This window comes from Pseudoduganella ginsengisoli (assembly GCF_009720865.1).
Taxonomy (GTDB): Bacteria; Pseudomonadota; Gammaproteobacteria; order Burkholderiales; family Burkholderiaceae_D; genus Rugamonas; species Rugamonas ginsengisoli.
This window is the reverse complement of the sequence record NZ_WNLA01000013.1, coordinates 57,672-173,014: the sequence shown is the minus strand read 5'-3', so window position 1 is coordinate 173,014 and position 115,343 is coordinate 57,672. Positions and strand designations below refer to the sequence as shown.

104 protein-coding genes and 1 other RNA gene (2 of these 105 cut by a window edge) are annotated in these 115,343 nt (G+C 60.5%); 61 read left to right on the top strand and 44 right to left on the bottom strand.

Annotation, left to right across the window (positions count from 1 at the left end; translation table 11 throughout):
- On the top strand, nt 1-696 hold the 3' portion of the coding sequence (gene pncB, locus GM668_RS18895; protein ID WP_155440502.1) for a nicotinate phosphoribosyltransferase. Its footprint begins 504 nt before the window's first position; only the last 696 of its 1,200 coding nucleotides appear in the window; its start codon lies beyond the left edge, outside the window; the stop codon is at nt 694-696.
- Here the strand turns inward: pncB and GM668_RS18890 are convergent.
- The 6 genes from GM668_RS18890 to GM668_RS18865 all read right to left on the bottom strand — a co-directional run bounded on the left by GM668_RS18890 (nt 691) and on the right by GM668_RS18865 (nt 4,270).
- A complete protein-coding gene (locus GM668_RS18890; RefSeq protein ID WP_155440501.1) occupies nt 691-1,650 on the bottom strand; it encodes a GlxA family transcriptional regulator in 960 nt (319 codons plus the stop codon). The two genes, pncB and GM668_RS18890, sit on opposite strands and share 6 nt — an antisense overlap.
- 9 nt (nt 1,651-1,659) lie before the next feature.
- Complete coding sequence (locus tag GM668_RS18885) at nt 1,660-2,631, bottom strand: SLAC1 anion channel family protein (RefSeq protein WP_155440500.1); 972 nt, start codon at nt 2,629-2,631, stop codon at nt 1,660-1,662.
- 115 nt (nt 2,632-2,746) lie between these two features.
- Nucleotides 2,747-3,049 (bottom strand): hypothetical protein, encoded by a 303-nt coding sequence (locus GM668_RS18880; protein ID WP_155440499.1) that lies wholly within the window; start codon nt 3,047-3,049, stop codon nt 2,747-2,749.
- Nucleotides 3,050-3,124: 75 nt separating this feature from the next.
- Complete coding sequence (locus GM668_RS18875; RefSeq protein ID WP_155440498.1) at nt 3,125-3,424, bottom strand: antibiotic biosynthesis monooxygenase family protein; 300 nt, start codon at nt 3,422-3,424, stop codon at nt 3,125-3,127.
- A 92-nt stretch (nt 3,425-3,516) separates the two neighbouring features.
- Nucleotides 3,517-3,957, bottom strand: coding sequence for an acyl-CoA thioesterase (locus GM668_RS18870; protein WP_155440497.1), 441 nt, complete (start codon nt 3,955-3,957; stop codon nt 3,517-3,519).
- A gap of 16 nt (nt 3,958-3,973) precedes the next feature.
- Nucleotides 3,974-4,270 (bottom strand): putative quinol monooxygenase, encoded by a 297-nt coding sequence (locus tag GM668_RS18865; protein ID WP_155440539.1) that lies wholly within the window; start codon nt 4,268-4,270, stop codon nt 3,974-3,976.
- 111 nt (nt 4,271-4,381) lie between these two features.
- On the opposite strand from GM668_RS18865, the gene GM668_RS18860 reads away from it, so the two are divergent.
- The gene (locus tag GM668_RS18860) at nt 4,382-5,338 is read left to right on the top strand and encodes a GlxA family transcriptional regulator (RefSeq protein WP_155440496.1); all 957 of its coding nucleotides are present in this window, start codon (nt 4,382-4,384) and stop codon (nt 5,336-5,338) included.
- Between the two features lie 22 nt (nt 5,339-5,360).
- Here the strand turns inward: GM668_RS18860 and GM668_RS18855 are convergent, their stop codons facing one another.
- From GM668_RS18855 to GM668_RS18845, 3 genes are all read right to left on the bottom strand, one after another.
- Nucleotides 5,361-5,612, bottom strand: coding sequence for a hypothetical protein (locus tag GM668_RS18855; protein WP_155440495.1), 252 nt, complete (start codon nt 5,610-5,612; stop codon nt 5,361-5,363).
- A 129-nt stretch (nt 5,613-5,741) separates the two neighbouring features.
- On the bottom strand, nt 5,742-6,023 hold the full coding sequence (locus tag GM668_RS18850; RefSeq protein WP_155440494.1) for a hypothetical protein: 282 nt from the start codon (nt 6,021-6,023) through the stop codon (nt 5,742-5,744).
- A gap of 128 nt (nt 6,024-6,151) precedes the next feature.
- Entirely contained in the window at nt 6,152-6,316 is a 165-nt protein-coding gene (locus GM668_RS18845; RefSeq protein WP_155440493.1) for a hypothetical protein, read from the bottom strand.
- A gap of 207 nt (nt 6,317-6,523) precedes the next feature.
- Between GM668_RS18845 and GM668_RS18840 the strand changes: the two genes are divergently transcribed.
- Both GM668_RS18840 and GM668_RS18835 read left to right on the top strand, forming a co-directional pair.
- The gene (locus GM668_RS18840; protein WP_155440492.1) at nt 6,524-6,880 is read left to right on the top strand and encodes a hypothetical protein; all 357 of its coding nucleotides are present in this window, start codon (nt 6,524-6,526) and stop codon (nt 6,878-6,880) included.
- Entirely contained in the window at nt 6,873-8,582 is a 1,710-nt protein-coding gene (locus tag GM668_RS18835) for an asparagine synthetase B family protein (RefSeq protein ID WP_155440491.1), read from the top strand. The genes GM668_RS18840 and GM668_RS18835 overlap by 8 nt, the downstream gene beginning before the upstream one ends.
- 459 nt (nt 8,583-9,041) lie before the next feature.
- Here the strand turns inward: GM668_RS18835 and GM668_RS31780 are convergent, their stop codons facing one another.
- The 3 genes from GM668_RS31780 to GM668_RS18820 form a co-directional block, all read right to left on the bottom strand.
- Nucleotides 9,042-9,260 (bottom strand): helix-turn-helix transcriptional regulator, encoded by a 219-nt coding sequence (locus GM668_RS31780; RefSeq protein WP_155440490.1) that lies wholly within the window; start codon nt 9,258-9,260, stop codon nt 9,042-9,044.
- 172 nt (nt 9,261-9,432) lie between these two features.
- Entirely contained in the window at nt 9,433-9,669 is a 237-nt protein-coding gene (locus GM668_RS18825) for a helix-turn-helix domain-containing protein (RefSeq protein WP_371868730.1), read from the bottom strand.
- Nucleotides 9,670-10,889: 1,220 nt separating this feature from the next.
- A complete protein-coding gene (locus GM668_RS18820; protein ID WP_170305705.1) occupies nt 10,890-11,507 on the bottom strand; it encodes a recombinase family protein in 618 nt (205 codons plus the stop codon).
- A 143-nt stretch (nt 11,508-11,650) separates the two neighbouring features.
- Here GM668_RS18820 and GM668_RS18815 point away from each other — a divergent pair, with 143 nt between their 5' ends.
- Both GM668_RS18815 and GM668_RS18810 read left to right on the top strand, forming a co-directional pair.
- Nucleotides 11,651-12,160, top strand: a complete 510-nt coding sequence (locus GM668_RS18815; protein ID WP_155440488.1) for a hypothetical protein — start codon at nt 11,651-11,653, stop codon at nt 12,158-12,160.
- Between the two features lie 10 nt (nt 12,161-12,170).
- Complete coding sequence (locus GM668_RS18810; protein ID WP_155440487.1) at nt 12,171-12,575, top strand: hypothetical protein; 405 nt, start codon at nt 12,171-12,173, stop codon at nt 12,573-12,575.
- 484 nt (nt 12,576-13,059) lie between these two features.
- On the opposite strand, the gene GM668_RS18805 is transcribed toward GM668_RS18810, so the two are convergent.
- The 12 genes from GM668_RS18805 to ompA all read right to left on the bottom strand — a co-directional run bounded on the left by GM668_RS18805 (nt 13,060) and on the right by ompA (nt 24,710).
- A complete protein-coding gene (locus tag GM668_RS18805; protein ID WP_155440486.1) occupies nt 13,060-13,692 on the bottom strand; it encodes a hypothetical protein in 633 nt (210 codons plus the stop codon).
- A gap of 176 nt (nt 13,693-13,868) precedes the next feature.
- Entirely contained in the window at nt 13,869-15,197 is a 1,329-nt protein-coding gene (locus GM668_RS18800) for a primase-helicase family protein (RefSeq protein WP_155440485.1), read from the bottom strand.
- Nucleotides 15,198-15,568: 371 nt separating this feature from the next.
- Nucleotides 15,569-15,859, bottom strand: a complete 291-nt coding sequence (locus GM668_RS18795) for a hypothetical protein (RefSeq protein ID WP_155440484.1) — start codon at nt 15,857-15,859, stop codon at nt 15,569-15,571.
- Nucleotides 15,860-16,534: 675 nt separating this feature from the next.
- Nucleotides 16,535-17,815 (bottom strand): tyrosine-type recombinase/integrase, encoded by a 1,281-nt coding sequence (locus GM668_RS18790; RefSeq protein WP_170305704.1) that lies wholly within the window; start codon nt 17,813-17,815, stop codon nt 16,535-16,537.
- Nucleotides 17,816-17,986: 171 nt separating this feature from the next.
- Nucleotides 17,987-18,344: a transfer-messenger RNA gene (gene ssrA / locus GM668_RS18785) on the bottom strand.
- A 60-nt stretch (nt 18,345-18,404) separates the two neighbouring features.
- Nucleotides 18,405-19,364: a hypothetical protein gene (locus GM668_RS18780; RefSeq protein WP_155440482.1), complete on the bottom strand. Its 960-nt coding sequence runs from the start codon at nt 19,362-19,364 to the stop codon at nt 18,405-18,407.
- A gap of 87 nt (nt 19,365-19,451) precedes the next feature.
- Nucleotides 19,452-20,150 (bottom strand): HAD family hydrolase, encoded by a 699-nt coding sequence (locus GM668_RS18775; RefSeq protein WP_155440481.1) that lies wholly within the window; start codon nt 20,148-20,150, stop codon nt 19,452-19,454.
- 5 nt (nt 20,151-20,155) lie between these two features.
- A complete protein-coding gene (ubiG, locus tag GM668_RS18770) occupies nt 20,156-20,851 on the bottom strand; it encodes a bifunctional 2-polyprenyl-6-hydroxyphenol methylase/3-demethylubiquinol 3-O-methyltransferase UbiG (RefSeq protein ID WP_155440480.1) in 696 nt (231 codons plus the stop codon).
- 80 nt (nt 20,852-20,931) lie between these two features.
- Nucleotides 20,932-21,537, bottom strand: coding sequence for a hypothetical protein (locus GM668_RS18765; protein WP_155440479.1), 606 nt, complete (start codon nt 21,535-21,537; stop codon nt 20,932-20,934).
- Nucleotides 21,538-21,547: 10 nt separating this feature from the next.
- Complete coding sequence (locus tag GM668_RS18760; RefSeq protein WP_155440478.1) at nt 21,548-23,239, bottom strand: caspase family protein; 1,692 nt, start codon at nt 23,237-23,239, stop codon at nt 21,548-21,550.
- Between the two features lie 3 nt (nt 23,240-23,242).
- Complete coding sequence (locus tag GM668_RS18755) at nt 23,243-23,818, bottom strand: OmpA family protein (RefSeq protein ID WP_155440477.1); 576 nt, start codon at nt 23,816-23,818, stop codon at nt 23,243-23,245.
- Between the two features lie 169 nt (nt 23,819-23,987).
- Nucleotides 23,988-24,710 carry an outer membrane protein OmpA gene (gene ompA / locus GM668_RS18750; RefSeq protein WP_155440476.1) on the bottom strand — a complete coding sequence of 241 codons (723 nt, stop codon included), beginning with the start codon at nt 24,708-24,710 and terminating at the stop codon, nt 23,988-23,990.
- 446 nt (nt 24,711-25,156) lie between these two features.
- Here ompA and gyrA point away from each other — a divergent pair, with 446 nt between their 5' ends.
- The 20 genes from gyrA to GM668_RS18650 all read left to right on the top strand — a co-directional run bounded on the left by gyrA (nt 25,157) and on the right by GM668_RS18650 (nt 45,737).
- Nucleotides 25,157-27,796 carry a DNA gyrase subunit A gene (gene gyrA, locus GM668_RS18745; protein WP_155440475.1) on the top strand — a complete coding sequence of 880 codons (2,640 nt, stop codon included), beginning with the start codon at nt 25,157-25,159 and terminating at the stop codon, nt 27,794-27,796.
- Nucleotides 27,797-27,918: 122 nt separating this feature from the next.
- Nucleotides 27,919-28,458 (top strand): DUF2059 domain-containing protein, encoded by a 540-nt coding sequence (locus tag GM668_RS18740; protein ID WP_155440474.1) that lies wholly within the window; start codon nt 27,919-27,921, stop codon nt 28,456-28,458.
- Nucleotides 28,459-28,482: 24 nt separating this feature from the next.
- Nucleotides 28,483-29,565 carry a 3-phosphoserine/phosphohydroxythreonine transaminase gene (gene serC / locus GM668_RS18735; RefSeq protein ID WP_170305703.1) on the top strand — a complete coding sequence of 361 codons (1,083 nt, stop codon included), beginning with the start codon at nt 28,483-28,485 and terminating at the stop codon, nt 29,563-29,565.
- A gap of 12 nt (nt 29,566-29,577) precedes the next feature.
- On the top strand, nt 29,578-30,651 hold the full coding sequence (gene pheA / locus GM668_RS18730; RefSeq protein WP_155440473.1) for a prephenate dehydratase: 1,074 nt from the start codon (nt 29,578-29,580) through the stop codon (nt 30,649-30,651).
- Between the two features lie 22 nt (nt 30,652-30,673).
- Entirely contained in the window at nt 30,674-31,786 is a 1,113-nt protein-coding gene (hisC, locus tag GM668_RS18725; protein ID WP_155440472.1) for a histidinol-phosphate transaminase, read from the top strand.
- Nucleotides 31,783-32,691, top strand: coding sequence for a prephenate dehydrogenase (locus GM668_RS18720; protein ID WP_155440471.1), 909 nt, complete (start codon nt 31,783-31,785; stop codon nt 32,689-32,691). The genes hisC and GM668_RS18720 overlap by 4 nt, the downstream gene beginning before the upstream one ends.
- A gap of 8 nt (nt 32,692-32,699) precedes the next feature.
- Entirely contained in the window at nt 32,700-34,022 is a 1,323-nt protein-coding gene (gene aroA / locus GM668_RS18715) for a 3-phosphoshikimate 1-carboxyvinyltransferase (protein ID WP_155440470.1), read from the top strand.
- A 130-nt stretch (nt 34,023-34,152) separates the two neighbouring features.
- Nucleotides 34,153-34,821: a (d)CMP kinase gene (gene cmk, locus GM668_RS18710; protein ID WP_155440469.1), complete on the top strand. Its 669-nt coding sequence runs from the start codon at nt 34,153-34,155 to the stop codon at nt 34,819-34,821.
- Between the two features lie 107 nt (nt 34,822-34,928).
- On the top strand, nt 34,929-36,605 hold the full coding sequence (gene rpsA, locus GM668_RS18705; protein WP_155440468.1) for a 30S ribosomal protein S1: 1,677 nt from the start codon (nt 34,929-34,931) through the stop codon (nt 36,603-36,605).
- 15 nt (nt 36,606-36,620) lie between these two features.
- Entirely contained in the window at nt 36,621-36,926 is a 306-nt protein-coding gene (locus tag GM668_RS18700; RefSeq protein WP_154377329.1) for an integration host factor subunit beta, read from the top strand.
- 92 nt (nt 36,927-37,018) lie between these two features.
- A complete protein-coding gene (locus GM668_RS18695; RefSeq protein ID WP_155440467.1) occupies nt 37,019-37,324 on the top strand; it encodes a LapA family protein in 306 nt (101 codons plus the stop codon).
- A 6-nt stretch (nt 37,325-37,330) separates the two neighbouring features.
- The gene (gene lapB / locus GM668_RS18690; protein WP_155440466.1) at nt 37,331-38,506 is read left to right on the top strand and encodes a lipopolysaccharide assembly protein LapB; all 1,176 of its coding nucleotides are present in this window, start codon (nt 37,331-37,333) and stop codon (nt 38,504-38,506) included.
- 8 nt (nt 38,507-38,514) lie between these two features.
- On the top strand, nt 38,515-39,459 hold the full coding sequence (gene rfaE1, locus GM668_RS18685; protein ID WP_155440465.1) for a D-glycero-beta-D-manno-heptose-7-phosphate kinase: 945 nt from the start codon (nt 38,515-38,517) through the stop codon (nt 39,457-39,459).
- Between the two features lie 253 nt (nt 39,460-39,712).
- Complete coding sequence (locus GM668_RS18680; protein ID WP_155440464.1) at nt 39,713-40,054, top strand: helix-hairpin-helix domain-containing protein; 342 nt, start codon at nt 39,713-39,715, stop codon at nt 40,052-40,054.
- A 155-nt stretch (nt 40,055-40,209) separates the two neighbouring features.
- Nucleotides 40,210-41,472, top strand: a complete 1,263-nt coding sequence (locus GM668_RS18675; protein ID WP_155440463.1) for a DUF4214 domain-containing protein — start codon at nt 40,210-40,212, stop codon at nt 41,470-41,472.
- Complete coding sequence (locus GM668_RS18670) at nt 41,469-41,972, top strand: TlpA family protein disulfide reductase (RefSeq protein ID WP_229499530.1); 504 nt, start codon at nt 41,469-41,471, stop codon at nt 41,970-41,972. The genes GM668_RS18675 and GM668_RS18670 overlap by 4 nt, the downstream gene beginning before the upstream one ends.
- A gap of 8 nt (nt 41,973-41,980) precedes the next feature.
- Nucleotides 41,981-42,220, top strand: coding sequence for a DUF4266 domain-containing protein (locus GM668_RS18665; RefSeq protein ID WP_155440462.1), 240 nt, complete (start codon nt 41,981-41,983; stop codon nt 42,218-42,220).
- Nucleotides 42,221-42,223: 3 nt separating this feature from the next.
- A complete protein-coding gene (locus GM668_RS18660) occupies nt 42,224-43,354 on the top strand; it encodes a DUF3570 domain-containing protein (RefSeq protein ID WP_229499528.1) in 1,131 nt (376 codons plus the stop codon).
- Nucleotides 43,345-44,262: an FAD:protein FMN transferase gene (locus GM668_RS18655; RefSeq protein ID WP_211923417.1), complete on the top strand. Its 918-nt coding sequence runs from the start codon at nt 43,345-43,347 to the stop codon at nt 44,260-44,262. Before GM668_RS18660 ends, GM668_RS18655 begins: the two co-directional genes overlap by 10 nt.
- A gap of 95 nt (nt 44,263-44,357) precedes the next feature.
- A complete protein-coding gene (locus GM668_RS18650) occupies nt 44,358-45,737 on the top strand; it encodes a M20/M25/M40 family metallo-hydrolase (RefSeq protein WP_155440461.1) in 1,380 nt (459 codons plus the stop codon).
- Between the two features lie 122 nt (nt 45,738-45,859).
- Here GM668_RS18650 and GM668_RS18645 read toward each other — a convergent pair whose 3' ends face one another.
- Nucleotides 45,860-47,623, bottom strand: a complete 1,764-nt coding sequence (locus tag GM668_RS18645; protein WP_155440460.1) for an FAD-dependent oxidoreductase — start codon at nt 47,621-47,623, stop codon at nt 45,860-45,862.
- A gap of 131 nt (nt 47,624-47,754) precedes the next feature.
- Here GM668_RS18645 and GM668_RS18640 point away from each other — a divergent pair, with 131 nt between their 5' ends.
- Entirely contained in the window at nt 47,755-48,315 is a 561-nt protein-coding gene (locus tag GM668_RS18640) for a GNAT family N-acetyltransferase (RefSeq protein ID WP_155440459.1), read from the top strand.
- 79 nt (nt 48,316-48,394) lie between these two features.
- The gene (gene cysM, locus GM668_RS18635; protein ID WP_155440458.1) at nt 48,395-49,297 is read left to right on the top strand and encodes a cysteine synthase CysM; all 903 of its coding nucleotides are present in this window, start codon (nt 48,395-48,397) and stop codon (nt 49,295-49,297) included.
- 49 nt (nt 49,298-49,346) lie between these two features.
- Here cysM and GM668_RS18630 read toward each other — a convergent pair whose 3' ends face one another.
- The 5 genes from GM668_RS18630 to GM668_RS18610 form a co-directional block, all read right to left on the bottom strand.
- On the bottom strand, nt 49,347-49,667 hold the full coding sequence (locus GM668_RS18630) for a hypothetical protein (RefSeq protein ID WP_229499526.1): 321 nt from the start codon (nt 49,665-49,667) through the stop codon (nt 49,347-49,349).
- Nucleotides 49,668-50,120: 453 nt separating this feature from the next.
- On the bottom strand, nt 50,121-51,266 hold the full coding sequence (gene mltB / locus GM668_RS18625; protein WP_155440456.1) for a lytic murein transglycosylase B: 1,146 nt from the start codon (nt 51,264-51,266) through the stop codon (nt 50,121-50,123).
- A complete protein-coding gene (locus GM668_RS18620) occupies nt 51,266-53,278 on the bottom strand; it encodes a transglutaminase TgpA family protein (RefSeq protein WP_170305702.1) in 2,013 nt (670 codons plus the stop codon). The genes mltB and GM668_RS18620 overlap by 1 nt, the downstream gene beginning before the upstream one ends.
- A complete protein-coding gene (locus tag GM668_RS18615) occupies nt 53,275-54,234 on the bottom strand; it encodes a DUF58 domain-containing protein (RefSeq protein ID WP_155440534.1) in 960 nt (319 codons plus the stop codon). The genes GM668_RS18620 and GM668_RS18615 overlap by 4 nt, the downstream gene beginning before the upstream one ends.
- A 90-nt stretch (nt 54,235-54,324) precedes the next feature.
- A complete protein-coding gene (locus GM668_RS18610; protein ID WP_155440455.1) occupies nt 54,325-55,245 on the bottom strand; it encodes an AAA family ATPase in 921 nt (306 codons plus the stop codon).
- A gap of 49 nt (nt 55,246-55,294) precedes the next feature.
- On the opposite strand from GM668_RS18610, the gene GM668_RS18605 reads away from it, so the two are divergent.
- Nucleotides 55,295-56,221 carry a histone deacetylase family protein gene (locus GM668_RS18605; protein WP_155440454.1) on the top strand — a complete coding sequence of 309 codons (927 nt, stop codon included), beginning with the start codon at nt 55,295-55,297 and terminating at the stop codon, nt 56,219-56,221.
- Between the two features lie 236 nt (nt 56,222-56,457).
- Here the strand turns inward: GM668_RS18605 and GM668_RS18600 are convergent, their stop codons facing one another.
- The gene (locus GM668_RS18600; RefSeq protein WP_155440453.1) at nt 56,458-59,493 is read right to left on the bottom strand and encodes a hybrid sensor histidine kinase/response regulator; all 3,036 of its coding nucleotides are present in this window, start codon (nt 59,491-59,493) and stop codon (nt 56,458-56,460) included.
- A gap of 318 nt (nt 59,494-59,811) precedes the next feature.
- On the opposite strand from GM668_RS18600, the gene GM668_RS18585 reads away from it, so the two are divergent.
- The 7 genes from GM668_RS18585 to GM668_RS18555 are packed head-to-tail and all read left to right on the top strand — an operon-like array spanning nt 59,812 to nt 71,136.
- A complete protein-coding gene (locus GM668_RS18585) occupies nt 59,812-64,371 on the top strand; it encodes a non-ribosomal peptide synthetase (RefSeq protein ID WP_170305701.1) in 4,560 nt (1,519 codons plus the stop codon).
- Nucleotides 64,368-65,624: an MFS transporter gene (locus GM668_RS18580; RefSeq protein WP_155440449.1), complete on the top strand. Its 1,257-nt coding sequence runs from the start codon at nt 64,368-64,370 to the stop codon at nt 65,622-65,624. The genes GM668_RS18585 and GM668_RS18580 overlap by 4 nt, the downstream gene beginning before the upstream one ends.
- Before the next feature lie 18 nt (nt 65,625-65,642).
- Nucleotides 65,643-67,454 (top strand): amino acid adenylation domain-containing protein, encoded by a 1,812-nt coding sequence (locus GM668_RS18575; RefSeq protein WP_155440448.1) that lies wholly within the window; start codon nt 65,643-65,645, stop codon nt 67,452-67,454.
- Nucleotides 67,455-67,463: 9 nt separating this feature from the next.
- Nucleotides 67,464-68,396, top strand: a complete 933-nt coding sequence (locus tag GM668_RS18570; protein ID WP_155440447.1) for a chlorinating enzyme — start codon at nt 67,464-67,466, stop codon at nt 68,394-68,396.
- Nucleotides 68,397-68,428: 32 nt separating this feature from the next.
- Nucleotides 68,429-69,616, top strand: coding sequence for an alpha/beta fold hydrolase (locus GM668_RS18565; RefSeq protein ID WP_155440446.1), 1,188 nt, complete (start codon nt 68,429-68,431; stop codon nt 69,614-69,616).
- 12 nt (nt 69,617-69,628) lie between these two features.
- Nucleotides 69,629-69,892: a phosphopantetheine-binding protein gene (locus GM668_RS18560; protein ID WP_155440445.1), complete on the top strand. Its 264-nt coding sequence runs from the start codon at nt 69,629-69,631 to the stop codon at nt 69,890-69,892.
- Nucleotides 69,889-71,136 (top strand): cation:proton antiporter, encoded by a 1,248-nt coding sequence (locus tag GM668_RS18555; RefSeq protein WP_155440444.1) that lies wholly within the window; start codon nt 69,889-69,891, stop codon nt 71,134-71,136. The genes GM668_RS18560 and GM668_RS18555 overlap by 4 nt, the downstream gene beginning before the upstream one ends.
- Before the next feature lie 11 nt (nt 71,137-71,147).
- Here GM668_RS18555 and GM668_RS18550 read toward each other — a convergent pair whose 3' ends face one another.
- Nucleotides 71,148-73,133 (bottom strand): OPT family oligopeptide transporter, encoded by a 1,986-nt coding sequence (locus GM668_RS18550; RefSeq protein ID WP_155440443.1) that lies wholly within the window; start codon nt 73,131-73,133, stop codon nt 71,148-71,150.
- Between the two features lie 262 nt (nt 73,134-73,395).
- Between GM668_RS18550 and ylqF the strand changes: the two genes are divergently transcribed.
- The gene (gene ylqF, locus GM668_RS18545; protein WP_229499524.1) at nt 73,396-74,319 is read left to right on the top strand and encodes a ribosome biogenesis GTPase YlqF; all 924 of its coding nucleotides are present in this window, start codon (nt 73,396-73,398) and stop codon (nt 74,317-74,319) included.
- 112 nt (nt 74,320-74,431) lie between these two features.
- On the opposite strand, the gene GM668_RS18540 is transcribed toward ylqF, so the two are convergent.
- The 3 genes from GM668_RS18540 to GM668_RS18530 all read right to left on the bottom strand — a co-directional run bounded on the left by GM668_RS18540 (nt 74,432) and on the right by GM668_RS18530 (nt 78,322).
- Nucleotides 74,432-75,244 (bottom strand): DODA-type extradiol aromatic ring-opening family dioxygenase, encoded by an 813-nt coding sequence (locus GM668_RS18540; protein WP_155440441.1) that lies wholly within the window; start codon nt 75,242-75,244, stop codon nt 74,432-74,434.
- Nucleotides 75,245-75,352: 108 nt separating this feature from the next.
- On the bottom strand, nt 75,353-76,216 hold the full coding sequence (locus tag GM668_RS18535) for a hypothetical protein (protein WP_155440440.1): 864 nt from the start codon (nt 76,214-76,216) through the stop codon (nt 75,353-75,355).
- The gene (locus GM668_RS18530) at nt 76,217-78,322 is read right to left on the bottom strand and encodes a M1 family metallopeptidase (RefSeq protein WP_155440439.1); all 2,106 of its coding nucleotides are present in this window, start codon (nt 78,320-78,322) and stop codon (nt 76,217-76,219) included. It abuts the gene before it with no gap.
- Nucleotides 78,323-78,500: 178 nt separating this feature from the next.
- On the opposite strand from GM668_RS18530, the gene GM668_RS18525 reads away from it, so the two are divergent.
- Complete coding sequence (locus GM668_RS18525; RefSeq protein WP_155440438.1) at nt 78,501-79,151, top strand: thiol:disulfide interchange protein DsbA/DsbL; 651 nt, start codon at nt 78,501-78,503, stop codon at nt 79,149-79,151.
- A 9-nt stretch (nt 79,152-79,160) separates the two neighbouring features.
- On the top strand, nt 79,161-79,472 hold the full coding sequence (locus GM668_RS18520; RefSeq protein ID WP_155440437.1) for a hypothetical protein: 312 nt from the start codon (nt 79,161-79,163) through the stop codon (nt 79,470-79,472).
- 27 nt (nt 79,473-79,499) lie between these two features.
- Here GM668_RS18520 and GM668_RS18515 read toward each other — a convergent pair whose 3' ends face one another.
- The 6 genes from GM668_RS18515 to GM668_RS18490 form a co-directional block, all read right to left on the bottom strand.
- The gene (locus tag GM668_RS18515; protein ID WP_155440436.1) at nt 79,500-80,360 is read right to left on the bottom strand and encodes an efflux RND transporter periplasmic adaptor subunit; all 861 of its coding nucleotides are present in this window, start codon (nt 80,358-80,360) and stop codon (nt 79,500-79,502) included.
- 15 nt (nt 80,361-80,375) lie between these two features.
- Complete coding sequence (locus GM668_RS18510; protein ID WP_155440435.1) at nt 80,376-80,567, bottom strand: DUF1656 domain-containing protein; 192 nt, start codon at nt 80,565-80,567, stop codon at nt 80,376-80,378.
- Nucleotides 80,557-82,680 (bottom strand): FUSC family protein, encoded by a 2,124-nt coding sequence (locus GM668_RS18505; RefSeq protein ID WP_229499522.1) that lies wholly within the window; start codon nt 82,678-82,680, stop codon nt 80,557-80,559. The genes GM668_RS18510 and GM668_RS18505 overlap by 11 nt, the downstream gene beginning before the upstream one ends.
- A gap of 3 nt (nt 82,681-82,683) precedes the next feature.
- Nucleotides 82,684-83,181, bottom strand: a complete 498-nt coding sequence (locus GM668_RS18500) for a MarR family winged helix-turn-helix transcriptional regulator (protein WP_155440434.1) — start codon at nt 83,179-83,181, stop codon at nt 82,684-82,686.
- Nucleotides 83,182-83,243: 62 nt separating this feature from the next.
- Nucleotides 83,244-84,788, bottom strand: coding sequence for an efflux transporter outer membrane subunit (locus tag GM668_RS18495; RefSeq protein ID WP_229499520.1), 1,545 nt, complete (start codon nt 84,786-84,788; stop codon nt 83,244-83,246).
- Between the two features lie 120 nt (nt 84,789-84,908).
- On the bottom strand, nt 84,909-85,415 hold the full coding sequence (locus GM668_RS18490) for an O-acetyl-ADP-ribose deacetylase (RefSeq protein WP_155440433.1): 507 nt from the start codon (nt 85,413-85,415) through the stop codon (nt 84,909-84,911).
- A 126-nt stretch (nt 85,416-85,541) separates the two neighbouring features.
- Here GM668_RS18490 and GM668_RS18485 point away from each other — a divergent pair, with 126 nt between their 5' ends.
- The gene (locus GM668_RS18485; RefSeq protein WP_155440432.1) at nt 85,542-85,928 is read left to right on the top strand and encodes a hypothetical protein; all 387 of its coding nucleotides are present in this window, start codon (nt 85,542-85,544) and stop codon (nt 85,926-85,928) included.
- A 156-nt stretch (nt 85,929-86,084) separates the two neighbouring features.
- Here the strand turns inward: GM668_RS18485 and GM668_RS18480 are convergent, their stop codons facing one another.
- Nucleotides 86,085-86,978: a LysR family transcriptional regulator gene (locus tag GM668_RS18480; RefSeq protein ID WP_155440431.1), complete on the bottom strand. Its 894-nt coding sequence runs from the start codon at nt 86,976-86,978 to the stop codon at nt 86,085-86,087.
- Between the two features lie 108 nt (nt 86,979-87,086).
- On the opposite strand from GM668_RS18480, the gene GM668_RS18475 reads away from it, so the two are divergent.
- The 7 genes from GM668_RS18475 (at nt 87,087) to GM668_RS18445 (ending at nt 96,669) form a co-directional block, all read left to right on the top strand.
- A complete protein-coding gene (locus GM668_RS18475) occupies nt 87,087-87,821 on the top strand; it encodes an SDR family oxidoreductase (RefSeq protein WP_155440430.1) in 735 nt (244 codons plus the stop codon).
- Nucleotides 87,822-88,050: 229 nt separating this feature from the next.
- On the top strand, nt 88,051-90,615 hold the full coding sequence (locus GM668_RS18470; protein ID WP_155440429.1) for an ATP-binding protein: 2,565 nt from the start codon (nt 88,051-88,053) through the stop codon (nt 90,613-90,615).
- 102 nt (nt 90,616-90,717) lie between these two features.
- Nucleotides 90,718-91,851, top strand: a complete 1,134-nt coding sequence (locus tag GM668_RS18465; protein ID WP_155440428.1) for a sensor histidine kinase — start codon at nt 90,718-90,720, stop codon at nt 91,849-91,851.
- A gap of 8 nt (nt 91,852-91,859) precedes the next feature.
- The gene (locus GM668_RS18460) at nt 91,860-92,630 is read left to right on the top strand and encodes a LytR/AlgR family response regulator transcription factor (RefSeq protein ID WP_155440531.1); all 771 of its coding nucleotides are present in this window, start codon (nt 91,860-91,862) and stop codon (nt 92,628-92,630) included.
- Between the two features lie 113 nt (nt 92,631-92,743).
- The gene (locus GM668_RS18455; RefSeq protein ID WP_229499518.1) at nt 92,744-95,206 is read left to right on the top strand and encodes an ABC transporter permease; all 2,463 of its coding nucleotides are present in this window, start codon (nt 92,744-92,746) and stop codon (nt 95,204-95,206) included.
- 12 nt (nt 95,207-95,218) lie between these two features.
- Complete coding sequence (locus tag GM668_RS18450) at nt 95,219-95,920, top strand: ABC transporter ATP-binding protein (protein ID WP_155440427.1); 702 nt, start codon at nt 95,219-95,221, stop codon at nt 95,918-95,920.
- On the top strand, nt 95,911-96,669 hold the full coding sequence (locus tag GM668_RS18445; RefSeq protein WP_155440426.1) for a hypothetical protein: 759 nt from the start codon (nt 95,911-95,913) through the stop codon (nt 96,667-96,669). Before GM668_RS18450 ends, GM668_RS18445 begins: the two co-directional genes overlap by 10 nt.
- A 61-nt stretch (nt 96,670-96,730) precedes the next feature.
- Here the strand turns inward: GM668_RS18445 and sodB are convergent, their stop codons facing one another.
- Together sodB and xseA are read right to left on the bottom strand one after the other, a co-directional pair.
- Nucleotides 96,731-97,309 carry a superoxide dismutase [Fe] gene (sodB, locus tag GM668_RS18440; RefSeq protein WP_155440425.1) on the bottom strand — a complete coding sequence of 193 codons (579 nt, stop codon included), beginning with the start codon at nt 97,307-97,309 and terminating at the stop codon, nt 96,731-96,733.
- A gap of 114 nt (nt 97,310-97,423) precedes the next feature.
- The gene (xseA, locus tag GM668_RS18435; RefSeq protein ID WP_155440424.1) at nt 97,424-98,776 is read right to left on the bottom strand and encodes an exodeoxyribonuclease VII large subunit; all 1,353 of its coding nucleotides are present in this window, start codon (nt 98,774-98,776) and stop codon (nt 97,424-97,426) included.
- Between the two features lie 693 nt (nt 98,777-99,469).
- Here xseA and GM668_RS18430 point away from each other — a divergent pair.
- The 14 genes from GM668_RS18430 to GM668_RS18365 form a co-directional block, all read left to right on the top strand.
- Nucleotides 99,470-99,769, top strand: a complete 300-nt coding sequence (locus tag GM668_RS18430) for a hypothetical protein (protein ID WP_155440423.1) — start codon at nt 99,470-99,472, stop codon at nt 99,767-99,769.
- 218 nt (nt 99,770-99,987) lie between these two features.
- Nucleotides 99,988-100,596, top strand: a complete 609-nt coding sequence (locus GM668_RS18425) for a MotA/TolQ/ExbB proton channel family protein (protein ID WP_155440422.1) — start codon at nt 99,988-99,990, stop codon at nt 100,594-100,596.
- A 9-nt stretch (nt 100,597-100,605) separates the two neighbouring features.
- Nucleotides 100,606-101,031 carry an ExbD/TolR family protein gene (locus tag GM668_RS18420; RefSeq protein WP_155440529.1) on the top strand — a complete coding sequence of 142 codons (426 nt, stop codon included), beginning with the start codon at nt 100,606-100,608 and terminating at the stop codon, nt 101,029-101,031.
- 52 nt (nt 101,032-101,083) lie between these two features.
- On the top strand, nt 101,084-102,154 hold the full coding sequence (gene lpxK, locus GM668_RS18415) for a tetraacyldisaccharide 4'-kinase (protein WP_155440421.1): 1,071 nt from the start codon (nt 101,084-101,086) through the stop codon (nt 102,152-102,154).
- Nucleotides 102,135-102,311 (top strand): Trm112 family protein, encoded by a 177-nt coding sequence (locus tag GM668_RS18410; protein ID WP_170305700.1) that lies wholly within the window; start codon nt 102,135-102,137, stop codon nt 102,309-102,311. Before lpxK ends, GM668_RS18410 begins: the two co-directional genes overlap by 20 nt.
- Nucleotides 102,311-103,063: a 3-deoxy-manno-octulosonate cytidylyltransferase gene (gene kdsB, locus GM668_RS18405; protein WP_155440420.1), complete on the top strand. Its 753-nt coding sequence runs from the start codon at nt 102,311-102,313 to the stop codon at nt 103,061-103,063. Before GM668_RS18410 ends, kdsB begins: the two co-directional genes overlap by 1 nt.
- Before the next feature lie 252 nt (nt 103,064-103,315).
- On the top strand, nt 103,316-103,972 hold the full coding sequence (gene adk, locus GM668_RS18400; protein ID WP_155440419.1) for an adenylate kinase: 657 nt from the start codon (nt 103,316-103,318) through the stop codon (nt 103,970-103,972).
- Between the two features lie 157 nt (nt 103,973-104,129).
- Nucleotides 104,130-105,869 (top strand): methyl-accepting chemotaxis protein, encoded by a 1,740-nt coding sequence (locus GM668_RS18395; RefSeq protein WP_155440418.1) that lies wholly within the window; start codon nt 104,130-104,132, stop codon nt 105,867-105,869.
- A 166-nt stretch (nt 105,870-106,035) separates the two neighbouring features.
- Nucleotides 106,036-108,261: a sodium-translocating pyrophosphatase gene (locus GM668_RS18390; protein ID WP_155440417.1), complete on the top strand. Its 2,226-nt coding sequence runs from the start codon at nt 106,036-106,038 to the stop codon at nt 108,259-108,261.
- A 64-nt stretch (nt 108,262-108,325) separates the two neighbouring features.
- Nucleotides 108,326-108,838 (top strand): hypothetical protein, encoded by a 513-nt coding sequence (locus GM668_RS18385; protein ID WP_155440416.1) that lies wholly within the window; start codon nt 108,326-108,328, stop codon nt 108,836-108,838.
- A 161-nt stretch (nt 108,839-108,999) separates the two neighbouring features.
- Nucleotides 109,000-109,758, top strand: a complete 759-nt coding sequence (locus GM668_RS18380) for a 3-hydroxyacyl-CoA dehydrogenase (RefSeq protein ID WP_155440415.1) — start codon at nt 109,000-109,002, stop codon at nt 109,756-109,758.
- Between the two features lie 63 nt (nt 109,759-109,821).
- Nucleotides 109,822-111,627, top strand: a complete 1,806-nt coding sequence (gene ggt / locus GM668_RS18375; RefSeq protein ID WP_155440414.1) for a gamma-glutamyltransferase — start codon at nt 109,822-109,824, stop codon at nt 111,625-111,627.
- A gap of 143 nt (nt 111,628-111,770) precedes the next feature.
- Complete coding sequence (locus GM668_RS18370) at nt 111,771-112,940, top strand: patatin-like phospholipase family protein (RefSeq protein ID WP_155440413.1); 1,170 nt, start codon at nt 111,771-111,773, stop codon at nt 112,938-112,940.
- Nucleotides 112,937-115,343: the beginning of a two-component regulator propeller domain-containing protein gene (locus GM668_RS18365; protein WP_155440412.1), read on the top strand. It continues 2,579 nt past the right edge of the window; 2,407 of the gene's 4,986 nt are visible here — the first part of the coding sequence; the start codon lies at nt 112,937-112,939; the stop codon falls past the right edge of the window. The genes GM668_RS18370 and GM668_RS18365 overlap by 4 nt, the downstream gene beginning before the upstream one ends.

The window sequence follows — 115,343 nt, the reverse complement described above, 5'->3', positions numbered from 1 at the left end:
CACCCGTTTGAATTTTCCGACTTTGGCTTGCGCCGCCGCTTTTCATCCGCGTGGCACGACGAAGTGGCTGATACCCTGCTGGCGCACGTGCCGCACTATTTCAAAGGCACGTCCAACGTGCACCTTGCGCGCCGCATCGGCATGGTGCCGATCGGGACCATGGCCCATGAGTATTTGCAATCGTTCCAGTCGTTTGGCGTGCGCCTGCGCGACTTTCAAAAAGCCGCACTGGAAGACTGGGTGCAGGAATACCGGGGCGACCTGGGGATTGCATTGACGGACGTGGTCGGCATGGATGCGTTTCTCGCGGATTTCGACTTGTACTTTGCCAAGCTGTTCGACGGCTTGCGCCACGATTCCGGCGACCCGGTCGAGTGGGGCGAAAAAGCGCTGGCCCATTACGCGGCGCTGCGCATCGATCCGCACACGAAGCGCCTCGTGTTTTCCGATGGCCTGGATTTGCCGAAAGCGCTGGCGCTATACCGCCACTTTGCCGACCGCATCGTGACGGGCTTTGGCATCGGCACCAACCTCACCAATGACATGGGTGTGGCGCCGCTGAACATTGTGATGAAACTGGTGCGCTGCAATGGCCAGTCAGTGGCGAAATTGTCCGATGCGCCCGGCAAGACCATGTGCCAGGACCAGACCTTCCTCGCGTATTTGCGGCAAGTGTTCAGCCACACGGCATCATGACGCCGTGCGGAAGCGCTGGCGGTAATCGCCGGGCGTGATGCCCAGGCGGCGCTGGAACGCGCGCCGCAACCCGTTCGGATTGCCGAACCCGCTGTGCGCGGCAATGCGCTTGAGCGGATTGGCGGTGTCTTCCAGCAAGCGCCGCGCCATGTCGATGCGGGCGCTTTCCACGAATTCCGCCGGTGTCATGCCGGTGTCCTGCTTGAACAGGCGGGAGAAATTGCGCGTGCTCATGCCGGCCCGCGCCGCCATGCTGTCGATCGACACCGGTTCGGCCAGCCGCTCCAGCACCCACGCCTGGACGTCGCGGATGCTGTCGCGCTCGGTGGACTGGGCTGCCAGGTGCGTGCTGAATTGCGATTGCCCTCCCGGCCGCTTCAAGAACAGCACCAGTTCACGCGCAGTCCGCAGCGCGACTTCGCGGCCATGGTCTTCTTCGACCAGCGCCAGCGCCAAGTCCATGCCTGCGCTGACACCGGCCGACGTGTACAGCGCGCCGTCACGCACATAGATCTGGTCCGCCTGCACTTTTAAGCAGGGAAAGCTGCGCGCCAGATGGGCCGACACATTCCAGTGCGTGGTCACCCGCTTGCCATCCATGAGCCCTGTGCGCGCCAGCAGCAGGGCGCCGGAGCAGACCGAGCCCAGCCGCCGCACGCGCGGCGCCTGCCGCTGCAGCCAGGCGACCAGTTCGGCTTCGCCTGGCAACGATTGGATGGCAGGGCTGCCCGCCACCAATAACGTGTCGATGCCGCCATCGAGGTCGTCCAGCCCATATTGCGCATGCAGCACGACGCCGTTCGACGCGGTCAGCGGTCCCGCCTTGGCCGCGACCAGCGCGAAGCGATAGGCCCGCTCTGGCGGCACATGGCGCGACGCTTCGTGGAACACGTCCAGCGGCCCGGCAATATCGAGCATTTGCGCGCCGGGGAAGGCGAGGATGGCAATCAGCATCGGTTCTCCTTATTGGACCAGCAACTGGCCTTTAACCAGCGAGTGTACGGTACGGACCGCCAGCACGCCGATCGCCACTGTCAGGAAGGCCAGCAGCGCGGCGGCCAGCCACGCCAGCAGCGGGCTGCCCGTGGCATCGGCATATTTCAGCGCCGCATTCGCCAGCGCGGCCAATGGAAAGCTGATGCCCCACCATGCAGGACCAAACGGCACCGATGGACGGAACACGCGCACCGACAGCACGGCAAACAAGAACAGGCCAAACCAGAACAGCAGGGCGGCAAACAAGTCGACTTCGTGGCGCAAGTTCAGGTATGCGAGGAAACCCACTTCGAATGGCGCAATCATGACCATCAGCGATGGCGTCATGCCGGCCGGCAGCGGCTCATGCTGGACCAGCCGCGCAAAGATCATGACAAACAACACGACTGCCATCACGGAACCAATGGCGGCGGCCAGCACATTGATGTCATGCGCCCACGCCATTGGCATCGTGGCGCCGGTCACCACAATGTCCAGCGCTGCCACGCCGGGTATCAGCCATGCAGGCACGGCAGCTGCGTGCCCGCCGCCGCCGCCCAGCAGGCGGGCCGCCATAATGAATCCCAGTGACAAGGTCGCGGCCACGCCGATGAGCCAGACGGCTTGCTGCAGTGTGCTGTTCCATGCGCCCAGCACGGCGGACAGCAGCAACAGGCCGATGCCGATGGTGCCAAAGAAATTGCCTGCCACGGGATGGCGGAATTCATGGCGCACGGCGTCCGGGAAGCGGATCAGTTTGGTGCTGTAGGCTGCGGCCAGCGCAATAAAGACCACCACGGCGGCGGCGCCTGTGATTTGGCCAATGGCCGGGCTGGCGCCATACGCCGGCTCAGCCAGCCGCCACGCCAGCGCCAGGCCGGCGATGCCCATGACCGAGGCAAACAAGTTGACGGGTAAGTGCCGGACGGATTGCCCGGCAGTGCGGGGCGTGGTTTCCATAATGAAGCTCCTGGTTGGTGGATAGCTTCATTATGGGTGGCAATGCTTTTGGCTTAAACCTATAAAAAGCATCAAATCCGGCCAAAAACAGCACAGCGACGGACAGCGTGCCCTATCACGCATCGATAGCGTTATGGCCTTCCATGATGGAATCCGCCTGCTCGCGCTGTTCATCGTCCAGCACGTCGACCGCCAGCAGGGCGACAGGCTTCGGGCGTGGCTCGTCGGTATTGTCGGCGCTGTCCGGCGTCAGGGAATTCATGATGTTTTCCACTGTGCTGACGGTGGTATCGCCGGCAGGCGCCTTGTGCGGCGTCAGGTGGACTGAAGCCGGGGGGAAACCGGCCTGGAGGAGTGCACTGCGCGCGGCTTGGGCATCCGCGACGCTCATGAAATTGCGGTAAATCGTGTTGGCCATTGTTTTGCTCCATTGCGGGGATGGCCTCATTGTGCCTGCGCCGCGCGCCAACTGGCGCACGGCGCGCGGCAGCGGTCAGAAGCCGGTCAGTACGGTTTCCGTGTGTTCAACCTTGGGTGGCTGGGCAAAGTAGCCGCCCACCAGGCCGCGCCAGGTCTGGAAATCTTCACTGCCGCGGAAATCCACCGTGTGGTTTTCCAGCGTGGTCCAGTTGATGACCAGGTGGTACGTGTCAGGGCGCTCGATGATGCGTTCCAGGCGCATGGCTTCGCAGCCTTTCGCGCGCTTGAACAGGGGAATGGCTTCCTTGACGGCCGCTTCGAAGGCAGCGTGGGTGTCCGGTTTGATCTGGATTTCAGCGATTTCGTAAATCATGGGGCGGGGCTCCGGGTGAATGTGATAACAACCGGAACATTTTGCCTGAAAGGTTGATTTCTCGCAGGACACCCGCCGCATATACCTGTTAATTACCGCGCACTGCCCGGCAACACCTTGAAATCGTCCGTACGGGCCAGCTCGCGCAGCGGTTGCGCCAGGTTATCCGGCGGCACCGTCAATTTGCGGTTGGCCAGGTCAAACCAGCCTGCCGTCGACGTGACACGGGCGCACAGCACGCCTTTGCGGAAGAATTCATTGCGCAGCATCATGCGGCTGGCATCGTCCGACAAGCCTGCCATGGCAAATGTGACTGTGATCTCATCGAGCAAATGGCATTCACGGAAGTATTCCACTTCGTCGCGCATGACCACCGGGCCCAGTTTCAAGCGCATGAATTCCGCCATGGGAAAACCGCATTGCGCGAAATACATCATGCGCACGTTGGCTGACTTGTCCAGATACGCGGTATTGCGCATGTGGGAATTGAAATCCATATCGCCCCAGCCGGCGACCAGCGTTTTTTCATACATGGCGGTTTTCCTTTAATTACTTCTTCACGCCCAGCACGCGGATAGGCTGGATCGATGGCGTGCTGGTGAACAATTGCGGGCCTTGCGCCATCAGCGCCTGGGCAATCGGGCCGCTCAAGTGCGCCTGGCGCGCTTCTTCCGTTTCAAATGCATCGAACACGCCGAATTCGCGGTCCGACAATTGCAGTGCAAACCAGACCTTGGTGCCGGCTTCTTCATTGGCCATGGCCAGGCCCGCTTCCAGGAATTGCGCGACAGCGGCTTCTTTGCCAGGCTGGGCTTCGAAACGGGCGAACAGGGCGTGCTTGATCATCATAATCTCCTAGTGGTTGGGTGTAATCGCTGATTGCGATGGGTGTCACTTTACAGAGCCGCTACCCGGTGCGACACTGGCAGGATTGCCATCTTTGGTAGGGAATTTGCCATGAGGATTGTCGTGCTGGCGCTGGACAGCGTGTTTGATACGGGCCTGGCCACGATTTTGGATGCGTTCACGACGGCCAACGAACTGGCGGCATTGCAGGAAGCGCCGCCGCCCGCATTTGACGTGACATTGACGGGACTGCGTTCCGCCGTGCGCAGTTCGCAGGGCATGGGCGTGCCGGTGGCGCCACTGGCGGACTGCGGTACGCCGGACCTGGTGATTGTTCCCGCCATTGGCCACAAGATGCCGGAACCGCTGGCGCGCGCGCTGGCCACGGATGAAATTGCGGACGCTGCCGATGCATTACGGTGCTGGGCCGGGCAGGGCGTCCGCATTGCTGCCGCATGCATCGGCACATTCGTGCTGGCGGAAAGCGGATTGCTGGATGAGCAAGATGCGACGACGACGTGGTGGCTGACGCCGATGTTCAGGCAGCGCTACCCGCGCGTGCGGCTCGACGCGCAGCGCATGGTCGTGCATTCCGGGCAATTCGTGACAGCCGGCGCGGCGCTGAGCCACCTGGATATGGCGCTGTGGCTGATCCGCCAATCCAGCCCGGAGCTGGCGGAATTGGTCGCGCGCTATTTGATTGTCGATGCGCGGCCATCGCAGTCGGCGTATGTGATTTCCGACCATTTGGCGCATGCGGATCCGCTGGTGTCCCGTTTCGACCGCTGGGCGCGGGAAAACCTGGGGCAGGGCTTTTCACTGGATGCGGCAGCCGACGCGCTGGCCACCAGCAAGCGGACATTGGCGCGGCGGCTGCAAGATGTCATGGGCAAGACACCGGTTGGCTATGTGCAAGATTTGCGTATTGAGCGGGCCGTGCATTTATTGAAAACCACGGGCAGTAATATTGACCGGATTGCCGAACAGGTTGGCTATAGCGATGGCGTGACGTTGCGTACCTTGCTGCGCAAACGGCTGGGCAAGGGCTTGCGTGATATTCGCGAATAACTATTTTTCTACCGGAAACAGCTTATTGCCGATTGCCCGGTTGCTTGCCAAGGCTTTTTTCCAAATCTTCTGCTTTATTGTCTTTTTGAAAGCTGCCGGAGCGCTGCGTTTCCGTCACGCCTCCGGATAATAAGTCATCCGTGCGGGTATCGGACTGGCGGTTGCCATCGGGTATGGGATTGCCGGTTTTAGCGCCCACTGCGGCTAAACTGGAATGGCCAGAATGCGTGGTTTGTTCGAATTTACGGCCCCTGATGATATTGTCGACGGTCATGATTGGTCTCCTTTATTCGCGCCGGACCACCATGCTAGGGCGAATCTCCATTGTGTGGCGCACTGCATGCGCAAAAAGCCTTGGGCACATCATGCCCAAGGCTGCATTCAATTGACGGGTTAATATCCGTCAGGAACGTTTATTCGATTGATCCTGCTGATTGGAAAGATTGTCGCGCTGCGCATTACTGCTGCGGTCGGAATCGCTCATGCCGCCGGATTGGCTGCCAGTGCCTTTGCCGGATTGCTGGTTGCCTGTTTGGGTGGTGTGGGGATTAATCCGGCTGTCTTGCTGTTGTTTATTCTGCTGCTGGTTTTGCGACTGTTGATTGGGGGACTGCTGAGATTGCTGGTTCTGCGATTTCTGCACCTGAGGATTTTGCGATTGCTCTTTCGACTGATCGGTAGCCATGACATGTCTCCTTTGTGGTGAGTGAAGTTCCATCATATTCCGCTCTCTCAGTTGAGGGCGCACAACAGGTAACTTGGTAATTGGAAACCGTGCATTCATGCGTTGGCGCCTGGATGCACGGTTTTGCATCACCGCTTGCTTTGTTTCTTAGCAGTACTTTTATCGGCGCCGGTTTTTGACTGGCCGACTGTGGATTTACTGCCTTTATCTTTTTGCGTGGATTTCTTTGCGTCGCTGTCCACTTCGTTTGCGGACTGGCGGTTTTGCGTGCCGGTGGATTTGGATTGCGCCATGACGAACTCCTCCATAACGGTTGCGGGTTGGCGAAATGCCTGCCCTGCGAAGGGAATATACGGGAATAGATATTCGCTGGCGCACGGATCGTTTGAGTGGGGAATTAATTTGGATGGGCGCTTTATTTATCGCTGCGGCTTGCTGACGGAATGGCAGGGAATGGGCGCACGGAGGGCATTTTCGTGGATTTCATGCTAGGAAATGGCATGATTAGACAAAAATCTGGCATGAAGCTGGGCGGAAAGTGGGTTTTTTGCCTCGAATCCCGCACTTCGAGATGGGGAAAGACTGCTGGGCTTTTTACTTGGAATGGCCGATTGATGATTGCCGAGTCCGGGGCTGATCAGGGACGCGAAATTACTGATGCATGTTTCACCGTGACCGCACTGGCATTTCGAATCCTCAAGGCAACTTTTGGGCGCGGTGGACCAAACAAAATTGCCTTCGAGCGGTGCAAGCGCCTTGATCAAAGCACGCGATATTTAGCGGCGTATCGTGAGTTTGAAGCTGATATTGCTCTGACTAACCGCGCTGGCGCTATAAATAAGGACTTAGATGAATGAAGAAGCTGTTATCTCGTTCAAAGGAAATTTCGAAGTAATTTTGCTGGATGGCGCCGGCGACTTTACCCTGTGTCCCAGTGTCGATGATGCCTGTCGAAGTTATCTGGCGGGGACGTATTGTGAAGACATTGATCCGGACAGTGTCGGTTCTGAAGAGTTATCCAGCTTATTCGGGCAGTTTGTTTTCTTGAAGTACGAATCGAATTTTCGACGGGTTACCATAGTCACTGACAGATTTGGGCTATTTCCACTTTATATCTGGCGCAATGATGAGCGCATCGTTCTTTCCAGCGATTTTTTTGTCTTGGCGCGACATTATGGTTCGAAGAGTGCAATGAATTGGGGAGCGCTCAGTGACATTCTTGCTTTTAATGTCCCCCTGAACGAAAGAACGACGCTGAGCGATATAAATGTGATTCCTGGTGCTTCTGAAGTAATTATTGACTTGGATACGCTTGAGGTTTGTTCACGTAAACTATGGAATCCTGCCCAGTTCCTTCTGAATCCAACGCTGAATTTTGAGGAGGTCAAGGAACGGTTGGTGGAGAAATTCCTTGAAGGAATAAAGCTGGCCACTGCCAAATTTCCGGTTGCGAATGTGACCCTTTCGGGAGGCGCCGACTCGCGATGCTTAATGGCGGCAAGCCTGCGTATTGGAAAGCCTACCGTTGCATACAGTACCGGAGTTCCGGGAAGCCGGGCACTGGAATATGCAAGTGAAATGGCTGCGTTGTGTGGCGTTCAATCGGTTTGTAAGCCACTCGATGATAATTTTGTTGATGAGTTTGAATTGCTCATGCAGGGGTGTTGCAATTCATCGCAGGGAATGAGTTTTTCGTCGGAATTGGAAGCGATGTGGCTGAGCCAGGTAGTAGAACCCCATGGAGTGTTGCTCCACGGTGCATTTGCTGAGCTATACAAGATCCAAAAAATGCACAGTTATGCTTATAGCATCGAATTTCGCACATTAAAGGGACGGGCCGTTGTTGAACTGTTATGGAGGCGGTTCAAGGAGCGCTATGAGCAGCGCCGGAGCTGCTTTGCTCCTGCCTGCCAGGCTGGCTTAGGTCATGAAGCCTACAAAAATCTTGCCGGTAAAATTTCTTTTTATCAACAACTGGTAGACACCCCTGGGGTTTTGCAGCTTCTCTACATTGAAGAATTCATAGGGAAGGTGGTGAAAGCCAGCTGGAACATGTGGCGCAAGCGAACCACCGTCATGTTCCCATTTGCATATCCTCCGCTTATCGACTTGATTCTTCAGGTCCGAACGACAGATAAAATTGGCAATGACTTCGTTGTCTATCTGCTACGGAAAACCAATCGGATACTTGCTGAGTATCCGGATTCAAATACTGGTGTGAAACTGGGGGCGACTTGGGCTAGGCGGGAAGCAGTGCATGTCATCGACTATGTTACAAAAAGACTGTTTCATCCCAAGCGCGCGTTTGAACACCAGGATTTTTCGCATTGGCTTAGTAGGACACCGGCGGATCTGGAAACGGTGTTTCGGAGGTATCAGGAGAAACGACCGGTCTTCGATATGGAGGCCATTGGCGTATTGATGGGGAAATCCAGAGTTGGGGATGACATGGCTTCGCGGACGCTTTTTGTTTTGTGGGCGTGGATCCTGTTCGATGAAAAAATGGCTTCGTGCAAGGGTGATTTCAAGGCGACAGAATGCGGTAAGGGGGAGTTGTAGGATCGCTAATGGTTGATGAGCTACGGCAGGGCATGCTTGCCCGCTGATCGCGGGCGCGAAATCGCTGCGCGATTTCGGGAATGGGCGAATCGAAGAGGCACCGCGCTTGCAAGCGCGGAGGCCGCTTTTGCGGCGGCGAGCAGTGCTCGCCGACTGCCCCGCAAAAGCCCCGCGTCCGTTCCGTCCACGGAGTTCGATTCCCGCCGCGAACACCCCGAACAAAAACAAAGGGCCCAAGCGAAGCTTGAGCCCTTTGTTTTTGTTCGGTGGTGGAGACGGCGTCTACCAAACTGATAACGGATATAGCCTTTAGGTAAAGGATAAATGGAGGAGCAAAGAACTTCGCCATCCATGAAATACCCCCATTGATACCCCCAATGGAAAATGCTTCCGGGGAAGATTGCTACCTTGGCGGCAGAAGGGAAAATTATTTGCCTTCGTTGTAAACCGACAACGACTTTAACTGTTACAAGTAAGCATTGCGCCTGGAATGCAGGACAGGATGTAGGCATCTATAGCGGATTCCTGCCAGCGAGTAGTGTTAGGCCCAATTGAAAAAGGGTCAGGAAAGCCGATCTTAAGCTTTACCCAGTTCCAGATAGTACTCACCGATACGCCGCACTTCTGTGCAACTTCCTTTACCGTGAGACAGCGGACGCCCGATACTTGTTCATTCATATAATTTTTTCCTTCAAAAAATGGCTGTAAACGCAAAAGCGCCTCTTCTAACAGCGGAGTAGCTGAAAGATAGAGGCGCAATAAGCAGCAGCCGTGGGGTAGATTGTAGTCCCCGGTACTTTTCCCGAGGAAATTTAACTCTATAAGATTTCCGGTGTTCAGTCAAGCAACATTACTTCGGGGTTAACATTATCCATAGATCAATCTTAACCGCTGCTGCTAAACGCTCCATGCTGTCAACGGAGATATTTCGTTCGCCCCGTTCAACTTGCCCTATATAGGTCCTATGTAGTCCGGCACGCTCCGCTAGCTCCTCCTGCGACATCCCAAGCATTTCTCTAGCCGCACGTAGGGCGTGACCGAATCGGACTTTTGCCGGGAGTGTGGAGGTGGGAGACGTCGTATGCACGGGCGCATCGTGCTGCCGTGATGACTTTGGGTCTACAGAGTTTGAGTAGCATGTGCTAGGATTTCATTTTGGCAATCACTCTTCCTATAGATATGGCACGCATAGATACAACCTGCCCAGTATGCGGTACACCCCATGCCCGAAGACTTTCTCAGATATACACCGAAGGGCTGGCAACGATAGATGGCACCTTTCAATCTGTGGGTACGTTTAATACCATTGGCAGGCAAAAAATCCATACACACGGCAGTTCAACGGGTGTTCATCAAACGGAGGCTTCTAAAGCTGTGGCTCCTCCTGCTATCCCCGCGCTGATGTCTGCTGGGAGGAAGCTGCAAATAGCTGTAGGGATTGCATGCATGGTCGGAACGGTGGCCGCAATAATTGCGATACTTCGCTCTGCGAACGGCTTTATCTTCACTGTTTGGGCAACTGCCGCATCAGCAGTATGCGGTCTCCTGTTAAGCCAATTTGTGATACGCAACATCGATGCTGAGCCAACTCAGCAAGAGATTGATACGCACCGTAGGCATTACCCGTCAGCACATGCTGCTTATGCTCGGTGGGAACGTACCTTTAAGTGTGGTGCTTGCGGGGAAAGATTCATCCCGGCTGAATAATTTTAAAAAAAATTTTGCAAGGCCGAGTGTTCCCATTAGCAGTGCCACACGCCATGAAATTCATCTTGCAATACTTGTAAGATGGTTGCCCTGTGCTGCAAGGTCGAGTGTGTGGTTTAAGAAGGCGGGGCTGCTCAAAAGTAGGGCCGCTTTGGCGCTAAAATACGCAGTGCCATTGCTTGGTTTAACGTCCGGCGCTAACCCAACAGAAGTCCCGGATTGACACCAAGATATCTGCAAGAGTGATTGTGTGTTTTAACAGTTCCGGACAGTCGGAAAGCATTCCCAATATGGCCCTAAGATCAGCTAAAGGACGGTGACATTCTTCAACACCCCGTTGCACTCAGGGGGCATGCCGGTATAGGGCCAGAATGAGCGATAAGACGGTGATGTCGTTTAACACCTTGTGCGGCCTTGTAGACAGGCCCGGATTGATCCCAAAATCAGCTAAAGCGCGGTGACGGTGTTTAACACCCTGTGCTCCCCATTTGAAGAGGCCCAGTTTGGCCCTAAAATGGTGATAGCGCGGTGACGGTGTTGAACACCCTGTGCTACACCGTAAACAGGTCTAGGCTGGCGCTAGAATATCACTTGCGTGAGCTAGAGTGTCCGGCCCTTCATCAGGGCTGCTTGCTTGGCAATGGTGGCACGGCTGCAATTCATGGTGTCTATGATGTCGTTCCAGCTAACGCCTGCACCCAGCAGTTTTTGTATCGCTGCGTTGCGGTCCACATTTTCCTTCCTACCTTTATATTTCCCTTCGGCTTTGGCCTTGGCAATGCCCTGTCCTGCGCGTTCACGACGAGTCAGGTAATCCTTACGGGAAATTGCAGCAAGCATATCCAGCATCATCCCATTAATGGCACTGAACATCCGTGCTGTGTTTTCGTCAGTAGAAGTCATCATCCATGATGTAGGCAAATCCAAAGCCACAACCTTGATCTGCTTCTTGCCCAACTCTTGCTTAAGCGTATTCCAGTCGGCCTCATTCAGTCGGGATAGTCGGTCTACCTGTTCGATCAAGAGCATGTCACCAACACTTGCATCGTTAATCAGTTCAAACAGTGCAGGACGTTGTAGAGATGCTCCGCTTTCATTTTCGGTATACCAAGCCGCCACCTTAATGCCATGTTCTGTTGCGAAGGCTTCGAGCTGGGATCGGGCACGGGAGGCGTCTTGTTCGGCAGTACTGGCACGGAGGTAAGCACGAGTGAACACGGTTTAGACCTTAAGAAGTTGGCTTGAAGTCTATTTTACACAGTCTGTTATAAAAAGTCTGCTATAAGCAGTCTGTTATTTTGTATTCAGACCGTTTTAGTTGCTTTGAAGTGGTGCTTGTTAGCCTATAGGCAAATCAGACCATGGCAAAGACGGCGGGATTTATAGACAGGTCTGGGTTAAGGCACGTTGACGCAATGATTCACATGCGCAACAATGCATTGATTGATAGTAGCTGCCGCGTAAAGGCTTTCGGTAGCATTTTGGGAGTAAGTATGGACATCGGTGTTATTAAAGCTCGACTAACCGAAGAGGGCTATCGGGCCACACTTGAGAATTCCACGGTCCGGTTTAAGTTCGAAGGTGGAGATTATTACATTGATGTGGATACCACAGATCCGCTCTATGTACGTCTTGGCTATCCCGGTTTTTGGGTAACGCAGCCTGAGCATTATCAAAAAGCTATACAAAGCGCGAACACTGTAACTGAAACGCTAAAGGCAGCTAAAACATATGTTAGTGGGGACAAAGTTCATTGTTCGATTGAACAATTTATGCCCGATGAGAAATCATTTATGTATATGCTCCCACGATTTTTAAGATTGCTCCAAGCTGCTTCTAACGAATTTGTAAATAGAATGAAGAAACCTTAAAGGTGTGCCAATGTCTGATGAAAATGGCAACTCTAAATCTTCTATTACGCCAACGTCGTCAGTTATTGGAGGGCTTGTTGGGGTTGGTCTCAGCGCATTAGTTAGTAATATGGATCCAAGTGAGCTAAGCAAGGTTCTATCCGCAATGTGCGTACCTCTAGCGCTGAGTGCGGAGAGGGTGGCGGCCTATCTTGAAAGGTGGGGTACTTGGTATTTGAAAGATAGATTTGTTAAAAAGGCTATCGAGCGAACAGATTCCATTCTGGAAAATCCGAGTATTCCAGAGGAATACAGGCAGGAGTTTACAAAGTTAAAAATGGATTTGCATAAAAATCACATAAATTCCTCGTTATTTAGTCCGCCTTTCATAAAGGACTTGCAAGAGGGGAAGGGTGGCGAAAAAGATGCTAAGTGATGTCATACTTTATGGCTGACGTTGCTGAAGTTAATTAATATGGAGGGGTTGCTGGGTTCGATAGCCGTATAATATGTCTGTGAAAGTACCATTCCAGTAAGGTCGGAAAACGGTTTTTTTTGCCTTTTGTGCAAATAATGATGAGTGCAATGCGGAGATATTTTTTTTGATTGCGCAATCCCCGTTTTGCTGAAATGAGAGTGTACATGCCATATTTTGATGCCTCGAAAAGACCTCTCGAATTGATAGATGTGAATATTAAATATTTAGGTATCGCTTGCGGTTAAAACGGTGGTATTCCTGCGGTCAATTCAGCGGCCACAGCATCACGTAACGCTTTCTCAGCCGCTGCATCAGCAGCAACGGCGGCAAGGAACTTTGCCCGGTCGTATGTAGACACTTCCCTGCGATGTCGCTCTCTTGGAAGCTGGGTCTGCTGTAACAGCGAAAAAGTAGGTGTATGTCTTAAACAAAAAGGGCGCGCTTAATGGACAGTCTGCGTAATGTGATATTTGCGCTGCTTCGCATGCCGTATGCCGTACAAGTACTGCATGTGTTCTGTCGCACCCTTTGGGTCGTACTGCGTGAAGGTAACAGGGATGCCACCAAGTGCCAGCTTACGTATGCGCAGGAAGGCTTGTAGGGCGTCTATCATGCACCAGACGATACCAAGCCTTGCCATATCTCGGATCGCCTTATCGGATGGCCATACGGTGAACACGATAACGTAGTCTAGCGGTTGCATACTGGCACTGACGATGCTGTGCTTGGTGCTTGAATGGTTAAAGTCTGATTTCAGCCCGATATAGATATCCTCCTTGTCGTTCGGTAAGCGGCGATGCTTCCATTGGAACTGCATTATTGCTCGCTGTCGTGCGGAGCGGGATGTTGTAACCGATGTGGTGCTGTTAAGGTCGTGACCTTTCAACTCTATTATCGGATCGGATGGATTAAGGGGAATGTAGTCCGCTCTAGCCTTAAACTCCGTCCCGCTTTTATCGGTGAACGTACGCGGGAAGTTTTCGTGACTTCTGACCCTGCGATAACCGAGGGATAGGATTGATGGTTCGTGCTTTTCTTCAAGTTTTGAATCGTTCTTAGTATTAGTGTTTGTCATTTTCGCTGCCTATATAAACTCGTACCTTCGGTACTTCGTATTAGAAAAAGGATTTCCATTTGCCCTGACTGCACTGCCTAGATTGTGCGAACTTCGCGTGGTGCCTTTACCTAAAGGCATTGTTCCTAGGCATGGCTGAACAATTGAGTCCTGCCTTAGCCCTGCCTTAGTCCTGCCTAGAAAGACGGGGCTTCGTAGCAATGTATTACTTGTTCCTTGGTCATACCTAACGGAAACCATAGAGAACCCATATGTGCGTGCTTATTTTTAAATCTGTACGACTGGAAGCCGCAGATTTCAAGCAGAGTCTTTAAAGTTTGTGGTCTAGGGCATGGTGTCTGTGTATGCTCAAACACTTTCTGAGCCTCTTCAAATCTAAAATACTTTTTATCCGCAGGGAGTGTTTCGATCCATTCTTCCAACATAACTTGCTCCGTGCTTTTCGATTGCTCTACAAGTGCCAAGTAAGACGCGGTAATCGGAACTTTCTTATGATCGAAGTCATCAAGTGGATATTCATTGAAGAATTTATGTACCGCTTCAATGGCTCCCGGAACCATTAGCCAATTACTTAAGGGCCGAATGTAGTTATCGATTCGATGCTGTTTACCGTCGATGGCAGAAAGGTTGTTGCAGTATGTAAGCTTCTCAAATACGCACCAGCGCCGTTCCTGATCGTCAATGTGCAGAGGGATGGCTTCATTGGAAGCCAGTATCATTCTGGCATAGCAATTGACCATTCTTTCCGTGCCATATTTCTCCTCAGCTAATTGACGCTCTTCCGATAGGATAGTTTTCAATCCCTTTTGAGTTTTTGGGTTGGCATCGTCTGGATCGTCTAACCATACCAATATACCTGTCTCAAGCTTGGCCGAGAATTTCGTCTTCAACGACTTGAAGTCACCAACGATCCAGTTATTTGGTATAATCTTGTTCAGAATGTCATTCAGTAAGAATCCTTTGCCAGTGCCACTGTCGCTAGGAAGCATGATGTGCCATGATGGGCGCTCCCATGGGCGCTGTACCATATGAGCTATATACTGAAATAGGATTTTTCTTTCTTTTTCGTTCTTTATAAGTGCTTTAAAGAATGCGTGAAAAGTATCATCTAAGGCTATAGGGTCTTTTTCTGCAATAAATGGTCGATAGACGTTTAATTGAAAATCCCTAGTTCCCGGTAGTGGTACTATCTTTCGCTTATCCTTGGGGTCAAAGACCTTGCCAATGATAATATCTAGTCCGCGAACTAAATCTGATAGCTCGTAATTTCCCGGAACTTCTAAATCGTTCTCGTGGCAATAATTTAGGAAATCTTCCCCAGCCCATGCGGCTGGGCGTGGATTGTCATATGTTCTAGGGTTCACAAACTGCGCCCTATCTGAATTCTTGTTGAAAAGCTTGCAATATCCCTTCGACTTTAATTCCGTCCGATATCGGACTATGCTGTCGTGCGTCTTGGTGCGTTGTGTGGCTGGCTTAGGCTGTGCGTGTGCTGCTTCGGTCATTCATCGTCTCCTTGGTATAGCCACCGCTGGCTAGGGAAATCAAGTTTTCAATAATCGCGTGATACGAACGATGGGTCCGTACCGCTAGGGTCTGTAATGCCCCCCATGTATGGGGTGGCAAGTAAATGTATTTACGTTCTAGGACTGTACCGTCGCCAGCATATACCAATTGACGGCGACTCTTTGCCGGTGATGTGTTCATATCTCTCTTTCTATAAAGGCCATTGACGGAGCGTTGCTGTGCCGGAAATGGCAGGCAAAGCAAGGGCGTCACCTGAGAAATCAGGCAGCAACGCTGTCAACAGTGATGGTGTTACAAGGGCCAGGAATCTGGCTAAAGGCGCGCACCTGCATAGGTGGCAGGACGGGGTTTATGCTTGTTGGGCTTGATGCTGTTGCAGGGCTAAAGCTTCTACGTACGCATTTCTCGCTCTCTCAAGCATAGAATCGTCAGGATCGCCTTTTACTAACGTAAAGCAAAGGGCTCCTGTATGGCTAAAGATAGTTATCGAAGTGTCTTCAAAAACATATCCATCACGAACATGGGCAGCAGCCTGCGCTAGTGCTAGCGATGCAGGGGCCATAATTTCCAGACGTTCAGGGTGGGCGATGTCGATGGGTTTCGCCTGAATTGTCTCTTGAGATTTAGATTTATTCGTCATTCTTTTTCCTTTAGTTTAATTTGATAGGCGTATGAAATCACTGAGGCGATTTTTATTCCAGTCAAGGTTGGATGGTGTTTTGAAACCTTTACTATTGAGATGGTTTGCAATTGTCCTAAGTGTTGCGGCTGGACGTAGCGCAACAATAATCGAATTTATGTTTTCGTAGTACGACTTAGTTTTTAACCTGCCACCGAATGATGGTAGTGCTGAATCATTTAATTTAGTCAATGGGGTGTCCTCCAAAGTTTATGGATGTTAATAAGTGAAAGGGAAAACTCTCAGCAAGCGGATAATGCGTGATGCTGTGAGAATTTATACGAGCATATTAACATAGAAATTCTAAAAGTCAATAGCTCATTTTTCCCATAATGTCAAGGGGGGTTATGGGATTTTTGGCTGGCATCCCCGATATTCTTGTCAAGGATTTGTGAGCGGATGCTGCCGGATAGAATAGAACAAGCAAGCTGATTTGTTTAACGATTTCGACTATTCGATGCACTTCTATAGTTGATGGGAGTGTAACTATTTTGAAAAAGTTAACACCCCCAATTGTGCATTCCTCAAAGCAACCCTGACTGAAAAGAGGCTTTAGGTACAGGCGAAAAGCCGTAATTGCCAAATAATTATCATCACATAAGGTGGCTAAGATGAAATGTGCAATAATGTCAACTACTAAAGGCTAGCATTGCCATGTGGTTGTAAGCGTTTGCGCTGTACCGATAGATTGGCTTCGGCATTTGCAAGTAGTTGTCCCCACCACGTGAACAATTCGATTCGCAATTCGAATCGTTCGGCCCGGTCGTATGTCAGGGATACTTTGTCGTCATGCATCCTGTCTTCTGATTGGTGAAGTACTTCTCTATCGAAGCCTGCATCGCGTCCAAGGGTTACAAATGCAGAGCGCCAGCCATGAGGGACGTGCTTACCACGCATTTCTAAGGTTTCCCGGTAGGCCTTTTCAACAGCATTTGCCGTAATATGCTTCTTGGGATCGCGCAGTGCGGGGAACAGGAAGGAAGAGCCGACGCCCATAGCTTTGAGTTGTTGTAGTTCTGTTACGATTTGGCTGGGCAATGGAACCCGATGCGGCGGCAAATGAATCTTCTTTTTCTTCATCCGGTCCCGTGGGATCGTCCATACCGGAACCTCGCCGTCTAGATCGAATTGTTTCCACGTTGCCATGACGACATTGCTGATCCTCATTCCAGTGTACGCGCAGAGGCGGTGTGCAAAGTAAACTGATCGTGACAGGTGCGCTTGACGGGCCTTTCGTAAAAACTCCCCAATATCCTTCACGTCTGTTAGTGCTGCCGCTGGTTTAGTTTCCTTCGGTTTCGGCAGCGACTCGCTTACTGGATAGGCTGGGTTGTCAGATCGAAAACCCTTGCCTTGGGCGTATCGAAATACTCCGTTCACGTGCTGTAAGATGCGATGCGCTGTTTCTAACGCCCCCCTCTTGGCTATGTCGTCCATCGTTGCGGCAATCATCGGGGCTGTTATATCCGCAATAGGCAGCTTGCCAAGCATGGGGTACACGTCGCGGTTAAAGGCGCGTGCCGATTTCCGGTAATGGACTGGACTCCAGTCGGGGCGATTCATTTCTAACCATGCGTCTGCAACGGTCTGGAAAGTGGTTTCCGAACTGATGCTACGAGCAACTTTGCAAAGCCGACGTGCTTGTACTGGGTCGATACCTTTGGAACGATGCTCCCGGTTTTCGATAAGTCCGGCTCTTGCGGCGGCAAGTGACGTACGTGGATAAGCACCTAACGAATCGGTCTTCTCCTTGCCGCTTGCATCCCGATATTTAACGCGCCACAGTGCGGTCCCTGCTGATGACAGGAACAGGTGTAATCCGCCTCCGTCAAAGAGCTTCTTTCCTGTTTCACCCTTAACAATGAATGCCCTGATTTCCTTGTCTGTCAGGCGCTTTTCGCCGATACCCCCAGCCATGTTTTCCTTTCGTGTTGTTCCGGGAGGAATCCCCCCGCGCATACCCCCATTATCGTTGGATGGCGTTGGATAAATCTATACAGGAAACTAGAAGGGATGCTTCGTAAATTACTGAAATACAAAGCAAAACGCCGTCACTTGGACGGCGTTGGATTGCTTTGGAGAAAAGGGTGGTGGAGACGGCGGGAATCGAACCCGCGTCCGCAAGCACTCTACAGACAGTTCTACATACTTAGTACTATCTTTTGATTTAACCCGGACGGCACGGATGTACACGTTCCGTACAGGCGATTCACCTTAAATTTAACACTACTCCAAGTGACCCGTTGTAGTGCGATTCCCTCTAAGTGACCCTACTGCTGTTGCCAGCACACCCGAGGGACGAGGTGCTGTAGGGCTGGTGCATTAAGCAGCCAGTGCGTACGAAGAATCGTTTGCAGTTATTGATTTCTGGGTGTATTTACGAGGTAACCAGGCCTCGGTATGCCCTGTTCTGCTTTGTAACCCACGTCGAAACCAGGTCGTCCCCACAGATAGGAAATGTCATTGTACCGCAATCCGCCCGCAGGCGCAGCATGGAAACAATTGCTTACGCCTTTTCCGGCCGTTTGAAGGTGGTTTCACCCTGGACGATCGCGCAATCGAACACGTGCTTGCGCAATTCCGGTACGCGGTCCGAGAACAGGCGGTCAAATGCGTGCTCTTCATCCAGGCCCAGGTTCATGCGCAAGCCTACCAGCTTGTGCGAATTGGCCAGGTTGCGCAGGCGGGTCTGGCGGGCCAGCTGTTCGCGCGGGCTGCGGATTTTGCGGGTTTCATCCTCGAAATACTTGATCAGCACGCATTCGAGGATGTCCATGCGCTCTTTCAGGATTTGTTCCTGGGCCACTTCCGTGCCGTCATCCATCGGATGGCGGGCGCCGAAGGTGTTGATGTTCATGCGCTGGATCAGCAGGAAATTGTCATTGTCCGGCTGGTTGCGGTCGGCGATGCGGTTGATGCTGGACAGGCGGCCTTTTAACAGGCGGCCGGCCGGGTCGTGCGTCTGGCCGACATAGTGCACTTTGGTCGGGAAGTTCAGCTTCACGTCAAAGTTTTGCAGCAAGTCATGCACGGAATACGTTTCAATCAGCGACCCCCAGTTCAACGTGATGAACTTGTCGAACAGCTGCACCGTGGGCTTCTTTAAGGTCGCGTCCTCCGGCGTTTTCAAGTCGATCGTGATGGATTCCTTGACCTGGTCCGCGCCGACAAGCAGCGGCACCGTCAATTTGAGCGAAAAGAAACCCCAGCTGGTCGAACGCTTTAAATCGAAACGCAGGCGCGGGCGGCTGACAAACAAATAAATCAGCCGCTTGTCCATCGTACCTTCGATGGCAAATTGCATACGCCGCAGGTAGCGGCCCAGCGGGTCACGGAAATCCGGCGCAGGCGGGAAATCCGTGATCAAGTCATACCAGTAAAATTTGGATTCGGCTGCCGTCACATCCCAGCTTTGGGGCATGTGACTCTGCGCAGCCGCATCCGCCATCATGTCATCGCCAGTCATGTGATGCTCCGATATTAGTGAAGGGCAAGGTGCTTCCTACACATATAGTAGTTGTGAAATTGCCGTACAGCAATATCTAACAGGAAACTACGCTGCCATTGTTGCATCGGACAGAGCCGATTGCACTAACTGCAGCAACGCCTGTGGCGAATCCAGCAAATGGTCCGCATTCCACGTGGCCGGTTCAGTTGTGCCGCAATAGCCCCACGCACACGCTACCGTCAGCATGCCGGCCGCGGCGCCCGCCTGGATGTCGCGCAAGTCGTCGCCCACGTACCAGCATTGTTCGGGCGGGATGCCGATGCGGCGGGCAGCTTCCAGCAACGGTTCCGGATGAGGCTTCGGGTACGGCGTGGTATCGCCGGAAACCACGCAGCCAGCGTGGCCCAGGCCGATCAACGGCACCAGCGCATCCGTAAAACGGGCCGGCTTGTTGGTCACGATGCCCCACGATAAGCCTGCTGCTTCCAGGCCCGCCAGCAATTCCGCCACACCGTCAAACAGGCGGCTGTGGACGGCAATGGCCGCTTCATAATTGTCCAGGAAACTGGTTTTCAACTCTTCAAAGCCATCGTCATGCGGCAGCAAGCCAAAGGCGGCGCCGATCATGCCGCGCGCACCGGCAGAAGCCGTCGGGCGCAGCAATTCATACGGCGTCAGGTCGAGGCCGCGCGCGGCGCGCAGCGAATTGACCGCGGCTGCCAGGTCAGGCGCCGTGTCGGCCAGCGTGCCGTCCAGGTCAAACAAAATGGCGCGCGGCGCCGTTAAAGAGCGTGAATTTGTCATTTCAGTCAGACGGGACGTGTGCACGCCACCATGTAATTGACGTCGGTGTCGTCGTTAAGCGAATAAATCTTGCTCAACGGGTTATACCCCAGGCCTTTCAGACTGTCTACCTGCAAGCCAGCGTTGCGTATATATTGCGACAATTCTGCCGGCGTGATGAATTTTGCGTAATCGTGCGTGCCTTTTGGGAGCAGACGCAACACATATTCAGCGCCCAGCACGGCAAACAGGTACGACTTCGGGTTGCGGTTCAAGGTCGAGAAAAAGACCTTGCCGCCAGGTTTGACCAGCGTGGCGGCAGCCTGCACGATGGCGGCAGGATCGGGCACGTGTTCCAGCATTTCCATGCAGGTCACGACGTCATACTGGCCCGCTTCCTGGGCCGCCATGTCTTCCGCGGCAACCAGCTGGTAGCGCACTTGCACGCCCGATTCCAGGCTGTGCAGGTCGGCCACTTTCAGCGCTTTTTCAGACAAGTCGATGCCAGTGACCTTGGCGCCTTTGCGCGCCATGGATTCGGCCAGGATGCCCCCGCCGCAGCCAATATCGATCACGTTCTTGCCCGCCAGCGGGGCGCGCGCGTTGATCCATTCCAGGCGCAGAGGGTTGATTTCGTGCAGGGGACGGAATTCGGAAGTGGGGTCCCACCAGCGGTGGGCCAGCTCACTGAATTTTTGGAGTTCGAGAGGGTCGGCGTTCATAGTCGGCATGATAACGGACATTTGCCTGACGCCAAAGCGCGCGCCGGAGAATTCTTGATTCCCCGGCGCTTGTCGCCAGGTTATTGCTTGGGCGGCTTTTTCACGAACAGGATTTTGTCGATGACGGCTTCGCCGCTGCGGTCCAGGTGATACTGGATCGATGCATTGTATTTCGTGGCGGGATCGACCAGGTTTTCCGTGCGGGCCATTTTGATGAAAGAAAAGATGGTCGGCAGCAGGCCCAGCACGAATTTCGGCTTCAGCGGGGCTTCCGCTTGCTGCGTCAGCGCCACTTCGCCTTTGGAGGCCACGGCGGTAATCCATTTATCCATACGGCCCGGAATCGCATTCAGCGAAATCTTGCCGGTAATTGCCACTTCCACCTGGTCTTTGCCGGAGGCCAGCTGGCTGGACAGGGCATTGTCAAACAGCGACGAATCCAGGAAAACCACCGATGCCGGCGGCGGGGCTGCGGGTTCTTCCGGCGCAGGCGCTGCGGCCGCAGCAGGTGCAGCAGGTGCAGCAGGTGCAGCAGCCGGGGCCGGTGCGGCAGGGACGGCAGGCGTAGCCGCCTGCGCCGCAGGCACAGCGGGCGGTGCATCCGAAGCCTTGACCGGTTGTGCGCAAGCCGTCGTGGACAGGGCGAGGGCGACGGCCAATGCCGACGGGATCAGTTGGAGTTTCATTAGTGCATCCTTACAGTTCATGGAATTCAGTCATCACGGCGCCAAATGCATCGGAGCAGCGCTCGGCTGCGGCGCTGTCGCGCGGTGCACCCGGCTGGCATTCCGGGCTGGACAGGCTGGCAGACGTCCCCAGCAGCCATTGCAAGCGCGCCCGGCCGCCGGCATCCGTCAAGTTATAGGTAAACGGGCCAGCCTTGCTATTGCCCAGCTGGGATATATCGCGCGGCGAGGCGCTGACCACCACCAGCATGCGGTCGACGCCAGCCGGGCCCTGCGCGGTAATGCGCCAGCCAGGACGGGGCAATCGGATGCTTTCGCCCGCCTTGATGCGGTTGTCGCCATCGCGGTCGTTGGGGAACAGCATGTAATAACTCTGGTTGTCCGACCCCAGCAGCACAACATAGACATAGCCCGCGTGCGATGACGTGACGGACAAATCCAGCGCATCTTTGCCGATTTTTAACATGCGGGCCGGCGCCGTGACCGTGACTTTCCGGCGCGGGTCGCTTTGCGCCAGGATGTCCGTCAGGGCGGCGGCGGGCGCTGCTGCCGGTGGCTTGCCGGACGGTGGCGCGGACGTTGGCCTGGCGGGTGTTGCCGACGCAACCGGTACAGGCGGCGAGGACTGCGTCGCAGGCGCGGCTGGCGGCTTTGGCGGCGCGGCAGGCGCGCTGGCCATGGCCGATGCTGCCGGTGTATTGGCTGCCGCCGGGGCCACCACGGACGCGGCCGACGCGGCACTGGTCAGCCAGCCCGGCACAAAGCCGGCATTGCCGCCCATGGTCATGTGCTGCGCGCCAAATTGCTGGTTGCCCTTGAAGCGGGCTTCGATGCGTTCCTGGGCGCAGACGGAAATTTCGTTGACGGAAATCGCGCCGGACTGGTCCAGGTCTTTGGCGTCGTGCAGCATGCAGTCGCGCCATGCCTGGGTGGCGACACCACCCGCATCTTCATCGTCGAACGACACTTCATCGGGCCGCGATGATGAAATCAGCACAATGTTATGCGCCAGCGCGCCGGTTTTCTCCGCTTCATTGCCCAAGCTGCGGGTGCGGATATTGGTGGGTTTCGAGCACATGTCCGATGCGCCGCCCGGCGAGAACTTCGGCGTCAGTTTGCCTTTCGGCGTGGCCAGGCTGCGCGTCACGCCCAGCGGCTTGCCGACAATGCCGCCCGAGTGGCAGGCGTCATAAAACACCATCAGCTTGTCAGTCTTGTCGGAAATCGGCTTGAGCAGCGTGGCGATCCTGGCATTGGTCAGCGGCACGCTGTCCGCCGGCAGCAGCGCTTCCACGCAACCCTTGTCGGCCGGCGCCGCGCTGTAATAGCGGGTGCCATGACCAGAGTAATAAAAGAAGACGCGGTCGCCTGGACGGGTACGCTGGTTCAGCGCTTCGATTTCCTGCTCGATGCGGGCCGATGTGGCTTCATGGTCGCGCAGCACGCGGATATTGGCTTCCGGTACCTGCATGGCGGTGGCCATTTGCGTGGCGGAATCAATGTCGTGGCCGACACCCAGCAGCGGCGGAACATTCGGCGCCATGTAATCGCCAATGGCAATGATCAGTGCATGGCGCGCGGCGCGCGGCTGGCTGGGCGGCTGGTCGGGTTGGGCGCCGGCTGCCGGCGCGGCGGCATGCACGGCGCTGGTCAAAGCGAGGCCCGCAAGGGCCAGGCTGGCCAGCAGGGGAGTGAGGCGCATGGGTTATGGCTCCAGGCTGACGATGCGGACGCGGCGGTTTTCCGCTGCGGAAGGATCGGCCGGGTTGGCCAGTTCGCTGGAACCCTTGCCTTCGGTAACCAGCCGGTCCGGCGCCACCTGGTTGATCACGAGGACGCGCTTGACGGATTCCGCCCGCATGGCGGACAGCTTGCGGTTATACGCAGCCTGCCCGGTGCCATCGGTATGGCCTTCCAGGCGAAAGCGCAGTTTCGACAGTTCGGGCGATTTCATGGCGGTCGCCAGCGCCGTCAGTGTGTGCATGCTGGCAGGCTGCACGCGGTCCGAATTCACATCGAACTGGATGGCCAGGCTGATGGAATTTGATGGTGGCGTCACTGGCGCTGGAGCGGGGGCGCTGGTGGGTTCCGGGGGCGCTTCCACGTTCAAATTGCGGGTGCGGTGGACTTTGGGCGCGGAGGCGGCAGCTTCCGGCGCAGAGGCGGCCGGTTTGCCTTTCAGCGCGTCGATGATTTGCTGGGCGGAAGGATCGGCGGCAGGCGTCTGGGCCAGCGCGGCACTGCATAGCAGCAGCGCGGGCAGCACATGGAATCGTTTCATGATGTGTAAGTAAAGAGCAAAGGCTGTGAAGAATCTTACTCCTTATTGACGCTGGTCAACAGGTACATACTGCCGTTTACACCACATGAAACGCAGATGTTTTGGACAAAAAAAACCGCCCGGCTAAGCCGGGCGGTTGAATGTTGCTTACGTATTACGCTTAGGCGTATTACTTAACGGCGCGGGTACCCACCACTTCGATTTCAACGCGGCGGTTTTTAGCGCGGCCAGCAGCGGTCTTGTTGTCGTCCACAGGCTGCTTCTCGCCTTTGCCTTCGGTGTACACGCGGTTGGCTTCAACGCCTTTCGATACCAGGTAAGCTTTCACAGCTTCCGAGCGGCGTACCGACAGCTTCTGGTTGTACTCATCGGTGCCCACGGAGTCGGTGTGGCCAACAGCGATGATGACTTCCAGGTTGATGCCGCCCAGTTTCGACGACAGGTCGTCCAGCTTGGCTTTGCCTTCTGGCTTCAGCACGGCTTTGTCGAAGTCGAAGAACGCGTCAGCAGCGAAGCTGACTTTTTCCGACGTTGGCGCTGGGGCTGCCGCTTTCGGTGCTGGCGCTGGGGCCGGCGCCGGTGCTGGAGCCGGTGCTGGTGGCGGCGGAGGCGCTACGCACTTGCCGTTTTCCAGCTTCTCTGGCTCGACGCAGATCGGCAGGTCGCAGCCTGGCACCGCGTCAGCCGGGGTCCAGTAGCCAGTGCGCCAGCACAGGCCGAACGGGTCACGGGCGATGATGCCGCGTGCATCTTGCACGTAGGCGCTCTTCGGCGTCGGTGCCTTGATGTCGGTGGTGACTGGCGCGAATGGAGGCTGCGTTGGCTGTTGCGCGGAAGCGCTACCAGCGATCACAGCAGACACTGCGAACAGCGAGGCGATGATTTTTTTCATATTTTTCTTCCTTTCGGGGTGTTATCCGCAGTAAAAACTGCGCAACGTTGTATTAACTGGGCGCATCCTACCATACGCCCCTGCGTCGCGCCGGTTCCCGATTGCGAAACTATCAATTAACTTCTCGTCCATTTTGCCATAGGGGACGAAAAAGAATACGAACGGTCCAAAATGAATCCGGTACGCATCTTACCAAAATGTTGTGTTTATGCAACGGTATTTATACGTATTCCGCGATAATAAATAGGAAATATTTCAAGTTCGTGACTCGCATCCTTGCTTTCATCCACCCGGTGCAGTAATAAGCAGCCCCTCCACGGTGCGGAATCTCGCGGTAGGGCGGGCGCGCATGCTAAAATCGTACGCTTGTCTTTGAGCGCGGCCAGGCATCCTCGCCAGGCCCGCGTCAGATAAGCCAACCTCAGCAAAGAACAGACGACCCGCCAATGGATCAATTCGCAAAAGAAACAATCCCAATTTCCCTCGAAGAAGAGATGCGCAAGAGCTACCTCGATTACGCCATGAGCGTGATCGTGGGCCGTGCCTTGCCGGATGCGCGCGACGGCCTGAAGCCGGTACACCGCCGCGTCCTGTTCGGGATGCACGAACTGAACAACGTGTGGAACCGTCCTTACGTGAAATGCGCCCGTGTCGTGGGTGAAGTCATGGGTAAGTACCACCCGCACGGCGACGCGTCGATTTACGACACGCTGGTGCGTATGGCGCAGGACTTTTCGCTGCGTTACATGCTGGTGGACGGCCAGGGCAACTTTGGTTCCATCGACGGCGACAACGCGGCGGCGATGCGTTACACGGAGTGCCGCCTGGACAAGATCGCCGGCGAAATGCTGGCGGACATCGATAAAGACACGGTCGACTTCGCGCCGAACTATGACGGCAAGGAAAAAGAGCCGACTGTATTGCCGACCCGTATCCCTAACCTGCTGATTAACGGTTCGTCCGGTATCGCGGTGGGTATGGCGACCAATATTCCTCCGCACAACATTACGGAAGTCATCGATGGCGCACTGCACGTGCTGGCCAATCCGGATTGCACGATCGATGAATTGATCGAACTGATCCCGGCGCCTGACTTCCCGACCGGCGGCACGATTTATGGCGTGTCCGGTGTGCGCGACGGTTACCGCACGGGCCGTGGCCGCGTCGTCATGCGCGCCAAGACCCACTTCGAGGAGTTTGGCAAAGAAGGCGGCCGTACCGCCATCATCGTTGATGAGCTGCCATATCAAGTCAACAAGAAGTCGCTGCTGGAGCGCATTGCTGAAAACGTGCGCGACAAGAAGCTCGAAGGGATTTCCGACATCCGCGACGAGTCCGACAAGTCGGGCATGCGCGTGGTCATCGAGCTGAAGCGTGGCGAAGTGCCGGAAGTCGTGCTGAACAACCTGTACAAGCAGACCCAGCTGCAAGACACGTTCGGCATGAACATGGTGGCGCTGGTCGATGGCCAGCCGAAGCTGATGAACTTGAAGGACATGCTGTCGACCTTCCTGTCGCATCGCCGCGAAGTGGTGACGCGCCGTACCGTGTTCGAACTGCGCAAGGCGCGCGAACGCGGCCACGTGCTGGAAGGTTTGGCCGTTGCGCTGGCCAACATCGATGACTTCATTGCCATCATCAAGGCCGCGCCAACGCCGCCGCTGGCAAAAACCGAACTGATGGCGCGTGCCTGGGATTCGTCGCTGGTGCGCGAAATGCTGGCGCGTACGGGTGAAGAAGGCCAGGCGGGCGCCGATGCCTTCCGTCCGGAACACTTGCCGAAGCATTACGGCTTGCAATCCGACGGCCTGTACAAGCTGTCCGACGACCAGGCGCAGGAAATCCTGCAAATGCGCCTGCAGCGCCTGACCGGCCTGGAACAGGACAAGATCGTCAACGAATACAAAGACGTGATGGCGCAAATCGCCGACTTGCTGGACATCCTGGCCAAGCCGGCCCGCGTCACGGCCATCATTCACGACGAAATGGTGCTGTGCAAGAATGAATACGGCGAAAAAGATGCACGCCGTTCCAATATCGAGCACAACGCGTCCGAACTGGAAACCGAAGACCTCATCACGCCGCAAGACATGGTGGTGACGCTGTCGCACATGGGTTATATGAAAGCCCAGCCGATTTCCGAATACCGCGCACAGAAGCGCGGCGGCCGCGGCAAGCAGGCCATGGCGACCAAGGATGAAGACTGGATCGACCAGCTGTTCATCGCCAACACGCACGATTACATCCTGTGCTTCTCGAACCGTGGCCGCATGTACTGGCTGAAGGTGTGGGAAGTGCCGCAAGGCTCGCGCACGTCGCGCGGCAAGCCGATCGTCAACATGTTCCCGCTGCAGGAAAACGAAAAGATCACCGTGGTGCTGCCGCTGTCCGGCGAAAACCGCACGTTCCCGGAAGATCACTACGTGTTCATGTCCACCAGCCTGGGCACCGTGAAAAAGACGCCGCTGAAAGACTTCAGCAATCCACGCAAGGCCGGCATCATTGCCGTTGACCTGGATGAAGGCGACTTCCTGATCGGCGCGGCGCTGACCGACGGCAAGCATGACGTGATGCTGTTCTCGGATGCCGGCAAAGCCGTGCGCTTCGATGAAAACGACGTGCGTCCGATGGGCCGTACGGCGCGCGGCGTGCGCGGCATGAACCTGGACGAAGGCCAGAACGTGATTGCGCTGCTGGTCGCTGAAAACGAACAGCAGTCGGTGCTGACTGCAACGGAAAACGGTTATGGCAAGCGTACGCCGATCACGGAATACACGCGCCACGGCCGCGGCACCAAGGGCATGATCGCGATCCAGACGTCGGAGCGTAACGGTAAAGTGGTTGCCGCTACCCTGGTGACCCCGACCGATGAAATCATGCTGATCACGACCGGTGGCGTGCTGATCCGTACCCGCGTCGCGGAAATCCGCGAAATGGGCCGCGCAACGCAGGGTGTGACCCTGATTGCCGTGGAAGATGGCACCAGCCTGTCGGGCCTGCAGCGTATCGTGGAATCGGATATCGATGAAACGGAAGGCGAAGGCGGCGACGCTGCGGAAGCGCCAGCGGAGCCAGCAGCGGAGTAAGCCGGGCTTACTCGGCTGAGGTATAAGCTTAGAAGTAGCTTATATAACAGGGCCGGTGTCATTGACGCAGATTAATGCGACAATGATGCTGGCCCTGTTTCTTTTTGCATAAGGAAAAGTTGATGAAGAAATTGATTGCAGCTGCCGTACTGGCGCTGGCGGTTCCCGCCGCATCCGTGTATGCGGCCGATACCGGGGCAAATGACAAGACGGTTGCCGCTGCCAAAGAATTGATGGCCGTGATGAATATGCGCGCCGTGACGCAGGCGTCGTTGCAGCAAATGTCGCAGCAGTTGCCAGGCATGATGCGCCAGATGATGCAAGTTGCCATCGACAGCAAGAAACTGAGTCCCGAGCAGGCGCGCAAGGCTCTGGCTGACATGGAAAAGACGCTGCCAAGTACGGTGGCTGCCATGAATAAAACCCTCAGCGATTCAAAAATGCTGGAAGAGCTGGAAGCGGAAACCGTGGCCATCTATGCGCGCAACTTCACTGAAGACGAGATGAAGCAGGTCATCGCGTTTTACCGCAGCCCGGTCGGCGCTAAGATGCTGACCAAGATGCCGCAGCTGATGCAGGAATCCATGCAAGCCAGCCAGAAGGTTGTCCTGCCGCGCATGGCCAAGATGATTGAAGGCATGGCCGCTGAGCTGGGCAAGTAACACTTTTTTAAAGGAATTGAGTCAGTGACGAACATCTATAACTTCTCCGCCGGCCCAGCCGTTTTACCGAAAGAAGTGCTGGCGCAAGCCGCCGCTGAAATGCTGGACTGGCATGGCAGCGGGATGTCCGTCATGGAAATGAGCCACCGCGGCCCGGAATTTATTTCGATTTACCGCCAGGCCGAGCGTGATTTGCGCGAGCTGCTGGCGGTGCCGGATAACTACAAGATCCTGTTCATGCAGGGCGGCGGCTTGTCGCAAAACGCCGTGATCCCGATGAACCTCGTGGGCAAGGAAGGCGCCACCATCGACTTCGTGCAGACCGGTTCGTGGTCGTCGAAGTCCATCAAGGAAGCAGCGCGTTACGCGAACGTCCATGTCGCGGCATCCGCCAAGGACAATGGCTATACCTTCGTGCCGCCGCAATCGGAATGGAAACTGACGCCGGGCGCATCGTACCTGCACCTGTGCACCAACGAAACCATCGATGGCGTGGAAATCGGCTTCGTGCCGGAAGTGCAGGGCGATACCGTGCTGGTGGCCGATATGTCGTCGCACATTTTGTCGCGCCCGGTCGATGTGTCGAAATACGGATTGATCTTCGGCGGCGCGCAGAAAAATATCGGCCCGGCAGGCGTCACCGTCGTCATCGTGCGCGATGACTTGATCGGCAAGGCGCTGCCATACTGCCCGTCCGCGTTTGACTTTAAAAACGTGGCGGACAATGAATCGATGTACAACACGCCGCCCACCTACGGCATTTATATTGCCGGCCTGGTGTTCCAGTGGCTCAAGCGCCAGGGCGGCGTGGCCGAGATGGAACGCCGCAACATTGAAAAAGCCAAGCTGCTATACGCGGCGCTCGACGCGGACGATTTTTACCAGAATCGTGTGCAACCTGAATACCGCTCGCGCATGAACGTACCGTTCTACCTGCGCGACGAAAGCAAGAATGAAGCATTCCTGGCCGGCGCCAAAGCGCGCGGCCTGCTGCAACTGAAGGGCCACAAGTCCGTCGGCGGTATGCGTGCATCGATCTATAACGCGATGCCAATCGAGGGTGTCCAAGCCCTTGTCGATTACCTCAACGAATTTGCGGGACGCTAGTCCCGGCTGAACATGACTGATAAATTAAAACCGCTGCGCGAAAAGATCGATGCGATCGACGCGCAGATATTGACCCTGCTGAATGAGCGCGCCAAGGTCGCGCAGGAAGTCGGGCACGTCAAAGCTGAAACCAATGCGCCCGTGTTCCGCCCTGAGCGTGAAGCGCAAGTGCTGCGCGGCGTGGCCGAGCGCAACCCTGGCCCGATGGTGTCGTTTGACGTGCAAACCATCTTCCGCGAAATCATGTCGGCTTGCCGCGCGCTGGAAAAGCGCGTGACGGTGGCGTACCTGGGCCCGGCCGGCACGTTCAGCGAACAAGCCGTATACCAGCAATTCGGCACCGCCGTGGAAGGCTTGCCGTGCGCGTCGATCGATGAAGTGTTCCGCGCCACCGAGGCGGGAACGGCGGAATTTGGCGTGGTGCCGGTGGAAAATTCGTCCGAAGGCGCGATCAACCGCACGTTGGACTTGATGCTGCAAACCACGCTGCTGATTTCCGGCGAAGTGGCGATTCCCGTGCATCACAGCCTGATGTCCAAGACCGGTTCGATGGATGGCGTCAAAGTCATTTGCGCGCATTCGCAGGCGCTGGCGCAATGCCAGGTGTGGCTGAACCAGAATTACCCGAACATCGAGCGCCGCGCCGTGGCGTCCAACGCGGAAGCGGCGCGCATGGCGGGCGACGATCCGGCCATGGCGGCCATTGCCAGTGAAATTGCCGGCACCCGCTACAAGCTGGGCGTCGTCAAGCCGCACATCCAGGACGACCCGCACAACCGCACGCGCTTTGCCATCATTGGCCAGTTGCAGACGCTGCCGTCCGGTAAAGACCAGACATCCATCGTCCTGGCCGTGCCGAACAAGGCGGGCGCCGTGTACCAGTTGCTGGCGCCGCTGGCGAAACACGGCGTGTCGATGACGCGCTTTGAATCGCGTCCGGCCCGCATGGGGACGTGGGAATACTATTTCTATGTCGACGTGGAAGGCCATATCCACAACGAGTCCGTTGCCAAGGCCATGGCGGAATTGAAGGACGAAGCGGCGTTCTTCAAGTTGCTGGGTTCTTATCCAGTCAGTCTCACGTAAAGCATTTCAAAGGTTTTAATACATGTCGAAAGAATTCGGTCCTGATTACGTCCGCGCCATCGCCCCATACCAGGCGGGCAAGCCTATCTCTGAAGTGGCGCGCGAGTTCGGCCTCGATGAAGCCAATATCGTCAAACTGGCGTCCAATGAAAACCCGTTCGGCGTGCCGGATTCCGCCAAGGACGCCATGGCGGCTGCCGCTGCGGAATTGGGCCGCTACCCGGATGCCAACGGCTTTGAATTGAAAGCTGCGCTGTCCAAGCGCTATGACGTGCCGGCTGACTGGATCACGCTGGGCAATGGCTCCAACGATATCCTGGAACTGGCGGCCAAAGCCTTCGTCCAGCGAAGCGAGGGCATAGTCTATGCGCAGTATTCGTTTGCCGTGTATGCGCTGGCAACGCAAGGTTTGGGCGCGCGCCACATCGTGGTGCCGGCCAAGGATTACGGCCATGACCTGGACGCCATGCTGGCTGCCATCGATGGCGAGACCAAACTGGTGTTCATTGCCAACCCCAATAACCCGACCGGCACGTTCATCCCGGGCCCGCAAATTGAAGCGTTCCTGAAAAAAGTGCCGGCCAATGTGGTCGTCGTGCTCGATGAAGCGTACAACGAATACCTGAAGCCGGAAGACCAGTATGATTCCGCCGCGTGGGTCAAGCAATACCCGAACTTGCTGGTGTCGCGCACGTTCTCCAAGGCGTATGGCCTGGCCGGCTTGCGCGTGGGCTTCTCGATTGCGCAGCCCAAGCTGACGGACTTGATGAACCGCGTGCGCCAGCCATTCAACGTGAACTCGCTGGCGCAAGCTGCCGCGATTGCCGCGCTGAATGATGCGGCATTCCTTGAAAAGGGCGCCCGCAACAACGCGGCCGGCTATGAACAATTCGTCGAAGCGTTCGAGCAAATGAACCTGGAATACGTGCCATCGTACGGCAACTTCGTGCTGGTGAAAGTCGGCGAAGATCCGCAAGCGGGCGCCCGCGTCAACCTGGCGCTGCTGAAGCAGGGCGTGATCGTGCGCCCGGTTGGCAATTATGGCTTGCCTGAGTGGCTGCGCATTTCCATCGGCCTGCCGCAGGAAAATGCCGTGCTGATCGCGGCCTTGCAAAAGGCGCTGGGTGAAGCATGACGAAGTTCGACAAAGTCGTGATTTCCGGCGTCGGCCTGATCGGCGGCTCGTTTGCGCGGGCGCTGAAGCAGGCTGGCGCGGTGCGCACGGTTGTTGGACTGGGCCGTTCCCGCACATCGCTGGAACGCGCCAGGGAATTGGGCATTATCGATGCCATCGGCGACGACGTCGCCGAAGCTGTCAAAGGCGCCGACCTGGTGCTGCTGGCGGCGCCTGTAGCGCAGACAGGGCCTATCCTGTCGTCGCTGTTGCCGCACCTGGAGCCGCATACCGTGGTCACGGACGCCGGCAGCACCAAGACCGATGTGACGGAAGCCGCCCGCAAAGTATTGGGCAGCCGTATCAGCCAGTTCGTGCCGGGCCACCCGATTGCCGGACGTGAAACCAATGGCCCCGATGCGGCCATCCCCGACCTGTACCGCGGCAAAAAAGTCGTGCTGACGCCTGTACCGGAAAACAGTGCAGCCGATGTGGAACGGGTGGCTGAAGCATGGCGCCTGTGCGGCGCCATCATTCACCGCCTGTCGCCGCAGGAACACGATAAAGTATTCGCGTCGGTCAGCCATTTGCCGCACTTGCTGGCTTTTGCGCTGGTCGATGATATCGCTCGCAAGCCGCACGCGGATTTACTGTTCCAGTACGCGGCCAGCGGTTTCCGCGATTTCACCCGCATTGCCGGTTCATCGCCGGAAATGTGGCGTGACATCAGCCTGGCCAACCAGGAAGCACTGTTGGCGGAGCTCGACGCGTACATGGCGCAACTGGCGGCAGTGCGCGCACAACTGGCGGCCGGCGACGGCAAGGGACTGGAAGCCGTGTACAGCAATGCGCGCGAAGCGCGCGAACGGTGGATCGCCGCCATTGAAACGGCGGAAGCGCCGCCACCCAAAGATTTGGCAGAATAGGATAGAGCATGAGCACGCAGTACCCGGAATACATAGATTTGCAACCCGCCGCCCGCGCCCAAGGCACGGTGCGCCTGCCTGGGTCGAAAAGCATTTCCAACCGTATCTTGCTGCTGGCCGCGCTGGCGCAAGGCACGACCGAAGTCATCGACCTGCTGGCGTCCGACGATACGCACGTGATGCTGAACGCGCTGCGTTCGCTGGGCATAGCGTGGGATGAGAAGCAGGACGGCAGCCATACCGTGCACACGGTGCAGGGCGGCGCCGGTTCGTTCCCGAACCGCACGGCGGACCTGTTCATGGGCAATGCCGGCACGGCGATCCGTCCGCTGACGGCGGCGCTGGCCGTAATTGGCGGTGAATACACGGTGCATGGCGTGCCGCGCATGCACGAGCGCCCGATTGGCGATCTGGTCGATGCGTTGAATGACGTGGGGGCGAAGATTGACTACACCGGCAACAAGGGGTATCCGCCATTGCACATCCACGCGGGCCAGTTCACGCAATCGCGCCTGTCCGTGCGCGGCGATGTGTCGAGCCAGTTCCTGACGGCGCTGCTGATGGTCGCGCCGCTGATGGCGCGCACGCACGACATCACCATCGCCGTGGTGGGCGAACTGATTTCCAAGCCCTACATTGAAATCACGCTGAACCTGATGCGCCGCTTTGGCGTACAAGTCGAGCAGGATGGCTGGCAGGCATTTACGATCCGCGCGGGCCAGCAATACCAGAGCCCAGGCGTGATCCACGTGGAAGGCGATGCATCGTCCGCGTCGTATTTCCTGGCGGCCGGTGCGATTTCGGGCGGCCCGGTGCGCGTGGAAGGCGTGGGCAGCCAGTCGATCCAGGGCGACGTGCGCTTTGCGGAAGCCTTGCAGCAAATGGGCGCGAAGATCACGATGGGCGACAACTGGATCGAAGCGTCGGCTGACGCGCCGTTGAAAGCGGTCGATATGGACTTCAACCATATCCCGGATGCGGCCATGACGATTGCTGTCGCCGCGCTGTTTGCCGACGGCACGACGACGCTGCGCAACATCGCCAGCTGGCGCGTGAAGGAAACCGACCGGATTGCCGCCATGGCGACGGAATTGCGCAAAGTCGGCGCCATCATTGAAGAAGGCCCGGACTACCTGAAAGTCACGCCGCCGGCGCAGATCGGCACGGCCGCCATCGATACGTATGACGACCACCGCATGGCCATGTGCTTCTCGCTGGCCTCGCTGAACGGTAAGTTGCGCAATGGCAACACTATGCGCATCAATGATCCGAAGTGCGTGGCCAAGACGTTCCCCGAGTATTTCGCGGCGTTTGCGGCCATCGCAAAGTAAGCGCCCAACCGTTGCTTTTCCCCTCGGTGCCAGGCACCAAAGGGAAAAGCAATATTTCCTCGCAGCTCTTACATTTGCGGGAATCGCCCAACTGGGTTAAGTTACGCGTTTGCTATCTGCTTGCCGTTAAATGTCGACCCACCCAATTCCTGTCATCACCATTGATGGTCCCACCGCTTCCGGCAAAGGGACTGTCGCCCACAAAGTCGCAGAACACCTTGGTTTTCACTTGCTGGACTCTGGCGCGCTGTACCGCCTGACGGCCCTGCAAGCGCTGCGCCGCGGCACCCCGCTCAATGACGAGCACGCGCTGGCCAAGCTGGCCGAGCACTTGAACATCAGCTTTACCGGCGACGCCATTTTCCTTGCGCACGAAAACGTGACGGATGCGATCCGCCAGGAAGAAGTTGGTAATACTGCATCGAAAATCGCTGCGTTCCCGACCGTACGGACGGCTTTGTATGGCTTGCAGCTGGGTTTCCGCAAGACGCCGGGCCTGGTGGCGGACGGCCGCGACATGGGGACAGTTATTTTCCCACATGCAACATTAAAGGTGTTTTTGACGGCTTCTGTGGCAGCGCGCGCGGAGCGCCGCTATAAGCAATTGATAGGTAAGGGAATTCCTGCTAATATGGAAGACCTCCTGATGGATTTGAAGGCACGCGACGACCGGGATACGAACCGGGCCATTGCTCCGCTGGTCCCCGCAGAGGGGGCGCATGTCCTCGATACTTCCGAAATGACCGTGGAAACCGCGGTGGCGCAAGTGTTGCAGTGGTATGCGGCCGTCGGGAAATGAAAGGCGGCCGGGCACGCTCTGATGAGTGCTACGGCTACATTGATTAACCCTTAACCCAGTTGAAGCCGCATTGTGCGGGCCTTACTGGCTAACCTGGAAATATATAAATGGAAAGTTTTGCAGCCCTCTTCGAAGAGTCGTTGTCGCGTCAAGATATGCGCTCTGGCGAGGTGATCTCCGCTGAAGTCGTGCGTCTGGATCACAACTTCGTGATCGTTAACGCCGGCCTGAAATCGGAAGCTTTCATTCCTGTTGAAGAATTCAAAAATGACCAAGGCGAACTGGAAGTCAAAGTAGGCGACTTCGTTTCCGTGGCCATCGAATCGCTGGAAAATGGTTTCGGCGATACCATCCTGTCGCGCGACAAAGCCAAGCGTCTGGCTTCGTGGCTGGCTCTGGAAAAAGCAATGGAATCCGGCGAAATCGTCGTCGGTACCGTCAATGGCAAAGTCAAGGGCGGCCTGACCGTTCTGACCAACGGCATCCGCGCATTCCTGCCGGGCTCGCTGGTAGACACCCGTCCAGTCAAAGACACCACCCCATTCGAAGGCAAGACCCTCGAGTTCAAAGTTATCAAGCTGGACCGCAAGCGTAACAACGTCGTTCTGTCCCGCCGCGCTGTCATCGAAGCATCGATGGGCGAAGAGCGTCAGAAACTGATGGAAACGCTGAAAGAAGGCACCGTGGTGACCGGCGTTGTGAAGAACATCACCGACTACGGCGCGTTCGTGGACCTGGGCGGCATCGACGGCCTGCTGCACATCACCGACCTGGCATGGCGCCGTGTGCGTCACCCGTCGGAAGTGCTGACGGTTGGCCAAGAGATCACCGCAAAAGTCCTGAAATACGATCAAGAGAAGAACCGTGTTTCGCTGGGCGTGAAGCAGCTGGGCGACGACCCATGGACCGGTCTGTCCCGTCGTTACCCACAAGGCACCCGCCTGTTCGGTAAAGTCACGAACCTGACCGACTACGGCGCGTTCGTGGAAGTGGAACAAGGCATCGAAGGCCTGGTTCACGTTTCCGAAATGGACTGGACCAACAAGAACGTCGCTCCAAACAAAGTTGTCCAGCTGGGCGACGAAGTTGAAGTGATGGTTCTGGAAATCGACGAAGAGCGTCGTCGTATTTCGCTGGGCATGAAACAGTGCAAAGCCAACCCATGGGACGACTTCGGTGTGACCCACAAGAAGGGTGACAAGGTTAAAGGCGCGATCAAGTCGATCACCGACTTCGGCGTGTTCATCGGCCTGGCTGGCAACATCGACGGCCTGGTACACCTGTCCGACCTGTCCTGGACCGAAGCTGGCGAAGAAGCTGTTCGCAAGTTCAAGAAAGGTGACGAGCTGGAAGCCGTTGTTCTGGCCATCGACGTTGAGCGTGAGCGCGTTTCCCTGGGCGTTAAGCAACTGGAAGGCGACCCATTCAACAACTTCGCAGCCCTGAACGACAAAGGCTCGCTGGTAACCGGCACCGTGAAATCGGTTGAGCCAAAAGGCGCCGTGATCCAGCTGTCGGAAGAAGTTGAAGGCTACCTGCGCGCTTCGGAAATCTCCCGCGACCGCGTGGAAGATGCCGGCACCCACCTGAAAGTTGGTGATTCGGTTGAAGCCCTGGTGATCAACATCGACCGCAAAGCACGTTCGATCCAGTTGTCGATCAAAGCCAAGGACAGCGCTGATACCGCTGAAGCCATGCAGAAGATCGCCGCTGACAACAGCGCTGCTTCGGGCACCACCAGCCTGGGCGCACTGCTGAAGGCCAAGTTCGACAACAAGAACTAATAAACCGGTATATAGATGACTAAGTCCGAGTTGATCAATCGCCTGGCTGAGCGTTATCCTCAGCTGGTGGCGAAAGATGCGGAATTCGCGGTCAAGACGATCCTCGATGCGATGACCAATGCTCTGTCGAGCGGCCAGCGTATCGAGATCCGCGGTTTCGGCAGCTTTGCTTTGAATAGCAGGCCGCCCCGTATCGGGCGCAACCCGAAGTCTGGCGACAAAGTGATGGTGCCTGAAAAGCGCGTCCCGCACTTCAAGCCGGGCAAACAGTTGCGCGAACGGGTCGACGCGATGGTCGGGCAACCGATCATCGAGGACTGAAGCATCTGGAACGGTCGCCGGGACTCGTGTGAGTTCCGGCACAAAAACGGCGTCCGTGGATGCCGTTTTTTTTTGATGAGGTAACAGGGCCTATGAAAATAGTTTCCACCGTAGTCGGTATTATCCTGTTTGTCCTGTTCTTCGGCTTTGCCTTGAAGAACACCCAGGAAGTTAACCTGGTGATGTTCCTGAATTACGAATTGCGCGGCCCATTGGTGCTGCTGTTGCTGGGCTTTTTTACCGCCGGCGCAGCGCTGGGTATCCTCGCGCTGACTCCCACCGTCTTCCGCTACCGCCGCGAAGCAAACAAATTAAAAACCACGATCGCTGCGCTGCAATCGACTGCATTGAAAGTCAATGCACAGCCGCAGCCTGACAGTGTCAACGCACAACAGTAAAACCCTATGGAATTTGAACTCTGGTGGCTGCTGGGCATGCCCATTTTCTTCGCCCTGGGCTGGGTGGCTGCGCGGGTCGATATCCGCCAGCTGGTATCCGAATCGCGCACTTTGCCGAACGGGTATTTCAAGGGCCTCAACCACCTGTTGAATGACCAGCCGGACAAGGCAATCGACGCGTTCATTGAAATCGTGCGCCTGGATCCGGAAACTGCCGACATGCACTTCGCGCTGGGCAACCTGTTCCGCCGCCGCGGCGAAACCGAGCGCGCCATCCGCGTGCACCAGAATTTGCTGTCCCGCCCTGATTTGCCGGCCGAGCAAAAAGCCCACGCGGAATATGAACTGGGCATGGATTACCTGAAAGCGGGCTTGCTGGACCGCGCTGAAGAAACCTTTAAGCGCCTGGTCGACAGTTCATATGGCGTGCAGGCGCGCCGCGCGCTGCTGGAAATCTTCCAGCGTGAAAAAGAGTGGCGCCGCGCCATCGATGAAGCGAATGGCTTGCAGGAAGCCGGCGCTGGCGTGCGTCAAAAGGAAATCTCGCAGTTTTATTGCGAAATGGCCCAGGACGCGCTGGTGCGCATGCACTACGACGAAGCCATGAAATTGCTGGAAGATGCGCTGCAGGCTGACCGCACCAGCGTACGCGCCAATATCCTCGTGGGCGACGTGCTCAACGCGCAGGGCGATGTGGAAGCTGCATTGGCCAGCTGGCGCAAGGTGGAACAGCAAAGCGTGCCGCACGTGGCGCTGGTGGCCACGCGTTTGATGGATGGCTACCGCAAGGTGGGCCGCCCGCAAGAAGGCGTCAGCTTGCTGAAGTCGTACCTGGAACAGGCGTCGTCGATCGATCTGCTGGAAGTGGTCTTTAAAGCCGTCATCGAACTCGATGGCGTGGAAGCGGCCAAGCAGCTGGTGTCGGAAGAATTGCGCCGCACGCCGACGCTGCTGGGCCTCGACAAATTGCTGGAAGCGCGCATGGTCGATGCACCGGCGGCACTGTTGTCGGAACTGTCGATGGTGAAGGGGCTGGTGCACGGCTATACGCAAAAGCTGGCCCGCTACCAGTGCGGCCATTGCGGCTTCAAAGCGCGCCAGTATTACTGGCATTGCCCAGGCTGCAGCAAGTGGGAAACCTACCCGCCGCGCCGTACGGAAGAATTGAACGTAATGAATTAAAGGCTGCCATGACGACTTCGGTAATCAAGTATCAAGCGCCGGCACTGGATAAGGTCCGCATCCTCGTGGTCGGCGACGTCATGCTGGACCGCTACTGGTTCGGCGACGTCAACCGCATTTCGCCGGAAGCGCCGGTGCCCATCGTGCGCATCGCCAAGCGCGAAGCGCGCCTCGGTGGCGCCGCCAACGTGGCGAGGAATGCCGGCGCACTGGGTGTGCAGGCCGGCTTGCTGGGCGTGGTCGGCAATGACGAGGCGGGCACGGAAGTGGAGCAATTGCTGCACAGCGGCGGCATCCACAGCTACTTAAAGCGCGATGAAGCCATTTCCACCATCATTAAATTGCGGGTGATCGGCCACCAGCAGCAAATGCTGCGCATCGATTTCGAAGAGCCGCCCAGCGACGCCGTACTGCACAACAAGCTGATGCAATACAAGGCGCTGCTGGCCGATTATGACGTGATTATCTTGTCCGACTATGCAAAGGGCAGCCTGGTCAACGTGGCCGACATGGTGGCGGCGGGCCGCGCGGCCGGCAAAGTCGTCATGGTCGATCCGAAAGGCGACGATTTCACCCGCTATACCGGCGCCACCGTGCTGACGCCCAACCGTTCGGAATTCCGCCACATTGCAGGCGGCTGGAGCAATGAAGAACAGTTGACCACCAAAGCGCAAAACTTGCGCGCGTCGCTGAAGCTCGATGCCTTGCTGCTGACCCGTTCGGAAGAGGGCATGACCTTGTACACGGAAAAAGCCGTGTTCCACACGCCCGCCGATGCACGCGAAGTGTTCGACGTCTCCGGCGCGGGCGATACCGTGATTGCCACGATGGCCGCCATGCTGGGCGCCGGCGCGGGCTGGGAAGAAGCCGTGCAGACGGCCAACCGCGCCGGCGGCATTGTCGTGGGCAAGCTGGGGACGGCAACGGTGACGCGCGAAGAATTGTTCGGCTGAGTCTGCTTATTCATTGATTTGACGCAATTGCGCAGGGTAGTTGGCATGGTCCAATGCTTTTGCGGTGTCCGCACCGCACCTCCCTCGCAGCGTTCGCTGCACCTCACAACCCGCCCTCGTGGCGGGTTTTTTTTGACCGCTTCGTCGCCGTTTGAGCAGCGTCAACATTGCAACGTCATCGCACCCGCTCCTCATGCGTTGGGCAGTGACAAGGCGCGTTCCAGGTCTTGCATCCATGAAAACGGAGGAAGTCATGTTGAAAAAACTGTTGCTGGCGGTCTCGACGATGGTATTGGCAATGGGGATGGCGTTTGCCGAGGTGGACGTGAATAAAGCCGATGCGGCAGCGCTGGACAGCGTGCGGGGTATCGGCCCCGCCAAGTCCAAGCTGATCCTCGACGAGCGCAGCAAAGGCGGTGAATTCAAAGACTGGGCCGACCTGGAACGCCGCGTGAAGGGGATCGGTGAAAAGAATGCGAAGAAATTGTCGGAAGCGGGCCTGGTCGTCAATGGCAAATCCAAGGAGGGGGCGGCAGCAAAACCAATGGAAGGCAAGCAGACCGCCAAGGCATCGGGCGCCGCCAAGAACAAGTAACTCAGCAAGCCGTGGAAAAGCCGCCAGCGCGCCTGGCGGTTTTTTTTTGAACCTAATCCCCGTGACTTGGTATTGACGCATGAATCACGGGTCTGCTGGAACAGTTTCCGCAGACATACGATAAGATCAACTCCACATGCAGATAGGGGATTGCTATGCGCGCATTCCGTCGCAGTTCGATGTTATTCATGCTGGTGCTGGCCGCTTGCGGCGGCGACCAGTCCACGCCGGCCAGCAAGCAAGGAGGGGCGCCCAGGGCCATGCAAGGGGCGCCGGTACGGCAGGGCGACGCGCCCGCCTTTATCACCTTCAGCGGCAATGCCAGCCAATATACTGTCGTAGCCAATGCCAGCGGTTTTGCCGTCACCGACATCGTGACGGGCCAGTCCACGCAAGTAGCGGCCGGCTCCCGGCTGCGCTTTGCCGACAGCGCCATTGCATTGGATATCCAGGGCAATGCCGCCCTGGTGTACCGGATCTACCAGGCTGCATTCAACCGCAAACCAGACTTGCCCGGCCTGGGATTCTGGATCGCCCAAATGGATAACGGTGTCGCGCAGCGCGACGTGGCTGCCAACTTTATTACGAGCGAGGAATTCGCGTTACGGTATGGCGCCAACCCTACCAACCTCGACTATGTCACCAAGCTGTATAACAATATTCTGCAGCGCGCACCGGAAAAGGCCGGGCTGGATTACTGGCTCGATGTGCTGAACCGTGGCGCCACCAACCGGGTAGACGTGCTGGGGTACTTCAGCGAAAGCGAAGAAAACAAGGGACTGGTGGCGCCCGCCATTGCGAATGGGATTGAATATCTGCCCTGGGGCAGCAGTCTGCCATCGAAACCCGTGGCGGATTATGTGGCGCAATACAACGGCAGCCTGAGCGGCGGCGATACCGGCAACCTCACCATCATCGTCAACAGCAGCGGTGTGGTGCAGGCTGGCGGCCACATCAATGGCCCGAACGTGGATGTGGGCGGCTCGGCGCAGCTGGCGGCCAGCGGGCGCTTTGAAATGGATTATGGCGGCAATGGCCAGGCATTGACCTTGAAGGGGTCGATCAACGCGGCGACCGGCGTGGCGACCGGCACGTGGGCCAATGCGGCAGCCAAGACCAGCGGCGTGTTCGTCGCGTCGAAACCGGTACCGCAGCAACCGAAACTGTTCCCGCAAGTGCAAGCCATCATCACGCAGCGCTGCGTCGGATGCCATTCGGCGCACACGACTTTCCCCGGCTATAACACGGCGCAGGCCGGCATCAGCTTTGATACGGAAGCGCAAATCCGCGCCCAGGCTGCGCTGATCAAATCGGAAGCCGTGGATACGCAACGCATGCCATTCGGGAATGCCACCGGCATGACGCAGGCGGAGCGTAATACGCTGGCGGCATGGTTTGCCGCGGGGACGCCGCAATGATGGCGCGCCGCGTGGTACAGGGCGCCATGGCTGCATTGATTGCCGCGCTTGCGCCTGTGGCCATGGCTGCACCGGCGGCAGGCGCTGCTGCGCCTGCATTTGATTTGCCTGGCGATACAGGCCGCATCAGCCTCGACGCCTACAAGGGCAAAGTCGTGTACGTGGATTTCTGGGCATCGTGGTGTGGGCCATGCCGCAAGTCGTTCCCGTGGATGAACAGCTTGCAGCAGCGCTATGGCGGCCAAGGCTTGCAGGTCGTGGCCATCAATGTCGATGCCAGGCGCGGCGATGCGGCGGATTTCCTCGCCAAAGTCCCTGCGGCGTTTGCCATCGCGTATGATCAGGCTGGCGCGACGCCCCGCGCCTACGGTATCAAGGGCATGCCCAGCAGCGCACTGGTGGGCCGCGACGGCAAGCTGTTATGGCTGCACGCGGGATTCAATGAAGCCGATGAAGCTGCGCTGGATGCGCAAATCAAGGCGGCACTGCAACTTCAATAGGAGTACGGATGTATAACACTGGAAAAGCCGCGCTGGCGGCAGGAATCATCGCGGTGCTGCTGTCCGGCTGCGGCGCGGCGGAGTTCGTCAAGCCCGTGGCGCCATGGGAAAAAGGCATGCTGGCGCAACCGAACATGCGTTTTGAGCGCGACCGCAATGAAGCCCGCTATGCGGCCCACATGTATGACAGCCGCGAAGCGGCCAGCGGTGCTGGCAGCGTGGGTGGCGGCGGCTGCGGGTGCAATTGAACCATGGCGCAAACGACTACTCCCGCCCAGGCGCTGATGCTGGCCGCGCTGGCGCTGCCCGGCTTGCAAGCTGCAGCCGAAACGATACCCGACGCAGCATCGATCAGCGTCGATTACCTGCACTATCAAGACAGCCAGCCCGGCATGGACCGGATCACTGTGCGTTCGCCGTCTGTCACGGTGGCGCTGCCCGTCGCGGGCCAGTGGCTGCTGGAAGCCGGCGTCGTGGGCGACCATTTGTCCGGCGCCACGCCGCGCTACCATACATCGGTTTCCGGCGCCTCGCGCATGAGCGACGAGCGTACTGGCGCCGATGTGCGCGTGACGCGCTATGTGGGCCGCGCTACCGTCAGCGCGGGCGCGGCGTATTCCGGTGAAAACGATTACCACTCCCGGGCGCTGTCGCTGTCCGGCACCTTGGCCACGGAAGACCGCAATACGACAGGCGGCTTCGCCATCGGCGTCAGCAACGATGTGATTTCGCCAGTCACGAAGACCGTGGTGGGCGAGCGGCGCCACACGTTTGAATGGATGGCCACCGTGGAGCAGGTGCTGACGCAGCGCGATGTGCTGAAGGCGGATTTGTCGCACAGCCGGGGGCGCGGATATTTTTCAGATCCCTACAAATTCGTCGATAACCGGCCCCGCGAGCGCGATAGTACTAGTGTGCTGCTGCGCTGGAACCACGCGTTCAACGATGGCTCAGCGCTGCGCAGCAGCTACCGCTGGTACACGGACACGTTCGGCATCCGCGCCCATACACTGGGTGCGGAATGGGAAAAGCCGCTGGCCGGCGGCTGGGCTGTCACGCCTGCCGTGCGGCTGTACACGCAATCGAAAGCGGACTTTTATTTCGACCCCGTGTATGACAGTAATTTCGGCGCGCCATTCCCGCCCGGCTATGTGTTTGGCACGACGGCGCTGATGTCGGCAGACCAGCGGATGGCGGCGTTTGGCGCGGCCACCGTGGGCTTGAAAGTCGCATATGGCTTCAGCGATGGCTGGAGCGTGCACGTGAAAACCGAGCGCTACCGGCAGACCGCCGGCTTGCGGTGGGGCGGCAGCGGCAGTCCCGGCCTGTCCCGCTTCGATGCGCAAACGTGGCAAGTGGGCTTGAGCAAGCAATGGCGCTAGCGCAGGCAATGTACACGGTGGATTTCCGCGCCATGGCCAGTCCATGCCAGGTGCTGCTGCCAGCCGCCAGCGAGGAACAGGCGCGCGCACTGGCGCAGCACGCGATCGATGAAGTGCACCGCATCGAAGTCAAATATTCGCGCTACCGGGCCGACAGTGTGGTTACCGCCATCAATAGCGCGGCGGGCGGCGATGCGGTGGTGGTCGACGATGAAACCGCGTCGCTGCTGCACTATGCGGGGCAATTGCATATGCTGAGCGGCGGCTTGTTTGACATCACGACTGGCGTATTGCGCAAGGCGTGGGATTTCAAGCAGGCGCGCATGCCGGCGCCGGGCCAGCTGGAATCCCTGCTGGCGCTGACGGGCTGGCAACTGGTGGAGCGCCAGCGCGCCGCTGGCGTCCATACCGTGCGGCTGCCACAAGCAGGCATGGAACTGGACTTCGGCGGCTTCGGCAAGGAATATGCGGCCGACCGCGCGGCCTCGGCATTGCTGGAGCAGGGCGTGCGGCACGGGTATGTGAACCTGGGCGGCGACTTCCACGTGCTGGGGCCGCAGCTTGACGGCACGCCGTGGCGCATTGCCATCCAGGATCCGCGCCACGCCGACGGCACGGTGGCCGCGATCGACGTGGCGGGCGGCGCGCTGTGCACGTCGGGCGACTACGAGCGCTATTTTGACCATGAAGGCAAGCGTTATTGCCACATCCTCGACCCGCGCACGGGCTGGCCCGCCACGGCGTGGCGCTCCGTCAGCGTGCTGGCGCCGTTGACTGCGGCGGCGGGCGCGTGCGCCACCATCGCCATGCTGAAGGGGGAAGATGCACTGGCGTTCCTGGCATCGATGGAAGTCGCTTACCTGGCTGTCGATGCGGCAGGGCAAGTGCACAGCCATGCTACTTGCTGATACAAATCCACGCTTCCGTCCATCGGGCGGGCCATGCGATGATCACCGGATGTGCCGCCGGCAGGCGCGGCGGCCTTCACCACAAGGACGACATCATGGCCCTCATCACCAAGACGCTGCCGGCGTTCGCCTGCGCACTGGCAGTCAACGCAGCCTGCGCTGCCGCTCCCGCCACGGCGCCCAACGTGGCGGCGCACCAGCCGCAAATCGATAAAATCGTCAGCGAAATTTCACCGCAGCGTATCGAAGCCACCATCCGCAGGCTGGTGGGTTTCCATACGCGCCACACGATGTCTGACACCGAGTCGGACACCGTGGGCATCGGCGCCGCGCGGCGCTGGATCAAGAGTGAATTTGAAAAATGCAATGCCGCCAATGGCGGCCGTTTACAAGTGGCGTTCGACAGCCACGTCGCGCCGGTATCGCGCCGTATCAGCCGCCCGACGGAAATTGTGAACGTGGTGGCAACGCTGCCGGGCACGCAGCCTGCCAGTGCGGACCGCATCTATGTGGTCAGCGGCCACTATGATTCCCGCAACACGGACGTCATGGATGAAAAAGGTTATGCGCCGGGCGCCAATGACGATGCGTCCGGTACGGCGGCCGTGATGGAAATGGCGTGCGTGATGTCGAAGTACAAATTCGACGCCACCATCGTATTCATGACGGTGGCGGCGGAAGAGCAGGGCTTGCTGGGTTCTGCACACTGGGCGGAACAGGCGAAGCAAAAGAATATGAACATTGCCGGCATGTTCACCAACGACATCATTGGCAGTTCGCGCGATGAACACGGCAAGGCTGATGACAGGCAAGTGCGCCTGTTCGCGGAAGGCATCCCGGTCGAGAAAGACATGAGCGACGCCGTGCGTTCGCTGATTTTAACGGGCGGTGAAAACGACACGATTTCCCGCCAGCTGGCGCGCCACGTGAAAGAGCAGGGCGAGCGCTATGTCAAAGGGTTCAAGGTCAGTGTGATCCAGCGCCGCGACCGCTACTTGCGGGGCGGCGACCATATGCCCTTCCTGGAACGGGGCTATGCGGCGCTGCGCTTTACGGAACCCGCCGAAGACTTCAATCACCAGCACCAGAACGTGCGTACGGAAAATGGCGTGACGATAGGCGACCTGCCTGAGTACAACGATTACAGCTACATCGCGAAAGTCGCCCGCGTCAATGCCGCGGCGCTGGCCACGCTGGCGCTGGCCCCGGCCTCGCCGCAAAAGGTGCAGATGCGGACGGCGCAGCTGGAAAACGATTCGTCCCTCGTGTGGCAGGCAAACAGTGAGCCAGACCTGGCCGGCTACCGCGTCGTATGGCGCGAGACGACGGCGGCGGACTGGCAGGGTTCGAAGTGGGTGGGCAATGTGACGGAAGCGAAGATTCCGCTGTCGAAGGATAATTATTTCTTTGGCGTGCAAGCTGTCGATAAAGATGGCAATGCCAGTCCGGCGACGTATCCCATGCCGTTGAAGTAACTCAGTACTCCGCGAATAGAGCCAGCCGTTGATTCGTCATTCCCGCGCACGCGGGAATCCATAGGCCGCTCGCGGGGCCGCCGAGGCATGCGCGAGGATGACGAGACGTGCAGCGCTTGTAGCTAGCGGTCGCGCGGCAAGTTCGCCAGGAACGCATGAATCTGCGCCACCACCGCCGCGCCTTCCCCGACGGCTGCCGCCACCCGCTTGGTGGAATTGGCCCGTACGTCGCCAATGGCAAAGACGCCCGGCACGGAAGTTTCCAGCGCAGCGCGCGCCGGCAAGTCGGGCGGATATACGCCGCTGTCAAAATTGGCGCGGCACTGCGACTTCGTCACGTCAAAGCCCGTGCGGATAAAGCCCTTGTCATCGACATCGACGCCGCAGTCATGCAGCCAGCCGGTATTCGGATCGGCGCCGATGAACAGGAACACGTGCCGCACCGGATATTTGCACTCTTCGCCGCTTTCACTGCAGCGTATCGTGACGTGCTGCAGCCCGTCTTCATCATCGCCCTCCAGCGACAGGATTTCACTGTGCGTATGCAGTTCGATATTCGGCGTCGCGGCGATGCGCTCGATCAGGTAGCTCGACATGGTGGCAGCCAGTCCAGGTCCCCGTACCAGCATGTGCACCTTGGCGGCATGGCCGGACAAGAATACAGCGGCCTGCCCTGCGGAATTGCCGCCGCCGACCAGCACGACTTCTTCCGTCTTGCACAGCTTCGCTTCGATCGGCGATGCCCAGTAATACACGCCCCTTCCTTCAAACTGCTTCAAGTTCGGCAAATTCGGGCGGCGGTAGCGCGCGCCGCATGACAGCACGACAGTCTTGGCCTGCAAGCGCTGCAGGCTGCCGCACATTTCCACTTGCAGCGGATACGTATTGCAAATCAGCCGTCCGGCCGGTGCGGGAATGGCAATCTCCACACCGAATTTTTGCGATTGCACGAACGCGCGTCCGGCCAGGGCGCCGCCGGAAATCCCGGTCGGGAACCCCAGGTAATTTTCAATCCGCGCCGACGCGGCGGCCTGCCCGCCAAAGGCGCGGGTTTCCAGCGCCAGCACGGACAAGCCTTCGGAGGCCGCATACACGGCCGTCGCCAGTCCGGCCGGACCCGCGCCGACGACGATGACGTCCCACACTTTGTCGGAAGACAGTTCCGGCAGCATGCCAAGGCAGCGGCCCAGTTCCACATTGGTCGGGTTTTTTTTCACGCTGCCATCGGGGCACACCACCAGCGGCAGTTCTTCGGGGCGGGGATGATAGTGTTCGCACAGCGCGGCTGCCTGCTTGTCCACTTTCGGATCCAGCACCGTATGCGGGTAGCCATTGGACGACAGCCAGCTTTGCAAATTGTGCAGGCACGAATTGCCGGGCGGGCCCACCAGCACCGGGCCGCCGGAATTCACCTCCAGCAGCCCCACACGGCGCAGTATCAACGCACGCACGATGCGCTCGCCCAGTTCCGCTTCCGCGATCACCAGCGCGCGCAATTGTTCGGGCGGGATCACCAGCACTTCCACGTCACCCACGGCATCGCCATTGACGAGGGAAGGGCGCCCCGACAACTGCCCCACTTCCGCGCCGAATTCGCCGGGGCCATGTTCGACGATGGGCGACGTATTGCCCAGGCCATCGTAGCGGCTGATGGCGACCTTGCCCTTCAAGACCAGCAGCATGCCGAAACTCGTGCGGCCCGCTTCATACAGCCGTTCGCCGTCACGGAAGTGGCGCACGGCGCCAAAGCGGTGCAGGCGGCGGATTTCGTGTTCGTTCAACTTGGGGAACATCTGGTGCCGGCGCGACGCCAGGCTGCCGAGGGACGCGGCGACGGGATCGAGGGAAGACTGTTCGGGTGTGAAATCTGCGCTGTCGGTGGCCATGGGAATTCCGTGTCGGGAGGGGGGAACGTCGTTCACATTTCAAGCACAGTCTAGCGTATTTACATGGTCAAAGTCCTAATTTCCCGGCTCGCTGCTACAATCAACCGTTACCTTTTCTCCAACACGCATCCATGTCCGCAGCAAGCAGGCCGCATCCTTCGATCCGCCCCGTCATTCCCGATGAATTGCCGGAGTTTTTCCGCTATCTGAACGACCATTTGAAAGACAATGGCTTGCACGGCGCCCCGCTGTTCCAGCCGCTGCCGCGCGAACGTTCTTCATTCCCGCAAGATAAGGAAGCGGCTTTCACGCGCGGCATGCGCACGCCGGTGGGCGACGCGGGCTGGCGCCGCGCGTGGGTGGCGCAGGGAACGGACGGCATCCTGGGCCACATTGATTTACGCGCCCGCCCGGAAAACGGCGCCGCGCACCGTGCGCTGCTGGGCATGGGCGTGCACCGGCTGGCGCGCCGGCAGGGGCTGGGCGGCGTGCTGATGGCGTCGGCACTGGCATGGGCGCGCAGCGCCACCTTGCTGGAATGGATCGACCTGGAAGTGCTGAGCGTGAACGAACCGGCGTTGGCCCTGTACCGCAAGGCCGGCTTCCGCCAGACCGGAGAAATTGCCGACATGTTCCGTATCGATGGCGAACAATTGTCGTACACGCTGATGTCGCTGAAACTGGCCAGATAGCCGCCATGCAGGGCGATCCGGGCATACTTGGCCGTCTCGGATTACAATGGCCGTTTTGCATATAAACGACAAGAACACGATGGCTTACAAGACTATTGCCGATACGATCGGCAACACGCCGCTGGTTCAACTGGTGCGCATTCCCGGAGCGGATGCGGCTGCCCGCGGCAACATCATCCTCGGCAAGCTCGAAGGCAATAATCCAGCCGGTTCCGTCAAGGACCGTGCCGCGATGTCGATGCTGCGCCGCGCGGAAGAGCGGGGCGACATCAAGCCGGGCGACACGCTGATTGAAGCGACATCCGGCAACACGGGAATTGCACTGGCCATGGCCGCTGCCATCCGCGGCTACAAAATGCTGTTGCTGATGCCGGAAAACCAGAGCGAAGAACGGCGCCAGGCGATGGCTGCGTATGGCGCGCAGATCATGCTGACGCCTAAGACCGGCGGCATGGAATATGCGCGCGACCTGGCAGAGCAAATGCAAAAGGATGGCAAAGGCATCATCCTCGACCAGTTTGCCAATGGCGACAATCCGCGCGCCCACGTGGAAGGCACGGGCCCGGAAATCTGGCGCGATACGGAAGGCAAAATTACGCACTTCGTCAGCGCCATGGGCACCACCGGCACCATCATGGGCGTGTCGCAATACCTGAAATCGCAAAACGACAAGATCCGCATCATTGGCGCGCAGCCGGAAGAAGGCTCGCAAATCGCCGGTATCCGCAAATGGCCGGATGCGTACCTGCCGAAGATTTACGACAAGGCGCGGGTGGATCAAATTGAATATGTGACGCAGGCAGCTGCGGAGCGCATGGCGCGCCGTCTGGCGGCGGAAGAAGGCATCTTCTGCGGGATTTCGGCAGCAGGCGCCTGTGAAATAGCACTGCGGATATCGCAGACCGTGGAAAATGCCACGATCGTATTCGTCGTGTGCGACCGCGGTGACCGCTATCTGTCGACGGGGGTGTTCCCAGCCTGAAGCTGGAAAGCGCATTCCCTCCCCGCGTGGGGAGGGATGCCGGGTGAAATCAGCCCTGGTTTTGCGAACCGCCGCCTTCGCCTTCTTTTGGCTTGAACTGCTTGTCGCTGATGCGGAACTTGTTACGGCGGTCGCCCATCAGGTAGCGCAGGTCACGGATCGACAGGTCGCTGACTTCGTGCATGCGGATCAGCAGCGATGCGCCGACCGGCAGGCGGTGGTGGCGAATTTTACTGATGACCGGTGGCGCCACTTCCAATGCGCGCGACAGGGCGGCATCGTTTTTCAGGCGCAGGTTCTCGATCAGCGTGTCGAGCAGGCGATTCGGGTTGTACTGCAGCAGATCATCGCCTTCCGAATCGTTGTTCATATCAATTCCGACTTGGTTTGTCATGATTCGTCTGTTCCTTCTGTAAAGTTGGTCCTGCAAAGTTGAAACACTCGGAGCCTGCGGCCATGTTCCTCCTTACTTGGGAACGTTTACACACGGACGGAATTCCGAAATAACAAGTTTCATAATATATACACAATTGTACAACATCAAGCAAATCCATACTCACGAGCAACTAACATTGTTGTTGTCTGACTGCAACAATGTGTGAGAATTGGTGTGGCATGCGCGTGGTAGCATGCCTGCGCAGATCCCGCATCCGCGTTTTGTCTTTTGGACAAAGTTGAGTATACGGCAAAAAGCGTTGTCATTGCCACACGATACGAAACATATCGTGTTTCCAAGTATCAACTATACAATAGCTGCCGTCGAGCAAGATTTCAAGCCAATTTACGCAACCTTACATGCATGCAACTTTGTGACACAAGCCAGTCACATCGATGCGCCCCGCGCCGCTTTAATGGCGCGCCCCAGTTCCACCACGGACATGGCATAGAAATAACTGCGGTTGTATTGCGTAATGGCATAGAAGTTATTCGTTGCCAGCCAGAATTCCGTCGCGTCAGCGCCGTTTTGCAAATCCACCAGGCCAAACAACATGCCCGGCGGTAAAGAGGAAGTGGAGACGATGCCGTCTGCCATCAAGTCCTGCTGGCGGAATTTGGCTTCCAGGCCCTGGTTGATGTAGCGCGTCCATTGGCCGCTGGACGATACGGTGGCGGGATATGCCAGGGGACCGGTGTCGTCGCGGCGCCAGCCGTGCGCCACGAGGAAAGCCGCAACGCTGCCGATGGCGTCAATGGCCGAGCTGCGCAAGTCGATCTTGCCGTCGCCGTCAAAATCCACTGCATATTTCATGATGTTGCTAGGCATGAATTGCGGCAAGCCAACAGCGCCTGCATACGAACCTTGCAGCGAGAATGGATCGATGCCGGCCTGGCGCGCATACACCAAGGTACTTTCCAGTTCCTGGCGGAAGAATTCCATGCGGCTGGCCCGCTGCGGCGCCAGCGGGTAGGCAAAGGCCAACGTGGTCAACGCATCCATGACGCGGAAGCGGCCTGTATTGGCGCCATAAATTGTTTCCACACCGATAATGCTGACAATGATATCGGCCGGCACGCCATACAGCGCTTCGGCGCGCGCCAGCGCATCGCGGTTGTCATTCCAGAACCGCACACCGCCATTGATACGGCTCGGCTCGATAAACAATTGCTTGTACGCCTGCCAGTTTTTCGGCTTGCCCGGCGGCGCGGGTTTCATCAATTGCACGGCCGCATCCACGTAGCGCGTCTTGGCAATCGTGGCTTCCAGTTCCGCCCGGTCAAAGCCCTGGCGTACGGACAAGTCATCGAGGAATTGTTTGACTTCTTTCCACTGGCCGAAATTGACGAACTCGCCGTCGTAATCTATCGGGGCTTTTTTCGGCGCAGCCGGCGTCTTGGTCTTCTTCTTCGATGCCTTGGCTTTGGCCGTCTTGGCCGGCTTGTCCGAAGCCGCTTGCGAAACGGAAGGCAGTGCCAGGCCGGACAATGCCAGCGCCAGCAGGCAGGAAGAGGTGCAAGTACGCAGTTTCATCAGTTCTTTAGCTCATTCAGTAATGCGTTCAGCCTGTCAGCGGACGCGGGATGCTTGACGTCAGGCGGCCCATATTTGAGCTTGCCATACAATTCCAGAAAGTTGCGCATGGCAGCTTTCTTTGTTTCCGGTAATTCCAAATCCTGCAAGCGCAGCGCATAGCTGTGCGGTCCTTCATCCAGCCGGCGCTCCCATCCTTTCCTGGCCATCATGCGGCAAAACGCCGCGTAGGCCGCTTCGACGGGATCTGGTACCACACGCCGCCGCAAGTTGCGCATCAACAGCACCAGCGCGGCAATGGCCGCCACACCGGCTGCGCCGCGCCAGTTGAACAAGCCGAAGCTCAATTCTTCAAGGAAACTACGCTGCCTGTCGGGATTGTAATCGAGGACCCATTGGTTCCACGCATTATTCAATGCATTGATGCTAAAACGGAGCTGCGACAGCCACGAATCGGGGTTGTTGCGCAACCCGGCCAGGCCATCGAGGCCGAAGGGCGCATTTTGCGGCAGGCTGCGCGCCAGGTTATGTTCGACCCGTTCCGGCGCCACGGCGGCCGTGGGATCGATACGCACCCAGCCCCGCTGCGGCAGCCACACTTCGGCCCATGCATGGGCGTCGGATTGGCGCACAGTCAGGTAGCCGTCCACCGGATTCATTTCGCCGCCCTGGTAGCCATTGACGACGCGGGCCGGGATGCCCATGGCCCGCATCAGCACGGTGAACGCGGCGGCGTAATGTTCGCAAAAGCCCGCGCGGGTAGTGAACAGGAAGTCATCGACGGTATGGCGGCCCAGCGGGGGCGGCTCCAGCGTATAGCGGAATGGTTCGCGGCGGAACATGGCCAGCACGGCGTCAATGGCGGCGGCCGGATCGCCGGGACGGCGCAGCGCTTGCGCCAGTTCCAGCGTGCGCGGGTTGTAATCCTGCGGCAAGCGCAGCCACCTGGCCATGCGTTCCGGCGGCAAACTGGCTTGCCACTGGTGGTTGACCCAGGCGGTGGCGCTATAGCGCACCCGTTCATACATGGGCGAACGGGCGGTCAGTTCCAGTTCATCGCTGGCCACGATGCCGCCCGGCACGTGCACGTCGGGCGCCGTCAATTCCAGGCTGAACAGCCAGCGCTTGCCGGCTGGCTCCAGCGTGATGTCATGGCGCAGCGGTTCGCCCTGCACGGTGATGGTCAAGTCTTGCAGGTTTTCGCCATACGCATACAGCGGGCGGCTGCTGCGCGTCCACGTTTTGCCATCGAAATCCGACAGCACGATGCCGCGCCAGTACAGTTTGGACTGGGGCGGCGGCGGGCCGAAAAAGCGCACGCGGAACACGACTTCTTCCGACAGCGCCAGGCTCGCCACGGAACCGGGCGACATGGTGTCGGACATGCCGCTCTTGCCGCTGCGCGCATCGCCGGGCAAGCCCCACAACGGTCCCTGGAAGCGGGGGAAGGCGATGAACAGGAACACAGCCAGCGGCGACGCAATCATGAAAATGCGCCCTGTGTCACGCAGCCTGCGGCGCAAGGGCGGCACGGCGCCGGTGTACTGGAATGTCATCAGGGTGGTCAGCAACACGACGACGCTGCCCGCCATCAAGATTGCCATCCAGATTGCCTGCGTGTAGAAGAAGGTTGTCAGCAGCATGAAAAAGCTGAGGAAAATCACGACAAACAAGTCGCGCCGCGCATGCATTTCCAGCAGCTTGAAGGCCAGCAGCAGGGCCAGCATGGCGACGCCCGCATCGCGCCCCAGCAACGTGCGGTAGCTGGCGTACACGCCGGCCATGGCGGCCACGGAGACAGGCAAGAGCAGCCACAGCGGCGGCATGCGTTTGCCGCGCCACGTGATGGCGGCCCGCCACGCCAGCGTGCCCAGCACGACGGCCGTGGTCCACAGCGGCAAATGGCCCATGTGCGGCGCCAGCACCAGCAAGGCTGCCGCCAGCAACAGCAGCGTATCGGCTTTATCGCGCGGCAGTTCGCGCAGCTGTTTGGGCTTGATAGCGGGCTTCACGGCGCATCCTCGCCATACAATGCCAGCGCTTGCAGGCACGCTGCGCGGTGCGCGTCGCCCAGGCCGGGACCCAGTTCGCGCCCGCCCACGCGCAGCGCATAGGGCAGGGCCCGCGCTTCGGCTTCCAATACCCAGCGCGTCAGCCGCGCCAGCCGCATTTCCACGTCGAGGCTGGGCGGCAGGGCAGCGAAGTCCAGCAGGATGTCGGCGACGGCGCCCCCTTCGAAATGCTTGGTGACCAGTTGTCCGCCGATGGAGGGATCGACGCGTGCAATGTGGCGCCACGCCAGCTGGCGCATGGGGTCGCCCGGCTGGTAGCTGCGGATGCCGGCAAAATTATCGAGACCGACGGTGCCGTGGCCATCTTCGCTGGCGGCGCCGCTCATGGGCAGCGGCGGCGCGTCGGTTTCCGGCGCCGGATAGACCAGCACCCGTAAATCCGGCTGCCAATAGCTCCATGACCGGAACAGGCCCAGCGGAAAACGCGTCATGAGCCGCACGCGGGGCGCCGCCAGCCAGCCCCGTCCTTCCGTTGCGGCCGATAATGTCACCTTGGCGCTGGCCGCTGACGGCACGTCGACGGCGTGGCGGGGCTCGCCGTCATGCAAGAAACCCAGCAAAATCGCATAGCGGTCGCGCATCGTATCGTTATGCACGTGCAATTCAAATTGCGCTTCCTGGCCGGAAAATACTGGCTGCGCGCGGCCCGGCACGAGGCGCAGCATGGCCAGGTTTTTCGCCGTCATGACCATGTCCGCCACCGCGCATGCCGCCGTGAAAAACGTCAGCGCAAAGCCCAGGCCCAGCGTGTAATTGATGGAGCCGATCAGCATCACCAGCAGCAAGCCGGAAAACGCCAGCCCGGGGCGCGTCGGCACGATAAACACGCGCCGCATGACCAGCACCACGTGGCCCGGTTCCTTTTCCTTCAACTGGAACAGCATGGAATTGATCATGCGGCGCAGCGGCGCAGCCACTGGATCGGCCAGGCGATGCAGCGGCCCCAGCCAGCGGTCCAGTTTCCTGCGCGCGGCGGCCGGCATCGATTACACCGGGACGGATTGCTGCAACTGCAGCACCAGGTCCCGGCTGGCCAGCGCCACGCCATGCGCTGCCTTCAGGGGGCGCAGCCGGTGTGCGCAGACGGGCACCAGCACGGCTTGCACATCTTCCGGCAGCACGTGGTCGCGCCCCTCCAGCGCAGCCCATGCGCGCGCCGCCTGCAGCAGGGCCAGCGCCGCCCGGGGGCTCAAGCCTTCCGCAAAGGCGCCGTTCTGGCGCGACGCCTGCGCCAGCGCCTGCACATACGTGGCCAGCGCGGGCGACACGTGGATATCGCGCAGGCTGCGCTGCGCTGCCGCCAGTTCGGCCGGCGTCATGGCGGCCGGCAAAGATTTTAAGAGCGTGCGCCGGTCGTCGCCCAGCAGCAGCGCCCGTTCGGCCGCCGGATCGGGGTAGCCCAGCGACAGGCACATGAGGAAGCGGTCCAGCTGGGATTCCGGCAGGGGGAAGGTGCCGACCTGGTGGGTCGGATTTTGCGTGGCAATGACAAAAAACGGTTCCGGCAGCGGACGCGTGACGCCATCGGCCGTCACTTGCCGCTCTTCCATGGCTTCCAGCAGGCCGGACTGGGTTTTCGGCGTGGCCCGGTTGATTTCATCAGCCAGCAGCACTTGCGTGAAAATGGGGCCAGGGTGGAACACAAAGCCGTTCTTTTCCCGCTCATAGATGGAGATGCCGGCCACATCGGCCGGCAGCAAGTCGCTGGTGAACTGGATGCGGTTGAAGTGCAGGCCCAGGGAAATCGACAGCGCATGCGCCAGCGTGGTTTTGCCCACGCCGGGCACGTCTTCCACCAGCAAGTGGCCGCCCGCCAGCAGGCAAGTCAGCGCTTGCCGCACTTGCGTGTCCTTGCCGACGATAATCTCGCAAACCTGGCGTGCAACTGCATGCAGTTTTGTGTACATGGGTTTATTATCCGGTGAGGAGATGCATCAACATTATTCACTAAACACGATGACTACTGCAATCTATAGCCACCCCGAGTGCCTGTTGCACGAAATGGGGGGATGGCATCCGGAATCGCCTGCGCGCCTTCAGGCGATCCAGGACCAGCTCATCAATTCGCGCCTCGACAGCCTGGTGGAGCAGCGCGAAGCGCCGCTGGCCGACGTGGCGGACATCGCCCGCAACCATACGGCCAATGCGATTGCCATCGTGCGCGACAATATTCCACCCGTGGGTGAGCATTACCCGATCGATGGCGATACGTCGCTTAACGCCCACAGCTGGCGGGCCGCGCTGCGCGCCGCCGGCGCTGCCGTGGCGGCCACCGATGCCGTCATCGATGGCGCCATCGCCAACGCCTTTTGCTCGGTACGCCCGCCGGGCCACCATGCGCGTCCGTCGGAACCGATGGGCTTCTGCCTGTTCAACAATGTGGCCATCGCGGCCAAGCATGCATTGGATGTGCGGGGGCTGCAGCGCGTGGCGATCGTGGATTTCGACGTCCACCACGGCAATGGCACGGAAGAAGCGCTGCTCGATGAGCCCCGCGCGCTGATGGTGAGTTTTTACCAGCACCCGTTTTACCCGTACACGCCGCCCCGTCCGGAAACGCCGAACCGCGTCAACGTACCGGTGCCGGCCCGTTCCGGCGGCGACGTCGTGCGCCAGCTGGTCATCGATAAATGGCTGCCTGCGCTGCAAGCGTTCCAGCCTGAAATGATCTTTATATCGGCTGGTTTCGATGCCCACCGCGAAGATGATCTGGGCGGCATGAGCCTGGTGGAAGCGGATTATGCGTGGATGACGGAACAAGTGATGGCCGTGGCAAAACGCTATGCGAAGGGGCGCATTGTCAGTTGCCTGGAAGGCGGCTACAACCTGTCCGCGCTGGGGCGCAGCGTCGCGGCCCATGTGAAAGCGTTGGCGGAATTGTAGGCGTCCTCTGGCCCGCGGAATAGGAGAAATGTATGGCGATTCAGCTGGACCATTTTATTATCCCTTGCCGCGACCAGGTGGCGGCGGCAAAGCAATTGGCGGAATTACTGGGCGTGCCGTGGGCGCCCAGCGCGCTGGGGTGTTCGGCCCCGTGGACCGGCAAATCAACACCATGCTGGGCGGGCGCATGGTGTATTGGAATGTGCCGGAGGGACACCAGTGGGAAATGCTGACCGTCAGCTATGCACGGCCGCAGGCGGATAGTGCGCCAGCAGCGCCGCCACCGCGCTGACGGTGGAAGGCAGCGCGGCCAGCACGGCTTCGGCCTGCTCGCGCGCATCCGCCGTCAGCCCGCTGCCCTGGTCCGCGGAGGCACGCACGGCGCGCTCCGCATCGCCGGCCAATTGCGCCAGGCGCTCCGCGCCGACCGTGCCGGCCAGCCCTTTCATCACATGCAGCGGCGCGCGGGCTGCCGGCGCGTCATCGTGGTCCAATGCGTGGCGCAATTGCTGCCGCAGCGTGTGCGCTTCATCGCCAAAGCGGCGTAGTGCAATCTGGTAGACAGGTACCAGGCCCCCCAGCTGGCGCAGCGCGGCAGCGGTATTGAGCGTGTCCGCCGCATCGGCAGAATCGGCCGCCGGCGCCGCGACGGCTGGCGGCTGCATGGCCGCGCTGCCGGCTGCTGTGCGGCCCGTGTGTTTTAAGATGACGTGCACCAGCGCCGATAAGTCAAACGGTTTGCCCACGTGGTCCGCCATGCCGGCCTCCTGCGCAGCATCGCGGTCCGATTGCATGGCATTGGCTGTCATGGCAATGATGGGCGGCGGCGTGCGGCCCTGTTCCTGCAGGCCGCCGAGGATCAAACGGGTCGCAGCATAGCCATCCATGTCCGGCATCTGGATATCCATTAAGATCGCATCCGGCAGCGTGTCCGCATCCAGGATCTGGTTGACGGCATCTTGCCCGCCGCCGGCCACGTCCACGTGCGCACCTTCGTAAGCGAGCAGTTCGCACGCCACTTGCTGGTTGGTCGGATTGTCTTCCACCAGCAGCAGCTGCAGGCCGCGCAAGCGCAGCAGCGATGCCGGCTGCGGCGCCTGTTCCGGCAAGTCCGTTTGCCCGCGCCGCGCCATCGCATCGGCAACGGCGTCAAACAGCATCGATGCCGTCACGGGCTTGATCAGCACGCCATCGAGTACCGCTTGCTGCTGGTTTTCATGCTGCGCCTGGCGCAATGCCAGCGGTTCACGGTCGTGCGCCGTCACCATCAGGATCAGCGGCGTCTGTTCGGCCGGCAGCAATTCGCGCAATTGCACGCTGGTGTCCCAGCCATCGAGCAGCGGCATGCGCCAGTCCACCAGCAGCACGTCATAAGGCTTGCCGGCGCTGCGCTCCATGACGCGCTTCATCGCATCGAGGCCGTTATCGGCCATGTCCACGCGCCAGCCAAAGGATGCCGCCATGCTGGCCAACGCCTGGCGCGCGCCGGAGTGGTCGTCGATCACGAGGCATTCCAGCCCTTGCAGGTCGGCCGCCTGCAGCGGCGCGCTGGCCGGCGCTTCAGCCGGTTCAAATGCCACGGCAAACGAAAACACGCTGCCCGCGCCGGGCGTGCTGGCCACCGACAATTCACCGCCCATCAGCCGCACCAGCCGTTGTGAAATCGCCAGCCCCAGTCCGGAGCCGCCATAACGGCGCGCTGTCGATGTTTCCGCCTGGCTGAAGCCATCGAAGATATGGCTGCACTGTTCCGCTGAAATACCGATCCCCGTATCGCGCACGGCAAACATGACGCGGGTGCGGCCGCCTTCAGCGGCGCTGTCTTCCACGCGCACCGTCAGCGCCACTTCGCCTTCCGCCGTGAATTTAATGGCATTGCCGCACAGGTTCAGCAGTACTTGCTGCAGGCGCAGCGAATCGCCTTGCAGCCAGTGCGGCAATTGTGGATCGACGTCGAATACGACTTCCACCGGCTTGCCGCCCGTGTACGCGGACAGGATGACGGACAATTCGCGCAGCAGGCGGTCCATGCTGAATGGCGCATGTTCCAGTTCCAGCTTGCCGGCTTCGACTTTGGAAAAATCCAGGATATCGTTGAGCAGGCCAAGCAAGGTGCGCGCGGCGGCTTCTGCCTTGGCTGTGTAGTCGCGCTGGCGGACGTCGAGCGCTGTGTGCTGCAGCAGTTGCAGCATGCCCAGCACGGCATTCATCGGCGTGCGGATTTCATGGCTCATGTTGGCCACGAAATCGGATTTCGCCCGTCCCGCCGCCAGTGCGGCATCCTTGGCCTTGATCAGTTGTTCAACCATCCTGTGCTGGCGGCGCAGCGACTGGCGCGCGCCCAGCAGCAGCACCGCCGACAGCGCAAACAGGGCGGCCAGGAACAGCATCGCGCTGCGGACTTCCGTGCGCCACGGCTCCAAAAAATCATCGCTGGACAACCCCACCACCACGTACACGGGATACTGGCCGATGCGTTCCAGGCTGATGACGCGCTGCAAGCCATCGCGCAGGCTTTCCGTGACATAGCTTGCATGCTGCGCGCCGGACTCCAGCGCGGCGCGGGTGGGCGCGGACAATTGCACCTCGCTGCCCAGCAGGATTTCCTGTGCTTCCGGATAGCGGTGCAAGATGCGGTGCCGGCTGTCCAGCAAGGTAATGACCCCATGGGCGCCCACATTCATCGCCGCGATGACTTCGGAAATCGTCTTGGTGGTCATGTTGACGTAGGCAGTGCCGCCAAAGCGGCCATCCGGCATCGTCATTGCATACATCAGCGGCAAGACCCAGTCGCCCGTGATGCGCGATTTGACGGGGACGCCGAATACCAGGTCGCGTTCGGTTTTCGCGCGCTGGTAAAACTCGCGGATGCCCAGGTTCTGGATGTTCGACGAGTCGATGTCTTCGCCATAAATCACGCGGCCATCCGCGTCGGAACCGCGGATCGAACGCGCATGCGGAACCCGTTCTTTCAATGAACGCAGGAAGGTGCTGAATTCGGCGGCATCGAAGCGGTTCTGGGCATGCTGCTGGCGGAATTCGTCGGCGGCGCGGCGCACCGTCAAATCGACTTCATGGAAGTGCCCGCGCAGGAAGTTTTCCAGCGCGATGGCGAGGTTGCGCGATTGTTCTTCCGCGTTGGCGTAATACCGTGCGCGGCTTTGCTGCAAAGTATGCAAGACAAAGCCCGCTACCACGACGAAGACCACACAGACGGCGGCAGCCAGCCCGGCAAACAGCCGACGGGATTGTTGTGAGGTAAGTAATTTCATCAGGAAGGTTCGTGGAGCAAATGAACACACCATATCATTGCCCGTTCGCAAGTGGGACAGTCTTATGCATCAGCGTGGCAGCCGTTGTAGACGGGCCACTCCGCACGCGCAGTGCGGTTCGGCATTTCCGAAATAAATGCGATGTGATTATTTGTGACTATTTATTGTGAAGTTATTATTTATTTTTAGATAATTTTTTCTAATTATTTGCGTCAGATCACATTGACGCAGTGTTATTTACTTAGTAATATGGTCTTAATTGACTAGGGGAAATAATTCCTGGGCCTGTATTGTGGTGCATTGAAATAGGAGTTTCTGTTGTCCGAGAAGAGCATTTTCGACGGCGAAGGTTATCCGCTGTCTCATGAGCAGAAGAAGATTTGGTTTCAATACAGTTTGCTGCCAGAACTGCCGGTCTATAATATTTCCCAGGTATTCGATGTCCAGGGCGCCTTGGACGTTTCCTTGCTGATCAAGGCAATAAAAACGGTGCTGGTTAGCCATGCTGGATTGGTGGTTCGTTTCTATGAGCGGGATGGCCAGATCACACAGGTTCCGGACCGCGAAGCCGTGAATGATGGTCAATTCATTGAATATCATGCGGAATTGAATGAGCGCGCTGCGGCGGTGGACTTTATTGCTGCGCGCCTGGCTCAGCCATTTGATTTGCTGGCGGAACTGCCGCTGCGTGTTTTGATCGTTTCCAGCGGCGGCGGGCACCTGGTTTGTTTTGGTGTGCACCATATTGTCTATGACGGCTGGTCCTCCGCGCTCTTGTTTGACGAGATTGAGACCCTGTACCGCGATTTATGCCAAGGCGGAGCAAGCAGCCTGCCAGCGCCGCCTGCCTCTTATTCGCAGTATGTCGCTTGGCAGCAGGATGCGGTGCAGCAGCGTTCAGCCGAGATGCACAGCCAGTATTGGCAGCGCTACCTGGATGGGGTGACGCCATGCTTGGAGCTCGCGCTGAACCAGCGCCGGGGAAAAGTATTTGATTATCGTGGCGCCAGCGCGATATTTGATATTCCCGATGATATTTACCAGGCAGCTGCCGGGGTGGCGCGCCATTACAAAGTCACTTTATTCTCTGTATTGCTGACAGTGCTGTCTGTGCTGTTGCAGAGGTATTCCCGTCAGCAGCAATTTTGTATTGGTTATCCTTCCGCAAACCGGAATATGCCAAATGCGGACGGTATTATTGGCATGTTTACCAATACGCTGGTCTATCGCAATAATCATAATAAAGATGATATTTTCTCGGACGCGATTGCCGCGGTATACCAGGATATTATCAATGCCCAAGAGCATGAGGCGATTCAATTTGAAAAGATATTCGAAGCGCTGAATATAAGGCGAGATAGCGCCTATAATCCATTGTTCCAGGTGGTATTCCTGCTGCAGGACCGCCGTGCCGGCAGCTTGCAACTCAATGGCACGCAAGTGCGGCAAGTATTAATGCCAGCTGATACGGCCAAATTCGACCTCAACCTGACGATTGATATTGATGAAAGTGGGGCGCGCGGCATCATTGAATTTGCGACCAGTGTGTTCGAGGCAGGCGAAGTGGCGCAGTTATGGCAGCATTACCTTCAATTGCTGGGCGATTTTTGTGCGCAGCCAGGGCAACCGATCAGCCAGCCTGTGTTGAGCGCCGCGCCTTCGGTGGCGGCCGTTCCGCTCACCGTCGTTCCAGTACAGGGCGGCGAGGAGATGCCGGCTTTGCATCAGTGGTTTGAGCGGAGCGCTCACCTGTATCCGGATGCGGTTGCCGTTGAATGCGGCGCCATGTGCATCAGTTACCGGGACTTGAACTTCCAGGCCGACCGCCTGTGCCGGCGCCTGGTGCGTGGCGGCGCGGCAGTGGGCGGCATGGTGGGGTTGTCCCTGCCACGCGGGATCGACCTCATCGTCGGCATGCTGGCGATCCTGAAGGCTGGTTGCGGCTACCTGCCGCTCGATCCAGGCTACCCGGCGGAACGGCTCCAATATATGCTTGACGATTCCGGCTGCCGGCTGGTGATCGTTGCCGATGAGACCGGGCCGCAATTCGGGGCGGGCGTGCAGCGCATCGTGCTGAACCAGCCCGGCGCGGAGGACGAGGGCGGCGACCCACCGGTTGTTCCCGCCGACCCTGAACGCGTTGCCTACAGTATTTATACGTCGGGTTCCACCGGCCGGCCCAAAGGCGTGCTGGTGTCGCACCGCAATGTGATGCGTTTGTTCACCCAGACGGAGCACTGGTTTGGCTTCAGCCAGCGAGATGTCTGGACGCTGTTCCATTCCTATTCTTTCGACTTCTCCGTTTGGGAAATCTTTGGCGCCTTGCTGTATGGCGGCCGGCTGGTGGTGGTGCCTTACGACGTGTCGCGCAGCCCCCAGGATTTCCGCCAGCTGCTGAAGGAAAAAGGCGTGACCATCCTTAACCAGACCCCGTCTGCGTTCCAGCAATTGTCGCTGGTGGAAACTGCCGACTATGCGCCCGGCGACCGCCTGTCCGCGCTGCGCTGCGTGATTTTCGGCGGCGAAGCATTGACGTTGCAATCGCTGGCGCCATGGGTGGCGCGCTACGGCAGCGATCAGCCGCAATTGATCAATATGTACGGTATCACCGAGACCACGGTGCATGTGACGTACCGCCGTATCACGCAAGCCGACATTGCCAGCCAGACCCGAAGCCTGATCGGCGAACCGATTCCCGACCTGTCGCTGCATCTGTTTGACGAGGGCGGCAACCCGGTGCCGGTCGGCATGGTGGGGGAAATCCATGTCGGCGGGCCGGGTGTGGCGCTGGGGTATCACAGCCGCGAACAATTGAATCGGGAACGCTTCATCACGAAAGTGCTGGCGGATGGGTTACCACACCGCCTGTACCGCAGCGGCGACTTGGCCAAGCGCCATGCAGACGGCGAGCTCGAATATATAGGCCGCATCGATCACCAGGTTAAAGTGCGCGGCCATCGCATCGAAATCGGCGAAATCGAAGCCAGCCTGCTGCTCTTGCCGGAAGTGGCGCAGGCTGCGGTGCTGGTCAAGAGTGATGGCAAGGGGCTGGAGCGGCTGGTGGCGTACCTGGTGCCGGCGCGCGGCGTCGCTGCGCCGGACGGCTTGGCGATCAAGCAAGCGCTGTCCGCCAGCCTGCCGGCATTCATGATTCCCCAGGACATCGTGCTGGTCGAGCGCATTCCGCTGACGCACAACGGCAAGGTGGCCAAAGATGAACTGCTCGCCCTGGCATTGCCGGAGGCACGCGCCAGCGATACGTACGAGGCGGCGCATACGCCGCTGCAGGTGGCAATCCTGGCTGCGTGGCAAGATGTGCTGGAGCGGCGCGACATCGGCATACACGACAATTTCTTTGCCATTGGCGGTGATTCGATCCGCGCTGTCATGGTGGCGCAGCGCTGCAAACAGCATGGTATTGCAGTCGGGGTGATCGATATCCTCAATTACCAGACCATCAGCGTACTCGCGATGCATGTGAACCAGGACCATGCGGCGGGCCGCGCCGCTGGCATGCCATTGGCGCCGCTGCCGCCGTCACCGGCGCGCGATGCATTACTGGCGCGGCTGGGCGTCGGCCAGGCGGTGTACGCGGTATCGGCCATGCAGGCCCACGTATTTGACCACTATCGCTGTTATGCGGGTGACGGCCAAGGGGTATTCCATGTGCAGCAATCCTACCGCTTCCGCGACCCTCAGCCCGACAGTGGCGCCATGGCGCGCGCGATTACCCGCCTGGTGCAGGCGCATCCGGTCCTGAGGACGCTGGTACTATGCACCGATGACGGCGAGTGGCTGCAAACCACTGCCGCCTCGCTGGACGTGCCGCTGGCTGTGTACGATTTGCGGAAGTTCGATGCGGCTGCGCAGGAACAGTGGATTGCCGGGTTCATCCAGCAAGACCGCCGCCTGCCGTTCAGGCACAACGCGCCGGATGCCCCCCTGCTGCGTTTCAGCTGGTTTGCGCTATCCGACACCTGTTTTGAGCTGTGCATGTCGATCCACCATGGTATCGATGACGGCTGGGGCAATCAGCTGTTCCTGTCGCAGCTTTTCGACCTGTACCTGGCGCTTCGGGATGGGCAGCCGGTGCAGTTCGCGCAGCAGGAGAACGTCTTGCTGGAATACATCGCACTGGAACAGCATAATGCCGGCAACGCGGAACACATCGCGTTCTGGGCAAGCCAGGCGGCCGAGGCGCGGGCGCAGCATCCGTCGCATATGGCCGGTGCGCCCGGAAAACGCAACCTGCCGCTGGAAGGCTGGATTCCCCATGACGTCAGCAATGCGCTGGTGCAGGCGGCAATGGCGCACCAGGTGACGCTCAGGGCGCTACTGATCGCAGTGCTGAACAAGAGTCTGCAGCGTGCACTGGGCCGGCCTTGCCAAGTCATGGGGGTGGTCATGAATGGACGAAAGGAAAGCCTGAGCGATCCACTGGAGAGCCTGGGCCTGTTCTGGAATATGTTACCGCTGGTGTGCTCTGGTGGCAGCGAGGCAGGCGACATGCACGCCTGCCACCGCAAGCTGATCGAGATGGAAAAGTTCAGCGCGTATCCATTGCATCGGATCGGCGCCGCTGACGGCCCGCTTAGCCAGCCGGAAGTGACCTTCAACTACGTCAATTTCCATAACCAGACCGCATATGGCGGCACCGGACAACTGCAACTGATGAGGAAATATGGCCACGATAAATTCCATTACCCCATCAACGTTTTCGTTTCGCTGGAAAAAGACAGTGGCCAGCTGTACCTGAAAATCGAAAGCGACGGCATGCGCTATGGCCGTGCTGCGGTGCAGGGGGTGATGGATGCTTATATGGCGGACCTGCGCCGGGCCGCACTGGATTTGGCGCCGCCACAGAAGGCGGCGGCATGAAAAGCAGCTTGCTGGCAAACAGCATTTTTGTCCGGCTATGGGCCGCCCATACCTTGTCGGAAATGGGCGCCAAAGTCAGCCTGCTGGCTTTCCCGCTGATCGCCGCAGTGACGTTGCAGGCGACGCCCGAACAAATGGGCCGGCTTGTGGCGGCGGAGACTTTGCCCTACCTGTTGCTGGGACTGCTGGCAGGCGGCTGGGTCGACCGCTTGCAAAAGCGGCTGGTGCTGGTCAGCGCCAATGCTGCGCGCGCCTCGCTGCTGCTGGCGGTCCCTTTGCTGGCGTGGCGCCAATGGTTGTCGATTGAGGCGCTGTATGGCGTGGCATTCCTGATCGGTACCGCGGAAGTGTGGTTCAACATTGCTTCGGCAGCCTATACGCCGCTGGTGGTGGGCAAGGAGTCCCTGGTTGACGCTTATAGCAAGCTGGCGGTCAGTACGTCGAGCGCGGAGGCGGCCGGGCCGATGGTGGCAGGGGCGTTGATCCAGTGGCTGGGGCCGACGGTGGCGGTACTGGCCAACGCATTGACGTACATGGGATCGAGCATCTTTATCGGCTCGCAACGGCATCATGACGACGTGGGCCATGCCGCAGACCGCGGCGGGCGGCCGCCGATGCGGCAAGAAATTCTGTCGGGTTTGCGCTTTGTATTTACCCACCGCATCCTGCGCGCCATCACATTGCGGCTGGGGGCATGGCAATTTGTGGTGGGGGTGATTCAGGCATTGCTGGTGTATTACGCGCTGAACCAGCTGCAATTGCCGGCCGGGTCCCTGGGGCTGATTTTTTCCGCGATGGGCGTGGGCATCCTGGCAGGTGCATTGTCGGTGAAGGCGCTGGCGCAGCGCCTGGGTACGGGCAATTCCATCATTTTTGCCGTGATTGTGGCTGCGTTGTCGGCATACCTGATTCCGCTTGCCAGCGGTTCGCAGCCGATGCGTTGCCTTTCCCTGTGCTGCGCCATGTTTATGTATGGGATTTGCACCACGGTCTATGAAGTCAACAACGTATCGTTGCGGCAATCCCTGACGCCGCTTCACATGCTGGGCCGGATGACGGCCACAGTACGGGTTGCCACGCTGGGCATCCGGCCGCTGGGAGCGCTGGTTGGCGGCTGGTGTGGCGGCACCATCGGCATCAAGCCGACCTTATTGGTGGTAATCACCATGGGCTTGCTGTTGAGCCTCAGCAGCCTGCTGGCATCGCCGTTAAGGCACCTGGACGGCTTGGCGCCGGCCGAAGACATTCACTAAGCACACAAGGATTTTCAATTGAAGACAGCATCCACAGATGGCCGCTTCGCCGGCCAGGGCTCCCTGCACGCCGCGTTTTCCCGCAGCGTGGCGCAGTACCCAGAGCACATCGCCGTGACCGACGGGCTGCGCAGCCTTACTTACCGTGAACTCGACCGCCAGGCAGAGCAGATTGCCGCTGCCCTCGCTGGCCGGCTGCCGCAAACGGGAGCCAATGTCGGCCTGTACCTGGAGCGCGGCACGGACATGGTGGCGGCCATATTGGGCATCCTGAAGGCCGGCGGGACATATGTGCCGCTGGACCCGACATTCCCCGCCGAGCGCCTGCAATACCTGGTTGAAGACAGCCAGATGCAATTCCTGGTCAGCCATTCCAGCATGCCGTGCCTGGCTGAGCTGGAAACACTGCAGGTCGACCGCCTGCCGGCACGTGATCCAGTGACTGCCGGTACGGCCGCCGTGGATGGCGCCCAGCCGGCCTACATGATTTATACCTCGGGCTCCACTGGCAAGCCCAAGGGCGTAGTGGTCAGCCATTACAACGCATTACGCTTGCTCGACAGCACCGTTGGACTGTTTGGCTTTGGCCCGGACGACGCGTGGACGCTGTTCCATTCAATCGGCTTCGATTTTTCTGTATGGGAAATGTGGGCACCGTTGCTGACCGGGGCACGCGTGGTGATCGTGCCTTACGCGGTTTCACGCTCGCCGGACGAATTCCAGGCATTGCTGCGCGAGCAGCGCATCACGGTCTTGAATTCCACGGCGTCGGCATTCCGCAACCTGATCCCTGCCTGCACGGCCGCCGGCGCACTGCCGGCGCTGCGTACCGTGATTTTTGGCGGCGAAAAGCTGGAAATGGCGATGCTGCGGCCGTGGGTGGCGGCGTTCGGCGCCGAGCGGCCGGCGCTGGTCAATATGTACGGCATTACCGAAGCGACCGTGCATGCCACCTGGAAGAAACTCAGCATGGACGATATCAGCCAGCGCGGCGACAGCCCGATCGGCATACCGCTGGCCGACCTGCGTATCCATGTGCTCGATGAAGGCATGCAGCCGGTGGCGCCAGGGCAGGTGGGAGAAATGTATATCGAGGGCGGCGGCGTGGCGCAGGGCTATTACAACCGGCCCGAGTTGACCGCCGAGCGCTTCCTCGCGCTGCCCGGTAACGCAGCCGCAGGCGTGGTCTACAAGACCGGCGACCTGGTGCGCCAGGAAAGCAACGGTGAACTGGTGTACCTGTCCCGCGCGGACAGCCAGCTCAAGGTACGCGGCTTCCGTATCGAGCCGCAGGAAATCGAAACATGCCTGGCGCGCCAGGAGGGCGTCGCCGCCGCGGTTGTCAATGTCTTTGACTATGGTGGCGGCGACCAGCGCCTGGTGGCTTTTTATGTGCCGGCCGCAGGCGCTGGAAGCGATGCCCCGGCGCTGGCCAGGCAACTCAGGACCGCTGCACAGCGTGAATTGCCCACGCATATGCAGCCATCGGAATTCGTCCCGATCGACGGATTGCCGATCAATGGCAATGGCAAGTTGGACAGGAAGTTATTAACCAAACCGGAAAGGAAGAAGCAAGTGTCTGGCAATACAGAGTTTGATTACCTGGCGAAGGTGTACGCCATCGTCAGTGAAACGGTAGGAGTCGATTCGGTCGGCCGCGAGGACGATTTCTTCGAGATCGGCGGAACTTCGCTGACCCTGCTGCGCGTGCTGGCGAAGATTAACCAGCAATTCAATGTGCGCGTCAACGTCAGCTTGCTGGCCGACGGCGTGAGCATCGCGTCGCTGGTGCAAGCCATCATGTTCTGCAAACAAAACCCTGCCAATTAAGGAAATACCATGACGAAGAAATTTGCATTGACCGAAGAACAAGTGAAGTTTTTCAAGGAAAACGGCTACGTTGGCCCCTTCACGCTGTACGAACCGGAAGAGATGAATGAGCTGTGGAAACGGAACCGTATCAAGCTGCTGGACCGCAGCAATGCCGTGTACCAGGATGAGGCGGCAGTATCGGGCGTGACCAATATTTCGAATTACGACCGCCATCTGGACAATGAATTCCTGGCGCGCCATATTTGCCGCAAAGAAATTGTTGACCGCGTCAACAGCATCCTGGGACCGGACCTGATTTGCTGGCGTACTGAATTCTTCCCGAAATACCCCGGCGACGAAGGCACCGATTGGCACCAGGCGGATACCTTTGCCAACGCATCGGGACAGCCGCAGATCGTTTGGCCGGACGACGAGGAATTCGGCGGCACCATTACGGTCTGGACCGCGTTCACCGAAGCCAATGTTGATAACGGCTGCCTGCAGTTCATCCCCGGCACCCACCAGAGCATGAACTATGACGAAACCAAGCGCATGCAATACCGCCCGGATTCGGTCAACAGCGAGACCAAGGAAGGCGTGGCGCGCGGCTTCTTCGGCTACGACTACCGCGAATTGCAGATCGACCCGGACTGGAAGCCGGATGAAAGCAAGGCACAGTCCATGGTGATGCGTCCGGGCCAGTTCATCATCTTCTGGTCCACGCTGATGCACGCTTCCCATCCGCACAGCGGCAAGACCAGCGACATGCGCATGGGCTTCGCATCCCGCTATGTGCCGTCCCATGTGCGGGTCTACCCCGACACGGACTACGTGGAAGAATATGGCGGCAAGGTCAGCCTGGAGAAATACGGTTCGGTGGTCGTGTCCGGCGAGAGCAATGAGCCGCGCAACCGGATTGCGACCGAGACCACGACTGCGCTGAAGTTCGCCGCGCTGTGATGCCGCCAGCCTCCCCGAAGGTGGACGGCGCCATGCAACGCTACCAGGCGCTGCACGCCGTGCTGGAACTGGTGCTCGATTTCAGTACGCTGATCGGCAACCTGCGCCAGCCGGTGGTTCTCGACAGCGCCGCATTCAGTCCTGCGCACGCAGGGCCGGTGCAGGACGTGCTGGCATCGATTTTCCGTACGCTGGAGCTGGCTGCGCCGGAGTTCCGGCCGCTGGCGGGAGGCGCCGCCACGTTGTGCGCGGCGGCGCTGGATCAGCACTTCGCTGCGCTGCTGACCCCTGCCTGGTCCGGGGCGGTGGCGGCGTGCTGCGCCGATCCTTCCTACCTGGCGGGTATTCCGGAATACGTCCGGCAATATTGCCACGACGTCTATTATGCCGGCATCACCATAGAGCGCATCGCGATGGCTGACGGCGCCCGCCTGACGTGTTATCGCAGCACGCGGCGCGCCGCGCCGGACGTGGTCGTGGTATTGCCGTGCGCAATGCCGTATCCGATGGCGCGTGCATGGCTGAGCCATCTGGGCGGCAGGTATAACGTTCTTGCATGGGAAACCCGTGGCGCGTCGGAGGCGTCGCAGCGCGGCGCCGCCACCATGGCGCTGGGCCTGGCTGAGCAGGCGGACGACTTGCTGTACATGGCGCGCCATTACTGCGGCAGCCGTCCGCATGTGATGGGCATCTGCGGCGGCGCGGTAGTGGCGATGGAAGCGGCGCGCCGTCAGCCAGATGCATTTGCAGGGCTGAGCTTATGGCATGGCGATTACAACTTTGGTGCTGATGCCCTGCAGACTCCTTACCAGGAAAACTTGCGCTGGATGCTTGATACGGCACTGGCCGGGCGTGACAGTGCGGAAGGCGTGCACGGCTTGTTCAACGACCCGGGCATGCTGAAAAACCTGAATCCCCGCCATTTGCCTTCGGTCCTGTGCCCCTATGCCACCGTGGACAGCCTGCACCGCTACGCCTTGCTTAATGGCAGCGTCATGGCGGCCGACGTGGCCGGCATTGCCCGCCAGTTGCCCATGGCGGTATCGGTCATCAGCAGCACCGGGGACCAGACCGCGCATCCGGATGGTTCTCGCCGGCTGGCGGAGGTGCTGCCCGATTGCAAGCTGTACATGGAGCCAGGCGGTGATCACCTGAGCTTGTTTGACGCCCATGCCCGTTACCGCGAAATAGCCGCGCTTTGTATCGGCAGCGGTTTTTAACTGAGGAATTCAATGGACCCTACTGCAGAATGGACCCCGCTGGAAATAAAGATCGGCTCGGTCTGGAAAGAGGTACTTAATATCGGCGCGCTGGCGCGCGACCATAACTTTATTGAAATGGGCGGAAGTTCGCTGCAAGCCGTGAAGATCGCGTTCAAGTGCCAGCGGCTGTTGGGCCGTTCCGTGACTGCGGCCCAGGTGATGCGGGCCGGCACTGTGGCGGCGCTGGCCCGCGCGCTGGACGATGGCGCGGTTTCCGGTTGCGAGGCTGCATGACGGCTTCGTTTTTTACCGCCCTGCTGGCATACATGGCCTTGCCCGTGGTGTTGAGCAAGGTTTTTCGGATTGACCGCCTGTTCCCGCTGGTGTTCGTGCAACTGGTGTTCGGCCTGTTCATCCATGCCAGCGGCCTGGACCGCTGGCTGCAGCAGCACCAGGTCGATTTGCAGGCTGGGCCGCTGGCATCCTCGCTGGCCGGGCTCGGCTGGGTTGGTGTGTCGCTGCTGGTCGCGCTGACTGGCGCCGAATCGGCGCCCCGGCCATCGGAACGGGGCGCCTGGCGCTTTGTTCCAATCAGTATTGCCGGCTTTGGCAGCACTGCCGCAATGGGCGCGATGATCGGATACGGCCTGTACGCGGCGCGTCCGGAATTGCTGGGCGCGAACAGCACGGTACTGACGTTTTGCCTGGCGGTGGGCTTGTCGCTGTCGGTGACGGCGATGCCGGTGCTGGTGGCGATCCTGCGCGAAATTGGCATGCTCAATACCACACTGGGCAACCTGGCTGTCAATTGCGCTTTGCTGGATGATTTGTGGCTCTGGTTGTCCCTGGCGGTGGTGCTGGCGCTGGGACAGGGCGGAGACCAGCCATTGCACATGGCGCTGGCGTTGTCCGCTTACCTGCTGGTGATGTTCGGCATGGTACGGCCCTTGTTGCGCCGCTGGCTGGAGCGCCAGCCAGGCATGGGCGTGGCGGACCGCTTGCTGCTGTCGGTCTCGGTGATCTTCATGTCGTCGGTGGCGACGGACTGGATCGGCCTGCATTCGATCTTTGGCGCCTTCATGGCCGGCACAGTCTTGCCGCGGCGCGCGTTTGACGACTGGCGCGAACCGCTCCTGCAGCAAGTGCAGGTCTTGCTGCTGCCATTCTTTTTCATCCAGACCGGCATGCGCCTTGATATCCACAGCGGCGACCCGCTGTTCTGGCAATTGACGGCGATCGTCACGGCGGGCGCGGTGCTGGGTAAGTTCACCAGTGTGGCGCTGGCGGCGCGTCAGACCGGCCTGGCGTGGGCGGATTCCATGGCGTTGGGCAGCCTGATGCAGTGTAAGGGCTTGATGGAGCTGGTCGCCATCAATATCCTGCTCGATGCCGGCATCATCGGTACGCAGATATTTTCCGCATTGGCCATGATGGCGCTGGCCAGCACTTGCATCACGGCGCCAGCCCTGCGCTGGCTGCTGGGGGAGCGCTATGCCACCCCCGGCATGCCTTTGCCGAACAGCGGCGGCATGGCCTGACAGCGCGGCGCTTATTTGGCGTCGATCATGCTGGCGTGGCGGTCTGACCATTTGTACAGGCCGCCCATCAGCCCGAGGCCGGCGGCCAGTGCCGCCAGCATCATGGCCGGCTGGTCGAGGTTGATGGCAATGGCGAGCGGTTCGCCATTGCCGGTCATGACGATCAAGCCCGCCAGGGCGACGTTGAACAGGCTTTCGCCGACGATAAAGCCTGACATGACCAGTACGCCCAGCCGTTTGGCAACTTCCCCCCAGGGCCGGTCCTGCATCGCCCGCTCGAATAGCCAACCTGCCATGGCGCCGACAATGACCGGGGTGGTGGCGGAACTGGGCAGGTAGATCGCCAGGCCGACGCCCAGCGGCGGCAGGCTGTATTTGTCATGGCTGGCCTTTTTTAGCAGGAAGTCCGCTGCCGACAGGGCCAGGCCCAGCACGGCGCCCCAGCCAATCAGGTGCCAGGGCAGGTTGCCGCTGATAACGCCTTTGGCCAGCGTGGAAATCAGCGCCGCCTGCGGCGCGGGCAGCGGCTCGCTGGAAATCGCCTGCAGGTTGGGGGCGCCGGCAAAGCCGTTGGCGCGGTTCAGCAAATCCAGCACCGGCGGTACGACGCACGAACCGGCCAGTACGCCGATCAGCAGCCCGACCTGTTGTTTCCACGGCGTGGCGTCGACCAGCTGGCCGGTTTTCAAATCCTGCAAGTTATCGTTGCCGATGACGGCCACGGCCAGTACCACCGTGGTGACGAACAGCGCAAAGGCAATCAGCGCCTGGCTCACTTCCGGTCCCATTACGTGGCGCCCGACCATGCCCACCGACAGCGCGGCACCCAGCACGGCCAGGATCGCGATGCCCGATACCGGCGAATTCGACGAGCCGATCAGGCCCGCCATATAGCCGCACACTGCGGCGGCAAACATCCCGGCAACGACAATGTAGACGACGCCCACTGCGACCAGCGCGGGTGCTGCAGCGCCCAGCCTGCCATCCTGCAGGAACGATGCCAGCAGCCAGCCAGCCGGCACCAGCGCAATCAGCGTCGTCAGGCCGACGATAAAGATCGGCAAGTCCTGTTCTGTACGGGGCAAGTCGGCGCCGCCTTCCTTGGCCTGGCGCGATGCCGCCACCGCTGATTTCAAGCCATCGATCACGGGGCGGGTCAAACCCGCCAGGGTGATGATAGCCGCCGCGCCGATGCAGCCGGCGCCGATCATGCGCACATCATTTTGCCAGACCGACAGCGCCAGGTCGGCCGCCGGCATGCTCGATGCCGGCAGTGCGGCCGTCAGCATCGGCACCAGCACGCCCCATGCAATCGCGATACCGGCCAGCATGGCGATACCGACCGTGATGCCCATCAGGTGGCCCGCGCCGACCAGCGCCAGCGAGCTGGCCGCGCCGAGACCGGTAGCGCCGTTGCCGGCGCGGAAATACACGGCCATTTCACCGGCCATGACTTTGACGGCCGCGCCCGCGGCATACAGCGCGGACGCCAGGCTGCCCCAGATCACAGCCCACAGGCCGGCCTTGCCTTCGGCAGCGCCGCTGCGCGACTGGGTTCCGACTTTCAGCACTTCCGCCGCAGCCACGCCTTCCGGATAGGGCAGGTCGGATTGGGATACCAGCGCGCGCCGCAGCGGCACCGTGTACATCACGCCAAGCACGCCGCCAATGGCACAGGCGCCAAAAGTGGGCCAGAATGGCACGTTGGCCCACCAGCCTATCATCAGCAAGCCGGGCAGCACGAAAATCACAGACGCCAGCGTGCCGGCCGCTGATGCGATGGTCTGGACGATATTGTTTTCCTGTATGGTGGCGGTCTTGAAGGCGCTCAGCAGCGCCATGGAAATGACTGCCGCGGGAATCGACGTGGCAAAAGTCAGGCCCACCTTCAGGCCGAGATACACTTGCGCCGCTGTGAATACGAGGGTAATCAGTATGCCCAGGACGACTCCGCGCAGGGTGATTTCCCCGGGCGTGGATGGAGAAGATTTTTGCATCTCTCGCTACTCCAGATAAAAATATTGATAAGACCGAAAGATTTCGGTGCCACATGATAGCCGACCTCATTGCAAACTGATACAGCAATGGCGGCGGTAATTCCGGTCCGGAACGCGAAATTCATACCGCCGCGCAGGGGGGCAAAACCAGGGTTGCCCAAGTGAAGGATTGGTGGTTGCCTTGGGGTTCGAGGTAAAATAGAGGATTTCAAGCAAGAAACGCAAAGGCCAGAGCATGTCAATACAGTGGTTCCCCGGACACATGAACGCCGCCAAAAAGAAGGCGGCGGAACAGATGGAGAATACCGACCTCGTCATCGAGGTGGTGGACGCGCGCCTGCCTGAAGCCAGTTGCAACCCGATGGTGGACGAATTGCGCAAGTTCCGCCAGCGCCCGTGCCTGAAGTTGCTGAACAAAGTGGATTTGGCTGATCCGGCCGCCACCAGCGCGTGGGTCGAGTATTACAGCCGCCAGGAAGGCGTGACGGCGTTTGCCATGACGACGAAAAAGCCGGGCGACGTGCAGCGCGTGCTGGAGTTGGCGAAACCGCTGGCGCCGCACCGTGGCGTGCCGACAAAACCGCTGCGCATCATGATCATGGGCATACCCAACGTGGGCAAGTCCACGCTGATGAATGCGCTGTTGAAAAAGCGCGTGGCGAAAGTCGGCGATGAACCGGCCGTGACAAAGGCCCAGCAAAAGCTGTACCTCGATAAAAATACCGTGCTGGTCGATACACCCGGCATGCTGTGGCCGAAAATTGCCATGCCCAGTGACGGCCTGATGCTGGCGGCCAGCCACGCAGTCGGCTCGAATGCGCTGATTGAAGAAGAAGTGGCGGAATTCCTCGCGGGCGAACTGCTGCGCCGCTATCCGCAATTGCTGGTGGCCCGTTACGGCTTCAAGGATATCGACAAGATGGACGGCATCGCCGTGGTGGAAGGCATTGCCGCCAAGCGCGGTTTCCGCGCCCGCGGCGGCGACATGGATTATGAAAAAGCCGCCCACACGTTCCTGACGGAATACCGCAGCGGCATCATCGGCCGCATTTCGCTGGAAACGCCGGAAACCCGCGCGGCTGCACTGGCCGTGTTTGAAGAAGAACAGCGCATCAAGGCGGAAAAGGCGGCGCAAAAGGCGGCCGAAAAGGAAGCGGAGCGCATGAAGGGCAAGCGCGGGACCTGAGCGGGCTATCCGTCAGATTTCCGCGCATACTAAAACGTACGATCCACTGCTACCCACTGCTGATCCGTACCGGCCGCTGCTATCGCGCGCAGGGACAGAAAGCCTCCAGCGCTCAAGCCGTGCCTGCCGTTCCCAGCCGGAAGCTGGACACTGCCAGCGCGCCCATGAACGCCTCTTCGTGGTACTGCACGTGCCCGGCATCCTGTTCAGCAGCCCCAACCACCACCATCAGCGGCAACAAATGCTCTTCGCGCGGATGCGCCTGCCGTGCGGCGGGCGCCTGTTCCCATGCCAGCAGGCGCGCGCTGCGTTCTGCCGGCGGCAGCGCCATCGTCTCGCGCAGCCATGCATCAAACACGTGCGACGCCTGCGCGCCGGCGCCGCCAAACTGGCGCAGGTTGTGGTAACTGAGCCCGCTGCCGACAATCAAAACGCCTTCATTGCGCAGCGGCGCCAGCGCGCGGCCCATGGCCAGATGCTCGGCAGGATCGAGCCCCTGCTTCAGCGACAATTGCACGATGGGCACGCCAGCATCCGGATACATGGGCGCCAGCGCGGAAAACGTGCCATGGTCGAAGCCGCGCTCGCCATCCAGATGCGAAACCATACCAGCCGCGCCCAGCAATGCCTGCACGCGCGCCGCCACGTCCGGCGCACCGGGCGCGCCATAGCGGATGCGGTACGTATAGTCAGGGAACCCGCCATAGTCATAAATCATGCCGGGCGCGGCGCTGGAAGAAATACGGGGTTCCGGCGCTTCCCAGTGCGCCGTCACGACCAGCACGGCGCGCGGCCTGGCGCCCAGTTCCACGGGGATGGCTTCCAGCGATGCTTTCAGCGCATCGTAGCGGCCGCCATATTGATCCAGCATCCACGGCCACGGGCCGCCGCCATGGGATAAGAAATAGACAGGCAAGGTGGACATAAGAAGTTCCTTTCAGTTGGCTTCCACTGTACGCCTTGCCGGCGCTGGGATAAACGGGTGTTTCAGCAACAAACTATCCCATCAATGGAACAATTACTGCAGGAACCATCACTGCCGCGCCACCGTCACCAGGGCAAACAGCCGCGCGGCGCGGAACCACGCCAGCAACACGGCAATCACTTGCGTCAGCACGCATGCCGCCACGTCCCCCGGCAGCGTGCCGGTGGGGAAATGCAGCCGCGCCAGGCCCAGCAATCCCGCCACGCCAAAGCCAACGGCGCCCAGTACCGCATAGCTGCCCAGCGCCGCCACCGGTTGCCTGCGCAGCAGCGCCATGCCTTGCCACCACGCCTTCACGGCAGATTTGCGGCGGCGGTCCGCCGCCAGCACGGCGCGGCCCGCATCGACCGTCACCAGCGCCGCCCAGGCCAGCAGCAAAGTGGCGGCCTTGGCGGCATAGCCGGCCCATTGCCCATCCGCCGGCAACAGGGCTTCGTCCGGATGGGCCAGTTCCCGCAAAGAGGCGCCCAGCCATAGTGCGGCGCCCATGACGATGGCGGACCACAGCAGCATGCGGGCCATGCGTCCATATTCCGCCATGCCGCCGGCCAGCAGTGCGCCCAAGGGCAGCGGTTCGGTACTGCGTGCCGCCGTCACCGTGGCGCCGGCCAGCAGCGGCGACGACAGCGCGGTACACGCCAGCGCCACCCACAGCGCCAGCTGTGCGCCCAGCGCATGCTGTTTGCCCACTTCCAGCAAGTCCGTCAGGGATGCCAGGTCCAGTTGCTGCGCCAGGGCGGCCGCATGGACGGAATAGGACAATTGCGTATCCAGCACGACCCACGCGGGCGCCACCATGATGACGACCGGCAGCAGCAACACGGCCGCATACAGTACGGGCAAGCGCCATTGCAGTGCGCGGCGCGCGGAGTGCACGCACAGGGTTTTCAGGGATTCAAGCGAAGCATTCATTTATAAGGAGGCAATCAGGGTCAGTACCAGCTGGACTGCCGCAGCCAGATCCAGTGTCCAGCGCCGCGCGGCGGATTTATCGGGCGTGGCAGTGCGGCTGTCATCGAGCTTGTTGACGTCCAGCATGTGCTTGCGCTGCGGGTCCAGTTCCGCCGACAAGCCGCGCGCCGTGCGCGTCCACACGAAGCGCTGCCATTGTTCGCCATGCTTCGGGTCCCACTGCACGGTTTCCGTACTGCCGTCGGCAAAATGCACGGCCAGCGTTTGCGGCACGGCGGCGCCGCGGCGGCGCAGCAGCACTTCCGTGCGCCACTGCGGCCCGCTTTTCGAACCGCTGGCCGCTGGCTCCTGTTCGGACTGGAATTCCGCCACGCTGTCATCAATGCGCCCCGCACCAAATACTTGCAGGTCGAAGAGGCGCTCGACCAGTGCACGCTGGCCGCTGCCATCGGCCAGCGCTTCACGCAAATCCGCCACGCTGGGGTGGCGGAAGCGCCAGCGGCGGTAGTATTCGCGCAAGCCTTGCGTCAAGGCTTCCTTGCCTAATTGCGCTTCCAGGTCGCGGAACAGCAGCGCGCCCCGCACGTAGACTTGCCCCACGCCCTGCAGGCGCACATAAGCGCTGGCGGCGCCCGCGTCGGCCGGCTGGTTCAGGATGGCGTCGGCCCGTTCCGTATCGAACGGTTCGACTGCTGGATTGATGCCGAGGCGCCGCAGCCACGGCGGCGCAATGGCTGACTTGTGCCCCCGCTCCGTCTGCATGCGCATGTTCGTGTATTCATTCATGCCTTCGTCGAGCAGCGGTTCTTCGAATTCATTGGACGCGATGATGCCCTGGAAATAGTTGTGCGCAAATTCATGGATATTGACGGTCTCCATGTCGAATGCCTGGCGCGATCCCGGCGCGATGTGCGTAAAGCTGTCTGCCGTGTACAGCGTCGGATATTCCATACCCGCCGCGCCCGTGGCGTTGTATGGGGGGATCACGATGGTCAAGGTGGCGTATGGATAAGGCCCCAGCAGCGAGGCATACCAGCTCAGCGCATCCTTTGCCGCCTGCAGCGAGGGCGCCGCGCTGGCCGCAAATTCCGGCGTGTACAGCACGCGGATGTCCACCGGCTGGCCGTTTTTCCCCTGCCACGTGCCCGTCAGCGGCGCCGCATAGCGCTTGTCGGCGGTCCACGCGAAATCATGCACGTCGCCCTGCACGTAGTGGTGGGTCAGCATGCCGTTGCGTTCCTCCGGCGCGCCCTGCAGCTTGCCGGTGGCGCCCACCGTGTATTCCCGTGGGACCGTCAGCTTGACGTCGTATAAACCGAAGTCCGCGTAAAACTCGGAATCCGCATGGTATTCGTGGACATTCCACCGTTCTTCCACCGCGCCCCGTTCACCGGGCAATTCCAGCACGCCGATCTTGGGGAACCATTGCGCAACAAAGTGGAAACTGCCCACGTAGCCGCTGCGCGTGCCCAGCTTCGGCAACTGGCTGGTGAACGCGATATCGAGTTGCGCCGTGCCGCCCGGTTCGACCGGCTGCGGCAAGTCCAGCCTGGCCACCGTATGGTCGCCTGCCGGGCCATTGTCCGGCTGTACGAAAGACCATGGCACGTCGGCCTGGCCCTGGCGCACCTGGTTGAGTTTCGTATAGCCCCAGCCATCGTCGATCGGCTCGCTGCCGAACATCGACTGGCCGCGCCGCTGTTCCGTATAAAACGTCGTGTCCTTGTGCTCAAACGCATTCAGGTACAGGTGCACGTAGACGGAGCGCACCACGCGGCGGCTGCGGTTGCGCCACGTGAGGGTTTCGTTGCCGGCCACCGTATGGCGCACCGGATCGAGCGTAGCGGCTATCGTGTAGCTGGCCACGCGGTCGGACAACGTGGTTTCGCTGCCGCTGCGCACACCGCCCCACGCAGCGTTGCTGCTGGCTTCACGGATGGGCGGCATGTGCGCGGGCGCCAGCGCAATACCGGTATCGGTGTATGGCTGCGGGATAGGGTAGACCACCGCCTGCGCCAGCAGCACGCTTTGCGCTGCCAGGCCGCCGCACAGCATGGCCGTGACAGAGGCCGCTCGCAGCCATTTGCGGACGTTGTGAAATGTCATAGGGAATATGTAAAAAGTTGCCGTCGCAACTATAAACCAACGCGCGGTTGCCAGCGCCCTTAATTGAGCCTTAAAATCCGCCGCCGTAACGGATTTTTACTGATTCGCCGCAAGCGCCAAGGCAAATAATGGTAATCTCGCGGCGTCTACCACTTACTTATTGATTGGAAGGGAAGTTATGCGTTTTCTACGCCTGATCCTCGCCGCCGCCACGCTGTCGTTTGCCGCAGCGGGCGCCTCTGCCGCCGAACCCAAGGAAGGCGTTGACTATAAATTGCTGACCCCGGCCGTTCCAACCAAAGCCGACAAGAAAGTCGAAGTGGTGGAATTCTTCATGTACACGTGCCCACACTGCAATGCAATGGACCCGCTGCTGCATGAATGGGTGAAAAAGCAGGGCGACAAGATTGCCTTCCGCCGCGTGCACTTCCCGCAATCGGGCCCGAACGACCCGTATGCGCACGCTTACCTGACGCTGGAAGCCATGAACCAGGTGGAGGTCGTGCATGACAAGCTGTTCCGCGCCATCCATGTGGAGCGCAACCACTGGCGCACGGATGACCAGATCACGGACTTCATCACGAAAAACGGCGTTGATAAAGCCAAGTACATGGAATTCTTCAATTCCTTCGGCGTGCAGACTAAAATGAAGCAAGCCGGCACCGTGATCAGCGCTTACAAAGTGGAAAGCGCACCAACGCTGGTCATCGATGGCCGCTACGTGACGTCCCCGTCGATCGCGGGCCGTCCGGGCCAGCCGGAACAGCAAGCCATCGTGGCAACGCTGCAAGTGGCGGACGCACTGGTTGCCAAAGCTGCCAAAAAATAAGGCTTCAGCATGAGCAGTGATACCGAAAAACAAGTGATGGAAATTTACCGCGAGTCCGCGCCCGACGAGGCCGGACTGGTGGGGCGCCGCTACATCAACCATGTGGCGTGGAGCCTGCTGCTGGTGACCCTCACGTTTTCGGCATGGCTGATGCTGGCGCTGGCCAACGCGGAAAACCAGCGCAATGCGCTGGCCAACCGCAAGTGCGCGGACCGCGTGTTCCCTACGGAAATCGACCACGCCTGCATGAAAACCGTGAAAACACGGGATCACTGGTGGGAACACGTCGGCTATGCGCTGACGCATTTGACGCCGCAATGAATGATGCCCGCCCAGCGGGCATTTTCTTTACCCGCCCTTGATTTCCACGGTGCACGTTGCGCCGGCCACCAGCGGCAGCGCTGTCTTGTCCAGCGCAATACGGACAGGCACCCGCTGCGCCAGCCGCACCCAGTTGAATGTCGGGTGTACGTCGGCCAGCAAGCCGGGGCCGCTGGCGTCGCGGTCCGTGATGCCACGGGCAATACTGTCGATATGGCCGCGCAGCGCGGGGCCGCCGCCCATCAGCCGTATCTCCGCCGTTGCACCTGCCCGCAATGCCGGCAGCCGCGTTTCCTCGAAATAGCCGATCACGTAAAACGATGCGCTGTCGACCAGCGCCATCCGCGCCGCGCCGGCTGCCGCGTAGTCGCCCGCATGTATTTGCAAGTTGGTGACATAGCCATCGGCGGGCGCCCTGACCACGGTGCGTTCCAGGTTCAGTTTGGCCAGGTCGCGCGCAGCCTGCGCGGCGCGCAGCCGGGCCGTGGCGGCATCGGCCACGTCGCCCGCATCTTCACGGTTTTCCGCTGAAACAATGTCGTCATCGAGCCGGGCGCGGCGCTGCGCGTGGCGGCCGCGCTGGCGCACTTCGGCCTGCTGCGCTGCCAGTGCTGCTTCCGCTTGCGCCAGTGCGGCGCGGTAGCGGGCCGGATCGACAGTAAACAGGATATCGCCCGCGTGCACGAGCTGGTTATCGTGCACGGGGACGGACGCCACCATGCCCGCCACGTCGGCGCTGATGCTGATGATGTCGGCGTGCACGCGGCCATCGCGTGTCCATGGCGATTCCATGTAATGCGTCCAGGCGGTTTTGCCCGCGCACAGGGCGGCGCCGACGACAGCGGCGGAAAGTAGAAAACGGAACAGGGGAGTGAGTTTGTCGCGCATGATGGCAGTGGCGGTTCAGGAAAGCAGCAAGGTCAGGCCGCAAAAGATGCAGGTGAGCAGGGACAGGCGCACCAGCGCCGGATGCCACACGGCGCGGTAGACGCCGGCCAGCAGCTTGTCCAGCAAGCCTTGCAGCACAACGCTGGCCAATAGCAGGGGAATCAGGGTGGGCAGCAGGATGCCGAAGACGTCGAGTTCACGGGGCATGGTTGATATCCTTTTCAATGGGCTGGTCCAGCAGCGACGTATGCAGCGCGTGCAAGTCGGCCAGCGCCGCGCGCAGGCGCGTTTGGCGCGCTGCATCGGCGCCCGGCAGGGCGGTGCGTGCAGTGGCCCCGGCAGCCAGGACGGCTTGTTGCACGGCCGTATGCGTGGCGGCCGATGGCCGGCGGCAGTACGCGGCCAGCGCCTGCACGCATGCTTCCAGCGCGGTACGGGCATCGCCCGGCTGCGCACTGGCCGCCAGCGCGCGCAAGCCGATGGCGGCATGGCCCAGTTCCAGCAGCATCAATGCCTGGCGCACGACGGCGCGCGCTTCACTGCCGGGCGCGGGGCCGCTGGCGGCGGCCAGCTGGTTCAGCAAGTCGCGCACGCGGTTGTCGAAGCGGTGGCGCAAGCGGTGCAACTGCCGGGCCGTACGCGTGCGCGCCGTGCAGGCAGTGCGGGTTTCACGCCACAGTGCGCGGGCGATGTAAGCGGCGCGGCCCATCGTGTGTTGCGGCAGCAGCACGGCAAAGACTGCCCACGACAGCAGCACGCCGCCGATCATGGCCAACGCCGCATTCAGGAAGGCGCCCATGTCGTATTGCATCTGGTTGGCCGGGGCCACCACTTGCGCTGCAAACAGCATGACGCCGATGCCCATGCCGGCCCGTTTCGGATCCGTCGCCAGCCAGGCGCCCAATGCAAAGACTGGCGCGGCGGCCAGCACCAGCGTGGCGAAACTGTCTGCCTGCATGACGAGCCAGAATTCCGTGGCAAACGACAGCGGCCACGCCAGCAAAAAACCGGACAGGATTTGCCGGATCATGGCGGCCGGCCGGGGCGATGACGACGCCAGTGCGCAAAAGATGCACGACAGGATCAGCGCATTGGCGGCATACGGCCAGGCGAGCCAGTACCAGCACGCGCCCGCCGACAGCAGCGCGCAGGCGGCGCGGGCGCCGCTGGCCAGGGCAATCGGCCAGGGCGTGGCGGGTTCGTAGGCCCAGGAGTGCGGGGCGGCGGTATTGCCGGCTGGGCCATGCGGCTGCGCGAGACTGTCGTGCAGGCCCGCAAAAGCGCTGTATTCATGCGTAAAACGGTCGAGCAATTCGTGCGCGGTTTCCAAGTCGATTTGCTGCGCGCGGGACAAAAGCACGGCCGATGGAGCCAGCCCCTCTGCGCCCGTTGCTGCCTGCGGTGCGGCAGGGGGTGCCCATTGCGGCCGGGCCATGGCAGCAGCCAGCGCCGCCAGCCTTGGTTCCAGCAGGCCAGGCAGCGGCGAACCTGCTTGCGCGCGCAGCCGCAGCAGCAAGCGGTGCAGCGTGTACGACGTGCCCAGCACGGCCATGAACGCGCTGTTATACGCATGCAGCCGGCGCGTGTGGCCATGCGTATGCGCGGCTTCAAAGCTGGCGGCGGCGCGGCCGGTTTCCAGCGCGGCGATATCGGCGGCAAAGCGCAAGTGCGCCAGCTCCGCCGTGCTTTCTTCGAGCCGGTGCGACAGCACATCGCGGCAAAAGGCGGCAAAGCGCTGGTGGCGCGCGGCGGCAATGTGCAGCACGCTTGCCTGATGGCGGCGGGGGAACAGCACGTCATGCACGAGCCCCGCGCACACGATGCCGACGCCCACTTCCGTCAAGCGCGTGGCGGCCAGCATGAATGCACTGTCCGGTGCATTAAGGGCAGGAATGGCAATCATGGCGGCCGTATAGCCGGCCAGCACAAAACTGTACGATTGCTGGTTGCGGTGCAGCGCGGCGCCGCACGTGCAGGCGGCCAGCCACAGCGACAGCCCGGCAAACAGCAAGGGCGCCTGCTGGATAAACAGCGCGCACAGCACCAGTGCGGCGGCACAGCCGACCACCGTGCCGATCAAACGGTAATACGCTTTTTCCAGCACCATGCCGGCAGAGGGCAGGGCCAGGATGAAGGTGGTGGTCATCGCCGTGGAAGGCGAATCGAGGCCGAAGTGAAAGGCCAGTCCCAGCGCGCCAAAGGCGGCCAGCAAGGTGCGCGCCACGAACAGCCAGCGCGCGCCGTCGGATGCAGCCCAGTGCTGCACCAGCCCGGCCATCCATTGCATTGTTGTTTCGCTGGAGGCCGGGCTGGTATTCATGGGCTAGCTCACATTCTCTAGGTTGTCCAATTGCCGCTTGAACAGGTGTTCCAGCAGCCTGCGTTCATCGGGCGTATAGCCGTCATAAGCCCGCGTGGTGCGGGACCACACTTCGGGCATCACTTGTTCCACCAGCTTGCGGCCCGCCTCCGTCAGCGTGATCATCACGCAGCGGCGGTCGCCGGGCCGGTTGCCCCGGGTGATCAAGCCCTGGCTTTCCAGGTCATTGCACACGCGGGTCAGGTTGGCGGGCTTCTCCATGCAGGCTTCGCCCAGGTTGGAGGCGGTGGACGTTTCATTGTCCGAACCGTACAGCACCGCCAGCACCATATAGCTGGCATCGACCAGGTCATACTTGCGCAGCGCTGCATTCGACAAATCCTTCATGCGTTTTTGCACGTGGTATGTCATGCGCATCAGGCGGATCAGCTCTTCCGGGAAGGCTGGCAGCCGTGCGTGGATGTTCTTCAGGCGCTTGTTGGTGGCATCAAAACTGCTCATTTGCGCTCTCCTTTCTCTCCACTATGAAAGGTTTGATTGTATATCGCACAGTTAAATATTCATCAATGTATCTCCGCTTTCACCCCTCCACCGAGGGCTGCCATCAGCAATGTGTGGTTTTCCAGCAGCCGTGCCGACATGTCGAGCACATTTTGCTGCTCATGCAGGGCGCTCATGCGGGCATTGATCACGGCGTCCGCATCCGTCAGTCCGGCGCGCCATGCCCGTTCCGCCAGCGTCTCCGCATGCATGGCGGCTGCCTGTGCCGCTTCAGATTGCTGCAACTGGGCGGCAATGGCGCGCTGCTGGGATACGGCGCCGGCCACGTCGGCCAGCGCCTGCACGACGGCGCCGTTGTATTGTTCGACAGCGATATCCCATGCGGCACGCTGCGCACCCAGCCTGCTGCGCAGGCGGCCGCTGTCAAACACGGGCAAATTGATGGCGGGCGCCACACCCATGGTGCGCGAGCCCGCTTCCAGCAAGCGCGTAAAGCCGAATGCCTGCAAACCGGCAAACGCGGCGATATTGATGTCCGGGTAAAAGTCTGCACGGGCGGCGCCGATACGGCGGGCAGCGGCTTCGATCCGCCAGCGCTGGGCTGCCACGTCGGGACGGCGGCCGATCAGCTGTGCCGGCAACGCGGAGGGCAGCGCCGCGTTGGCCGCCCAGGCCACTGGCGGCATGCGATGTGCAGCGCCTGGGTGCTGGGCCGGCCCCAGGTTCAGCACTGGCCGGGCGATGCGCTCGCCGTCGCCCGGTCCCTGGCCGGTCAATGCCGCCAGCTGGTGCTGCAGCAGCGCGATGGCCGCCATCGCTTGCTGCCGTCCGCGTTCACCAGCGGGCAGGGTGGCGGCCAATGCCGCCGTCTCATATGCGCCCGACAGGCCCGCCGCGTGCCGCTTTTGCGCCATCGCGTGCTGGCGCTGGCGCTGCTGCAGCGTTGCCGTGGCGAGATCGTGCAGCGCATACGCATGCGCCAGCCTGATATAAGCGCGCACGATGGCGGTTTGCAGCGCGAGCCGCACCATTTGCTGTTCCGCTTCGGCGACTTTGACGTCGCCCAGCGCCGCTTGCAGCGCTTCGCGGTGGCGCCCCCACGCATCCAGGTCGATGGCGCCTGTCAGCGCGGCGTTTTCCTTCCACAGCGTGCGCCCTGCAATGGCGGCAGGCGCCGCGCCGTGTTCCGGATAGCGGGTACGGTCGGCGCTGGCCGACGCGTTCACGGCGGGACCGGCGGCCGCTTCCGTCACGCCGGCCAGCGCCTGCGCCAGCCGCACGCGCGCGGCGCTGGCGCGCAAGCCGGGATTGCCTTCCTGCGCGCGCTGCACCAGGCGGTCGAGCTGGGGATCGCCCAGCACGGTCCACCATGTTTCATCAGGCCAGGCCGCCGCTTCCCCCTGCGCCGCGGCGGCGATGGCGCTGCCGGCGTCCAGATGCGCCGGTTCAAGCAGCCGCGCTTTGGCAGGCATGGCGCCATCCGGGCTGGCGCAGGCAGCCAGCAGCAGGGACAGCGCAAGGGCAAGGGGGGCGCGGCGCGGCATGGATTCAGCGCACCACGTGCTTGCGGGTTTGCGCGACGTCCATGTCGGCTTCCGTCTCAACAAGTCGAATCTTCATGGTAGTTCCTCCGGCAAGATGACGAAAGAATTATATCAATAAATAGTACATTGATGAAATAAGTGGCCGCCACAGGCCCCGCTCGGTGGTTTTGCGTAGATAAAAAATCAGCTCAGCAGGGTTTCATACAGCGCCAGGTCGCGCTCGGAGTAGCAGCAAAACGTGATTTCAGCCAGGCCGCTGGCAGGGGCGGCGGCCCGTACCGCATCGACGGCAATGACTGCCGCATCGGCGGCCGGATAGCCATACACGCCGGTGCTGATGCAGGGGAAAGCAATGGTGCGGGCGCCCAGTTTGGCCGCCAGTTCAAGCGAATTGCGGTAGCACGACGCCAGCAAGTCGGATTCGCCGCGGCCGCCGCCCTGCCACACGGGACCGACTGTATGAATGATGTGGGCGGCCGGCAAGCGATAGCCCTTGGTGGCCTTGGCCTGGCCGGTATTGCAGCCGCCCAGCTGGCGGCATTCTTGCAGCAATTCCGGACCAGCGGCACGGTGGATGGCGCCGTCGACACCGCCGCCACCGAGCAGCGATGAATTGGCAGCATTGACGATGGCGTCGACTTCCATCGTCGTGATATCGGCAACAACAGCGCGCAACTGGGGACCGGCCATGATGGAGACTCCGCAAATTTGGCGATGCTTCATTGTAGACCACTCAAAACCGTTCCGGCAGGCACGGTCGCGCCCTGTCTTGGGCGCCTTTGTTAGAGTCAGGCCAAATCTATTCAGGAGAACATCATGTCTGGCACCAGTACACTCGACCCCGACAATTTCCCGGCAGCGCCGGACCGCTCACTGGGGCGCGGCCATGGCACCGGCGCGCTGGGGCCCAGCGACAGTTCCGATTCCGGCAGCGACGTGCAGGGCGGCAGCGGCCTTGCGCAGCAAGTCGATACGGGGCTCGCGCAGGGCACCAATGAAGATACGGAAATGGGCACGGCGCATGGCACGGCAGGGCCCGACCTGGGCGACGCGGATCTCGACAGCGACACGGATGCCGGCGGCACCGGCGAACGGGCTGCAGCAGGCCGCGACACAGTCGTGCGCGACGGCGCCGATATCGGCGTCGACCACATTGAAACCATGCCGGCCCGCGGGCCGCAGAAGGATGGCGCGCAGCGCTAAGTAAGTACCAAGAAATTATTGTGAAATTATGACAAACAGAACCGGATGCACTGCAAGGCGCCCGGTGCGACGCAGTGCGAGCACTGCTAGCAGCGGGCAACGCGGCAGGGCGCCGGTTATGGAAGTCAGAATTCACAAGAATTTATGCGTACTTACTTAGCTGACGCTGGCCATGACGTCGGCCAGCCAGTGGACAAACACGCGCACCCGCGGCGACAGTTGCCGCGCGTGGGGGTACAGCACGGACACCGGCATGTCCGGCGCCACCAGTTGCGGCAATATTTGCAGCAACGTCCCTGCCGCCAGCTGCCGCTCCACGTGATAGCGCGGCAGCTGGACCAGCCCGAGTCCCCGTTCAGCGCACGCGACATACGCATCCGCATCCGTGACGGACACCACACCGGGCAAGGTCACGCTGCGCACGGCCCCGCCGATCACGTAGTCAAACGGGAACGGTTTGCCATTGGGCGCGATGAAATTCACGGCCCGGTGCCGGGGCAAGTCATCCAAACCCGCAGGCGCGCCATGGCGGTCCACATACGACGGCGCCGCACAGGTTACCTGGCGCAAAGTGGCCACGCGCTTGCCGATCATGGCGGAATCCGCCAGTTCGCCCACGCGCAACACGCAATCGATGCCTTCGCGCACCAGGTCAGCCAGCCGGTCGCCCATGCCGATTTCCAGGCTGATGTCCGGATAGCGGTCCAGGAATGCGTCCAGCCGTGGCAGCACGTAGGTACGCGCCAGCGTGCCCTGTAAATCCACCCGCAGCTTGCCCCGGGGCGGCGCGCCGCCATGGCCCAGCCCCGCTTCGGTTTCTTCGACGTCGGCCAGGATGCGCACGCTGCGCTGGTAATACGCGTCGCCATCCGGCGTGGGGCTGACGTGGCGCGTGGTCCGCTGCAGCAGGCGCACGCCGAGCCGGGTTTCCAGCGCGCGGATCGCGTGCGTGGCGGTGGCGGCGGGCAAGTGCAAATCGGCAGCGGCGCGGGAAAAGCTGCCCAGTTCCACGATCCGGCAAAACAGCCGCATGGTATCGAAGCGGTCCATGGTGAGATTATTGATGAATATTGCATAGTATATGCAATTTCACCGTATTTATTGATGCCGTAGAAATCCGGATACTGGCGCCATCGACATCACAGGAAGGAGTACACCATGCAGCAAGTTGCCATCATTACGGGCGCGTCGCGCGGTATCGGCGCCGCCATTGCCCGGCGCCTGGCGCGCGGCGGGTATGCCGTCGTCATCAATTACGCGGGCAATGCGGCGGAAGCGCAGGCTGTCGCGGACGCCATCGCCGCCGATGGCGGCCACGCGTTGCCTGTACAGGCGGACGTGGCGGATGCCGCGGCCGTCGAGCGCATGTTCGCCACGGCCATTGAACATTTTGGCCGCATCGACGTGCTGGTCAATAACGCCGGCATCATGCCGCCCGCGCTGCCGCTGCTGGCCGAAACCGGCGACGCCACCTTTGACCGCCTGTTTGCCGTCAACGTCAAAGGCACGTTCAACACGCTGCGCGCGGCGGCAACGCGGCTGGCGCACGGCGGGCGCATCGTAAACTTTTCGTCCAGCGTGATCGGGCTGGGCTTGCCGGGCTATGCCGTGTACAGCGCGACCAAGGCTGCCGTGGAAACCATGACCCACATCTTTGCCAAGGAATTGCGGGGCAAGGCCATCACGGTCAATGCGGTTGCCCCCGGTCCGACCGCCACGGAGTTATTTTTGAATGGCAAATCGCCGGAAGCGGTCGAGCGGCTGGCCAACCTGGCGCCGCTGGGGCGGCTGGGCACGCCGGAAGATATCGCCGCGGCGGTGGCGTTCCTGGCCGGGGAGGGCGGCGGCTGGGTCAATGGCCAGGTGTTGCGGGCCAACGGCGGCATGGTGTGAAGAATTGGTAACTGCCGGTTGTTATTTCCGGCGGCCGGGGCGGCCTGCAATTGTTACCGCACTGGCCCAGCAAGTGTGTGACGGAATATGCACTTGTACCAAGGTGCAGGTTACAAATTGACTGTTTCCCGTTAGCATTGATGTATCTTTGTCACAAATGCAGGCGGGCGGCATGGCCATCTTTCCCCGGAGGGCGACAGAATCAGTGGGCGCATCCTCCATGGCCGGCATGGATACCCTCCAGCAGCAGGCGCGCCGCCGCATTTCCATTGTCTTCATCGTCAGTACCGCGCTGGCTGCGCTGGTCACCGTTTTGCTGGCGGGTTTCGCGATGCTTTCTTACAACGCGGAAAGCAAGGAGCGGTGGCGCGAATTGCACCGGGGATTGGAAGCCAGCGCTGATCAATTGACGGCTGCAATTGCACTGCCTGCATGGAACTTCGACGACCGCCAGATTATTGCCATCGTGCGCGCCGGGCTCAGTAACCGCGATTTATATGGCTGCACGGTAACCCTCAGCAATGGCATGCAATTTGTCTTTATCCGCAACGCCAACGGTGAAATCGAACGGGTCGCGACGCCGCCCGACTTGCCGGCGCTACGGACGGCCGTGCGGACCATTGAAGCGGCCGGGCGCGCGGTCGGTACCGTGAAAATGTACGTGACGCCGCAATATGTGCTGCAAACGTTGAGCGCGCGCCGCGTGGAACTGACGATGGCCATCGTGGGGCTGGATATCGCGCTGGTGGCGGGCGTGTACCTGTTGCTGTGGTACGTGGTGCTGAAACCCCTGAAGCGGGTGGGGCGCTATGCGGCTGCCGTGAAAGCAGGCGACAAGGCCAGCCGCGAAGGCCAGGCGCCCCAGACTGGCCTGTTCTTTGGCGAATTGCAGACGCTGAACGAATCCATCCTGGAAATGGTGGAATTGCTCGATAGCCGCTACAGCGCCATGCAAGCGTCGGAAGAGCGGCTGGCAATTGCCACGGATGCCGCCAATATCGGCATTTGGGACTGGGATGCCCGCACGGGCGTGCTGGTGTGGGACCGCGAAATGCACCGCCAGTATGGCGTGCCGCCTGGTTCCTTTGACAGTTCGGTGCCAACCTGGGAAGAGCGTTTGCTGCCGGAAGACCTGGTGCGCGTGAACCGCCAGATCGACGCCGTGCGCCGGGGCGAGGGCGAATACCGCACGGAATTCCGCATCCGCTGGCCCGATGGCCAGATCCGCTACATCAAGGCGGCAGGCCGGCCATTCCGCAGCGCCGACGGCGAATTGCTGCGCATGGTGGGCGTCAATTACGACATCACGGAAATCAAAATGGCGGAACATGAATTGCGCCGCCACCGCAACCACCTGGAAGAATTGGTCGATGCGCGCACGGAAGCGCTGTCGGTGGCCGTGACGGAGGCAAAGGCGGCCAGCCGCGCGAAAAGCGTGTTCCTTGCCACGATGAGCCATGAATTGCGCACGCCGCTGCATTCCGTGCTCGGCTTCTCGCGCCTGCTGGCGGATTCCCAGACGATGACGGAAGAAGAAAAGCGCAACCTGGCTGTCATCAACCGCTCCGGCCAGCATTTGCTTACGCTGATCAACGACTTGCTGGAACTGTCGAAAATCGAGGCGGGCCGCATTACGCTGCAGGCGCAAGTGGTCGATGTGGAAGGCTTGCTGCGCGAAGTGATGGACATGCTGGGCGCACGGGCCCGCCAGGCCGGCCTGGCAATGACGCTCGATTGCGCCGGGCTGCCGCGCGCCGTGCGCATTGATGGCGCGCGCCTGCGGCAAGTGCTGCTGAACCTCGTTTCGAATGCCGTGAAGTTTGCGGAGCAGGGCAGCGTGACGCTGGTGGCACGCGCCACACTGCTGCAAGAGAACCGCTACGCGTTGACGCTGGCGGTGCGCGACACGGGCCGCGGCATTGCGCGCGAAGACCAGCAGCGCATATTTGAACCGTTTGTGCAGGCGGATAACACGGGTTCCAACGAAGGTACGGGCCTGGGTTTGACGATTTCCCGCGAATTCGTGCGCATGATGGGCGGCAAGCTGGAAGTGGAATCGGAACTGGGCAATGGTGCGGAATTCCGCTTCAGCATTGAAGTGGAAGGCGCCGCCGCAGCACCCGGCGAAGCGGCCAGCGTGGTGGAAGCGCTGGAGCCGTCGCAGCGGGGCCGCCGCATTCTCGTGGTCGATGACAATGAAGACAGCCGCCGCCTGATCGACAGCTTGCTGTCGCCGCTGGGCTTCATGGTGGAAATGGTGGCCGATGGCGCCAGCGCGCTGGCTGCCATGAAACGCTGTCCGCCCGCGCTGGTCATCATGGATTGGCGCATGCCGGGCATGGATGGCTTGCAAGTGATGCGCCGCATCCGCGCGGAACCTGGCATTGCCCCGCCTCGCCTGGTGATGATGACGGCATCGGCATTTGAAGAAGAACGCCTGCAGGCGCTGGACGCGGGCGCCGATGAATTCCTGTGCAAGCCGATCGAGCAAGACCAGCTGTTCCAGGTGCTGGAACATCAGCTGGGCGTGCGTTTCCGCCGCCGCCAGCGCGCGCCGCTGGCCAGGCCGCAGCCGCTGACGGAATCCGCGCTGGCGCAATTGCCCTACGACGTGCTGGTGGGCGTCAAGGAATCGCTGCACTTGCTGTACACGGCGCGCGCGCTGGAGTTGCTGGAATCTTGCCGCCACAGCCATCCGGACATCGTGCAGGGCGTGGTGGCCATGCTGGAACAGCACCAGTATCCGCAACTGTGCGGCATGATCGACGCCGTCTGCGCAGCGCCGGAAGTCTGAGCGGCGCTCCATTCATCCGTCTTCGGCGCCAGCCGTCGCATTTCCTGTCGATTCGTCACGGGGGCCTGTCGCTGCGGGCCCGGCTGCCCTACACTGGCGGACATGCAATCTTCATTAAAAATCGCGTGGGATACGTTCTGGACGCTGAAAAAGCACCGGGAAGAACCGCTGTGGGCCCGTATCGCCGTCGGCTCCGCCATAGCGGTGGCAGCGGGAACGCTGCTGATGGCCATTTCCGGCGTATTGACAGGGCGGGAATCGGATCCCGGCTGGTGGCGGGCGTCGTACCCGTTCAACATGGTGGTGTGCCTGCTGATCGCGTGGTTCACGCTGGCGCTGGCGCGGCTGCTGGAAAAAGTGCTGCCGGAGCGCTGGCTGGCGCGCCTGTCCGATCCCACCGACTGGCGTGCGATGGTCATTTGCAACTTGGCGCTGGCGGCGGCGCTGACGGAAGGCTCATTCAGCGGTTTGTATATCGCCGCATTCACGTGGCACTTCAGCGCTACTGACGCGATTGCCCATCCGCTGGCGCAGGCGCGCTTTTACATCCTGGTGCTGGTGGTGTCGGTGGTGGCGTGGATCTGGTGGCTGGTGCGGCTGCGCCAGCACCAGCGCCAGCGCGCGCTGCAACTGATGGCGACGGAAGCGCAATTGCGGCTGCTGCAAGGCCAGATCGAACCGCACTTCCTGTTCAACACGCTGGCCAATGTGGAAAGCCTGATGGATGCCGATCCGCCCCGCGCGCGGCGCATGCTGGAAGCGTTCACGGATTATTTGCGGGCGGGGTTGACGCAGATGCGCGAAGGCGACAGCCACCTGGCGGCGGAACTGGACATGGCGGAACGCTACCTGGAATTGATGGGCATCCGCATGGGCGGGCGGCTGGCTTACCGCATCGATGCGGACGCCACGGTGCGCGCCGTGCGCATGCCGACGCTGCTGCTGCAGCCGCTGATTGAAAACGCCATCCACCATGGTATTGAAGGGAAAGTTGAGGGCGGAACGGTGACGGTGTCGGCACGGCTCGATGGCGGCCGGCTGGTCTTGCGCGTCGATGACGATGGCCTGGGACAGGCTGCCGCGCAGCGGCCGCACCGGCGCGGCGCCGGCATGGCGCTGGCCAATATCCGCAGCCGCCTGCAAGCCCGCTATGGGGCGCACGGCAGCCTGGCGCTGGACATCCGCGGCGACGGCGCCAGCGCCGTCATGACTTTGACTGTACAGGAGAAACCGTAATGCCTGCCATGCCGACGGCGCTGATTGCCGACGATGAACCGCACCTGGCGAACCACTTGAAAGAACAATTGCTGGCGCTGTGGCCTGAATTGCACATCGTGCATATGGCCGCCAACGGCACGGAAGCCGCCAGCGCCATTGCGCAATTGAACCCGGATATCGCGTTCCTCGATATCCAGATGCCGGGATTGACGGGGCTGGAAGTGGCGCAGGGTATCGAAGGCAATACGCGTGTCGTGTTTGTCACCGCGTATGACGCGTACGCCGTGCAAGCGTTTGACGAAGCCGCTATCGATTACCTGTTGAAGCCCTTGCGGCGCGAACGGCTGGCGCAGGCGCTGGAGCGCGTGAAAACCGCGCTGGCGCCGGCGCTTGACAACGGCAGCCTGGCGCAGACGATGCAGCGGCTGCTGCAAGCCCAGTTAACGCAGGCCGTGCCGCCGCAGCCAGCACCGCGCCTGCACTATATCCGCGCGTCGCAGGGCGCCATGACGCATCAAGTTCCCGTTGCCGACGTGCTGTATTTCCAGTCCGATGAAAAATACACGGTGGTGCGTGCGCGTGACGGCGAGCATTTGATCCGCACGCCGATCGCGGAACTGGCGGCGCAGCTGGACCCTGAACGGTTCATGCAAATCCACCGTTCCACGCTGGTCAACCAGGATTACGTGGAAGGCGTCCGGCGCGACGACAATAGCCGCATGTTCGTGCGCATGCGGGGCGTCGATGGCGAACTGGCCGTCAGCCGCGCCTATGTGCACCTGTTCCGCGCCATGTAATTCGCGCCAGCGTTTTACCATCCGTCGCACCGGCTTGCCGTTCGTCGCACGCCACGGGAATTCTTCCGTTGTCATCGCTAATCTGGTGTTTTCCATCGATGACGGGAGATCGTATGTTCAGGCAGGCCATTAAGATGGCGTTGCGCGACTGGCGCGCGGGCGAATTGCGGTTGTTGCTGGCGGCGCTGGTGCTGTCCGTGGCGGCAATTTCCGTCGTGGGCTTTTTCACCGGCAAGCTGCGGGCGGGCATGCTGCGCGACAGTGCGCATCTGCTGGCGGCCGACGTCGCGGTATCGTCCGACCTGCCGCTGGCGCCGCGCTGGCAAGCGGACGCCCGCCGGCGCGGCTTGCAGACAGCGCTGACCAGCGCCATGGCCGGCATGGCGTCGTCCGGCGCTATGGCGACGCTGGTGTCGCTGAAAGCTGTCGATGACGCTTACCCGCTGCGGGGCGCCGTGCAATTGCGGCAGGCCGATGGCACGGTGAGCAGCGTGCACGGCGGTCCGGAGCGCGGCACCGTGTGGATCGACGCGGCTGTCGCGGCACGGCTCGATGTGGCCGTAGGGCGGACGCTGCATATCGGCGCCGCCGATTTTACCGTGGCTGGCGTGATTGACACGGAGCCGGACCGCCAGTCGTCGCCCGTGTCGGTGGCGCCCCGCGCCATGATTGCCGCCGCGGATCTGGCGGCAACAGGCGTGATACAGCCCGGCGTGCGGGCGCGCTACACTTTGCTGGTGGCTGGCAGCGCGGATGCGGTGGCAGCCTTCGAGCGCCACGTAAAGGACGCCGGCGATCAAGGGCTTTCCGTCAAAACCGCGCAGGAAGCCGCGCGGGGTCTGGCCGACATCCTCGACAAAGTGAAGAGCTTCATGTCGCTGGCCGGTGTGCTGGCGGCCATTTTGGCTGCAGTCGCAATTGCCATGGCCATGCGCCGGTACCAGGCGCGCCACCTCGATGCATGCGCCATGCTGCGCTGCCTCGGCATGCGCGAAGGCCAGGTCCTGGCGCTGCACGTGCTGGAATTTGCGCTGGTGGGCGCCGTGGGCGGTTTGCTGGGCGTTGTGCTGGGCTATGCGGGCCACTTGGCGCTGGCGCACTGGCTGGGCGGCCTGCTGCCGCCGGATTTGCCTGCGCCGGACTGGCAGCCTGCCGTGCAGGGTTTCCTTGCCGCGCAACTGGCGCTGGCCGGGTTTGCATTGCCGGCGCTGCTGCAAATGAAGGGCGTGCCGCACGTGCGCCTGCTGCGGCGTGAAGCCACCGCGCCCCGTGGCGCTACCGTGGCGGCGTTCGTGCTGGGCGGTGCGGCCTTTACGGGGCTGCTGCTGTGGACTGCGGGCGACGCCATGCTGGGCATCGGCGCCGCCGTGGGCGTACTGGCGGCGGGGGGCGTATTTGCCGCTGCCGCATGGCTGATGCTGGCCGTGCTGGGTAAGACAGGGGCAGGTTCCGCCGCCACCGCATGGGGATTGGCAACCAGTTCGCTGCGCCGCCATGGCGCTGCTACGGTGGCGCAAGCCGTGTCGCTGGCCATCGGCTTGATGGCGCTGCTGTTATTGACGGTCGTGCGCGGCGAATTGCATGCCGCGTGGCGCGCATCCGTGCCGGCCGATGCCGCCAACCAGTTCGTGTTCAATATCCAGCCAGACCAGGCCCACGCGGTGGCGCAGCGCCTGCAGGCGTACGGTGTGCCGAGACTGCACGCCAGCATCCGTGCCCGCCTGCTGGAAATCAATGGCAAGCCGGCGCGCGAAGGCGGGAGCGACAGCAGCGGCGGCAGCGTGCCGGAAGTGGACATGTCCACCAGTGCGGATCTGCCGGCTGCCAGCACTGTCGTGCAGGGCCAGTGGTTCGCACCTGGCAGCCAGGCGCCGCAAGTATCGGTCGATCAAATCGCGGCGCAGCGCCTCAATGTGAAGCTGGGCGATACGCTGGCTTTCGATGTGGGCGGCTTGCCGCTGCAGGCGCAAGTCACGAGCCTGCGTAAAATTAACTGGCGCCAGCGCACGCCCAGTTTCGAGTTTGTACTCAATCCTGCCGCAGCAGAGGATTTGCCTGCCACGTATGCCGCAGTATTCCATGCCGAGGAGGGCGACCGTGCAGTCGGCGCGCTGGCGCGCGACTTCCCCAATATTAGTGTCATCGACGTCAGCTACCTGATCCGCCAAATGCAGCGCGCGCTGGAACAGGCCACAACGGCCGTGGAATTCCTGTTCGTCTTCACGCTGGCTGCCGGCGTGCTGGTGCTGTATGCGGCGCTGGCCGGCAGCCAGGATGCGCGCATGGGACAGGCGGCGCTGCTGCGGGCGCTGGGCGCCACGCGCGGCAAGCTATCCAGGGCGCAAACCATTGAACTGGCGCTGACGGGGGCACTGGCCGGGCTGCTGGCCGCACTGGGCGCAAGTCTTGGCGGCTGGGCGCTTGCGCACTGGGTTTTCGACCTCACATGGGGGTGGCCACCCATGGTCTGGCTGGTTGGCGTCGCCGCGGGCGTGGCATGTGCGCTGGCGGGAGGCTGGCCGGGTTTGCGCCACGTATTGAATCAACCGCCGCTGCACACGCTGCGGCAAACTTAAGCAGGAGACATTATGGGTAACATCATTGAAGTTCGTGAACTGGGCAAGCAGGTGCAGGACGCCACCGGCGAGCTGACCATCCTCGATGACGTCGGCTTTTCCGTGGCGGCCGGCGAAACAGTGGCCATCGTGGGGGCGTCCGGGTCTGGCAAGTCCACGCTGCTGGGCATTTTGGCGGGGCTCGATACGCCGACTTCCGGCACCGTGACACTTGCGCAAAAAGATATCTTCGCGCTCGATGAAGATGGCCGCGCGCAATTCCGTCAAGCGAACCTGGGTTTCGTATTCCAGTCGTTCCAGCTGTTGCCACATTTGACGGCGCTGGAAAATGTCATGCTGCCGCTGGAATTGCGCGGAGACAGCGCGGCCCGTACCAAGGCGGAAGCCATGCTGGAACGGGTCGGATTGGCCAGCCGCTTGAAGCATTATCCGAAATTCCTGTCGGGCGGCGAGCAGCAGCGCGTGGCGCTGGCGCGCGCCTTCGTTGCGGAACCGCCGCTGCTGTTTGCCGACGAGCCGACCGGCAGCCTTGACGCCGCCACCGGCGAAGCGGTCATGCAACTGATGTTTGCGCTGAACCGCGAGCGGGGCTCGACCTTGGTGCTGGTCACGCACGATTCCGCCATTGCCGCGCGCTGCGGCCGTATCGTCACGATGGCGGCGGGCCGCCTGACCGGTGAATTGCATCCGAGGAAGGAAGCGTTATGCGCGTAATGTATGCAGCACTGCTGGGCGCGATGCTGGCGGCGCCGTTGGGCATGGCGCGCGCCGATGGCCTGGCGGATTTGAAAAGCGCGCTGCAGCGCCTGCAGGCCAGCACGCCGCTGAAAGGCGTGCTGAAGACGGAAACGTCGCGCAAGGTGGGCGAGGGAGCGGACGCCGATGAATATGCGGGCAGCGCTGCCGTGCACGTGGAAGATGGCGCGCAAGGCTTGCGGCTGCAGTATGGCCGCGATTTGCTGGCGCGGATGGATGCGGACCGGCTGGCAGCCGCGAAAAATCCCAATGCCAAGACCCCATCGCTGTATGCGCTGAAGGAAATGGGGCCGGACGATTTGCGGCCGATGGTGTCGGGCGCGGAAAACCTGGTGCGCAACATCGAGCGCGCCGCCTTCAAGGCGGAGAAGGCGGGCGAATGGCAGGGGAAACCTGCGCGCCAGCTGACGTTTACCGTGCCGGTCAAGGTATTGAGCGACCGCGAACGCAAATACATGAAGGAATTCGACGGCGCGTTTGACGTGTGGATTGCACCGGATGGCACGCCACTGGGCAGCCAGTTGAACTGGCACATGCAGGGCCGCGCCTACGTCGTCGTGAGCTTTGACATCCGGCAGGAAGAGCGCAGCACGTATATGCTGTCGGGCGACCGCCTGGTGACGACCCGGATGGAAAGCCGCCTCAGCAACTCGGGGGCGGGCGAGAAAAGCGAAGTCCGCACGGTAAAAACATTACAGGCGGGATAAAGAAAAAATGTAAGAAAAAAGCCGGCAGCGCCGGCTTTTTTCATGGCAGCACGATCCGCAATTAAGCGAAGTTCTGGGCTGCGAAGTCCCAGTTTGCCAGCGCGAAGAAGTTTTCAACGTACTTCGGACGCAGGTTGCGGTAGTCGATGTAGTAAGCGTGTTCCCACAGGTCGCAGGTGATCAGCGCTTTGGCATCGGTGGTCAGCGGGGTTGCCGCGTTCGACGTGTTGACGATGTCAACGGTGCCGTCAGCTTTTTTCACCAGCCAGGTCCACGACGAGCCGAAGTTGCCCACGCACGATTTGGTGAACTCTTCTTTGAACTTCTCGAACGAACCCCACTTGGCGTTGATGGCGTCAGCCAGTGCGCCGGTTGGAGCGCCGCCGCCGTTTGGCTTCAGGCCGTTCCAGTAGAAGGTGTGGTTCCAAACCTGGGCTGCGTTGTTGAAAATGCCGCCGGACGATTTCTTGACGATTTCTTCCAGGGACAGGTTTTCAAACTCGGTGCCCTTGATCAGGTTGTTCAGGTTGGTGACATACGCTTGGTGGTGTTTGGCGTAGTGGTATTCCAGCGTTTCTTTGGAGATGTGTGGCGCCAGGGCGTCCATTGCATACGGCAGAGCCGGCAGGGTATGTTCCATGTGAGGTTCCTTATGGTTGAGTCAGAAAGGCATTTTTGCTGAAACGTCCACTATTGTAAACCTTCGCGTCGCTGGCCGCTTGGAATGCCCGTTATTGGCCCCTGCTTATGTCAATCAGCCCAGCGACGGCTGCACCGAAGCGATGCCGATGTCGGCGCTGCCGTCGGCCAGGCGCACGGAAACGGTGGTATTCGGGTGCAATTGGCTTGGTGCGCGCACGATGGCGCCGTTTTTATCCGTGACGATGGCATAGCCACGCTCCAGGGTGCGCTGGGGATTCAGCAATTCCAGCTGGGCCGACAGCGCTGCCAGCGCGTCGCGCCGCTGATCGAGCTGGCGGCGGTTGGCCAGCGTGGCGCGGCGGCCCAATGCCTCCAGCTGGCCGCGCAGGGCGGCGGGATCGGGGCGGCATGCGCTCCAGCGGGCGTGCAGTTTGTCGAACGCCACGCGCGCCTGGCGCACCGGCGCGCGGTTCGCGTGCGTCAGCGCCACCGCGTGCGCTTGCAGGCGCTGGCGCTGCTGGCTGATTTGCGCGGCAGGGCTGAGCAGGCGGCGCGCGTGGCTATCCAGCGTTTGCTGCGCTTCGTTCAGCAGGCGCTGCATGGCGCGCCGCAAGTCCGCCGCATCGGCGCGTAGCGACGCCAGCCAGTCGGCGCGGGGAGTGGCGGCCAGTTCCGCCGCCGCGGTCGGCGTGGCGGCCCGCAAATCCGCCGCGAAGTCGGCAATCGTGAAATCCGTTTCATGGCCGACGCCGGAAATCACGGGCATGGCGCAATTGGCAATCGCATACGCGACGGCTTCATCATTGAAGCACCATAAATCTTCAATGCTGCCGCCGCCCCGGCACACAATCAGCACATCGCATTCGGCGCGGCGCGACGCCGTATCGATGGCAGTGGCAATCTGCCCGGCCGCCAGCTGGCCTTGCACCAGGGTCGGATAAATAATCACGGAAATGTGGGGCGCGCGCCGCTGCAGCGCCGTCAGCACGTCGCGCAGGGCAGCCGCCTGCGGGCTGGTGACAATGCCGATCGTGCGGGCAAACATGGGCAGCGCCCGCTTGCGTTCCTGGTCAAACAGCCCGGCGGCGCCCAGCTTTTCCTTCAGCCGCATGAATGCTTCAAACAGTTGCCCCACGCCGGCGCGGCGGATGGCTTCCACATTGATCTGGTAATCGCCCCGTGGCGCATACAAGGTGACCAGCGCCCGCACTTCCACCTTGTCGCCTTCGCGGGGCACAAAGCCCGCATATTGCGCGCGGCCGCGGAACATGACGGCCCGCACCTGTGCGCCGTCATCTTTCAATGTGAAATACCAGTGGCCGGAACTGGCGCGCGTAAAGTTCGAGATTTCCCCAGATATCCACGTCAAGGGAAACGAGCGCTCCAGCATGCGTCCAACCGCCTGGTTGAGGGCGGAAACCGTGATGACGCCGTTCGATGCGGCCTGGTTATCTGAGTAGGTCATGGTCCGGGGGAAGGAAACTGTCCACAAATTTTTGCAGGGGTCATGCTTATGTCATATATGACTTACTCTGGCAAGTCTTTTTTCTAACTTCCTGATTATTAAAGCGAAATGGCGATGCTTCATTCGTGAGCATTTCAGGAAAATCCTTACAGATCAAATACTTTACGGTAACATCAGGCGGTTACGCACAAAGTTATCCACACAATTTGTGTGAAACTTCCGGCGCTTATGTTGCGCTGCGGGGTGGATAAGATCAACCGTGCTGAAAATTTACTCATGGAAATTTTTCTGTTTTAAATCAATGGCTTGCATGGTGGAAGTGGCGCTTGCTCACAATTTTATCCACAGAAGATGTGCAAAAGTTGCCTCGGGTTTACAGGTGCGTCCGCGCAAAACATCCGCCGGCAGTGCACAACTGTGCCTGATTAAAAAATGAGCAGTAAAACTAATTTGTTACGAATCAATGACATAGCTCACTGTCCCGGCCATTGCTCACAATTTTATCCACACAATGTGTGAAGAAGTGCACAGACCTGACGGCAGGTTGTCCGGGTTTTCAACTGCACATTTTTTGTGCAATTGTAAAATTTCTTTATAAATCATGGTGTTAGGTAGTAATTGTGGCCTTGCTCACAATATTGTCCACAGTTTTTGTGAAGAATGCGGAAGTTATCCTGGAAAGGCGCCAGTCCCATGGTGGAAGTGGGGGAAACCCGGCATTTCGGTGGGGAAAACATGCCTATGCAAAATTTTTGTGCGTGGATAGAAATTGCTTATGAATCAAAGGGTTTGGTGCGCAACAAGGCTATTGCTCACAATCTTATCAACAGAATGTGGGGAGAACTGCACACTTGCCCCGGCATCAGCGCTGCCTGTTTTTTGAGCGTGAAGATTAAAGCTATTAGAATCAAAGACTTGATATCTATTCCCGGGCTTTGCTCACATTTTTTTCCACAGAACTTGTGTAGAAGTGCACAGCAAAGCGCTGCTTAAAACTTGTGCTGTAAAAATAAAATGTTTTAAATCAAAGGCTTAAGTGGTAAGTCAGGCGCTTGCCAACAATTTTGTCCACAGAAAATGTGCAGAATGCACAGTTTGCATGAATAACAGCACGGCCATCACTTGCCGACAGCGCGGCAACACGCTACATTGCGCGTTTAGGCATCCGCCTGAAGTTGCAAACACTGCAATCTTATCCTCAGGAGTTTCATTTGCTCGCCATCATTCAAGCCGCAGGCTGGCCTATCTGGCCGCTGCTGTTCGCTTCCATCGTTGCCACCGCCCTGATTATTGAACGCCTGATGTATTTGCGCCGCACGCGCATCTTGCCCCGCCAATTGTTTGATGAAGTGGTGGGCGTGTACCGCAGCGGCAATATCACGCCGGACGTGATCCAAAAGCTGGAACAAAGTTCGCCGCTGGGCGTGGTGCTGTCGGCAGCGCTGCGCAATGTCGATGCACCGCGCGACGTGATGAAGGAGGCCATTGAAGAATCCGGCAGCGGCGTGGCCCATATGCTGGAGCGTTTCCTCACGACCTTGGGCACGATTGCTTCGCTGGCGCCGCTGATGGGCTTGTTCGGCACCGTGGTCGGCATGATTGAAATCTTTGGTTCGCAAAATGGCGCCGGCACGAATCCCGCGCAACTGGCCCATGGTATTTCCGTCGCGCTGTATAACACGGGCTTTGGCCTGGCGATTGCCATGCCAACCCTCGTGTTTTACCGCCACTTCCGCGCACTGGTCGACAGTTTCGTCATTGAGATGGAACAGCAAGCCGTGAAATTCGTCGATGTGGTTCACTTTTCGCGCAAGAACTAAGCCATGGCCATGAATTTCCGCCGCGGGCGCCTGCGTGAAGATCCCGAGATCAATTTGATCCCGTTCATCGACGTGCTGCTGGTGATCCTGATCTTCCTGATGGTGACTACCACGTATAGCAAGTTCACGGAATTGAACATCACGCTGCCGACAGCCGATGCAGAAAAAGCTGCGGAGCGGGCCAATGAAATCAATGTCACCATCGACGCCAAGGGCAATTACACGGTCAATAACGTGCCGGTGTCGTTCCAGAATGTGGCGGGGCTGGCGGCGTCGCTGAAGGCGGCTGCGCGTGATCCGGCGAAACCGCCTGTCGTGATTATCAATGCCGACCAGTTCGCGATGCACCAGATGGTGGTCAACGTGATGGAAGCCGCGCGCCTGGCGGGGTTTGACAAGCTGACGTTTGCTGCGCAGACGGGTACGGCAAAGTAATCTTTTCTAACCGCTATCACCGCCGCGCCATCTACGCGGCGGTTTTTCTTTTATGACATCGAAGCTGGAAACTGTATTGACCCGCAACTGGCAGCGGCGTGGCCCGCTGGCGTGTGCATTGTGGCCGGTGTCCGTACTGTTTGGCGGACTGGCCGGCCTGCGTGCGCAATTATTCCGTGCCGGCGTGTTGAAATCCGAGCGCTTGCCTGTTCCCGTGGTCGTGGTGGGCAACATTTATATAGGCGGCACGGGCAAGACGCCGCTGACGATCTGGCTGGTGCAAGCGCTGCGCGATGCGGGCTTTACGCCAGGCGTGATTTCGCGCGGCTTTGGCAGCCAGGAATCCGGTCCCCGGCCCGTGACACCGTCATCGCCGCCGCGCGACGTGGGCGATGAACCGGTGCTGATTGCCGCCCGTACCGGCTGTCCCGTCATGGTGGGACGCCAGCGGGTCGAAGCGGGCAGGGCGCTGCTGGCAGCCCATCCGGAGGTGGATATCCTCGTGGCGGATGACGGCTTGCAGCATTACGCCATGCAGCGCGATGTGGAAATCATCTTGTTTGACGGCCGTGGCGTGGGCAATGGCTGGCTGTTGCCGGCCGGCCCATTGCGGGAAAAGCCGTCGCGCCGGCGCGATGTCACGGTGGTCAATACGCCGCAGCTCAATGCGCGCCTGGCCGCCAGCGTGCAGGGCAGGACGCGCCGAGGCAACGCAGCCTCAATGCCCGTGCAAATGACGTTGCAGGCCGACAGGGCTGAGCGGTTGACGGGCGCGGAATCCATGCCGCTGGCGGACCTGGCGGCGCGGGCAAGGCAGCAGGGCTGGACCGTGGCCGCCGCTGCCGGCATCGGCAACCCCGGGCGCTTTTTCACGATGTTGAAGGGTTTCGGCTTTGATCCCGCCGAGATTGCTTTGCCGGACCACCATGATTTCCTCGACCGTCCATTCGACAGCGTGACGGCCGACGTCATCTTGATGACGGAGAAGGATGCAGTAAAATGTCGCCAACTTACAGAATTCAGGGACGATCCACGCTTGTGGGTCGTGCCCGTGTCAGCCCGTATCGATGCGGCGCTGGCTCAACAATTAGTGGAGAAATGTCGTGGATGCTCGACTGCTTGATATCCTGGTCTGCCCGGTTTGCAAGGGCCCATTGGAATACGATAAAAAAGCCCAGGAACTGATCTGCCGCGGCGACCGCCTGGCCTTCCCGATCCGTGACGGGATCCCCATCATGTGGGCCGATGAAGCCCGTACCTTGCAAGATCCGGCGGAATAATGGCGTTTACGGTCATCATTCCTGCCCGCCTGGCTTCCACCCGCCTGCCCAACAAGCCGCTGGCCGATATCGGCGGCAAGCCGATGGTGGTGCGCGTGGCGGAGCGTGCGGCGCTGTCGGGCGCCACCCGCATCATTGTGGCCACCGACCATGAATCGATCCGCGCCGCGTGCGAAGCGCATGGCGTGGACGTGTGCATGACGCGCAGCGACCATCCGTCCGGCACCGACCGCATTGCCGAAGTGGCCCGTGCGCTGGACCTGGCGCCGGACGAAGTGGTGGTCAACTTGCAGGGCGATGAACCGCTGATTGAACCATCGCTGCTGGCCGCTGCCGCCGCCCGCATCAATGCCGACGTGCCGATGTCCACGTGCGCCCACCCGCTGCACGATGCGGCCGATGCGTTCAACCCGAACGTGGTCAAGGTGGTGCTGGACAAGCATGGCCGTGCGCTGTATTTCTCGCGCGCGACGATTCCATGGGCGCGCGATGCGTTCGCGGTGGAGACGTCGGCGCTACCTGCTGGCTACGCGCCATTGCGCCATATCGGCCTGTATGCGTACCGCAATGACTTCCTGCAGGCGTATCCGAAGCTGGACGTATCGCCGCTGGAAACCATTGAAGCGCTGGAGCAATTGCGCGTACTGTGGCACGGCTATCCGATTGCCGTCCACGTGACGGCGGACGCGCCTGCGCCCGGGGTTGATACGCCTCAAGACCTGGAGCGCGTGCGTACCCTCTTTAAAGGTTGAATGCGCTAAGATCGGCGCAGTTTGGATGAGGATGCACGCAGTTGCATCCCTGTCCAGATGCATGCTGCACCAACTGCCTTACTCTATCCTTACCACTCTGCCATTTCGTCACACTTCGTGCAAAATTGGCCATAAACTGGCGTAGAAGCTGCTTTTTGTGGTAAGTTTCGTGGCGAAGGTAGACAGACCGGCAGTATAGGCAGCATTAGCACACTTACCACCCGAATTCTCATTACAAATCCAGGACTTTTCATGCGTCTCATTCTGTTAGGAGCACCCGGCGCCGGCAAGGGCACCCAAGCTAATTTCATCAAGGAAAAATACAACATTCCTCAGATTTCCACCGGCGACATGCTGCGTGCCGCCATCAAGGCTGGTACGGAAATGGGCCTGGCTGCGAAAAAAGTGATGGATGCTGGCCAGCTGGTTTCGGACGATATCATCATTGGTCTGGTGAAAGATCGCCTGAAGGAAGCGGATTGCGCCAACGGTTACCTGTTCGACGGCTTCCCGCGCACGATCGCCCAGGCGGACGCCATGAAAGATGCGGGCGTGGCCGTGGATTACGTGCTGGAAATCGCTGTACCGGACGAAGCCATCGTGGAACGCATGAGCGGCCGCCGCTCGCACCCGGCGTCGGGCCGCGTGTACCACGTGAAATTCAATCCGCCTAAAGTCGAAGGCAAGGACGATGTGACGGGCGAAGACCTGGTGCAGCGCGACGACGACAAGGAAGAGACGGTCAAGAAGCGCCTGGACGTGTACCACAACCAGACTGAAGTGCTGCTGGGCTACTACAACAAGTGGGCGCAATCCGGCCAGCCAGGCGCACCGAAATACCGCAAGATCGAAGGCATCGGTCCGGTGGAAGAAATCCGCGACCGCGCATTTGCCGCCCTGTCCAACTAAGCCATCCCTCCCGTGCAGGCGCTGCCTGCATGGCCGAAAACGGCGCCCGGTTCATCGCCCGGCGCCGTTTTTTCTTTCCTGCCGGACCTTTTCCCCTGGCATCGCTGTACTACAGTGATTGATGCAAGGCACACCTTGCCCCGCCACGGAGGAAAACATGAAACTGAGAGACTGGAGCATCGGGAAACGCCTGGCCCTGGGATTTTGCATCCTGCTGGCCGGCTTGATCATCAACACGGGTGTGGGAATGTACCGGCTGCAAGGCGTGGCCGACGCCACGCGCGCCATGATGGATGCGCCTTTGGCGAAAGAGCGCCTCATTTCCGAGTGGTACCGCATTGTATTTGCCGGCATCCGCCGCACGACCGTCATGGCGCGCAGCTCGGATACCACGCTGGCCGCCCAGTTTGCCGACGAAATTGCTGCGTCGACGGCCCGCGCGCAAGAGTTGATCAAGAAAATAGACGCGCTATCCACTGACGAAGACCGCAAGATGATGGAAGAACTGATCACGTACCGCAAAGCGTTCGTGGCCGGGCGGGATGCCATCAATAAAGCCAAGTCGGCGGGGGAAATGGCGGAAGCAGACCGCATCCTGACGCAGCAATACCAGCCTGCCGCCAAGGGTTATGAAGCCATGCTGCAAAAAATGCTGGACCATCAAAAGGCGGAAATCGACCGCACGGCGCACGAAATCGACGCCATTGCTGCGCAGAGCCGCAACCTGCAATTGTTGCTGGCCGCGCTGACGGTAGCGTTTTCCATTGGTTTCGCATGGTGGCTGACGAGCGGCATCACGGGTCCCATCAGCGAAGCCGTGCGGGTGGCGCGGCGGGTGGCCGATGGCGACTTGACCGGTGATGCGGCGAAGGGCGAAGCCGCCTATGCCAGGGACGAGACAGGGCAATTGCTGCTGGCCCTGGAGCAAATGCATGCGGGCCTGGTCCGCATCGTTGCGCAAGTACGCACGGGGACGGAGTGCATCACAGCCGCGTCGACGCAAATTGCCAGCGGCAACCTGAATTTGTCATCCCGCACGGAACAGCAAGCCAGTTCGCTGGAAGAGACCGCATCGTCGATGGAACAATTGACGTCCACTGTGCGCCAGAATGCGGACAATGCACGCGAAGCCAACACCATGGCGGGCGCCGCTTCGACGGTGGCGCGCAAGGGCGGCGGCGCCGTGTCGGACGTGGTCGGCACCATGCATTCCATTGAAGAATCGTCGCGCCGCATCGTGGACATTATTGCCGTGATTGACGGCATCGCGTTCCAGACCAATATTCTCGCGCTGAACGCTGCCGTGGAAGCGGCGCGGGCGGGCGAGCAGGGGCGGGGCTTTGCCGTGGTGGCGTCCGAAGTGCGCAACCTGGCGCAGCGTTCGGCGGCTGCGGCGCGCGATATCAAGACCTTGATCAGCGATTCCGTCAGCAAGGTGAACGAAGGGGCGCGCCACGTGGAGCAGGCCGGGGCCACGATGGACGAAGTGGTGGCCGCCATCGAGCGGGTCACCGCCATCATGGGCGACATCACCAGCGCCAGCCAGGAACAAAGCGACGGCATCGACCAGATCAACCTGGCGATCACGGCGATGGATAACGCGACGCAGCAAAATGCCGCGCTGGTCGAAGAAGCGGCAGCGGCGGCGCAAGCCATGCGCGAACAGGCGGACCGGCTGGCCGACGCCGTCGCCGTGTTCAAACTCGATGGCCATGCGGCGGCAATGCAACAGCCTGCGCCGCCCCGGCAGGGCCCCGTGCCGCGCCCTGCGGCCGCGCCTGCCGTCCCCTATGAGCAGGGCGCGTCACTGGTGGCGCGGGCCGGCGGCAAGCGGGCCGAGCCTGCAGCCGCAGCGCGCGGCCCGTCTTCCAGCGACGGCGGGTGGGAAGAGTTTTAAGTGAATTGAAACGTAAATTGCTTATTTTTCCATGTTTGCGGTAGACTCGTACCAACTTCGGTTTTCAGCATGTGCAGTACGCAGCCTGGTGGGCCTGTGCAGCTGTCGGCATAGGCCCTTACGTGTGACGTAGTGGTCGAGCTTGATTACAAACGAAGGGGACGATATGACGGCAAGCCTATGGTTCGCAGTGGCGTGCGGCGTGATCGCCGTAGTGTATGGCTTATGGGCGCGCAGCTGGATTTTGCGCCAGGATGCCGGTAATCCGCGCATGCAGGAAATCGCGACAGCGATCCAACAAGGGGCAGCCGCCTATCTCGCAAGACAATACAAAACCATCGGCCTCGTCGGCGTCATCCTGCTGATTGCCATTGCCGTGCTGCTCGATATGCAGACCGCGCTGGGCTTTTTGATCGGCGCTGTGCTGTCCGGCGCCTGCGGCTTTATCGGCATGAATGTGTCGGTGCGGGCCAATGTGCGCACCGCGCAAGCGGCATCGAAAGGCATGAATGAAGCGCTCGACGTGGCCTTCAAAGGCGGCGCCATCACCGGCTTGCTGGTGGTGGGACTGGGCTTGCTGGGCGTCGTGCTGTTTTACATGATGCTGATGGGGCTGACTGCCAGCGGCGGGCCGAACCCCGCGAAAACTCCGCATGACATCATCAAGCCGCTGATCGGCCTGGCCTTTGGCGCTTCGCTGATTTCCATCTTTGCCCGCCTCGGCGGCGGCATCTTCACCAAAGGTGCAGACGTGGGCGCCGACCTGGTGGGGAAAGTCGAAGCGGGGATTCCTGAAGACGATCCCCGCAACCCTGCCGTGATTGCCGATAACGTGGGCGATAACGTGGGCGATTGCGCCGGCATGGCGGCCGACCTGTTTGAAACCTATGTCGTGACCTTGATCGCCACCATGCTGCTGGGGGCGCTGATGATCGCCGATGCGCCGCTGCAGGCGATCGTGTACCCGCTGCTGCTGGGCGCCGTGTCCATCCTGGCTTCGATTGTCGGCTGCGGCATGGTCAAGGCCAAGCCCGGCAAAAAAATCATGTCGGCGCTGTACACGGGCTTGTGGTGGGCGGCCGGCTTGTCGCTGATCGGCTTCGCTGTCGTCACGTGGCAAGTGTGGGCTGACGACGCCATGCGCATGAAAATGATGGGCTGCGCCGTGGTCGGTATCGCGCTGACGGGCTTGATGGTGTACATCACCGAGTATTACACGGGCACGGACTTCCATCCGGTGCGCCACATCGCCGAAGCGTCGACCACGGGCCATGGCACCAACATCATTGCCGGCCTGGGCGTGTCGATGAAATCCACGGCATGGCCGGTGGTGGCCGTGTGCGCCGCCATTTTGATTTCATACCAGCTTGGGCAACTGTATGGCATTGCCATTGCCGCCACGGCCATGCTGTCGATGGCGGGCATTGTCGTCGCGCTCGATGCGTATGGCCCGATCACCGACAACGCGGGCGGCATTGCGGAAATGTCCGGCATGCCGGAATCCGTGCGCGCCATTACCGACCCGCTTGATGCGGTCGGCAATACCACGAAGGCCGTGACGAAAGGCTATGCGATTGGTTCGGCCGGCCTGGCCGCACTGGTGCTGTTCGCCGATTACACGCACGCGCTGGAATCGGTCGGCAAGAGTGTCACGTTTGACTTGTCGAACCCGATGGTGATTGTCGGCCTCGTGATTGGCGGCTTGATTCCTTACCTGTTCGGCGCGATGGCAATGGAAGCCGTGGGCCGCGCAGCCGGCGCCGTCGTGGTGGAAGTGCGCCGCCAGTTCCGCGACATCAAAGGCATCATGGATGGCACGGGCAAACCGCAATATGACAAGGCGGTCGACATGCTGACGGCATCGGCCATCCGCGAAATGATCTTGCCATCGCTGTTGCCGGTGCTGGTGCCGGTGCTGGTCGGCATGCTGCTGGGGTCCGCCGCACTGGGCGGGCTGCTGATGGGAACCATCATTACCGGCCTGTTTGTTGCGATTTCCATGACGACGGGGGGCGGCGCGTGGGACAACGCGAAGAAATACATCGAAGACGGCAACTTCGGCGGCAAGGGTTCCGATGCCCACAAAGCTGCAGTGACGGGCGATACGGTGGGTGATCCCTACAAGGACACGGCGGGACCTGCCGTGAATCCGCTGATCAAGATCATCAACATCGTCGCGCTGTTGCTGGTGCCATTGCTGCCCGCGTCGGGCTGGCTGTCCGTCACGATGCCGCTGCAGGCGTCGGCGCCGGTGCATGCGCCAGCCCCGGTACCGATGCCGCCGCAAATGGCTCCCGCCGAGCCTGCGAAATCTTCCGATGCCGCAGTGGCGCCGGCCGAAGCGCTGCCATCCACGGTGGCGTCCGCTTCGATACCTGCGCCGGGCAAGTAACGGTGTCCCGTCCGCGCGCCATTGCGTGGCGGACGGGGCGTATCATGGCAGGCAGGAGCCTGCCATGATGAAATGTCTTGCCGGGGGATGGTTGCTGGCAGCAGCGGCTGCCGTTGCCGGACCTGTTTCCCCATCCGATCCCGCCGCCATTGAAGCGTACCGGCGCTTGCCTTATTGCCGCCTGGCGCCGGATGGCAAGCGCTTGGCGGAAGAACCATGCCGCAGGCCGCCGACCCGCAGCTTTGCCGAACGGCGTACGGCGCCCCTGATGCCGCTGCAGCCTATGCGGCCTCATGCCGCTCCTCATGCCGCTCCTCATCCCGCTCCCCGCGATGAACAATTGCCTGCCGCCACTCTTGCGGCTCCTGCATTGCCGGTTGCGCCAGCCATCACCTTGCCGCCCGTACCGCCCGCGCCGCCCGCTGTGTTGCCACCCGTGCAGCCGCTGAACCAGTGCGATACCGCAGGTTGCCGTGGCGCCAACGGCACGCTGTTCCAGCAAGGCGCCGGCAATATCGTGCTGGACCCGTCCGGCCGCATGTGCACGCGGCAGGGGCAGTGGGTGCATTGCCAGTAGCGTTTTGCGCACGCATTTTGCGAACGGTCGTTCTTATCTTTGCAGTCTCCACAAGAAATTCGCTACAATTGGTGATTACGTTTACGTAAACGTAAATTCGCGTAAATGCGCGTATAAACGCAACGCAAAGCGCTGACCGGATTTTTAATGGAGGAGTTCGCATGCAAATCAAGGACAATGTATTTATCGTAACGGGCGGTGCATCGGGCCTGGGCGCGGCAACCGCGCGCATGATCGTGGAAGCCGGCGGCAAAGTCGTGCTGGCTGACGTGCAGGTGGAAGCCGGCCAGGCGCTGGCAGCGGAATTGAAAGGCGTGTTCGTCAAATGCGACGTGACGTCGGAAGCGGATGGCAAAGCCGTGGTGGAAGCCGCGACGGCCATGGGTACGTTGCGTGGCCTGGTCAACTGCGCCGGCGTGGCGCCAGCCATCAAAACCGTGGGCAAGGATGGCCCGCATCCGCTGGAGGCATTCCAGCGCACCATCAACATCAACCTGGTGGGCACCTTCAATATGTGCCGCCTGGCGGCGGACGCCATGAGCAAGACCGAAGCGGCCGAACACGGCGAGCGCGGCATCATGATCAATACCGCATCGGTGGCGGCCTTTGACGGCCAGATCGGCCAGGCAGCCTACGGCGCGTCGAAAGCTGCGGTGGCGGGCATGACCTTGCCGATGGCGCGCGACCTGTCGCGCAACGGCATCCGCGTGATGACGATTGCCCCGGGCATTTTTGAAACCCCGATGTTGCTGGGCATGCCGGCTGAAGTGCAGGAAGCGCTGGGCAAGATGGTGCCGTTCCCGCCGCGCCTCGGCAAGCCGGTGGAATACGCGATGCTGGCCAAGTCCATCATTGAAAACGTCATGATGAATGGCGAAACTATCCGCCTGGATGGCGCTATTCGTATGCAACCAAAGTAAATTTGGAGTAGGATGCCAAAGCTGCGCGCGGTCTCTGCCGCGCGCTTTTTTTTGGGAGCCCGCATGTTCAAGCCGCATCCGCTGGCGCAATTCGCCGCCTTGTCCGCCGCCCTGTCCGCAGCGCTGTCGTTGACCGTCACCACAGCCTATGCGCAGGATGCCGGGCGAGGGCTGGAGCGGGCGCCGGAAATCGCTACCGGTTTTGCAGACAAACAAGGCTTTATAGCAGAGAAATACATGGTGGCCGCCGCCAATCCCCATGCGACGGACGCCGGTTACCAAATGCTGAAAGCGGGCGGCTCCGCCATCGATGCCGCCATTGCCACGCAACTGGTGCTGACCTTGGTGGAACCGCAATCGTCCGGCATCGGCGGCGGCGCTTTCCTGATGTATTTCGACGGCAAGAAAGTGCGCGCCTATGACGGCCGCGAAACCGCGCCGGCTGCCGCCACGGAAAAACTGTTCCAGGATGCCAATGGCAAAGCCATTTCGCGCGAAGCGGGCATCGTTGGCGGCCGTTCGACCGGCGCGCCGGGCGTGCTGCGCATGCTGGAGCTGGCCCATAAAGAACATGGCAAGCTGCCGTGGGCGAAATTGTTCGAGCCGGCCATCCGTCTGGCGATGAACGGCTTTGCCGTCAGCCCCCGCCTGCATGCGCTGCTGTCATACGACAAATACCTGGCGCGCGATCCGGTCGCCGCCGCGTACTTCTTCGATAAAGATAAAAAGCCGTGGCCCGTCGGCCATGTGCTGAAAAACCCGGAACTGGCGCGCACATTGAAAGACATCGCCGAGGGCGGCGCCGATGCTTTTTATACGGGCCGCATCGCCCGCGATATTGCCGCCAAAGTGCAGGGACATCCCACCAATCCAGGCTTGCTGACGGCGCAGGATATCGCGTCGTACAAGCCGAAAGAGCGCGAACCCGTGTGCAGCGATTACAAAGCCTATACGGTATGCGGCATGCCGCCGCCATCGTCGGGCGGCGTCGCCATTGCGCAAATGCTGGGCGTACTGGAACACAAGGGGATCGACAAATTTGCGCCGGTCGATGGCAAGGTCGGCGCCGACGCCGTGCATTTGTTTACCGAAGCCGGGCGCCTCGCCTATGCCGACCGCAACCGCTACGTGGCCGACACGGATTTTGTGCCGCTGCCGGGCAAGGGCGTTGCATCGCTGATCGACAAGCGCTACCTGGCCCAGCGCGCTACGCTGATTTCCAGCCGCTCGATGGGCCGTGCAAAATTCGGCGTACCGGAAGGCATGGCCGTCGCATGGGGCGCCGATACGTCGCCGGAACGGCCCTCGACGTCGCACTTGTCGGTGGCCGATGCCAGCGGCGCCGTGCTGTCGATGACGACGTCGGTGGAAGATGCGTTCGGTTCGCGCCAGATGGTCGATGGCTTCATACTGAATAACCAGTTGACGGATTTCTCGTTTGATTCGCAGGATGAAAACGGTCCCGTCGCCAACCGCGTCCAGCCAGGCAAGCGCCCGCGCAGCGCCATGTCGCCGACCTTGGTGTTCGACAGGGAAACGCACAAGCTGATCCTGTCGACCGGTTCGCCCGGCGGTCCCGCCATCATTAACTACGTGGCAAAAGTGCTGGTCGGCACGCTGGACTGGAAGCTCGACGTGCAGCAAGCCATCAGTTTGCCGAACTTTGGCAGCCGCAACGGGCCGACGGAACTGGAAGCGGGCCGCTTTGCGCCATCTATCGTGGACGAGTTGAAGGCAAAAGGCCACGATGTCCGCCAATTTGATCAGACTTCTGGTTTGCAAGGCATTATGCGCATCAAGAAAGAGGGCAAGGACATGTGGTTCGGCGGCGCGGACCCGCGCCGCGAAGGCGCCGTGAACGGTGACTGACGGTGATGGATGGTGACTGATGGTGACTGATGGTGACTGATGGGGATTGACTTCGGGAAATTTACTGGCGGTAAGCACCAAAAGTTGCTTTTGTGGCCATGCCGCCATTGCCCAAACAAAGTCGACCCTGATAATCTGTCCGTATGGGAATGAAAAAGAAAACTGGCCTGATACTTACCGGTGGCGGTGCACGCGCAGCCTATCAGGTCGGGGTTCTGCAAGCCATTTCCGAAATCCTGTGGGAAGAGGGCTGGCCGCCTTCCCGTTGTCCATTCAATATCATTTGCGGCACGTCCGCCGGCGCCATCAATGGCACGGCGCTGGCATGCCGCGCCGATAATTTCGGCGAAGGCGTGCAAAAGCTGCTGGACGTGTGGACCGAGATGGAAGTGGCGCAAGTGTACCGCGCCGACTCGCTGGGCGTGATACGGTCCGGTGCGCGCTGGCTGTCGCTGCTGTCGTTTGGCTGGCTGCTGCGCAAATGGCGCGCCGCGCCGCCCCAGTCGCTGCTCGATAACACGCCGCTGGTCGGCCTGCTGCACCGCATGCTGGATTTGCCGCGGCTGGACATGGTGATGCAGGAAGGCTTGCTGCATGCGCTGGCCGTCACGGCGTCGTCGTATACGACGGGCCAGCACATCACGTTTTACCAGACCACGGCGGAAGTGGCGCCGTGGGTGCGGACGCAGCGCATCGCGCTGCAAGACCAGATCGGCGTTGAACATTTGCTGGCATCGTCCGCCATTCCCTTTATCTTTCCCGCCATTCCCTTGTTCCTGGGCGGGCAGCGTGAATATTGCGGTGACGGGTCAATGCGCCAGCTGGCGCCGATTTCTCCCGCCATTCACCTGGGTTCCGACAAGGTGCTGGTGGTGGGCGCAGGGCGTTTGACGGAACCAGCGGTGCAGCGTACGGAAGCGCCCCGCTACCCGAGCCTGGCGCAAATCGCCGGCCACGCGCTGTCGTCGATCTTCCTCGACAGCCTGGCCGTGGACATCGAGCGCCTCACGCGCGTGAACAAGACGTTGTCGCTGCTGCCGGAAGAATATCTGTCACAGACGCCGCTGCGTCCCGTGGAATTGCTGGTAATCGCGCCCTCGGAGCGGCTGGACGATATCGCCACCCGCCATATCGGCAGTTTGCCGGCGCCGATCCGCACCATGTTGTCCGGCATCGGCGCGACGGAAACGCGCGGCGCGGCGCTGGCTTCCTACCTGTTGTTCGAATCGACGTATACTTGCGAGTTAATCCAGCTCGGCCAGCGCGATACCCATGCGCGCAAAGCCGACGTGCTGGCCTTTTTCAATTCATGACGCCTGTACGCCGCCTCTGCCGCCGATTGCTGATCCCTGCCGCCCTGGCGCTGGCGGTGGCGGCCGCATTTCCGGCGCCATCGTACGCCAGCGCGCCGCCCCGCACGCTGCGCTTCGAGCAGCTGGCGGTGGACGATGGCCTGGCGCAGGAATCCGTGCTGGCCGTCGCGCAAGACCGGCAAGGCTTCATGTGGTTCGGCAGCCAGGCCGGCCTGTCGCGCTATGACGGCGCGCGCATCATCACGTTCCGCAATATCGTGTCCGATTCGCGCAGCCTGGCCGACAACTGGGTGCGCGTGCTGCACGTGGACCGCGAAGGGCGCATGTGGATCGGCACCGATGGGGGCCTGGACCGCTACGACCCGCTGTCGCAGACATTTACCCACTATCCGCCCACGGAACCGGCCAAGCGGGGCAACGGCAACCGCCACGTGCGCGCCATCGTCGATGACGGCGAGGGCGGCTTGTGGATCGGCACGTCCGATGGCTTGCAGCACTTTGACCCGCTGACGGGGCGCTTCCAGTTCTGGCACCATGACGCGGGTTTGCCGGGCAGTTTGGGCAACGACCAGATCAATGCGCTGGCGCGCGATGCGGATGGCCGCCTGTGGATCGGTACGGCCAGCGGCCTCGATGTGCTGGAACCGGGGGCGCAAAGCTTCCGCCATTTCCGGGTCGAAGCGGCGCCCGACACCCGCTTTGAAGCCGTGCTGTCGCTGCACGTGGACCAGCAGCGCATGCTGTGGGTCGGCACCATGGGCGGCATTGAACAGTGGAAGCTGGCGCCGGGCAGCGACCATCCGCAGCGTACGCGCCTGGGCGAAGCGGAAGGCTTGAAGCCCGGCGTCATTACCGCGATTTACCAGGACGTGGAAGGCACGGTGTGGGCCGGCAGCCAGACCGAAGGCTTGTTCCGCTGGCGTCCCGATGTCAGGCGTTTCGTCCAGTACCGCCACCAGCTGTCGGACCCGCACAGCCTGGCCGACAATTATGTCTCGTCGCTGTACCGCGACCGTTTCGGCACCATGTGGGTGGGCACCTGGTATAACGGCGTGTCGCGCGTGGACCTGGGCAGCGGCGGCTTTGCGCGCCTGGTGCACGATCCGGAGCGGCCCCACTCGCTGTCCGACAACAAGGTGCGCGCCATCGTCGATGCGGGCAATGGCAAGCTTTGGCTGGGCAACAATGATGGCTTGACCTTGTATGATCCGCAGACGGGCGAGGGCACGATGTACCGCGACACGGGCGCGCTGCTCGATGCGCGCGATCCGCAAGTGATGGCGCTGTGGCGCGACAAGTCCAACACGCTGTGGGTGGGCGGGCGCAATGGCTTGCGCCGCTTCGACACCGTCACGAAGAAATTCACCCGCGTCCAGCCGTGGCAGGGCGACCCGGACAGCAACAGCCTGCGCGGCATTTATGGCGACAGCAAAGGCATCCTGTGGATTGCATCGCGCGGCGGCTTGCACCGCTATGACCCGAAGACGGGCGCGTCCCGCACGTTCCGCCATGACCCCGCTGACGCCACGTCGCTGGCCGACAATGTCGTGCGGCCCGTGCTGGAAGACAGCAAGGGCCGCCTGTGGGTCGGCACGTTTAACGGCCTCGGTTTGCTGGACCGCGAGACGGGCAAGTTCCGCCACTTCCGCCATGACCAGCGTGACCCGAACAGCCTGTCGCACGATGAAGTGCACTACCTGTATGAAGACAAGACCGGCATCCTGTGGGTCGGCACTGCCGCGGGCTTGAACCGTATGGAATTGCAGCCGGACGGCACGGCGCGCTTCAAGCGCTACCTGCGCCGCGACGGCATGGCCGATGACGCAGTGGCCGGCATCCTGGAAGATGACGCCAGCCGGCTGTGGATCAGCACCAATGCAGGCATCACGCGGCTGAAGGTGCACTCGGGCCATTTGCGCAATTATGGCGGCGCGGACGGCACCATCGAAGGCGCGTACTTCGATAATTCCGCGCTGCGCATGCAGGACGGCACGATGTACTTCGGCGGCTTCAATGGCGTGACGGCGTTTGCGCCGGACGATATCCGTGAAAACAGCACAGCGCCGTCGGTCGTGATCACGGACTTCCAGATCTTTAACCGCTCGATCCGCGCGGGGCAGGATGGCGGCATCCTCAAGCATGCGATCGAGCATACGCAAGCGATCACCTTGCGCGAACAGGATTCCGTGTTTTCACTGGAATTCGCCGCACTGCACTTCGCGGGGCCGCAGCGCAACCGCTACGCGTACCAGTTGCAGGGCTTCGACAAGGACTGGGTCGTGACGGATGCAGGCAAGCGCTTTGCCACGTACACGAACCTGGATCCGGGCCATTATGTATTCCGCGTCAAGGCCGCCAACAAGGACGGCGTGTGGAATGACAATGCCGCCACGCTGGCCATCA

What these genes read in the sequence shown, in the direction of transcription:
- xseA (WP_155440424.1), bottom strand. Translation starts at nt 98,776, where the DNA reads ATGACCTACTCAGATAACCAGGCCGCATCGAACGGCGTCATCACGGTT.
- kdsB (WP_155440420.1), top strand. Translation starts at nt 102,311, where the DNA reads ATGGCGTTTACGGTCATCATTCCTGCCCGCCTGGCTTCCACCCGCCTG.
- ylqF (WP_229499524.1), top strand. Translation starts at nt 73,396, where the DNA reads ATGAACGCCGCCAAAAAGAAGGCGGCGGAACAGATGGAGAATACCGAC.
- lapB (WP_155440466.1), top strand. Translation starts at nt 37,331, where the DNA reads ATGGAATTTGAACTCTGGTGGCTGCTGGGCATGCCCATTTTCTTCGCC.
- GM668_RS18475 (WP_155440430.1), top strand. Translation starts at nt 87,087, where the DNA reads ATGCAGCAAGTTGCCATCATTACGGGCGCGTCGCGCGGTATCGGCGCC.
- GM668_RS18480 (WP_155440431.1), bottom strand. Translation starts at nt 86,978, where the DNA reads ATGGACCGCTTCGATACCATGCGGCTGTTTTGCCGGATCGTGGAACTG.
- GM668_RS18835 (WP_155440491.1), top strand. Translation starts at nt 6,873, where the DNA reads ATGAATGAAGAAGCTGTTATCTCGTTCAAAGGAAATTTCGAAGTAATT.
- ubiG (WP_155440480.1), bottom strand. Translation starts at nt 20,851, where the DNA reads ATGAACGCCGACCCTCTCGAACTCCAAAAATTCAGTGAGCTGGCCCAC.
- hisC (WP_155440472.1), top strand. Translation starts at nt 30,674, where the DNA reads ATGTCGAAAGAATTCGGTCCTGATTACGTCCGCGCCATCGCCCCATAC.
- GM668_RS18600 (WP_155440453.1), bottom strand. Translation starts at nt 59,493, where the DNA reads ATGAAATTACTTACCTCACAACAATCCCGTCGGCTGTTTGCCGGGCTG.
- GM668_RS18645 (WP_155440460.1), bottom strand. Translation starts at nt 47,623, where the DNA reads ATGGCCACCGACAGCGCAGATTTCACACCCGAACAGTCTTCCCTCGAT.
- pheA (WP_155440473.1), top strand. Translation starts at nt 29,578, where the DNA reads ATGACTGATAAATTAAAACCGCTGCGCGAAAAGATCGATGCGATCGAC.
- GM668_RS18530 (WP_155440439.1), bottom strand. Translation starts at nt 78,322, where the DNA reads ATGACATTTCACAACGTCCGCAAATGGCTGCGAGCGGCCTCTGTCACG.
- GM668_RS18640 (WP_155440459.1), top strand. Translation starts at nt 47,755, where the DNA reads ATGTCCGCAGCAAGCAGGCCGCATCCTTCGATCCGCCCCGTCATTCCC.
- GM668_RS18455 (WP_229499518.1), top strand. Translation starts at nt 92,744, where the DNA reads ATGTTCAGGCAGGCCATTAAGATGGCGTTGCGCGACTGGCGCGCGGGC.
- GM668_RS18450 (WP_155440427.1), top strand. Translation starts at nt 95,219, where the DNA reads ATGGGTAACATCATTGAAGTTCGTGAACTGGGCAAGCAGGTGCAGGAC.
- GM668_RS18890 (WP_155440501.1), bottom strand. Translation starts at nt 1,650, where the DNA reads ATGCTGATTGCCATCCTCGCCTTCCCCGGCGCGCAAATGCTCGATATT.
- GM668_RS18420 (WP_155440529.1), top strand. Translation starts at nt 100,606, where the DNA reads ATGAATTTCCGCCGCGGGCGCCTGCGTGAAGATCCCGAGATCAATTTG.
- ggt (WP_155440414.1), top strand. Translation starts at nt 109,822, where the DNA reads ATGTTCAAGCCGCATCCGCTGGCGCAATTCGCCGCCTTGTCCGCCGCC.
- GM668_RS18555 (WP_155440444.1), top strand. Translation starts at nt 69,889, where the DNA reads ATGACGGCTTCGTTTTTTACCGCCCTGCTGGCATACATGGCCTTGCCC.
- GM668_RS18650 (WP_155440461.1), top strand. Translation starts at nt 44,358, where the DNA reads ATGGCCCTCATCACCAAGACGCTGCCGGCGTTCGCCTGCGCACTGGCA.
- GM668_RS18445 (WP_155440426.1), top strand. Translation starts at nt 95,911, where the DNA reads ATGCGCGTAATGTATGCAGCACTGCTGGGCGCGATGCTGGCGGCGCCG.
- GM668_RS18845 (WP_155440493.1), bottom strand. Translation starts at nt 6,316, where the DNA reads ATGGCGCAATCCAAATCCACCGGCACGCAAAACCGCCAGTCCGCAAAC.
- GM668_RS18460 (WP_155440531.1), top strand. Translation starts at nt 91,860, where the DNA reads ATGCCGACGGCGCTGATTGCCGACGATGAACCGCACCTGGCGAACCAC.
- GM668_RS18740 (WP_155440474.1), top strand. Translation starts at nt 27,919, where the DNA reads ATGAAGAAATTGATTGCAGCTGCCGTACTGGCGCTGGCGGTTCCCGCC.
- GM668_RS18755 (WP_155440477.1), bottom strand. Translation starts at nt 23,818, where the DNA reads ATGAAACGATTCCATGTGCTGCCCGCGCTGCTGCTATGCAGTGCCGCG.
- GM668_RS18865 (WP_155440539.1), bottom strand. Translation starts at nt 4,270, where the DNA reads ATGATCAAGCACGCCCTGTTCGCCCGTTTCGAAGCCCAGCCTGGCAAA.
- GM668_RS18775 (WP_155440481.1), bottom strand. Translation starts at nt 20,150, where the DNA reads ATGACAAATTCACGCTCTTTAACGGCGCCGCGCGCCATTTTGTTTGAC.
- GM668_RS18515 (WP_155440436.1), bottom strand. Translation starts at nt 80,360, where the DNA reads ATGCGCGACAAACTCACTCCCCTGTTCCGTTTTCTACTTTCCGCCGCT.
- GM668_RS18680 (WP_155440464.1), top strand. Translation starts at nt 39,713, where the DNA reads ATGTTGAAAAAACTGTTGCTGGCGGTCTCGACGATGGTATTGGCAATG.
- adk (WP_155440419.1), top strand. Translation starts at nt 103,316, where the DNA reads ATGCGTCTCATTCTGTTAGGAGCACCCGGCGCCGGCAAGGGCACCCAA.
- cysM (WP_155440458.1), top strand. Translation starts at nt 48,395, where the DNA reads ATGGCTTACAAGACTATTGCCGATACGATCGGCAACACGCCGCTGGTT.
- GM668_RS18810 (WP_155440487.1), top strand. Translation starts at nt 12,171, where the DNA reads ATGTCTGATGAAAATGGCAACTCTAAATCTTCTATTACGCCAACGTCG.
- mltB (WP_155440456.1), bottom strand. Translation starts at nt 51,266, where the DNA reads ATGAAACTGCGTACTTGCACCTCTTCCTGCCTGCTGGCGCTGGCATTG.
- GM668_RS18560 (WP_155440445.1), top strand. Translation starts at nt 69,629, where the DNA reads ATGGACCCTACTGCAGAATGGACCCCGCTGGAAATAAAGATCGGCTCG.
- GM668_RS18880 (WP_155440499.1), bottom strand. Translation starts at nt 3,049, where the DNA reads ATGGCCAACACGATTTACCGCAATTTCATGAGCGTCGCGGATGCCCAA.
- GM668_RS18615 (WP_155440534.1), bottom strand. Translation starts at nt 54,234, where the DNA reads ATGATCAATTCCATGCTGTTCCAGTTGAAGGAAAAGGAACCGGGCCAC.
- GM668_RS18765 (WP_155440479.1), bottom strand. Translation starts at nt 21,537, where the DNA reads ATGAAACTCCAACTGATCCCGTCGGCATTGGCCGTCGCCCTCGCCCTG.
- GM668_RS18850 (WP_155440494.1), bottom strand. Translation starts at nt 6,023, where the DNA reads ATGGCTACCGATCAGTCGAAAGAGCAATCGCAAAATCCTCAGGTGCAG.
- GM668_RS18550 (WP_155440443.1), bottom strand. Translation starts at nt 73,133, where the DNA reads ATGCAAAAATCTTCTCCATCCACGCCCGGGGAAATCACCCTGCGCGGA.
- GM668_RS18695 (WP_155440467.1), top strand. Translation starts at nt 37,019, where the DNA reads ATGAAAATAGTTTCCACCGTAGTCGGTATTATCCTGTTTGTCCTGTTC.
- GM668_RS18790 (WP_170305704.1), bottom strand. Translation starts at nt 17,815, where the DNA reads ATGGCTGGGGGTATCGGCGAAAAGCGCCTGACAGACAAGGAAATCAGG.
- GM668_RS18840 (WP_155440492.1), top strand. Translation starts at nt 6,524, where the DNA reads ATGATTAGACAAAAATCTGGCATGAAGCTGGGCGGAAAGTGGGTTTTT.
- GM668_RS18855 (WP_155440495.1), bottom strand. Translation starts at nt 5,612, where the DNA reads ATGACCGTCGACAATATCATCAGGGGCCGTAAATTCGAACAAACCACG.
- GM668_RS18670 (WP_229499530.1), top strand. Translation starts at nt 41,469, where the DNA reads ATGATGGCGCGCCGCGTGGTACAGGGCGCCATGGCTGCATTGATTGCC.
- GM668_RS18430 (WP_155440423.1), top strand. Translation starts at nt 99,470, where the DNA reads ATGGTGGAAGTGGGGGAAACCCGGCATTTCGGTGGGGAAAACATGCCT.
- GM668_RS18500 (WP_155440434.1), bottom strand. Translation starts at nt 83,181, where the DNA reads ATGAGCAGTTTTGATGCCACCAACAAGCGCCTGAAGAACATCCACGCA.
- GM668_RS18700 (WP_154377329.1), top strand. Translation starts at nt 36,621, where the DNA reads ATGACTAAGTCCGAGTTGATCAATCGCCTGGCTGAGCGTTATCCTCAG.
- lpxK (WP_155440421.1), top strand. Translation starts at nt 101,084, where the DNA reads ATGACATCGAAGCTGGAAACTGTATTGACCCGCAACTGGCAGCGGCGT.
- GM668_RS18470 (WP_155440429.1), top strand. Translation starts at nt 88,051, where the DNA reads ATGGATACCCTCCAGCAGCAGGCGCGCCGCCGCATTTCCATTGTCTTC.
- GM668_RS18720 (WP_155440471.1), top strand. Translation starts at nt 31,783, where the DNA reads ATGACGAAGTTCGACAAAGTCGTGATTTCCGGCGTCGGCCTGATCGGC.
- ompA (WP_155440476.1), bottom strand. Translation starts at nt 24,710, where the DNA reads ATGAAAAAAATCATCGCCTCGCTGTTCGCAGTGTCTGCTGTGATCGCT.
- GM668_RS18570 (WP_155440447.1), top strand. Translation starts at nt 67,464, where the DNA reads ATGACGAAGAAATTTGCATTGACCGAAGAACAAGTGAAGTTTTTCAAG.
- GM668_RS18540 (WP_155440441.1), bottom strand. Translation starts at nt 75,244, where the DNA reads ATGTCCACCTTGCCTGTCTATTTCTTATCCCATGGCGGCGGCCCGTGG.
- GM668_RS18885 (WP_155440500.1), bottom strand. Translation starts at nt 2,631, where the DNA reads ATGGAAACCACGCCCCGCACTGCCGGGCAATCCGTCCGGCACTTACCC.
- GM668_RS18395 (WP_155440418.1), top strand. Translation starts at nt 104,130, where the DNA reads ATGAAACTGAGAGACTGGAGCATCGGGAAACGCCTGGCCCTGGGATTT.
- GM668_RS18380 (WP_155440415.1), top strand. Translation starts at nt 109,000, where the DNA reads ATGCAAATCAAGGACAATGTATTTATCGTAACGGGCGGTGCATCGGGC.
- GM668_RS18655 (WP_211923417.1), top strand. Translation starts at nt 43,345, where the DNA reads ATGGCGCTAGCGCAGGCAATGTACACGGTGGATTTCCGCGCCATGGCC.
- GM668_RS18535 (WP_155440440.1), bottom strand. Translation starts at nt 76,216, where the DNA reads ATGAATGCTTCGCTTGAATCCCTGAAAACCCTGTGCGTGCACTCCGCG.
- sodB (WP_155440425.1), bottom strand. Translation starts at nt 97,309, where the DNA reads ATGGAACATACCCTGCCGGCTCTGCCGTATGCAATGGACGCCCTGGCG.
- GM668_RS18390 (WP_155440417.1), top strand. Translation starts at nt 106,036, where the DNA reads ATGACGGCAAGCCTATGGTTCGCAGTGGCGTGCGGCGTGATCGCCGTA.
- GM668_RS18605 (WP_155440454.1), top strand. Translation starts at nt 55,295, where the DNA reads ATGACTACTGCAATCTATAGCCACCCCGAGTGCCTGTTGCACGAAATG.
- GM668_RS18800 (WP_155440485.1), bottom strand. Translation starts at nt 15,197, where the DNA reads ATGACCGAAGCAGCACACGCACAGCCTAAGCCAGCCACACAACGCACC.
- GM668_RS18370 (WP_155440413.1), top strand. Translation starts at nt 111,771, where the DNA reads ATGGGAATGAAAAAGAAAACTGGCCTGATACTTACCGGTGGCGGTGCA.
- GM668_RS18870 (WP_155440497.1), bottom strand. Translation starts at nt 3,957, where the DNA reads ATGTATGAAAAAACGCTGGTCGCCGGCTGGGGCGATATGGATTTCAAT.
- GM668_RS18490 (WP_155440433.1), bottom strand. Translation starts at nt 85,415, where the DNA reads ATGGCCGGTCCCCAGTTGCGCGCTGTTGTTGCCGATATCACGACGATG.
- GM668_RS18760 (WP_155440478.1), bottom strand. Translation starts at nt 23,239, where the DNA reads ATGCGCCTCACTCCCCTGCTGGCCAGCCTGGCCCTTGCGGGCCTCGCT.
- GM668_RS18525 (WP_155440438.1), top strand. Translation starts at nt 78,501, where the DNA reads ATGCGTTTTCTACGCCTGATCCTCGCCGCCGCCACGCTGTCGTTTGCC.
- GM668_RS18675 (WP_155440463.1), top strand. Translation starts at nt 40,210, where the DNA reads ATGCGCGCATTCCGTCGCAGTTCGATGTTATTCATGCTGGTGCTGGCC.
- gyrA (WP_155440475.1), top strand. Translation starts at nt 25,157, where the DNA reads ATGGATCAATTCGCAAAAGAAACAATCCCAATTTCCCTCGAAGAAGAG.
- GM668_RS18465 (WP_155440428.1), top strand. Translation starts at nt 90,718, where the DNA reads ATGCAATCTTCATTAAAAATCGCGTGGGATACGTTCTGGACGCTGAAA.
- GM668_RS18385 (WP_155440416.1), top strand. Translation starts at nt 108,326, where the DNA reads ATGATGAAATGTCTTGCCGGGGGATGGTTGCTGGCAGCAGCGGCTGCC.
- GM668_RS18860 (WP_155440496.1), top strand. Translation starts at nt 4,382, where the DNA reads ATGAGGATTGTCGTGCTGGCGCTGGACAGCGTGTTTGATACGGGCCTG.
- GM668_RS18485 (WP_155440432.1), top strand. Translation starts at nt 85,542, where the DNA reads ATGTCTGGCACCAGTACACTCGACCCCGACAATTTCCCGGCAGCGCCG.
- GM668_RS18875 (WP_155440498.1), bottom strand. Translation starts at nt 3,424, where the DNA reads ATGATTTACGAAATCGCTGAAATCCAGATCAAACCGGACACCCACGCT.
- GM668_RS31780 (WP_155440490.1), bottom strand. Translation starts at nt 9,260, where the DNA reads ATGAATGAACAAGTATCGGGCGTCCGCTGTCTCACGGTAAAGGAAGTT.
- GM668_RS18510 (WP_155440435.1), bottom strand. Translation starts at nt 80,567, where the DNA reads ATGCCCCGTGAACTCGACGTCTTCGGCATCCTGCTGCCCACCCTGATT.
- GM668_RS18610 (WP_155440455.1), bottom strand. Translation starts at nt 55,245, where the DNA reads ATGTACACAAAACTGCATGCAGTTGCACGCCAGGTTTGCGAGATTATC.
- GM668_RS18805 (WP_155440486.1), bottom strand. Translation starts at nt 13,692, where the DNA reads ATGACAAACACTAATACTAAGAACGATTCAAAACTTGAAGAAAAGCAC.
- aroA (WP_155440470.1), top strand. Translation starts at nt 32,700, where the DNA reads ATGAGCACGCAGTACCCGGAATACATAGATTTGCAACCCGCCGCCCGC.
- cmk (WP_155440469.1), top strand. Translation starts at nt 34,153, where the DNA reads ATGTCGACCCACCCAATTCCTGTCATCACCATTGATGGTCCCACCGCT.
- rpsA (WP_155440468.1), top strand. Translation starts at nt 34,929, where the DNA reads ATGGAAAGTTTTGCAGCCCTCTTCGAAGAGTCGTTGTCGCGTCAAGAT.
- rfaE1 (WP_155440465.1), top strand. Translation starts at nt 38,515, where the DNA reads ATGACGACTTCGGTAATCAAGTATCAAGCGCCGGCACTGGATAAGGTC.
- GM668_RS18795 (WP_155440484.1), bottom strand. Translation starts at nt 15,859, where the DNA reads ATGACGAATAAATCTAAATCTCAAGAGACAATTCAGGCGAAACCCATC.
- GM668_RS18630 (WP_229499526.1), bottom strand. Translation starts at nt 49,667, where the DNA reads ATGAACAACGATTCGGAAGGCGATGATCTGCTGCAGTACAACCCGAAT.
- GM668_RS18565 (WP_155440446.1), top strand. Translation starts at nt 68,429, where the DNA reads ATGCAACGCTACCAGGCGCTGCACGCCGTGCTGGAACTGGTGCTCGAT.
- GM668_RS18665 (WP_155440462.1), top strand. Translation starts at nt 41,981, where the DNA reads ATGTATAACACTGGAAAAGCCGCGCTGGCGGCAGGAATCATCGCGGTG.
- GM668_RS18580 (WP_155440449.1), top strand. Translation starts at nt 64,368, where the DNA reads ATGAAAAGCAGCTTGCTGGCAAACAGCATTTTTGTCCGGCTATGGGCC.
- GM668_RS18660 (WP_229499528.1), top strand. Translation starts at nt 42,224, where the DNA reads ATGGCGCAAACGACTACTCCCGCCCAGGCGCTGATGCTGGCCGCGCTG.
- GM668_RS18780 (WP_155440482.1), bottom strand. Translation starts at nt 19,364, where the DNA reads ATGACTGGCGATGACATGATGGCGGATGCGGCTGCGCAGAGTCACATG.
- GM668_RS18520 (WP_155440437.1), top strand. Translation starts at nt 79,161, where the DNA reads ATGAGCAGTGATACCGAAAAACAAGTGATGGAAATTTACCGCGAGTCC.
- GM668_RS18505 (WP_229499522.1), bottom strand. Translation starts at nt 82,680, where the DNA reads ATGAATACCAGCCCGGCCTCCAGCGAAACAACAATGCAATGGATGGCC.
- GM668_RS18815 (WP_155440488.1), top strand. Translation starts at nt 11,651, where the DNA reads ATGGCAAAGACGGCGGGATTTATAGACAGGTCTGGGTTAAGGCACGTT.